Genomic DNA, 112,274 nt, shown 5'->3' on the forward strand with positions numbered 1-112,274 from the left:
GCCTTCTGCTGCGATACCCACTGCGCGTACTTCCCGGGCTCCACCGCCTCCACCACGATCGGCATGAACCCATGCTCCTTCCCGCACAGCTCCGCGCATTGCCCCCGGTACGTCCCGGGCTTGTCGATCGTGAACCATGCATCCCGGATGTAACCCGGAATCGCATCCTGCTTCACCCCCAGCGTCGGAACCCACCACGCGTGGATCACGTCATTGGCCGTCAGCAAAATCCGCACCTTCTTCCCCACCGGCACCACCATCGGGTTGTCAACCTCCAGCAGATAGTGCTCCCCCTTCGACTCCCGGTTCTCCTGCTGTGCCCGCGGCGTCGACAGCTCGCTCAGGAAACTGATCCCCTCGCCTTCCCCCGTCAGGTAGTCGTACCCCCACTTCCACTGGTACCCCGTCACCTTCACCGTGATGTCCGGGTTCGACGTGTCCTTCATCGCAATCACCGTCTGCGTCGCCGGGTACGCCATCCCGATCAGTATGAAGAACGGTATCGTCGTCCAGATGATCTCCACCGTCGTGCTGTGGTGAAAGTTCGCCGCCTTGTACCCCGCATCCTTACGGTGCTTCAGCACCGAGTAGAACATCGTCCCGAACACCCCGATGAAGATCGCCAGGCATATCCACAGCGCCAGCGTGTGCTGGTCGTATATCTGCTGCGCTATCACCGTCTGCGGCGCCGGAAGATTCAACTGGTAGGGATCCGCCGCCGCCATACCAAGCCCGGAATACGTCCCATACGTCAGAGCACACGATAGCGCTGCCAGTCTGTTCATTGCTCCCGCTCTCGTCCATCGCCGCCCCCGTGCCGCGGCGGATATGAAGACAATCGGATTCTCTTATCCTGTTTCCAAGCCCGCCGGCCGATCCGGTATCCGCAAGGCATGGGATTCGCAGAAATTCGTTGCATCGTATGACGTGCCGGCCGTGGAAACATTGACGGTCGTCAACTTTGATGTGATTTCAGCTTCCGCGGGGCGATACGAGGAGGGCGCAGGATGTGCGCCGGAGGGAAATGCCTTGCCGGCTGCATGGGGCGAGCCCGGATGGAGGACTGCGTCCCGCCCGAGCCACGAGGGAGAGCGTGGCTCCTTCGGGCTATCTATGAATGGAAAGGCGGCCGAACCTAGGGGGTTGGAGGATGGGATTTTTCATCCACTGCATCCATTCCGATGAATGCACGCAGGGTGTCGATCCCAAAGGTTTCCGTCATCCGCTGCGCATGCCAGAGACCGGTGGCATCCTCACGGCAGACCCCGTACCCGAGAGAAGGCGGCAGTGCGGGCAGGATGAAGCGCAGATCGAGGAACCAGGCGCACGTGCCGGTAGTGGTGGATTCGACCCGGTCGAGGAAGGGCAGCAGGGCAAAGTCCCGGTAGCGGGAGAATACCGTCTGCCCCCAGGCCTCACGCGCCCATGCCGCCTGCCCAATGTCGGCGCCGAACTTCCGGTAGTGCGCCCATGCTGCTCCCTGGATCGGCCGGTAGTGCGCAGCGGGCCCCGTCCCATGCCCCGCTTCGGGAGCGTCCCGATCCCGTTCCCGCCCCAGGTCGACGGACGCGACGTGATATTCCTCCTCATGCACGACGACGATCCTCCAGTAGAAGGGCGACAGGGGCTGGGGAAACGCGTATGTCCTCGTTTTCGCCCGAGCCGGAAGGCGGCTCGCGGCATAGGCCTCACCGGCCTCGACGGCTCGCGAATGCAGCACGCCCTGAAAACCCACGTAGCATCCAAGTGCCGCCAGCGCGACGATGGCGGGAAATCTCGATGGCGGTCTTGCCGCGGAGGCGAGCAGCCCGGCCGCGATGATGGCGGAAAAGTACAGATCGATGATGAATGTGAAGGGCAGGGAAAACCGATGATGGGAAAAAGGGGCCAGCACCATCGTGCCGTACGCGGTGAAGATGTCCCCCGCGATATGGATGGCGATTCCCAGCGCTGCGGTGCCGTAGAATGCCCGCCATCCGTAGCGGCGCCGCCAGAAGCGGGAGAGAATCCAGGCCAGGAGCCATGCCCAGAAGGGCAGCAGGAGAATGGAGTGGGTTACGCCGCGATGCAGATCGAGGTAGGGCAGTGCGCCGAATATGCGCAGCACGATGTCGCTGTCCGGAAATGCCGCCGCCAGGAATCCCGCCTGCATCCGCGTACGCAGTGCCAGCCCGCCGGGTGCTTCCGCCGGGGCCGTCGCGCGCGCCAGCAGGGCTCCGCTCAGTGCATGGGTCAGGGTGTCCATGACATAGCACTCTCGATTCGATGGAAGGAAGATGCAGGATGAAGAATTTGCCAGGGCGCGGGATCAGGCGCTTTCCGTGCCCTTCTCCGGACCAGGGTCGCCTCGCCCGTACATCAGGCGGTTCAGGTCTCCGGCTCCGGCAAGGCACCTCTCGAGGAATCGGCCAGTACTTGCCGAACCGGCCGATTCGTCCCGCATCCAATGGAGGAACGTCGCCAGGTAAATGGCCGTCAGGCCGGTTTCCTCCAGTGCGCGCCGCAGGTGGACGGCATCCCGCTCTGCGGCCTCCCGCATCCACTGGACGGTACGGCTGACGCGCAGCAGACCGGGGATCTGGACGTGAAGGTGTCCCGGTTCGAGCTTTCCATGGATCATCTCGCGAGTCGTCCTGCGATAGGGGTGCAGCGCACCCAGCCAGGCCATGATCAGGCGATGCAGGCGTCGGGCCGGCGCCAGCTGCGAAAATCCCGGCGTCTGCGCAGCCTTGAGCATGGCGCCGTCGGCGCGCTCGAACCAGGCGTCGACGATGTCTTCCTTCTCCCGGAAGCAGGCACGCACCTCATCCAGCGTGATGTCCAGCGAGGCCGCCACGTCGTGCAATCGCACGGCTTCCCACGATTTCTGCTCGCCGAGGCCGAGCGCGGCATCGACTATCCGATCAGCCGTCGTCATGCTTGCTCTCCTGTATGGCCGCCGGCGTCGCGAGATTGACGCGGCTGTGCCGCACGACCGCTTCCTTGAAAGTCTAAAGAACATTTCTGGAGTTATCAATACACCGCAACCGTGATTCTTCGAAGCTCCGCACCGAGGTCCGCGCAGGCCTGATTGCAGCTGCAGCGGGTCCGGGTCCCCGAGGAGCCGCCGCTCTTGCGGCCCCCTGCGACGGCGCTTGCGGGAATCCGCCGTTGCGGGCAGAATCGAATCCTGGAAAACCGCCCGGATCTGGCCAGACCGCAGGCTTTGCTCATGCGGTATCCGGGAGTCGAACCTTCTACCATCCAGGCGAACCGTAGCCATGAATTCAGGTACCGGCAGCAGGCGCACGGCGAGATACCGCCTCTGTACAGAAGCGGAGCGGGATCGTGGCTGACGCGATCATCTATCGCTCCAGGATCGATGCCTGGATCGCCATCGCGCTGGGCCTGGGTGCGGCGCTGCCGCTGGTAGTGGTTTTCCCGGCGGCGCTCGACGCCTCCGGTCCCGCGGCCCTGATCGCGTTTTCCACAGCCGTCCTGCCGGCAGTCCTGCTGGGCTGGCTCATCCGGGGACTCGGCTACACGCTCACGCGGAAAGAGCTGCGGGTTCGCTGCGGCCCGTTCTTCTGGATCGTGCCGCTGGAGACAATCCATGCGGTCGTGCCGACACGCAGTCCGCTGTCGAGCCCGGCGCTGTCGCTCGACCGGCTCCGCATCGACTACGGGCATGGAAACGCCCTCATGATTTCGCCACGGGATAAGGAGGATTTCCTGCGGGAACTCGGGGCGCGCCGTGGGGCGATTGCCCGGTACGAGGCCGCAGCGTACGACCCTGGCCGCCAGGGCCCTCCTGTGCGCAGGTATGAAACACACAAACGCCGCGATAGCTGGGACGGCACCCGTGCCTGATCCAGCACGCGCCGGCGCGCTCATCTATGCCAGGAACCTGGAATGCCTGTCGGCCTTCTACCAGACCCTCCTGGGCATGAACGTGCTGTACAGGGACGCGGACCACCACCTGCTCGGGTCCCCCGATGCGCAGCTGATCATCCATGCCATCCCGGCCCGCATTGCCGATACCTTCGAGATCACGGTCCCGCCCATGCTCCGCGAGGAGCAGGCGATCAAGCTGTTCTTCACCGTCTCCGACCTGGATGCCGCGCAGGCCACGGCACAGGCGCTCGGAGGCGGGGTGTGTGCCTCCGTACAGGAAGAGCCCGGTTTCAGGGCCTGCAACGCATTCGATCCCGAGGGCAACATCCTGCGCCTGAGAATGCAGGTACCTTGAGTTCAGCCGGCGGCATGGACATTCGCGAGCTCGGACAGCACGAGCAGAAAGCCTATCGGGCGCTGTGGCTGCTCGGCATCACCCGGCATCCCGCCTTTTTCCGTATCTCTCCGGAGGACGATGCGACCACAGGCATCCCGACCCGGTTCGAACCGGACAGCTTCACCCTGGGTGCGTTTTCGGGATCCAGCCTGATGGGCATCGTGAGCCTCGAGCGTGACTCGCATGCCAAGCTTCGCCACAAGGCCCTGGTCTTCCGCATGTTCGTCCATCCCGAAGCGGCGGGCAGGGGCATCGGCCGAGCCTTGCTGGAGCGTCTCATTTCGTCGGCAAATGGCATCGACAGTCTGCGCTATCTCTACCTGACCGTGCTGACCTCGAACACCCGTGCCATCCGCCTGTATTCGTCCCTGGGATTCCATACGTTTGCGCACGAACCGGGCAGCGTCCTGATCGGCGATTGCTATGTCGACGAATTCCAGATGGCGTGCCGGCTGACCAGGGCGTGACTTTGCCAGTGGTATCATCCGGATCAGACATGTGGAACCATCGGGATTTGTCGGGAATTCTGAGATGATCCTCATGGCAACGGACATTTTCCGGTTGTCGTGCACCAGATGATCGAAGAGCCAGAATGTTATTACGCAATCATCCGAGCTTTTCTCCGCGACCTGGACGGACTGCCCTGTTCCAGCTGGTGTCCAGGGCATTGAGGTCATTTGATTTGTGCGGACGGCAGCAGGCCGGTGTCCGCCACCTGGGTTCCCGCAGAAATTTCCTGCACTCGGTCGCCGCACTCGCTGCGGCCTATGCAGCACCGATACCGACCCATGCAAGAGAGATGGAGCCGCGCATCGTCGTGGTCGGGGCCGGCATCGCCGGGCTCAATGCGGCTTGCGTACTGCGGCAGGCCGGATTCCGTGCCACGGTATACGAGGCTTCGCAGCGAACCGGGGGACGGATAAGGACATCCCATGACGATATCGCTCCCGGCCTCGTCACCGAGCTGGGGGGGGAGTTCATCGATTCGACGCACCTTGACATGCTCGCGCTGGCCAGCGCATTCAGGCTGCCGCTGCTCGATGCCGGAAGCGGAAGCGAGCGGGATCTGAAAACCAGATTCTTCTTTGGCGGGCATGGCTATAGCGAGGGGCAGGTGATCGCCGAATTCAAGCCGCTTGCCGTCCGGATTGCCGCGGATGCGGCCCGCCTTTCCCCCGAGGTCACCGCAAGGGCGCATAGCCGCATCGATGCACAATTCGATGCGATTTCCGTCTCGGAATACCTGCATCGGATCGGTGCCACGGGCTGGATCGTGGACTTGATCGATGTTGCCTACACGACGGAATACGGTCTCGACGCGAGCGAACTCTCCAGCATCAACCTGCTGTCCATGATCGGTACCGCCACGGACGATGGGTTCAAGGTCTTCGGTGAGAGCGACCAGCGCTTCAAGATCCAGGGGGGCACCCAACGCATGACCGACGAGCTTCTGGTTCGCGTCGGCCAGGATGTCCGGCTCGACCATCGATTGGTTTCGGTGCGATCAAAGGGAAGAGGATTCCAGCTCGTTTTCACCACGACCGGGGGCACGATTCCCGTCGAGGCGGACTGGGTGATCCTGGCGATACCCTTCACGCTGCTGCGCCAGGTCGAACTCGTGGATGGGGTGCCGCCCGTTACGCGGGATGCGATTCAACATCTCGGTTATGGCACCAACGCAAAGATCATCCTGGGTGTAGGCCGCCGGGTGTGGCGGGAGCATGGATACAGCGGCGAATGCTACTCCGACGAGGAATTCCAGACGGGATGGGATGCCAGCCGGCTGCAGGCGGGGTCTATCGGTGCCTACACCTGCTATCTGGGCGGCAGGGCCGGCATGGAGATCGGCGCCGGCACGGTGGAAGAACGCACCCGTGGCGTGCTGCCTGCCCTCGATCGGGCATTTCCCGGATTGGCGAACGCCCATACCGGCACCAGCATACGCATTCACTGGCCTTCGGAGCCCTTTTCATTGGGTGCATATTCCTGCTTTCGGCCGGGCCAGTGGACGCAATTCAACGGCGAGATCGGACGAAGGGCGGGCAACCTGCTGTTCGCAGGGGAGCACTGCAGCACCGGATTCCAGGGATATATGAACGGTGCCGCCGAAACCGGCCGCCTGGCCGCCCAGACCATCATCGAAGCGCTGCGTTGAACCGGGGCATGAACAGGGCATCCACCGATGCCGTTCAGCCGCTGGATTTCCGTCTTCGCCGGAACAGGTTCAGGCCCCAGAGAGAAACGCTCAGGATTACGATGCTTACGAAGCCTATGGCGGACCAACCGATGGCGTCTATCGACTGCGTTACGTGCGCTGCAGGATCGTCTATGGGCTTCCACGATACCATCGGGGCCGCCTGTGCCGGGGGGATGTCCTTTTCCAATATGGCTCTGGCAGCCTGTGTCGCGGAAATGAACGCCAGCAGAGCCACGACCAGCGCTTCCGCGGTTCCGCGGCGCAACTGCCAGATTTCCTTGATTTCCTCATGCAGTTCCAGCAGCCGGGATTGAACGAGCCGGTATTTCTCGATGGAGCCGCGCTTCTTCCTGCCCACCTCGAATAAAGTGGTTTCGGTGGGGTAGTTGAAGATCATGGGCAGATGCAGGCTGTGCAGGTACTCATAGGCGGTGTCGTGCCTGGCTTCCAGATCTCTCATCTTCAGCAGCAGGCGGAGCTGCCAATACTTGTCGAGCTTCTCTCTCAGAGCTTCTATCTGCGCTTCCGCCATCTGCACCAGTTCTTCGTTGTGGATGAGGACGGCGTGCGGGATGACCAGGTAGGGACTGACGCCCAGGGTTTGCCTACAGGTTTCGAGGGCACGATCACCTTCCGCGATGGACAGGAGGGTACAGCGGTTGAATTTCAGGAATACGCTGCCGTCCTCGAACGATGGCTCGAACGTGTCCACGATTTCCTCGAAGTCCGTTTCGTCAAAATCGAAGATGCCGATGGCGATTCCCGACAGTGCCTGCAGGGTCCTGGTGGAACGGTCATTCCGGGTCATCACTTCTCGGGTCGCCTCGTGAGGGTCTGCCCGATCCCCGCCGGTCTGTCTATTCCCAGGAATCTGTTCGGTTCGTGCCCGGATGGCGTCCCACAGAAGCTTCTTTGTATCGAAACTCTCGGAATCGCTGGTATTTCCCAGCAGGAGCTGGATCGTGCCGCTCCTCAGTTCATACGCAAGGCATGAATTTTTTTCCTCGGTACAGGAATCGACCAGTCTTTTCATCAGGTCGATTATGTGAAGATCCTTGTGCTGTTCACCGTCGGTGGAGTGATATTCGAATGTGATGTTCTGGGCAAGTTTTTTCTTTTCGGAATCAGGGATATGGGTACCCTTTTTCATTTCGCGGTATGGGCCAGTATTTTCGGCGCGTCCATCGTAGAGGCTGATGAGCTTGATGATTTCATACTCGTTGAACGAGCCGTCCGGATCGTCGCTCGACGTGAAGAAGGTCAAATGCCAGATCCGTATTCCGCTGGATGGAAATTCGGTCGAGTTGAGCATGCAGGCAACGGTTCGCCTCTCTTTTTTACATGTCATTGTTATGGACCGGCCTTCGGAGCTGTACTCGTATGACGGTGGGAATATTATTTTTACTTTTGGGCTCCCATCACGCCTGGCATCCGAAGCATTGTTCTCAGCGCCGCCGGACGCGGCCGGGCGGGAAATGGCGAGTCTGTGCCGGCTGACCACGGGGGGCTCTATCTGAAACTGGTAGCTCAACAGATCGTGCTCCATTGATCTGAAAACGGGATCGGCTTCCTGTCCGCTCTTGTTTCCTTTTTCTTTCATTTCGACGAAATGGAGGCAGACGGACGCGGTGCCCAGGGACAGGACCGGGTTCTCTTCTTTTCCGGAGGATGCCGTGACCAGGCCTTCCGAGGGTGAGGAGTTTTTCATTTCGTTCGCATGATCCTGCAATATGGATATGCCGTTGCGCAGTAATTTTCCGGAAAGCAAGATAGCATGAAAAGACTCCGTCTTGAGGCTATTCCAGGGGAGGCGGCGATGATCGAACGATGCCGCGCCGGATGACGAGCTTCTCGATCTCGGCGACGCCGAATACCAGCAGCCCGGCGCCGAGCACCTTCGTCCATTCCGCGGCGCCCAGGCTGGCCGAGCCGAAGATCGAGTGCATGACGGGCGCGTGGGTGAAGGCCAGCTGCAGCGGGACGCAGGCGGCGAGGGCGAGCAGGACGTAGCGGTTGCCGGTCAGGCCCTCGAGATTCACCACGGAAGCGTAGATGTAGCGGCTGTTGACCAGGTAGAACATCTCCGAGACGACAATGGCGTTGACCGCCATGGTGCGCGCCACCTCGACGGACGTGCCCTGCGCCTGCTCCCACAGGAAGAGGCCCAGCGCGCCGGTCATCATCAGCATCGAGACCATGACCACGCGCCAGACGAAGAATCCCGAGAGCAGGGGCTGGCCCGGCGGCCGCGGGCGCCGCGCCATGATGTCGCCCTCGGGCGGCTCGAACGCGAGCGCCAGGCCGAGCGTGCTGGAGGTCACCATGTTGATCCACAGCACCTGCGCCGCGGTGAGCGGCAGGGTGAGCTCGAACAGGATGGCGGCGATCACCACCAGCGCCTCGCCGCCGTTGGTCGGCAGCATGAACAGGATGAATTTCTTCAGGTTGTCGTAAACCGCCCGGCCCTCGCGCACCGCCGTGGCGATGGTGGCGAAGTTGTCGTCGGCGAGCACCACGTCGGCCGCTTCCTTGGCCGCCTCCGTCCCCTTCATCCCCATGGCGACACCGACGTCGGCGCGCTTCAGCGCCGGGGCGTCGTTCACCCCGTCGCCGGTCATCGCCACCACCTGTCCGTCGTCCTGGAGCGCCTGCACCAGGCGCAGCTTGTGCTCGGGGCTGGCGCGTGCGAATACGTCCGCTTCCATGACGGCACGGCGTAGCGCGGCATCGTCCAGCTTCTCGATCTGCACGCCGGTGATCGCCGGGCGGCCGGTGCCGATGGCGAGCTGGGCGCCGATGGTGCGTGCGGTTTCCACATGGTCGCCGGTGATCATCTTGATGCGGATGCCGGCCCGATGGCACTCCGCCACCGCTTGCACCGCTTCCTCTCGCGGCGGGTCGACGATGCCGACCAGGGCGAGCAGCGTATAGCCCGCCTCCACGTCGCCGAAGGTCAGCTGGCTACCGGCAGGCGGGGTGTGCCGGTGCGCGAGCGCCAGCAGGCGCAGCCCTTCGGCGGCCAGCGTGCCGGCCGTGCGCTCCCAGTAGTTTCGTTCGAGGGGACGCTCGCCGCCGTCTTCCAGTTGGCGGTCGCAGATCTGCAGGATGCGTTCGGGCGCGCCCTTGACGAAGATCTGGGGCGTGCCCGCGTCGTTGCCATGGCAGGTGGCCATGAAGCGGTGCTCCGATTCGAACGGGATGGTATCGAGGCGGGACCATGCGTGGCAGGCGGCCGCCTGGCCGAGGCCGGCCTTCTCGCCGAGCACGAGCAGGGCGATCTCGGTGGGGTCGCCCTCCGCGCGCCACGCGCCGTCTTCCCGATACAGGCGGGCGTCGTTGCAGAGCACGCCGGTACGGATCGCGAGGGCGAGGGCGGGGTGCTCCCGGAGCTCGATGGGCCGCCCGCCGGCGCTGAGATCTCCTGCCGGCACGTAGCCCGCGCCCGCGACCTCGACCATTCGGCCGGCGCAGGCGATGCGCTGCACCGTCATCTCGTTGCGCGTGAGCGTGCCGGTCTTGTCGGAGCAGATCACCGTGACCGAACCCAGCGTTTCCACCGCGGGCAGGAGACGGATGATGGCATGGCGCTGCGCCATGCGCTGCACTCCGAGCGCGAGGGTGACGGTCATGATCGCCGGCAGGCCCTCGGGAATGGCCGAGGCGGCGAGGGCGATGGCCATCATGAGCATCTCCTCGGCGCCATGTCCCCGCCACCGCGTGCCGACCAGGAAGGTGGCAGCCGACATGGCCAGGATCACGATGGCAAGGATGCGTCCGAAGTGGTCGATCTGGCGCAGCAGCGGCGTGCTGGTGTTATGCACGTCCGCGAGCAGGGCGGTGATCCGGCCCAGCTCAGTAGCGGCGCCGGTGGCGACGACGATGCCGCGCGCCTGGCCGTGGGTGACCAGGGTGCCGGAGTAGGCCATGCCATGGCGGTCTCCCAGCGGCGCGCTGGCCACGGCCACGTCGGTATTTTTCTTGACCGGCAGCGATTCGCCGGTCAGCGCGGCCTCGTCAATGCGCAGCTCCCTCACCTGGATCAGGCGCAGGTTCGCCGGTATGCGGTCTCCCGATGCCAGCACGACGACGTCGCCGGGCACGAGACCCGCGGCGTCGATCTCGCGCGGCCTGCCGTCCCGTACGACGGTCGCGCGTGGGGAAAGCATGGCGCGGATGGCATCCAGCGCGGTCTCGGCCTTGCCCTCCTGCAGGAACCCGATCACCGCGTTGATCACCACCGCCGCGAGCAACACACTTGTGTCGATCCAATGGTCGAACAGGGCCGTGATCACCGCCGCGCCCATCATGACGTAGAGCAGTATGCTGTGAAACTGCACCAGCAGTCGCATGAGGGCGCTGCGGCGCCGGGGAGGCGCCAGCCGGTTGGGTCCATGGCGAGCCAGCCGCCGGCGGATCTCGCTCTCCGCCAGCCCATGCGGCCCCGTCTTCAGGCGCCGCGCGGTCTCCTCCGGGGAAAGCGTGTGCCAGGGGTGCCGCGCGGTATCGGGGTGTTCGTTCATCGGACGGACGGTGTGGCGGTCGGATGACCTGGATTCCGCGAACGGCTCATGGCGGGAAGGCGGCCAGGCATGTCGGAGCGCGTGGCGGCGGGGCGGATTGCGTGTCCCCGCGATCCCGTGGGGGATGTTTCCGCGTTGCGGCGATCCGCGGGCTATAATGGTCCACATGAGGCATCATCGTCCAAATTCTCTCATGGAACAGGCGGGGATCGGGAACAAGCTCGCCCGGGTTGCCCGTCTGGATGCGGCATTGAAGGATTCGCGCACTCAGCGTGGCCCTGCAAACCCGGTGAAATGACATGAGCATTTTGGATGGCGCCGGGCCGATACTGGTCGCAACCGATCTTTCCGAGCGTTCCCTGCGTGCTGCCACGCGCGCGGCCCTGCTGTGCGCCGAGCTGGGGCGCGGCGAGGTGGAGCTGCTGGCAGTGAAGGAGGCCAAGCTGCCGGATGCGCTCGCCCTGGTGCTGGGCAGCACCCTGGCGGCGGCCGAGTCCATGCTGGTGGGGCGTACCCTGGAGGAGCTCCGCCCCATCTCGCGTTCGCTGCAGGAAAACCATGGCATTCGCTGCACATCGAGCGTCCGGTTCGGGCGGCCTGGAGAGGCGATCGCCGCCCGGGCAGTGGAGTCGTCCGCGGTGCTGACGGTGATCGGCATGCACGGTGGCGGCTTCTTCACCGAACTGTTCGTCGGCAACACGGCGGATGAGCTGTCGCGCGCAAGCCGGACGCCGCTGCTGGTGGTGCGGAATGCTGCCTCGCACGCGTACCGTGAGGTGCTGGTACCGGTGGATTTTTCGGAGGACTCGCGGCATGCCGCCCTGGAGGCGCTCAGGATCGCGCCTTCCGCGCATGTTACCTTCCTGCATGTGTTCGACATCGTGCTGGAGGAACAGATGCGCTGCGTCAATGCTCCGGCCGAAGCGGTCGCCCGCTACGGGATCCGGGCACGGGAGGCGGCCCGCGCGGAACTGCATCGGTTCGTCGGCGGCCTCGGGCTGGGCGACCGCGCCTGCGCGCATGTCGTGGTCTTCGGCAATCCCGGGCACGCCGTATGCGACCACGCCCGGACGTTGCAACCGGACCTGATCGCGCTGGGGAAGCACGGGCGCCGGCCGATCGAGAATCTGCTCCTCGGCAGCGTCACGCGTCACGCTCTCGAGCGGGCGGGCTGCGACGTCCTGATCGTGACGGCGCCGGCCGCCGCGTAGGCGTCAGCCGTCTTCCGGGAGATCGATCTCCAGCGCGATGAACTGGGTAAGCTGGTTCTTCGAGAAATTGTCGTCCGCTACCAGTATCAGCGTACGCCTGCCGTGGTGGCGCGGACCAAGGGTGATGCCTTCTATGTTCCCCACGACAAGTTCCGAGCCATCGGCCTGCTTCAGGTCCGCCAAATCAAGGAGCAAGGTCTTTTCCACCGCCTGTACGTTCTTTTCGGCGATGGAGGCCATGCCCGACACGTTGGTCGCGCGGCGTGCGTCGGCGTGATAGAGCCGTACGGTGAATCCCGAGCGAAGGCCGCCGGACAGGGCCGCGCCACGCACGAAGGCACGCTCGATGGCGATGAACTGGCGGTCCCCGATGGCGACCAGATCGGTCAATCCGTTGGCGGCGAAGCCGAGGAAGGGGTGGGGGGCGGAAGGAACGGGCTCCACGTCGTAGACGTATTCGGCGACGGGCTTGCCATCACCGATTCCGAAGGCGAGTATGCGCGCACGCGAACCGCTGGAGATGCCGGCGCGGTCGGAATCCTGGGCCAGGCCGTTTTCGGTGGCCGTGTACAGGATGCGCCCGTCGATCGAAAGCGCCAGGCTCTCGAACCCGAGATTGTCGTATACGCCCTGGTTGTTCCGGAACAGCCCGATGCCCGGGCCGTTCGGATGATAGTAGCCAGGCACGTCGAAGTCGCGGACATGGCTGCCGTCCAGGTACATCTCTCGCACTGTGGGATTCTGGGTGTCGTGAATCACGCGATAGCCCTCGCTGCTCCAGTAGAGCACGTTGCGTGCGACATCGATGCGCAAGCCTTCCGGATCCACCGAGTACCGCTTGAAGGTACCGCCACCGGGGGGCTGGAGAAAGGTGACCGCGTGCAGCGTCACGCCGGCCATGCCGGGAGCGGCAGTGCGCCGGAACTGGGAAAGGTCGAGGCTCAGCTCATAGAAACGGGCGGGGTCGATCTTGCTGCGATCGTCGCTGATGGCAAGGTAGCGGCCGGTGAGGGGATTGTAATCGAGGGAAGACAGGCCGCCGACGGTGGTACCGAGAAAGCGTGTCCTCGCCGGAACGATCTGCTGGCCGATGTAGGTCAGGTTGAGATCGGCGGCATGGACGACCGCAAAAGGAAGAATGCAGGCTGCCGCCAGCAGGGCCGCAAGCGTCGCCCGGAAGAGGGAGGAAGTGCGCACAGGACTCATCGGACAGGATCTTCGTGCAGGGGACGGCAGGCCATGGATCACCGTGTGTGTACCAAGCGCTGTGATACAATCGGCCGTGATCGGAAGTCACTTGGCGGATTACGGGGGTTCCTCCATGGCGACCGGATGCAGTCTGCACGGCGAAGATGACGGGATTGCGTCCGCCCGCATCATGGAGCGCTCATTCTACCGGATAATGCCGTCCCGTTGTCGGTACCCCGGGGGGTACCGAAAATCGTAGCGTAGTCATTGCGATGGAGTCGGAATGGATACCCACGGTCAGGCGGACAACCCGCTCATCAAGCTCCAGGACATCTCCTGCTTCCTGGAGGAAGGCAGTTTCGACGACAATCTTCTGCGTCTGGCGGAAAAGACAGCACGGATCCTCGACGCCGGCAACTGCTCCATCATGCTGTTGAGCGAGGGAGAATCCCCGAATCCCTCCATGCGGGTGTGCGCCAGCTACGGCCCGTTGCCGCCGGCGGCGTACAAGGAATCGGTGAAACGAGGCGAGGGCATCGCCGGCCATGTCGTCGCCACCGGCGAATCCCTGTATATCGAGGACATCCGCCAGTCGGCGTTCGCCGCGCAGGCGCGGCGCAGCGGGGAAGCCTACAAGGGCCTGCTGTGCTCCCCAATACGGATCAACGCCTGCATTGCGGGCGTGGTCAACGTGACCGGGCGCAACGGCGCAGGCTCCTTCAGGCCCGGCGATCTCGACCTGCTCGACGTCATCGCGCTGTTCATCGGCAAGTCGATCCAGACGATGCAGCTGCAGAACATTCTGAACTCGCGTTTCGCCCAGTTGGCGCTGGTGCAGGAAACCCGGAAGAACGTGGGCGGTTCCCTCGGCAGTGCGCTGCACAACCCGGATCAGATCGCAAAGATCGTGGCGAAGTCGTTCTACAAGGAAATGACCCGGCTGGGCTTCGGATCGAGCCAGGTCATCAATGTCGCTTCCGACATCATCACTCAGCTCAACACCCACCTGCAGCGGCACAGCAAGCGTATCGAGCGGGAACACAAGGGCGCTGCCGACAAGCCCGCGTGATCGGCGCGCACAGCGCATCGACGATTTCCAGGAAAGAAGGGGAACGCCAGGCTGGCCAAGCCCGTTCTCGTGCGCCGGCTCGGCCGGCAGCGGAAATCCGCCGAGGGGCTGGAGGGCGCATGTGTCGCCTGCGGCAGGAAATCCAGGCGGTCGAGGGCGCTGCCCTGCGGGCTCTCCTCCCGATTCGATGCTCCCTCACATCGCAATCCCCATTCCTGTTGAATGCCCTGAAAAACCGGAATTCTTCGAGTATGAAAATTTTGTCGAATATTCATACACGCTGTTTTCGATTTTATCTTATAGTCGAAGGGAGCAGTTGGAAGGGGGCGGTGGAGCCGGAATTCCAGCTGCATGGATCAAGGAGTTTTTCGGGGAAAGGAAATGGCAGTGGAAGGTACCGCATGGCTGGCACGTTTCGCGCCGTGGTGTTTTTCGGCGCTGGCGCTGTGCGGTCCCGTTTGGGCAGCGGGAATGGAGAAGCCCAGGGTCGTCACCACCGTCGCGCCCATCACCGACATCGTCCGCCATGTTGCGGCGGGCCATGCCAGCGTGACCGGCATCGTGCCGCCGGGTACCGACTCCCATACCTTCGAGCCGGTCCCCTCCGATGTCAAGATCCTCGCGGCGGCCGACATCATCATCGTCAACGGCCTTGATCTCGAGCTGCCCACGGTGGGCCTGGCGGAAAAGGTCAAGCGCGCGGGCGTGCCGCTGGTGCAACTCGGCAACCGTACGCTGAGCAGGGAGGAGTGGCGCTATGATTTCAGCTTCCCGCGCGCGCATGGCCATCCCAATCCGCATCTGTGGCCCAACATCGCGCTGGCCATGCGCTACGCCGAGATCGTTCGCGACAGCCTTTCCTCGCTCGATCCGGGAGCGAAGGAAGGCTACGCCGCCAACACCGCAGCGTATCTGGCCCGCTTGCGACAGCTGGACGAGGCCATCTTCGGCTGCGTGAGGAGCATTCCCGAGAAGCACCGCAAGCTGGTGACCTACCACGACTCCTTCGCCTATTTCGCGCCGCGCTACGGCATGCAGGTGGTCGCGGCCATCCAGCCGGCAAATTTCTCCGAACCGGGGCCGCAGGAGGTGATCCGCATCATCCGCCAGATCCGCCAGGAAAAAATCCCCGCCATCTTCGGTTCGGAGGTGTTTCCGAGCCGTACCGCGGAGCAGATCGCGCGCGAGAGCGGGGCACGCTTTATCGACCAGCTTTCCGATGACGAGCTGCCGCCGCCGCCCAACGATTCCTTCATCGGCATGATGGCCGCCAACATGGCGATCATGACCGGGTCGCTGGGCGGCGACCCCCGCTGTGTGGCGCACGTCGACACCCGGGGCCTCGCGCCCTGAACGCCATGGATCCGGCGATCCGGCTGAGCGATGTCACTGCGGGCTACGCGCACGACGTGACGTTCTCGCGCCTGTCCCTGGAGATTCCGCGAGGCCGCTTCGCGGGTATCGTGGGACCCACCGGTTGCGGCAAGACCACCCTGCTCAAGACCATACTGGGGACGCATCGCGTGTTCCACGGCAGTGTGCGCCTGGAGGGGGCGCCCGTGGAGCGCGTGCGACCGGGGGCGATCGGCTACGTGCCGCAGCTGGGCAGCGTGGACTGGAGCTTTCCCGTGACGGTCGAGGAGGTGATCATGATGGGCCTCTACACCGGCCGCTCCTTCCGGCCCTGGCCGAGCCGGAAGGAGCGCGCGCGCGTGCGGGAGCTGGCGCGCCGGCTGGGTATCCACGACTGCCTGCACCACCACATCCTGCACACCTCCGGCGGCCAGCGCCAGCGCGCCTTCCTGGCGCGTGCCCTGGCCAGCAACCCGCGGCTGCTGGTGCTGGACGAGCCCACCACCGGAGTCGACATCATGACCCAGCACGAGATCCTGCATCTGCTGGGCGACATCAACGACGAGGGCATCACCATCCTGCTGACGACGCACGATCTCAACGCGGTCGCCTCGCACCTGCCCTGGGTGATCTGCTTCAACCACGGCGTCGTGGCGCAGGGACGCCCGTGCGACATCTTCACCAGCGAGGTGCTGACCCGGACCTACGGCGGCGACATCGTCATCGTACGGCACGAGGATCACTACCTGATCGCCAGCGGCACGCCACTGCGCTTTTCCAACGGAGTTCACTGAATGGAGGCCCTGCTCGAGCCACTGGAGTACGAATTCTTCAGGCATGGCCTGCTGGCGGCGCTACTGGTGGGCTCGCTGTGCGGAGTGATCGGCGTCTACGTGATCCTGCGCGGCATGAGCTATGTGGGCCACGGACTGTCGCATGCCGCGTTCGGGGGGGCGGTGGTGGGCTTCACGCTCAATCTCAACTTCTACGCCGGGGCCGGCGCAATGGGCCTGCTGGCCGCGCTGCTGATCAATCGGGTGACACGCAGCGGCGAGATCAAGTCCGACGCCGCCATCGGCATCGTCACCACCGCCATCTTCGCCCTGGGGGTGGTCATCATCAGCCGGGTACGGACATTCACCCAGAGCTTCGAGGCAGCCCTGTTCGGCAATATCCTGGGCATCACCGGCGGCGACCTGCTGGTCATCGCGCTGGTCACCGCGGGCACCCTGTGTGCGATCTTCCTCATGTACCGCCCCCTGCTTTTCTCCACCTTTGATTCGGAAGCGGCACGCGTATCCGGAATCCGCACCGACATCGTCCAGCTGGTATTCTCGCTGCTGCTCACGCTCGCCGTGATCGCCTCGATGAACGTCGTCGGCGTCACCATGATCGCCGCCACCCTGATCGCACCGGCAGTGACGGCCCGCATGCTGACCGACAGCTTCAGCCGGATGCTGGTCTACTCGTGGATTCTGGGAGCCGTGACCGGCGTCGGAGGCATGTACCTGAGCTATTTCTTCAATGCCGCATCGGGTGCGACCATCGTCCTGTTCGGTGCGCTCCTGTTCTGCCTCGCGGCCCTGCTCCGGCAAATTCGGGAACGATCCCTGCTGCGCGCCAACCTGCATCGTCACGGAAGTCTGACTCACGCCCACGTGCATCCGTCGGGCCATGGCGAGGGGTATCATGGGTCCGGGGACAGCCCGGATGCGATCGACGCCGGTGCGCATCCCGATCCTGCCCTATTCGAAGCCGTACAGGGGCACGATGGCCGTCGTCACGCCGCGCCGTAGAGCCGTGCAAGCCCGTGGACGGCATACCGGAATGCGGCAGGACGCGGTGTGAGGGGGAGAATGATGAAGGCGTTACGGGAAGGACGGTGCGCGTACGGGACAGGAGAGCGCCTCCGGGCATCGGGCGGGAATGCGGGCGAGCCTGGGGCTCGACGGGACATGAGCGTTCGCCCTCAATTTCTTTCCATGCGAATGACGCCTATGCTAAGCTACCCGCGGGGCAGGGAGTTATGCCATGGTTATTCCAGCCGCTCCGTGACGCCATGGCCGGCATGGAATGACTTTTTAGACTGTTTCTGACCGATCCTACTCTCATGGAACGTTTCACCATTTCTCTCGACAGCCAGCTTTCCAAGCAATTCGATGAGCTGATGCGCGCGCGCGGCTACACCAATCGTTCGGAGGCCATGCGCGACCTGATACGTGAAAAACTGCAGGGCGAACGCCTGAGGGAATGGAGCAAGGGCCACTGCATTGCCACGCTCAGCTACATCTACGGCCATCATGAAAGCGATCTTTCCGGCCGGATCACCTCGGCGCAGCATGACCATCACGACCTCACCCTGTCGAGCATGCACGTGCACATGGATCACGACAACTGCCTCGAAGTGGTGATCCTGCGGGGAGCGACCCAAAGCGTGAAAAGCTTCGCCAATGTCGTCATGGCCACACGGGGCGTGCGGCATGGAAACCTGCACATGGTACCGGTGGAGATCACCGAATCGCAGCATTTCCCCGAGTCCGTCCCTCACATGCACAGCAATCCTCTCACCTGATCGACGCTCCATCCAAGGCCCGCCCGGCAGGGCCGTACGGGCCGTCTCCTTCCCGTCCTCCGTTCCGCCCGCCCGTCATTCCGGCTCGCGGTGCCGCGGATGTACTTCGGTACAATTCCCAATCCGACCAGAACCCGTAAGATGGCCTTCATGGGTCCGCTGAGCCGAGTGTTTGGCCAAGAGAGCAGCACGGGGAAAGCGGGATGGAGATATCCAACAAGAGGGAGGGCGGTCATGGGAACCGGGCCCAAGCGTATTTCTTCGAATGCCGCCAGAGCATCCATCCACACGGCATCGAATCTCAAACCGATCAGCTATTGGAAGAGCGACGCAATGGGTATCATGGCGTACGTATTCGAGGAGCCGGAGGCCACTCTGCGACGCTCCGGGCTGGTGCCGGAATGGGTCGGTTATCCTCCCGATTGCGCCGGCGCAGGCATCGCGGTGCCTGCGCATCACGCCTTTCCCAGTTACCTGAAGCTCCTGAGACTGCGCGATGGACGCGTGCGCCTCACCATCGACATCCGGGCGGTGCTGCGGGCGGACGATGCCTACCAGGATCTGATGCGCAACCTGCTGGCGGATACCCAGTTGTCCTTGATAAAGGGAGAGCCCAGATAGGGGAGGGGAAGCGTTGGCGACAGGTTCCCCGGCTGTCGCGACGAGCCGGCGTCACCTGTATTGGCGACGCCAGCGTACGGCATGCTCAATGATGATGGGAGTGGTCAGAGTGATCGTGTCCTCCTCCCCGGGGCGCCGTTCCTGCCGCGCTCTTGGGCTTGAGAGGAGTAAAGCTGGCCGACTGGACTTCCTGCCCCGGCAGTTCGATGAACACGCTGACGACCGTCTCGGGCGTCACGGAGAAATCTCCTGTTCCTTTCAGGGTGTTTTCGCCGCTCTCCGCCAGCCGCACCGCGACCTTGTGCTTGCTGTGATCGTTCAGGACGTTCACCTTGCCTGAGCCTCCCGCCGTGCTGATGGCGGTTTCCGCATGATCCGTCACGTATACCACGATTTCCTTGTCCTTCACGACCAGCTCGAGGTGATAGGGTCCCGCCATCCGCATCTGGCCCCCATGGGGCGCCTGGATGGAATCGAAGTATTCGTCGTTGTGCGCAGCGCTGAAGGGGGATGCTGCGGTAAGTCCGATACCCATCAGGAACATGGCAAATCGTAGTGCATTCATGTGCTGTCTCCTCGGTTATATGAGATTTTATTGCCGGTCGATGCTTTTAATGATACATGGTATGGGTATCTTATTATACCTATACTGGGTATATAAAGACATATCATGGTTTTGTCGTGGCAGGCAGCATATCACATCTCCGGATCGAGAAGGAATGGCCCGCTGCTAGGCACGATCCGACATGGAATTGGACAGGGAGCGGCGTCATTAATTCCATGCTGCGGCGATATGCCGCATCATCCCTGCTGCCGGTCTTGGCCGTCTGCTCCGGCCGGCAGGGACTGGGCAATTCCTAATGGATGCCCTTCCGGCTGCGGTCGACCTGGGCGGCGGTGACCAGGCTGCCGCGGTTTCCCCATGCATTGCGGATATAGGACAGCACTCGGGCGATCTCCTCGTCGCGCAGATGCTGAGCGAATGGCGGCATGCCGTAGGGACGCGGCTGGCGTTCGGTGACCGGCCCGTAGCCGCCGAAGAGCACGCTGCGGATGGCGTTGGTCGGCGAGGCCAGGGTGACGCCGCGGTTGCCGGCCAATGCGGGATAGGCGTTGAGCATTCCCTGGCCGGCGGCGCCGTGGCACTCCCGGCAGTGCGCCTCATAGATGTCTTCTCCCTGCCGCAATAGCCGGTCCACGTCGCCGGTGAGCCCGGGGGCCGGCCCCCGCGAGTAGGGGGCGGTTTCCGGCAGCGACCGGAGATAGACCGCCATCGCGCGCGCGTCTTCCGGCCGCAGGTGCTGGAGGCTCTGGCTGACGACTGCGGCCATCGGCCCCGTCGCGGCAGCCCGCGGGGCCATCCCCGTGGTGAGCAGGCGGGCGATGTCCTCGATCGCCCAGTCCGACATTCCTCCTTCCTGCAGCGAGGTCAGGGAAGGCGCATACCAGTTCGATTCCATGAGCCGCCCGCCGCCGAGCACATCGCCCTGGCTGATCCCCAGTGGATTGCGCGTGGTGTGGCAGGCGTTGCAATGCCCCAGCCCCTGCACCAGATAGGCGCCGCGATTCCATTCTTCGTCCCTGGAGGCATCGGGAACGTAGGTGCCCGGTTCGAAGTACAGGGCACGCCAGACATGCAGCAGCGGGCGGAAATTGAATGGGAATCGGATCCGGCCGGGAGGATTGCGCTGCGCAACCGGCGCAAGCGACTGCAGATAGGCGAACAGCGCGTCGGCATCGGGGCGCGTGACCCGAGTATAGTCCGGATACGGGAAAGCGGGATAAAGCGGGCGGCCGTCGCGACCCTGGCCATGATGCAGCGCCTGCCAGAAGTCCTCCGCACTCCATTCCCCGATGCCGGTGTCCGGGTCGGGCGTGATATTGGGCGTGATGAAGGTGCCGATCGAGGTTTCCAGAACGTGGCCGCCGGCGTAGGGCTCGCCGCCGTGGGCAGTGTGGCAGCCCATGCAGTTTCCGGCGCGGGCGAGATAGGCACCGTGCCGTCGCTGCGCAGCGGCGTCCGCCACTGGCGCGGCGGCATCGTCCGGGCCCGAGCCGGGCGGCGGGCGCAGCAGACCGATGCCCAGGAGTGCGGCCAGCGCCGCAGCCAGCACGATGGCCTTCATTGCGGCCCCGCCGACTGCAGCACGATGCTGCCACAGCGCCTCGCGAGCTCCGCCGGGAGCGCCGCGGCAGCATCTGCCGGGCGCGCCGTGGTGCCCGGCCGGGCCGCGAGCCATGCCGCCAGCGCGTCCGTCTCGCGGGGGGCCAGCCGCCCGGCGATCTCGGACATGCAGTCGTGCGCCTGTCCTCGCATCAGTCCGCCGTTGCGCCAGTTGCCGAACTGGGCCAGCAGGTACACGCGCGGCAGGCCCAGCAGGCCGGGGATGAAGGGCGCGGTGCCCATCAGATCTGCGCCGTGGCAGGCGGTGCAGGCCGGAATGTCGCGTGCGGGGTCGCCGCGCAGGATGAGCGTACGCGCCAGATCGGCTTCCTCGGGCGGGATGGCGAGCGGTTCAGGCGGCGGGAAGGCCAGTTCGAGCGCGGAGAAGTGGCGTGCCATTTCCCTCAGGTAGGCGTCGGGCAGGTTCTCCAGCAGCAGCTTCATGGGCCGGTAGTGACGCCGGCCGTCCCGGAAGTTGCGCAGCTGGTTGAAGAGATAGCCTTCCGGCTTGCCGGCAATGCGAGGGTAGTAGGCGTCGCGCCCGGCCTTGTCAGCGGTGGTGTGGCAGACGATGCAGGCTTTCACCCGTTCCGCCATCGTGTCGGGCGCGCCGGCCGGCTGGACGTCGGCCGAGGCAGCCGCGACGGCGACGGGAGCCAGCAGCCAGAGGGCGATCGAGCGCAGCCATTGCGTCATGCTCACGCCGTGTCTCCGGATGGACAGGGCAGGGGTGGCCGCGCTAGCGCGCGAACTTCCGCACCACTGCCATCAGTTCATCGATGGCCTCGTCGCCGCGGCCGGACTTGATGGCGCCCTGCATGCACCCGTGGGTGTGGTTCTCGAGCAGCAGCATGGCCACCGCATCCAGTGCAGACTGCAGCGCCGAGACCTGATTCAGGATATCGACGCAGTAGCGGTCCTCCGCGATCATTTTATTGACGCCGCGCACCTGACCCTCGATGCGGTTGAGCCGCCTGATCAAGGCCTCCTTGCCCGGCTGCACCACCGTCTGGGGGGCATGGCACGGCTCCTTCGGCGCAAGGGATCCCCTAGCCGGCGACTTCAAAGCCCGCTCCCTCGATGGCGCTCCGGAACTGCTCCGAGCCGGTGGCCGCCCCGTCGTAGCGGATGGTCACCTGTTTCAGTTCGAGGGAGACTTCCGCGCTGCTCACGCCCGGTATCCTTTCCAGTACGTTCCTGACGCTGTTGACGCAGCCCATGCAGGTCATGCCGTGGATCTTGAGGGTTTCCGTTTGCATGTCATGACTCCTTTCAGTGTGGTTGAACGGGTGTTGCCGTGTGGCTGCCGGGCCACCATCGCTTCAGCAGCAGCGAGTTTCCGACTACCGAAACCGAGCTCATCGCCATCGCTGCGCCGGCGACGACGGGGTTCAGCATTCCCATGGCCGCGAGTGGAATGCCCAGCACGTTGTAGATGAAGGCGAAGAAGAGATTCTGGCGGATTTTTCTCAGGGTTGCGCGCGAGAGCGAGATGGCATCCGCTACGCTCATCAGGTCGTCGCGCATGAGAGTGACGTCCGCTGCCTCGATCGCCACCGCGGAGCCCGCGCCGACGGCAAAGCCGATGTCTGCGGCGGCCAGCGCCGGCGCGTCGTTGACGCCGTCGCCCACCATGCCCGTGAAACGGCCGGCGGCCTTCAACCTTGCGACTTCGGCAGCCTTGTCCCCGGGCAGTACCTCGGCGCGGTATCTGGAAATGCCGGCCAGCTTCGCGATGGCGGCGGCGGTGGCGGCATTGTCGCCGGTGAGCATGAGGACGTCGATGCCCATCGACCGCAAACGGGCCACTGCCCGCGCCGAGGTGTCCCGCAGCCGGTCGGCGATGGCGAGATAGCCCAGTGCACCGGTTCCGGCACCCGCACCGGTATCCGCCACCGCGGCCAGTCCGATGACGGTCTTGCCTTCGGCCTGGAGCGCGCCGACAGTCTTCCCGTCGATCGCCACGCCGTGTTCGCGCAGCAGCCTGGGCGAGCCGAGAAGGTAGGTGACGCCATCGACCCGGGCGGTGACGCCGCCGCCGGGGATGGCGCTGAAGTCCTGTGCCGCTCCGGGCCGGATGCCGAGGGCTGCGGCCCGCTGCATCACCGCCCGGGCGAGGGGATGCTCCGAGCCCTGTTCCAGGCTTGCCGCGATCCGCAGCAGCGTGTGTTCCGCGATGGCCGCGGCGGGGACGATGTCGGTCACCGCGGGCCTGCCTTCGGTCAGGGTGCCGGTCTTGTCCACCACCAGGGTCTGGATCTTTTCCGCTTGCTCCAGCGCGGTGGCGTTCTTCACCAGCACACCTGCCTGCGCGCCGCGGCCCATCCCGACCATGACGGCGGTCGGCGTGGCCAGTCCGAGCGCACAGGGACAGGCGATGACGAGCACCGCCACGGCGTTGACGAGGGCTGGGGCGAGGCTGCCACCCAGCCACCAGGTGAGCAGCAGCGTCACGGCGCTGATGGCCACCACGACCGGCACGAAGACGCCGGAGATGACGTCCGCCAGCCGCTGGATGGGCGCCTTGGAGCCCTGCGCCTCCTCCACCAGGCGCACGATTCCCGCCAGCTGAGTGTGCGCCCCCACCCCGGTGGCGCGGCATCTGAGCAGGCCGTGCTGGTTCAGGGTGGCCGCGTACACGCGGGCACCGGTCTGCTTGGCTACGGGCAGGCTCTCGCCGGTCAGCATCGACTCGTCCACGCTGGAAACGCCTTCGATGACCACGCCGTCCACCGGCAGGCTCTCGCCCGGGCGCACGATGAAGATTTCATCGACTCCGAGCGCGTGCGTGTCGATCTCGACGATGGATCCCTCGCGCTCCACGCGCGCAGTCGCGGGCTGCAGCCGGATGAGCGCTTCGATCGCCGCCGAGGTTCTGCTCTTGGCGCGGGCTTCCATCAGCTTGCCCAGGAGCACCAGCGTGATGATGGCGGCGCTGGCCTCGAAGTAGACGTGCTGCTCCAGTGACAGCAGGGTCACCGCCGCGCTGAAGAAGTAAGCCATGCTGGTGCCCAGGGCGACCAGCACGTCCATGTTGGCGCCACCTCCGCGCAGGGCGTGCCAGGCGGCGACGTAGAAGCGCCTGCCCACCCAGAACTGCACCGGTGTGGCCAGTGCGAGCTGCAGCCAGCGTGGCAGCAATTCGGTGTGATCGCCCCAGAACATGGGGCCCATCTGCAGGAGCAGCGGCAGTGTCAGCACGGCGGAGATCCAGAAAACACGGAATTCCGCATGGTACGCGGCGAGTTTGCGCGCCTTTTCCTCGGCCCGCCCGGCCTCGCCGAGTTCGCGGGCGCCATAGCCCGCATCCGTGATCGCCGCGATCAGGGCATCCATGCCGATGGTGCCGGGCGGCAGGCTGACGTGCGCGGTCTCCGTGGCTAGGTTGACGCGGGCGGTGACGCCGGGCAGCCGGTTGAGCGCTTTTTCGATGCGTCCGCTGCAGGCGGCGCACGTCATGCCATCGATCTGCAGTTGCACCGACCGCGGGGCGACGCGAAACCCGGCCCTTTCCACTGAATGGACCAGTGCTTCCGGTGGAATCGCGGTCTCGTCGAATTCGATGCGTGCCGTCTCGCTGGCGAAGTTGACCACCGCGCGTACGCCTGGCAGCCCGTTCAGGTTTTTTTCGATGCGCGTCGCACAGGCCGTGCAGGTCATGCCTTCGATGGGCAGTTCGAGCCGTTTCAGAGCGCGGGCGTTCATGATCGATGCAGGGCGGGCAGCCCGGCATGCGGGAAAGCGTCCCATCCCACGCGATGGACAGCTTCCCCTTCCGGAAGGGCCTGTGCAGGCGCCGCATGGGGCAAGCGGGACAGCAGCGAAGCGGCGTCGTATCCCGAGCCGGTCAGCCTGAGTCCCCGGTCGGCCATCATCAGGCCCATGGCGATCACCATGACGGCGGAGGCCCGCACCAGAAGATCGATGGTACTGCGGGAAACGGTGCTTGCGACCAGGCCGAAGCCCAGCAGCGGCACGAGCGTGCCCAGACCGAACAGGCACAGCATCGTTGCGCCCTCTTGCGCGCTGCCGGTCCCGGCGGCCATGACGTACATCGCCTGCAGCGGGCCGCAGCCCAGCATGAGGCCGTTCAGCAGCCCGATGGTCAGGGGGCGGCGCGGCTGGCGCAGCCTGTTCGACACGTTTCCAGTGACAAAGCGGGGCAGGCGCAGCGTGAAGCGGCGCAATCCTGCGAATACGTTCAGCATCTTCAGGCCGTAGACGATGACGAACAGGCTGGCTGCGAGCGTCACCGTGCCCCGCATCGCGGGAGTGAACGCCAGGAGGGACCCCAGCATGCCCAGGCTGCCGCCGATGAGCGTATAGGATGCCGTCTTGCCGGCGGCATACATCAGGTGGGCGGTGGCAATGGAGGCGGCAGTGCGGGGTTCGACCGCCGAGGCGTAACCCGCCACGAAACCGCCGCACATGCCGATGCAGTGGAAGCCGGTGAGAAAGCCGATGGAGACCAGCATGGCGTATCCCAGATTGGGGCTCATTTCTCCCACCAGATCCGGTACCATGCTTCTCCCCCAGACGGTGACGCCTCCGATGGCCAGCAGGAACGACAGGAAGATCAACGTGGGGCGTGCGCCATGGGCGGACGGGAGGACGGAAGGGCTGTCGGGTTCGTAGCCCGCACCCTCGATGGCGCGGCGAATGGCCGCGTCCCGGATGGGCGCATCGTCGAATTCGATGTCGACGGTCTGCCTGGCGTGATCGGCGCTGACCTTCCTGACGCCGGGCAGCTGGCCCACGGCATGCTCGATGGTTTCCTCGCATCCCGCACAACGCATGCCCCTGACCCTGAGGTGTGCCGATCGAATGTCCGTGTGTGCCATAATGCTCGCCATTCCAGCAGTCGATCCTGCCTGGCGGCAGGAGTTTTCCGCGCCTCGCAGCCGGGCATTCCGAAGAGATGCCGCCAGCATCGCATGCTCCGGAGTTGCGGCTTTATACTATACCGCTATGGGGTATATGTCAAGATATGAAATAGAGGTGGGGGGTATGCGATTGCTGGCATGCATCGACCGTTCCCACGTACCGGGGGTTGCAGATGGCGGCGCAGCATAGACGAGCATGGCGTCGCGATGACGTCCCGCCGGGGATATCCGGGCTGAAGGCGGTGGCGATCGATGTCGACGGGACGCTGCTGAATCCTGCGCACTGCATTTCACCCGCCGTGGGGAAGGCGATCCGCCATGCCTGGCGGCACGGCATCCGCATCATCCTTGCATCGGGTCGCCATCCTGGCTCTCTGTGCGGACTGCTGGCGCAACTCGGGATCGATGGTCATGTCGTGGCATTTTCCGGGGGTGTCGTGGCGCGTGCCGAATCAGGTGGGCGGATCGAGATCCTGTTCCAGAAACAGCTCGACCTGGGCTATGCGGAATCACTGGCGCAGCAGGCGCTGGGCGACGGTCTGAGCGTCGCCTGGTCCACGCTCGATGGCTGGTACACGCCCGGCGCAGGTGAAATGTACCGTCAGGAGGCGGCGATCCTGCAGCAGAAGCCTGTGATCGTGCCCGGCCTGAAGGGGGTGGGCATCGCGCCGCACAAGCTGCAGATCATGAGCGGGAATGCTGCGGACATGCTACGCCTTCGTGCCCTGCGCGCCGAGATCCTGCCGATGTGTTCCGCCGTGTTCAGTCATGACTACATGCTCGAAGTGATGCCGCGGGGAACGGACAAGGCGGATGGTCTGGCGTGCATCGGACGCCTGCAGGATCTCGAGATCGGGGAAATGATGGCCATCGGGGACGCGGAAAACGACATGGAGATGCTGCGGCGTGCGGGATGGGGTGTGGCGATGGGCCACGCTCCGGAGGCGATCAAGGCGGCGGCCGACTGGGTTACGCTGACCAACGGCGAAGACGGGGTTGCCTTCGCTCTCGAGCAAGGCTGGTTCAGGCGGTATTTTTCCGGCAAGCTGCCGCTGCACCGGGAAGATCATCCTTGAAACACAAGGGGATATCCTTCGCCTGTCCTGGCGTTTTTACGATATCCGATCTGTTCGGGTATTCCCGCAATCGACCGTGGTCCAGCATTTTCTGCCGGAAGGCGGCCGATCTGCGATCCAGCGGGGCGAGTGTGGTGTGGGGGGTCGATTGATGCACGGAGGCCTTCATACCCCGGATTCCTCTATCGACCTGCTCGGACGGCCGGGATGGAAATGGGTCCGAAAGGACGATTTCCCGAGATTCCCGGACGAATGATCATGGGCGGCATGCATGTCGGTACAGTAGATCCATATCATTGCAGGCAGATGAATCTGTCGCCGGATTTTCCTGTTTTTTCGGTGATATTGCGAGGCATCTTGTGATTAATGGCACATCGGGGTATTTTTTTGCGTCACACAGCAAACTTTTTGGCGTAGCATTCGATCATGGCGATCCACTCGGGTTGCATGATTGATTCTGTTGAGTTTTTCGAGCCAGTAGGATTGGAGGACAGTTCCATCGATGCCGGTCGTCCGCTCGGCAATCGAAAGCTCTGAGCCAGAGATGACAAATGCCTACAACTCGGGTATCAGGAGCAGGCCTTGATGGTTGAAGAAATGATCGGACATGCGACCCCTGGTTCTTTCCGCTTCCTGCCGCCGGTGGTGCCGGCCAGTCCGGACGGTTGGCGGAGTGGATGATGGAGCGCCGGGCTGCTCCGCGCATCCTTCCGGGGGAACATCGGTCTTCCGGCATGCCTGCGAGAGGAGAATCCGGATACTACACACGCCGGTTTCGCGTCTTCGGCACCCTGTTTCTGGTCAGTGCCGCCATCGGCCTGGCATACGACTACAGCCGCCCCGCAATCTACCGCAGCAGTGCGACGCTCCTGACGTCCGCGATGACCGCCATCGACCGGGAGAGCGGCGACGCGGACATCCAGCATGTCGCCATCCAACGGCAGGTGCTGCTGGGAAGCGACCTGATGGAGGCAACGCTGTCCCGGCTGAAGGAGGCGGGCCGGCTTCCATCTCATTTCGCCGCGTCCGATCTGCAGGTGCAGCTGCATGCCGATCCCGTCCCCGAAACGAATATCGTGGAACTCCGCGCGGAAGGATCGGATCCGGCCTTCCTGCCGGTATTGGTCAATACGTGGATCGATGCGTATCTGGATACGCGTGAACGAGAAGTCCGGCAGGTAGCAGGCGATACGCGCCGCGTCCTCGAAGACGAACTGCAGGGGCTGGCTGAAAGGATCGATGCCGCGCGGAAGGAGCTGCAGTCCTTCAGGACGGCGCACGACATTTCTTCCACCGGGCGGGAGGAAAATGAGGCGCTGGCCCACTTCAAGGCGTTGACCGATGCGTTGAGCCGGGCAAATGAGGAGGAAATCAAGGCCCGGGCGAACGTCGAGGCGATCCAGTCGGCCATCCTGCGCGGCAAGCCGGTGGTGCCGAACGAGGAAAAGGGCAGCGTGCTCGAGCTCGAGGTACGCCTGCAGGGTTTGCGCCAGAAACTGATGGATCTGGAGGGGAAATACACGCGTGAATACATCGAACTGCATCCCGAGTACAAATTCATTCCCGAGCAGATCCGAAAGCTGGAGGAAGAGGTCACGGGCAGGCACAGGGAAGGCCGGGATGCTGCGCTGGAGGATGCGGAGGTCGCCTATTCCGCTGCACGGCAGACCACGCGGGAATTGCGCGCGCAGTTGGATGCCCATAAACACCGGACTGCCTCGTTCACGACGGAGTTTGCCCGCCACGACGCGCTGAGCGCCGACCTGGAGAGCCTGGAAAAGCTTCATCGCGAAACCCAGGAGCGGCTCACGCTGGTCAGGACGGGGCAGAAGGAAAAATATCCCCAGGTGGCGGTCATCAGCCGGGCGCATGAATCCACGGCTCCTGTCAGGCCGGACTACGGTGGCGACGCCTTGATCGTGCTGGCAGGATCCCTGCTGCTGGGATTGCTGGGTGTCTGGCTCCTCGAATATCTTTCCCGGAAAAATGAAGGGCGGTCACCGCTGATTCCGGTATTCGAAGTGCATCACGCCTTTGCAGGTGGAGACCTGCCCGATCGTTCGCGCATGCAACCCGCCCCGCTGGGCCATGGCGCGGTTCCCGCCCTGGCCGTTGCCGCGGAAGCCAGGGAGCTTTCCAGCCATCACCTGAAAACGCTGCTCAAGGCCGCCAACCCGAGGGCGAGGCAGATGATCGGCCTGCTGCTCAGCGGGCTGGACATGGACGAGATCGTCGCCCTGAAGCCGGAATGGATCGACCTGGAGACAGGAACCCTTTCCATCGCTGGACGCACGCCAAGAATCCTGCCGCTGAGCGGTGGGCTCAGATCACTGCTGGAACAGACGGAAGGCCGCGTCGCGTGGAATCCGGGCGATCCGGATCTGCGGATCGATCTTTCCGCTGCGTTGGTATGCGCTGCGGTGGATTCGGGTCTGCCGGATCCGGAATCCGTCACGGCCTGGACGATTCGCCACAGCTACATCGTCTATCTGGTGCGCCAGGGGATACGCCTGTCGGATCTCGAGCGCATCGTGGGTCACGTGGAACCCGCCGCCATGTCGAGTTACAGTCGTTACTCGCCGCAACAGCCGGGACGCCTCCTCGAGGAAGTCGAGCTTTTCCATCCCGCCATGATCCTGGACATCCAGTAACGACTGCTTTCCCGGTCTCGGGGCAATTCCCTCAGCCCGCCTCTCGGCGTGGCAGCGATGCAGGAGGGATAAGGGCGCAGCGGCCCGGCGTGTTATGCAGGCTTGTCGATGGGGAATACGATAAACACGTCCGCATCAGTCCAGACGACGATGAGCGTGTACACGGACAAAATTACATCAAGGATATCCACGGCTTCCGCAGTATTGCCCGCGCCAGGCCTGCCCAGTCCATGATGAAACGGCGAATCTCCGTATTGTACGGGGATGGGTTTGATAGGGGTGTGCGGGTCTTCGGAGTGAACGATGCGGATACCGAACCGGGCGGGATTCCGATCCGCCACGGTAAAGGTCCATGGATGCATTTCCCCCGCTGGCGCCCCGGCAAGGCAGGGACGCCAGCGAGGAAGTGCGGGCACGGCGGCCCGCCATGCTATCGAGCTTGTCTGCGGCGAGCGAAGCCGAAGCCGAGCAGGCCCAGGCCCACCAGCGCGAGCACACCGGGCTCGGGCACCTGGCTGGGCTGGCATCCGGGCGCGGTCGGATTGGCCGTGCAGAAGTCGATCGTCTCTTGCAGCTTGGCAGTGGCGAAGGCGGTGACGAAATTCTCAACCACGGTCTGGTTGGTGGTGTTCAGGCCCAGGAGATTGAATACCTGGCCATGATTTCCCTCTGCCAGCGCCTTGTAGGAATTGATCGTGCTGCTGCCGTCCAGCACGGCGTTGTACAGCGCGTTGTTGTCCTTGAGCAGGTCGTCCAGAATGGACGCGGTGACGGCGCTGCCGCCGACCGCTCCTCGGCCGATGGTATCGCCGTTGCTGGGCTCGTCGGTGAAGATGATGATGTTGAGCACCGCGTCGGGACGGAAGGAGAACAGCGAGCTTTGCCCATCCAGCGCATTCAGCGCGAAGGCCGAGGCGGTGTAGCCCGGCTCCGCGCTGCCGCTGGAGACGAGCCCGGCTGCGGCGGCAGCGAACCCGGCCGGGTTGGTGAGGTCGGTCACCAACCGCGGTACCGCTGCGCCGTTGCCGTAGCCGACGAGGCCGTAACGGGCGTCGACGCCGCCGGCCGAAAGGATCGAGGCGAACAGACCGATATTGTTGCGCAGGTTGGCCTGGACGTTGCTCATGGATCCCGATTCATCCACGATCATGATGATGTCGGTACGAATCTGGGCGGCCTGGGCGGTGACGCCGAGACCGAGCAGCGAACCCGTGAGCAGGGCTGCCTGACATAGTTGTTTGAATTGTCTGAATTTCATGAACATCTCCAATTATTGTGGTTACAGGATGCATCCCTCTTGCGGCTGCGATGCGATGTGCAGCCATGCATCATCAAGCAATATTCATGCCATGTATGGGTTCGTGGGATTACAACGGCTTGGAGGGGGAGACCCCTGGATGGATGGGCTTTACTGTAAAGCCATTCGACGCGCCCGATGGCAGGGGCGCGTGCCGGGTGGCATGTTAGAGGAGAGCGCCCCACGGTTTTCGAAGACCGGGCCTTGCGGTCCTCGTGTTCGACCGGCCCTAAGTGATGTCGGGGTTGCGGTTCAGTGGGCAAGCCGGGACTTGCCCAGCCGGATTTTTCCCGATTGTCCCGGCAATCCAGAAACCTGCTGGAATCGGTGTCTTGGTCCTTGCGAGGGGTGCCGCTGCTAGGGAAATGGATTTAGGTCACCGGCCGCTACCGGTCTTCCGAGTGCCTCCACGACCGCCGTACGATGGCAGAAGGGGGTGCGATGCCACTATCCTACGCGGCGGGTTTCTTCGGGTTCCATTTGTGGATGGCGCCCCCGACGAGTCCCGCCAGGGCGACCACCATCACCAGGAAACCCCAGCCGGTGCCCTTGCCGCTATGCACGAAGTCGCCCGCCCGTCTGACCTCAAGCGGAATGGTCACCAGCGTCTCGGGGCGACCCGCCTCATCGTCCCCAATGATCAGGAGGTTATACTTCGCCAGGGGCTCGAGGTCCACCGCGAGAGCGATGTTCCCGGAGCCGTACGCCTGCGCGGGAACCACCAACACCTCGCGTTCGTCGCCGCCTTCCACTTTCATGAGCCGCACCGTGAGCGGGACTTCGCGTATTTCCGGAGCGAACAGGTCCATCACGATGTTGAGGGGGCCGGCCGGCACCGGGGAGCAGAACGGCGGATAGGAAGGATGGTCTCCGTCCGGCACCACATAGGCGTTGAATCCCACCGGAAAGGCGCCTGTTTCCACGACGCATGCGCCGCTGGAGAAGGACTCCTTCTGCCGGGTACGGTTCTCCGGGCGAGGGGCGCGCAACGAACTGCTGAAATCCTCCGCCTCTTGCGCGCCGGACGCCGCAGGAAATGCCGCCAGGGCAGCGATTCCCAAGCAGAGCATTGCGACCAGCAGGGAACGAAATATCATTGTTATTCTCTCCTATGTGGTGTAACCCCATAATTGCTCAAGGGATAATTTTTAAAATTTAATAAGAACAGCATGTTATATAATACCATATTAATAATATGGTTATTAAAACGATGGACCGGACGCTGGCCTAAGAAAAAAGCAGATCGCGAGCGTGTACGCGCTGCCCCTACTGATTCTTCGCCGGGACGATGCAGCGATCTGTCGGTTATAAATAAATCGGCGTTATTCGCTGTTCCAGTGCGTGCTTTTTCTTAGATGGTTTCCTGAAAAATTCAAGAGTGGGATCATCCATGGCTTTTTAAAGGGAATAAAGCCCATTTTTGGATAACATTGCTCCATAAATGGATCAATCGGCATGAGGTTTCCGAATGCCCGAGTCCATGGGATCTCCAATAGCGATAATGGATTCCCCACCCATCGGGGCTCGATCATCAAAAGGGCGTGATCAGCCTCAACCAGGCCGCATGACCTTGAAAGCGATTCTTGGCGTACATTTCATGCTGCCACTGCGCAATGAATATCGTTCCGCTCGGGCTGCTGTAGATCGCACTGGGCCCGATCGCGAGTACCTCGCCTCTGCGTCCCGAAGACCACGGGCCGAGCGTCGGCGAGATTGTCTGCCCATCGAGTCTGTCGTCGGTCGTTTGCTTCAGGTAATAGCCCGAAAGTCCAGCGCCCCATAAGCCAAACCGCTTGCCGATGAGAAAGTCGATGTGGAACTCATCCCCGGACGCGTAATCCATTTTCGGCCCACCCGTGGCGCGACGAAACTCCTTATTCCTGCTCTTGATGTTATACATGAGCTTGCTTGAGATCTCCCATCCCTTTTCACTGAGCCAGTCACCGCGAAGACTGGTTCGATGCTCCAGTAGCGGGTGCCGATGCTCTTGTGCGGATTCCCGGGTTCATACGGGCCGGTAGGCATGCGGATATCCAGCGCCGCCACCCAGTGCCAATTTCCCAGATGCCAGGCCAGGCTGCCCGGGCTGACGGTTATATCTCCCAGACCGGTGATTGAGCCTGCGTCTGCGAGTCTCATCCTTTGATGCACGATCGGCACGACCATGTGTACCCCGTAGTTACCCCCCATTACGCGCATCTCGGAGATGTGAACAAGGCGAAATGCGTTGAACCAGGCACTGACCGATGCACCCGGCACCTTGTCGCCATTGCCGTCGTGCAGGGAGGCACTGTAGTGCCCGGAATAGCTGAGGAAATGGGTTCCCGGCGGTGGCGCCGCACCCGCAAGCCAGTTTTCCGCCCCGTTCGGATACTGATCGCCACCTTCCTTGGCAATCGCGTCTCCCATAAGCGGTTCCAGCAGGGCCAGCGCAAGACTGCACAACTTGAGGTTTATGCTTCTTTTCCTGCTGTCATTGACAGGATATTGAAATTTTCCTTCGTGGCCGGGTAAATGACGATGAATTGGATCGGCTAACCGTATCGTGGGACATGGCGTTCTGACTTCTGCCATCTTTATAGCGACAGCGACTGTTCGCTGTTCCAGCCCCTCTCTTTCTTCATGATGATTTCCTTGCAATTTCCAGGGTGGAATCATCCACTGCTTTTTATATAGAATAAAGACTGTTTATTGGATAACATTGATCCATCAATGGAGCAATTGGTATGGAATTTCTGAATGACATGGCCCTGTTCGTGGAAGTCGTCAAGGCCAGGAGCTTTCGCGGCGCCGCCGACATCCTTGGAATGCCGAATTCGACCCTGTCGCGGCGGATCGGTCTGCTCGAAAAGATGATCGGGCTGCGTCTCCTGCATCGCACCACGCGCAAGATCGAGGTGACCGAGGCAGGCCAGATTTATTACGAGCGCTGCAAGCGCATCGTCGATGAAGCAAGGCTTGCACACGAGCAGCTCGGAGAAATGCTCGCACAGCCCAGCGGCGTGCTGCGAGCCTCGCTGCCTGTGGATTTTGCGGTGACCTACATGGCGCCCCTGATCGCGGAATTTGCAAGTCTTTATCCTGGCATCACGTTCGATTTCGATCTGGCGTCACGGCGGGTCGATCTGGTGAGCGAGCCGTTCGATGTGGCGATCCGCATAGGGGAGCCGGAGAATTCACAATTGATCGCGCGCCCTCTGGCCGTGCTTCCCAGATATCTTTACGCTTCGCCGGGGTACCTCGCACGTGCGGGGGAGCCCATCGATCCTGCGGATCTCGAGCGCCATGAACGCCTGGGCATCGTGCAGGCCGGCACCTGGGTACTGCACGACGGGACGCGCACCGCCAGGATTTCCATTGGCGACCGGTTCACGCTCAATAGTATCGGCATGGTTCGCCGCCTGGCGGTACTTGACATGGGGATCATCATGCTGGCGGAAGGCATGGTTGCCGACGACCTCGCCGGCGGGCGGCTGTGTCGCATACTGCCCCGGTGGCGGGGAGATCCGATATCCGTTTACGCCGTCACCGAGACCCGGTTGCTGCCTGCAAAGACACAGCGCTTCATTGAATTCCTGCAGGAGCGTCTGGGTCGCTCGTGACCGGAGCCGAAATTTGGCTGGAGGACGTGCAGGCCTGGTGCCATCGCCACGCCGGAATGAAAAACCCCGCCGGAGCGGGGAGGGAAGGGACATTCAAGCCGCTGCGAGCCGTTATTGCGTCGAGGTCACGCTGATCTTCTTGGGTTGCACGGCTTCGCGCTTGGGGATGGAAATCTCCAGGACACCGTGGTCGACCTTCGCGGATATCCCGCCGGCATCGGCCGTATCGGGCAGGCTGAAGCGCCGGTAGAACGAGCCATAGGTGCGCTCCACGCGCTTGTAGCCCTCCTTCTCCGTTTTTGCCTCGGTCCTTTTCTCGCCCTTGATCGTCAGTATGCCTTCTTCCATGGTGACGTCGATCTCTTCGGGCTTGACGCCGGGCAGGTCCGCCAGCAGGATGAATCTATCGGGTTCTTCCTTGATGTCGACCGCGGGCGCCCATTCCGCAGTGGCGGTCGATCCTTCTCCGCTCACGCTTTCGCGCACGCGATCCAGTTCTCTGTGCAGCTGGTTCAGCAGGCTCCAGGGTTCATAGCGAGTAATGGCCATATTGCCTCCGTCAGGTTGAATGGACGTCATGCCGATCCGTTGCACGGTCCGGCATCTGTCATCCTATATGGGTATGGTCGCCGGATTTTCAACCGCGTTGTCCGTTCCGCCTATGCCAGGGGGAGCTCGTCTCTGCCGGAACCGATGCCGGCTACGCTTTCCACTGCATCGACGTAGGCGGGACGGGCGCGCAGCGTCGCAAACGAGTCGGGATGGTGCCGTCCACGCATGCGGGCAAGGCGTACGACGCTCAGCGCGGGCATGTCCCACTGCAGTTCCGCGAGCAGCGTATCCGCAGCCTCAGGGTTGTTGCATACCAGGATCATGTCGCAACCGGCCTGCAGCGCATGCTGCGCGCGCTGCAGGATGCCGCCCGCCACACCGGCGCCCGCCATGTCCAGGTCGTCGCTGAAGATGCAGCCCTCGAAGCCCAGTTCGCCGCGCAGGATGTCTTTCAGCCAGACCCTGGAGAAGCCTGCGGGCTGGGCATCCACGTGCGGGTAGAGGACGTGCGCCGGCATGATGCCCGTCAATCCCAGGTGAATCATCCGGGAGAACGGAATCAGGTCGTCCTGCCGGATATCCGCATAGCTGCGCTCGTCCACCGGCATCTCGACGTGGGAGTCCGCCCGTATGTAGCCATGCCCGGGGAAGTGCTTGCCGACCGCCGCCATGCCGCCCAGCCTGAGTCCCGCCATCAGGCCCTGGGCCAGTTCGACGATACCCTGGGGGGTGCGGTGAAATGCGCGATCCTCGATGACGCAGCTTTGCCCGTGATCGACATCCAGCACCGGAGTGAAGCTGAAGTCCACGCCGGCGGCGCGCAGTTCCGCCGCCAGTACGTAGCCGGTCTGCTTTGCCAGGCGTTTCGCCCTGCCGTGGTGCGTGTCCCAGGCCATGCCCAGCGCGCGCATGGGCGGCAGTCGCGTGAAGCCGTCGCGGAAGCGCTGCACCCGCCCGCCTTCGTGATCCACGGCGATCAGGAGCGGAGGCGTGCGCAGATCATGGATGTCCGCCGTCAACTGCATCAACTGCTCCGGCGACGCATAGTTGCGGGCGAACAGGATGGTTCCGCCCACCAGCGGGTGCAGCAGCCGTTTCCTGTCGTTTGCGGTCAGCCGCACCCCTTCGATATCCAGCATGACGGGGCCGAGAGACATCAGGTTTTCCTCAGGCTTCCGCTTCCAGGATGACGAAGGCGCACGCCAGGTTCAGTTCGTCGCTGATGGACAGATGGTGGCGGGTGATGCCCTCGCTTTGCACCAGTGAGTCCAGCACGGGGTGAAAGGTGAAGCCAGGTTTGCCCAGGGAATCGTGGACGATGCCAATATGATTCAGGCTGACCGGCGCGCGCATGCCCGTGCCCATGGCCTTGGAGAGGGCCTCCTTGGCGGCGAAGCGCTTGGCCAGGAACATGGCGGGCTGACTGCTGCGGAGGTACTCCGGCCACTCCTCATCCGCCAGCAGCCGTCTGGCGAAGCGCTCGCCGTATCTTTCCAGCAACCGGGCGATGCGCGCGGGCTCGACCAGATCGGTGCCGATTCCATAGATCACGGACGCGCTTCCCGCATCAGCGTCTTCATTTCCGCTACGGCCTGCCGCAGGCCGGTGAACAGCGCGCGCGCGACGATCGCATGGCCGATGTTGAGCTCGGAGATGCCGGGTATCGCCGCGATCGGCTGAACGTTTTCATAGTGGAGGCCATGCCCGGCGTTGACCTTCAGCCCCTGGTCGATCCCTTGCACAGTCGCGGTGCGGATACGCTCCAGTTCATGCCGCTGCGTTTCCGGGGTGGCGGCGTCGGCATAGTGGCCGGTGTGGATCTCGACCACTGGCGCTCCGGCTCGTGCCGCCGCCTCGATCTGCGCCAGGTCGGCGTCGATGAACAGCGAAACCCGGATACCGGCCTCCGCCAGCCTGCTGCAGGCGTCGCTTACCTGCGAGAAGTGGCGCACCACGTCGAGGCCCCCCTCGGTGGTCAGTTCTTCCCGCCGTTCCGGCACCAGACAGATATCCTGGGGCCGGATGCGCAGCGCGAAGGCGAGCATCTCGGCGGTTACCGCGCTTTCCAGGTTCATGCGGGTAGCGAGCATGCCGCGCAGCGTCTCCACGTCGTCTTCCTGGATATGGCGCCGGTCCTCGCGCAGGTGCAGCGTGATGGCATCCGCGCCGGCCGCCTCGGCGACCATGGCTGCTTCCACGGGGCTGGGATAGAAGGTGCCCCGCGCCTGGCGCAGGGTGGCGACGTGGTCGATGTTGACACCCAGCAGGATGGTGGAATGGGTTCGGCTCATGGCGAGTATGGATGGAAGCGCGACGGATTGAAATGGAAACTTGGTATACTACTATACCAACCTGCGTGCGCGCACACATTGGCAGGAGGAGGAATGTCGATCGACTGGACTCAGTTTACGCCATGGACCTCGCTGGCGGGGGGCGCGGCCATCGGCGCTGCGGTGGCGCTGTTGCTGCTCGTCAACGGGCGCATCGCGGGCATCTCCGGCATCATCGGAGGATTGTTTGCGCTGCGCAGATACGACATGGGCTGGCGCGTCGCCTTCCTCACGGGTCTGGCTGCCGCCCCGCTGGCGTGGCAGCTGTTCTCCGAACTGCCGCCGGTGCGCATCGACGGCGGCTACGCCGTCATGGCGGCGGCCGGGCTGGTCGTCGGCCTCGGCACCCGCTATGCGTCCGGCTGCACCAGCGGACACGGGGTGTGCGGGCTGTCCCGCCTGTCGCCGCGCTCCATCGCCGCCACCCTGGTCTTCATGGGAACGGGTTTCCTCACCGTCTATCTCGTGCGGCACGTCCTCCACGGGGGTTAGGATGCGGGGGAGCTTCATCGCGGCGGGTGCATCCGGACTGGTCTTCGGCTTGGGGCTGATTCTCGCCGGCATGGCGGATCCGGGCAAGGTGCTCGCCTTTCTCGACCTCGGCGGTGCATGGGATCCGTCCCTGGCATGGGTGATGGCGGGTGCGATCGCAGTGGGCTCCGCCGCCTTCGCCGTGGCGCGTGGGCGCGGCCGCAGCTGGCTGGGAGCCGAGTTCGACCTGCCCGTTTCACGGGCGATCGACCGGCGCCTGGTGCTGGGCAGCCTCGCGTTCGGCGTGGGCTGGGGCATGGCAGGCATCTGCCCCGGCCCGGCCCTGGTACTGGTGGGAAGTGGGAGCGCCAAGGGGCTGGTGTTCGTGGCGGCGATGTTGGCGGGGATGAAGCTTTTTCAGATGCTGGAGGGGCGCCGATCAAGCAAAGGAACGATTCCCGGCGGGAACGAAGGATAGCAGGAAGCGTCGAGCCGCGTGCGGCTTGGGGCGGGCATCCGTCCTCAGCACAGCTGGTGCAGATCCACCAGCAGCTGGCGCGTGTGCAGTGGCCGGTCTCCGAGGTAATGGTTGAGTATGTAGCGCATGAGCACCCGGCTTTGCTGCCGGGTGGCGGTATCGGTGTAGTTTCCTCGCTCCATGTCCAGCAGGGTCTTGCCGCTCACCTTAGGACCCGCGAGGGGTAGATCATCCCATGCCACCGGTCCGCGCTCGATTTCGTAGCGATATTCGGCATCGGGCCGGGTGGGCCCGCCGGATGCGATGTCGCGGTCGAGCGTCAGGGCATAGCCCAGTTCCCGCAGCATGCGCTGCTCGAAGGAACGGAGGATGGGTGCAGGGTCGCTACCGGCTCCCAGTTCCGCCAGCGCTTCTCCATAGTACATGAACAGCTGCTCGTGCGGATCATGGCGGTGCAGCAGCCGCACCAGGAGCTCGTTGAGATAGAAGCCACAGATCAGCCCGCTGCCCTGCAGGGGCGGCTGGCCACCCTGCCATTCGGCCTTGTACAGCGTGTGCAGCTCGGATTTGCCACCCCAGGTCAGCAGCAGCGGCTGGAAGCCGCGCAGCAGCCCCCTGAGGGCGGAACCGGGGCGCCGGGCACCTTTCGCCAGCAGTGGAATCCTCCCGCAGTCGCGAGTGAAGGCTTCGACCACCAGGCTGGTCTCCCGGTAGGGATAGGCGTGCAGTACGTAGGCGGGCTCGGCTTCCTGTGCCTGCACGCGGGTAGCGGCTTCGCGCGCCTCCTGCCCGGTCCTGGCCGCGTGGCCGGAGAGGCGCGGATCATTCATGGCCCAGGCTTCTCAGGATGGCGGTATCGTCGCTCCAGCCACTTTTCACCTTGACCCATGTCTGAAGGTACACCTTGCCACCGAAGCTGCGTTCCATGTCCTGGCGTGCCTGCATGGCGACCTGCTTGAGCTTTTCGCCGCCCCTGCCGACGATGATGGCCTTCTGCCCGGGCCGGTCGACGATGATGGAGGCGTGGATGTTGCGCAGTTCTCCTTCCACCGTGAACCGGTCGATGAGCACGCCGGTGGAGTAGGGGATTTCCTCGCCCAGCAGGCGAAACAGCTTTTCCCGGATCAGCTCGGCTGCGACGAAGCGCTCGCTGCGATCGGTGATTTCATCTTCCTCGAACAGCGGCGGATTTTCTGGCAGACAGGATCGCACCGCCTCGATCAGGTGCGTCAGCTGCACCCCCTTCTGCGCGCTTACCGGCACGATGGCGGTGAATGCATGCATCGTCGCCATGTTTTCGAGGAAGGGCAGCAGTCGTGTCTTGTCGGCCAGGCGGTCCACCTTGTTGACGGCGAGGATGACCGGCCGGCGCGGCCCTTCCGATGCGGCAAGGTGTTCGAGGACACGCCGGTCGCGTGCATCGCAGTGCAGCGCCTCGACCACCAGCAGGATCACGTCCACGTCGCGTATGCTCTGCAGTGCAGTGCGGTTCATCATACGGTGCAGGCGATTCACATGCTGCGCCTGCAGCCCTGGCGTGTCGACGAAGACGAACTGGGCGTGCGCATCGGTAAGGATGCCATGGATGCGGTGGCGGGTCGTCTGCGGTTTTCTCGAGGTGATGCTGACCTTGCTGCCGACCAGACGGTTGAGCAGCGTCGACTTGCCGACATTGGGGCGTCCAACGATGGCGACATAGCCGCTGCGATATGGGACGGAGCCGGGCATCGTCGGGAGCGTCACGTGGCGGGCCTGGAGTAAGGACGGTGCATCCGCGGCCGGCTAGCCGGACAGGCGCAATTGCTCGTACGCGCGCCGGGCTGCCTCCTGTTCGGCGCTGCGGCGCGATCTCCCTGTCCCCAGGGTCCGGATGGACGGCTTCTGGATGATGCATTCCACCTCGAACTGCTGCTCGTGGGCGCCGCCCGTGGTGGCAATGACCGCATAGTGCGGCAGGGCCAGCCGACGGCCCTGCAGGATTTCCTGCAGCAGTGTCTTCGGATCCTTGTCCAGTGTGTGAAAACCCGGCCCATGCAGCAGTGGGGTGAACAGGCGGGCGACGATCTTCTCGGTCTCGGCGAATCCTCCATCCAGGTAGACGGCGCCCAGCACCGCTTCCAGGGTATCCGCGAGGATGGAGGGACGCTGGTTTCCCCCATTCCTGATTTCTCCCTCGCCCAGCCGGATCAGCCCTCCCAGTTCGAGATCCTGGGCCAGTCCGGCCAGCGCCTGGCGGTTGACGAGATTGGCCCGCAGGCGCGACAGGTTGCCTTCGGTGAGTTCCGGGAATTGTCTGAACAGGAGGATCGCGACTGCGCAGTTGAGCACGCTGTCCCCCAGGAACTCGAGGCGCTCGTTGTGCGGCAGGCCGTGGCTGCGATGGGTCAGCGCCTGATGCAACAGCCCCGGCTGATTGAAGGTGTAGCCGATTTTCCGGGAGAGCGGGAGATTGGCCATGGGTCGGGCAGCGGATATCGCCGTCGGTCCGGTTCCGCTGCTACTTGATGGACAGGCCGATACGGCCCAGATCGTTGAAGTTCCACCAGATCATGAACGCCTTGCCGACGATGTTGGATTCCGGCACGAATCCCCAGTAGCGGCTGTCGCTGCTGCTGTCGCGATTGTCGCCCATCGTGAAGTAATTGCCCTCCGGCACCTTGCAGGTGAATCCGCTATCGCTGTAGCTGCAGTGGTCGCGGTGCGGGAAGGGCCGCACGCCGGCGAGGTGCATGGCGGGCGCGTCGGGGTTGGTCAGGACGTTGTAGCCGTGAGCGTCCAGCGATTCCCGGAAGCGTCTGCTGTAGACGTAGTTCAGGCCCGACTCGATGTATGTGTACTCGCCGTCCGGCTCCATCCTGAGCGGTACGTCATTGATGCTCAGTTGCTTGTCATGGTAGGTGACGATGTCCCCGGGGACGCCGATGATGCGCTTGATGTAGTCCATCGAGGGATTCTCGGGATAGCGGAACACCATCACCTCGCCGCGCCGGGGTTCGTTCATCGGTATGATCTTGACATTGGCGACCGGAAGCCGGATGCCGTAAGTATATTTGTTGACGAGGATGAAGTCCCCCACCAGCAACGTCGGGATCATGGAGCCGGAGGGGATCTTGAAGGGCTCCACCAGGAACGAGCGCAGCAGAAAGACGATCAGGATGACCGGGAAGAAGCTCTTGGGATATTCCACCCACCAGGGCTCCGGGCTCTCCGGCATGCGGCGCCGCTTCAGCACGAGGCGATCGAGCAGCGCGATACCGCCGGTGATGATCAACAGCACCAGCATGATGAGTGGAAAATTCATTCCTGTTCCTTGTCGCGGTGTGAATCATTCAGGCGGCAGGCAGCCGCTATTTGTCGCCGACCTGAAGGATGGCGAGAAAGGCCTCCTGCGGGATTTCGACGTTTCCGACCTGCTTCATGCGCTTCTTTCCCGCTTTCTGCTTCTCCAGCAGCTTGCGCTTGCGGGTAATGTCGCCGCCATAGCACTTGGCGAGCACATTCTTGCGCAGCGCCTTGATGCTCTCCCGGGCGATGATATGGGCGCCGATGGCTGCCTGCACCGCAATGTCGAACATCTGGCGCGGGATCAGCTCGCGCATCCGCTGCGCCAGTTCGCGTCCCCGGTACTGGCTGCTGGCGCGGTGCACGATCAGCGAGAGGGCATCCACCTTCTCGCCGTTGATGAGGATGTCCAGCTTCACCAGGTCGGAGGCACGGAACTCCCTGAACTCGTAGTCCAGCGAGGCATAGCCGCGGCTGGTGGACTTGAGCCTGTCGAAAAAATCCATGACCACCTCGTTGAGCGGCATCTCGTAGGTCAGCATCACCTGCCGGCCCAGATACTGCATGTTCTTCTGGATGCCGCGCTTGCTGATGCACAGCGTGATGACCGCCCCCACATACTCCTGCGGCACGAGGATGGTGGCGGTGATGACCGGCTCCCGGATTTCCTCGATGCGGGAAGGATCCGGCATCCTCGACGGGTTGTCGATTTCCGTCACGGTGCCATCGCGCAACACGATCTGGTAGACCACCGTGGGGGCGGTGGTGATGAGATCCATGTCGTACTCCCGCTCCAGCCGCTCCTGCACGATGTCGAGGTGCAGCAGGCCGAGGAAGCCGCAGCGGAAGCCGAATCCCAGCGCCTGCGACGTCTCCGGCTCGTAGTGCAGGGAGGAGTCATTGAGCCGGAGCTTTTCCAGCGCGTCCCGCAGGGCGTCGTATTGGTTGGATTCCACGGGGTAGAGCCCGGCGAACACCTGTGGCTTGATCTCCTTGAAGCCCTGTAGCGGTTCGGCGGCGGGACTGCGCGCCAGCGTCACGGTGTCGCCCACCCGGGCGGACTTCAGTTCCTTGATGCCGGCGATGACGTAGCCGACCTCGCCCGCACCCAGGCATGGGCGCGACTTCGACTTCGGCGTGAAGATGCCGACTTCCTCGCACAGGTGCATCGTGCCGCTGGCCATGAGCAGGATCTTGTCGCGCGGGGTGAGCAGGCCGTCGAACACTCGCACCAGCATCACGACGCCGACGTAGTTGTCGAACCAGGAATCGATGATCAGCGCCTTCAACGGTGCATCCGGGTCCCCGCGGGGCGGAGGGATGCGCGCGATGACGGCGTCCAGGACATCCTCCACGCCGATGCCGGTCTTGGCGCTGGCATGCAGCGCCGCCCCGGCCTCGATGCCGATGATGTCCTCTATCTCCTTGATGACGCGCTCCGGCTCCGCGGCGGGGAGGTCGATCTTGTTCAGCACCGGCACCACCTCCACGCCCTGCTCGATCGCGGTGTAGCAGTTGGCCACGGTCTGCGCCTCCACCCCCTGGGAGGCGTCCACCACCAGCAGGGCGCCCTCGCATGCGGCGAGGGAGCGCGAGACCTCGTAGGAGAAGTCCACGTGCCCCGGCGTGTCGATCAGGTTGAGCAGGTAGATCTCGCCATCGCGGGCGGTGTATTCCAGGGCGGCAGTCTGCGCCTTGATGGTGATGCCGCGCTCGCGTTCCAGATCCATGGAGTCCAGCACCTGTGCCTCCATTTCGCGTTCCGACAGGCCGCCGCACAGATGGATGATGCGGTCCGCGAGCGTGGACTTGCCATGGTCGATATGGGCGATAATGGAGAAGTTGCGAATGTGGCGCATCATGCCGGATCAGGAGACCGGGTTTCGATCCATGGGGCCAGGGAAACGGATGCGAGGTGGGTGGAGCAGGGAACTAAAAAGGGCACTGCCGTGCCCTTTGCAACCCGTGGCTCAGTTTTTTCTACCTTGCACCGATTACCGGAGGCTTTTTTCAGAAAGCGCCCATTTTAGCGAATTTCGGCAAAATAGGCATCCACTGCTGCTGGATCGAGGCGATAGTGGCAGATTTCCTGCTCCATCGCCGCCAGCACCGGTACGCGTTCGCCATAGCGGGCGGCCAGGATGGGGTCGGCGTCGATGTCCACCACTCTGGTTTCCAGGAGCAAGGCCCGTTCCGCCTGCCATGCCTCCAGCGCAGCCAGCATGTCCTCGCACAGATGGCAATGCTCCCGGACGTATAGGGTCAGTATCAACGGCTGCCGCGCCATGCCTAGCGATTTTCACCGTTGAGCTTCATGGTGACGAAGGTCGCCGTATCCCCGCGCCGGATCAGGAGTGCGATGTTGCGTCCCTTCTCGACCTTGTTGAGCAACTGGTTGAATTGCTCCACCGTCTTGACGTCCTGGTTGTTGATGCTGAGGATCACATCCCCCGGGCGTACGCCCGCCCGGCTGGCGACGCCGGGCACCATGTCCTCGACCAGCAGCCCGTTTTCAGTCTCCAACTGCTGCCTCTGCTCGACGGTGAGCTCGCTCAGGCTTAGCCCGATGCGGTTGGCGCTGGCGGGCTTGCCCTGCCTGCCGTTGCGACCGGCGATGCGTTCCTCGGGCGGCACCTCATCCACCGTTACCGTCAGATCCTTGAGCGTCCCGTTTCGCCATACCTGCATCTGCACCCTGGAGCCTGGCTTGGTCGAACCGACCATCCGCGGCAGGTCGCCCGAGGCCTCGACGGGCTTGCCATCGAACTTGAGGATGACATCCTTGGCCCGCAATCCCCCCTTGTCGGCCGGACCGTCCTTCTGCACCGAGGCCACCAGCGCGCCCGTGGGCTTGGGAAGCTTGAAGGATTCCGCCAGTTCCTTCGTGACCTCCTGGATCAGCACGCCGATCCTGCCGCGGCTCACCTTGCCGTTGGTGATCAGCTGACTGGAGATGTCCGTGGCGACGTCGATGGGAATGGCGAACGAGAGCCCCATGAAGCCGCCCGTGCGACTGTATATCTGGGAGTTGATTCCGACCACTTCGCCTTTCATGTTGAACAGCGGCCCGCCGGAGTTGCCGGGGTTGATGGCCACGTCGGTCTGGATGAAGGGAACGAAGTTCTCCTGCGCCAGGGAGCGCCCCTTGGCGCTGACGATACCCGCCGTGACGCTGTTTTCGAAACCGAAGGGAGAGCCGATGGCCACCACCCATTCTCCGACCTTGAGTTTGCCCGGATCGCCCTGGGTGACCTTGGGCAGGCCGGTGGCGTCGATCTTGAGAAGCGCAATGTCCGTCTTGCGGTCGGCGCCGATCAGCTTGGCGCGAAATTCGCGCTTGTCGGTAAGCTTGACGGTGATTTCCTCGGCGGCGTCGACGAGATGCGTGTTGGTCAGGATGTAGCCATCCGAGGTGATGATGAATCCCGAGCCGAGCGACTTGGACTCGAAATCCCGCGGCGAGCCATGTGGCGGCATGTAGCGGCGGAAGAATTCGAAGAAGGGGTCGTCCTCGGGAATGTTCGGCATGCCCGGGAAGGCCTGGTTGCCGGTCATGCTGGGGGCCTGCACGGTGCTGATGTTCACCACCGACGCGCCCTCCCTTTCGACCAGGCCGGTGAAATCGGGAAGCTCGCGCGTCTGCGCCGCCGCGACGGTGGAAAAGCCGAGCAGTACCATCAGGAGATATTTGATCGCCATGTTCTTCCTGTATCCAAGCATCATGAATGATAAACCGCCGCGGTGCCGGTGCGGGGGCTCCGCCCACCCCACGGGCCTATTTTACTCTATGGCTGACGACCGAGTCGCCGATTTGCATGACGGTGGCTGACGGTACCTCGCCCACCGCCGTGATGATGTTGTCGGCAACGATCCGGCTATAGATGTTGATGGCGCCCCGGCTGCGGTACAGCCCCGGAGTCGGGGGAGATGCCTGCCCGGCCACGGGTTCGATGAACACCGATACCGCGGCCAGTCCGTCGGAGAGCGCGATGTGGTTCACGGGCATGGGTTTGCCGGAAAGATTGCGCTTCATCTCGATGACCTTCCTGAATCCCTGGGGCAGATCCCTGACGCGCCACCCCAGTTTCTCGTTGCCCATGGTGGATGACACCAGGTTGACGGCGCGCCACTCCGCGGTCTTGGCGGCGTAGCGCGACTTCAGCAGCGCCTTGTCGATTTCGATTCCGGTTTCCAGGTGGGTGAACACGAATTGCTCCACCACCCGTCCCTGATCCAGTACTGCGGCCTTCAGCAGCAGGCCGGTACGGGTATCCACCCACCACTTGTGACCGTAGCGCCTGTTGTCCCGGGGTTCCAGTTCGATCACCTGGCAGGTGTGGTCGCTGATGCGTTCCTGTCCGCCCAGTCTGACGATGTAGCTGTCGTCGATATTGCCCGTAGACTGCGGCAATAGTGCCGGAAAGACTTTCTGCAGCCAGCGCTTCTCGGTGACGATGGTCTTGTTCTCCGGCATGTAGCAGCGCATCTCGTCGTTGTTGCGGATGATTTCCTGCGGCATGCCGTCGAGCACCTCTCTTTTTTCGTGCTCGCCTTCGGCATCCACACGGTGGAGAATGCGGGACGTTTCGATATGATCGCCCGAAGAATAGACGAAGGTGCCGATATAGCTATGCTGCCGCGGTGCGGCGGTGATCCTTTGCATCCATTCGAGTGCTTCGGGAGAGGAGTGGAGAACAGACTCTGCGGCTGCGGACGATATGCTGCCCAGCAGCATGATCAGGGTAGCGAGCGCTACCCGTGTCATCTCGCGGAAATCGCGTAGGAGTCGGTGGACGTGCGCAGATAGGGTGTCATGCCATGCATCGCGGTATTGGGGGAAAACTGCCCATGTGCCAGCAGGTAGTCATTGATCTGGGCAGGTGTCGACGCTGCCATGACGGGGACGGCTTCGGCCGCGGGCGGGGAGCCCGGCCCAGCCTGGGCCAGGCTGGTGGTGGCCGATGCGCCGGCCATCTGGCTTTCCTGCGATTGCTCCACCATCTGCAGACTCATCCACCCGACGACGGCGATGGCTGCCACCGAGGCGGCAACGGCATAGAGCCGGGCGGGGTGCCTGGCGGGAGCATGGGGCGCGAGCACCACCGGTTCCATGTCCATACGAGTGTTCACGCGCCGGGCGATATGTCCGAACCCCGTATCCGGGCGCTCCATGACATCGCTGATCAGGTGATACAAGGCCCAATCGTCGCGCAGTGCGTCGGTTGCCCTGAGGTCGGCGATGATGCGCGCCGCGTCGTCGCCCTTCAACTCACCATCCATCAATGCCGAAATCTGACTTTTCATGCTACCACCTTTTGTCCTTCCCGGTCCCCAGCAGGGGACGCAATTTTTCAGCTATCGCCTCGCGGGCACGGAATATACGCGACCGCACCGTGCCGATGGGGCAGTTCATGATGACCGAGATCTCTTCATAGCTGAGGCCATCGATTTCCCTCAATGTAATCGCCGTACGCAATTCCTCCGGCAGTTCTTCCAGGGTCTGGTTGACGGTTTGAGCGATCTGCTTGCTGGTAAGTTCGCTTTCCGGGGTATTTATTTCCCGGAGCTGGCTGGCCTCCTCGAAGCCTTCCACATCTTCCGCATCGAATCCGTTGCCGATGGTCGGCGCCCGCCGCCCCTGGGCGACCAGGAAATTCTTCGCGGTATTGATGCCGATTCGGTACAGCCACGTATAGAACGCACTGTCTCCGCGAAACGAGGGCAGTGCCCGATAAGCCTTGATGAAGGCTTCCTGGGTCACGTCTTCCACCTCGGTCGCATCACGGATGAACTGCGACAGCAGTCGTGCCAGTTTGCGCTGATACTTGACCACCAACAGGTCGAACGCCTGCTTGTCACCACGCTGCACGCGTTCCACCAGCTGTTGGTCGATTTCCCGGTCACCCATGCAGCGTGATCCCTGAGTATTGTGGTTGATATTGGATTGCCATGTGCCGATGACATAGCCTTCCAAATCAAGTATACCCGTTCACGGGTTGCCGGGGAAATGACACGGAAAACGGTGCGTACGCCGTGCGCCTGACCTGTAGCAAGAGACAACGGACGGCATCGATTAGTTCATTCGAGGGAAGGATGGCAGCATCCGGCCCCGGCGGGCGGGCAGTGGCTGAAAACACCCTGTTTGCGGCGAGTCTGCTATCATTCCCCGTTCATTCAGACACGGCCATGCACGCCCGCGCGCTTCACGCCCACTTCGACACCCTGATCATCGGCAGCGGCCTCGCCGGCCTCACCCTGGCGCTCAATCTGGCACAGGACCGCAAGGTCGGGCTCGTCACCAAGAAAGCCCTGCTCGACAGCGCCAGCGGCTGGGCCCAGGGCGGGATCGCGGCGGTGCTGTCGCAGGAGGATTCGCACGAGGCCCACATCCGCGACACCCTGGAGGCGGGGGCGGGGTTGTGCGATGAGGCGATGACACGCCACGTGGTGGAGAACAGCGCCCACGCGATCCGGTGGCTGATCGACCTCGGGGTGCCGTTCACCCGGGACGAGGCCAGCGAACTGGGATATCACCTGACGCGCGAAGGGGGGCACAGCGTGCGGCGGGTCATCCACGCGGCCGATGCCACAGGGCAGGCGGTGCAGCTCGCGCTGGCGGAGAACGTGCGCGCGCACACCAACATCACGATACTCGAGCACCACGTGGCGGTCGACCTCATCACCAGCGCCAAGCTGGGACGGAGGGAAGGCCGCAACCGCTGCCACGGCGCCTACGTGCTGGACAGTGTGGGCGGGCAGGTATACACCCTGGGCGCCGACAGCACCGTGCTGGCCACGGGCGGCGCCGGCAAGGTCTACCTCTATACCACCAATCCCGATACCTCCACCGGCGACGGCATCGCGATGGGCTGGCGCGCGGGCTGCCGCATCGCCAACATGGAGTTCATCCAGTTCCATCCCACGTGCCTGTACCATCCGCACGCCAAATCGTTCCTCATCAGTGAGGCGGTGCGGGGTGAGGGCGGCCTGCTGCGGCTTCCCGATGGCTCGCGCTTCATGCCGGCGCACGACTCGCGCGGGGAGCTGGCGCCGCGCGATATCGTGGCGCGTGCGATCGACTTCGAGATGAAGAAGCGTGGGCTCGACTGTATCTACCTCGACATCTCTCACAAGCCTGCGGATTTCCTGAGGGCGCACTTTCCAACCATCCACAGTCGCTGCCTGGAATTGGGCATCGACATCACCCGGCAACCGATCCCGGTCGTGCCTGCCGCACATTACACTTGCGGCGGCATCGTCACGGACCGCCAGGGCAGGACCGATCTCGACGGTCTTTACGCCATCGGCGAGACCGCACACACCGGCCTGCACGGCGCGAACCGGCTGGCGAGCAATTCCCTGCTGGAATGCGTGGTGCTGGGGCGGGCGGCCGCCGGGGACATCGCCCGGCAGCCGCGGCTGCCGGCGCGGGCCCTGCCTCAATGGGACGAGAGCCGCGTCACCAATGCCGACGAGGAGGTGGTCATCTCGCACAACTGGGACGAACTGCGCCGCTTCATGTGGAACTACGTCGGCATCGTGCGCACCACCAAGCGTCTGCAGCGCGCGCAGCATCGCATCACCTTGCTGCGTGAGGAGATCGACGAGTACTACGCCAACTTCCGCGTCACTGCCGACCTTCTGGAATTGCGCAATCTGGTGGATACCGCCGACCTGATCGTGCGCAGCGCCCGGCTGCGTCATGAGAGCCGGGGGCTGCACTACAGCCGGGACTACCCGGATCGCCTGCTGCAGGCGCGCGACACGGTACTGAGCCGCGCCCCGCGTCCCGGCAGTTCAGACACTGTATGAGCGCCCCAGTGCCGTTGGCAGTGCGACGGCGGCCGTCGCTCGCTTTCGCGTAGAATAGCACCCCTTCACCACCACAACCCAGTCATCGAGATGATCCGTACCCGCTTCGCTCCCAGCCCTACCGGCTACCTGCACGTCGGCGGTGCGCGCACCGCGCTGTTCTCATGGGCATACGCGCGCCGGCACGGCGGCAGATTCATCCTCCGGATCGAGGACACCGACCTGGAACGCTCCACCGCGCAGTCTACCCAGGGGATCCTCGACGGCATGGACTGGCTCGGGCTGGACCATGACGAGGGGCCGTTCCACCAGATGCAACGGCTTTCGCGCTACCACGAAGTGGCGGAGCAACTGCTGCGGGAGGGGCACGCGTACCGCTGCTACGCCAGCCGGGAAGAGCTGGAGGCCTTGCGTGAGCGGCAGCGCGCGGCGGGACTGAAGCCGCGCTATGACGGCCGCTGGCGGGATTCGAAGGCGATACCGCCCGCCGGGGTGGAGCCGGTGGTGCGCCTGAAGAATCCCCTGGAAGGAGAAGTCACGTTCCGCGACCTGGTGAAGGGCGACGTCACCGTCGCCAACGCCGAGCTGGATGACCTCGTGCTGCTGCGCGCCGACGGCGTGCCCACCTACAACTTCGGCGTGGTGATCGACGATCTGGACATGAACATCACCCACGTGATCCGGGGGGACGACCACGTCAACAACACGCCGCGCCAGATCAACATCCTCAAGGCGCTGGGCGCGTCGCTGCCGCAGTACGCGCACGTGCCCATGATCCTCGGGCCGGATGGGGAGCGTCTCTCCAAGCGCCACGGCGCGGTGTCGGTGATCCAGTACCGGGATGACGGCTATCTGCCCGAGGCCCTGGTGAACTACCTCGCGCGGCTCGGATGGTCGCACGGGGACGAGGAGGTGTTCAGCCGCGAGCAGCTGGTCGAGTGGTTCGATCTGGCTGCAATCAATCGTGCGCCGGCGCGCTTCGATCCCGAGAAGCTGCGCTGGCTCAACCAGCAGTATCTGAAATTTGCCGACGATGCGCGCCTCGCCGGCCTGGCGAGGCCCTTGCTGGAGGCACGAGGCTGCGATGTGGGCGCAGGCGGAGGGCCGGATCCCGCCCGGGTGGCGGGGTTGCTCAAGGAACGTGTGGCCACTGTGACCGAACTGGCGGATGCCGCGGTGTATTTCTACCGCTTCATGGTGCCTTCCGACGAATCCCGGGCGCGTTACCTCACGCCGGCGGTGCGGGCGCCCCTGGCCGACCTGCGTGGCCGCCTCGCCACGGCAACGTGGGACGATCACGGCATCCAGGATGCGATCAAGGCGACTGCCGCAGCGCATGGCCTGAAGATGCCGGGCGTGGCCATGCCGCTGCGGGTGATGGTGACAGGCGAGGCGCAGACGCCCTCGATCGACCGGGTGCTGGAGCTGCTCGGGCGGAAAGAGACGCTCAGGCGCCTGGACGAGCGCCTGGCGGCCTACCCCGCCTGACGCGCGTATCCGCCTTGCATTGACGGGGCAGGGGGTGCTCAGTATAATTCGCCTTCCTTTTGTCGGGGTATCGCCGGGGGTATAGCTCAGCTGGGAGAGCGCTTGCATGGCATGCAAGAGGTCAGCGGTTCGATCCCGCTTACCTCCACCAGGTATCGGCGCCGCCCGGCATCGGGCTGCGAACCGGCAGTAGCGGAAAGTCCTCTGGTCCCCATCGTCTAGAGGCCTAGGACATCACCCTTTCACGGTGAGTACGGGGGTTCGAATCCCCCTGGGGACGCCAAAAAATATCCGCTCATCGGTTCCGGATCTGCCGGAATCGGTTGCGCATTCATTTGCCGAAGCGGCTCAGGGCGACTTCGGGTATGCCCAACAAACATGAATAACGCAGATAACGAAAGGAAAAGCCTGATTCATGGATAACACGGCCTCTGGAGAATGTCGCTGGCTGTCTTTTCCCGATCGGGCGGCACTGGAAGAGGCAGCGCTGGGCATCATCCTCGACAGTGCGGCTGCGTCGATACGTGAGCGCGGATGTTTTCGCATCGTGCTCTCCGGTGGCGAGGTCTTCCACAGCCTGTATGCGCGGATACCCGGGATCTCCACGGACTGGTCTGCCTGGCATATCTATTTTGCGTACGAGTACTGCATGCCGCCCACCAAGCCGGAGTTGAATTTTCGTCTGGCGCAGGAAGCGTGGTTCGATCGCGTGTCCATCCCGGCGGAGCAGATATACGCCATTCCGGACGATGTCCGCGCAGACAAGGCGGCCGCCGCGTATGCGCCGCTTCTGGCGGAGGTCGACCTGTTCGATCTGACATTGCTGGATCTCGGCGAGGATGGCCATGTGGCCAGCCTGTTTCCGGGCAATTCCTGGGGAGCGGAGCCTCACTCGCCGGATGTCCTGTCGATATTCAATTCTCCGAGGCGGCCGCCGCAGCGTGTATCCCTGAGTGCGTCACGGCTCAGCCGCTCGCGACACGTAGCGTTCCTCGTCAGCGGCGAATCGAAGCGCAGGGCCGTCGCGGCCTGGCGTTCCGGGGAGGATGTTCCCGCGCGTGCGATCATGCCGGAGGCAGGCGTCGACGTGCTGGTGGAGGCCGCGCTGCTGGAGTAGCCTGGGCGGCGAGCGGAAGTGAAGCGGGAGCGATCCTTTCGGGCACGGCCCTGGGGCGAGGTCGTGCGCTTGCCGCCTGCGTAGGCGGGGCATCCATCCAGCTGTTCCCATGCTGCCGACTGATCCTCCATACTTCGCATGATTCCCTCGAGAAGGCGTCTTGCAGCCCCGTTGTCATCCCGTCCCTTTTGTCAATCGGAAGTGGCCCTTTCTGCTGTCGGATGGAAAAATCCGGATCATTCTCTCGACCGTGCACTTCCGTGGTAGCTCTTGCGGTGCCGCCCCATCCCTTGTGCACCCTTGCGCGCTATGACGTGGCTGCTACGCGCCATATCCTCGCCTGCGGCTGCGGTATTTCGTACCACTGAAACCCCGTCTGGCATGCCCAGGTGCCGCACATATCAATCCATAGCACGACCGGGAATCAAAGTGGAGCGGCACCGAAGGGCATAACTCACCACGAAAAGGAGGTTCACCATTTCGAATACCAACCGATCCACCACACAACGCCCGTAGCCCACCAAAGTTCCTCATCGACCTGACATGGGGCGAATGAGGAAATGTATACTGGCGCTTGGCAGAGAGCGGTGAGGTCAAGGCCATCCAGAGGCTTGCGCGGGCGCTGGCAGCGCCACAGGCGCTATATCGATAGCCAAGACCTTGAACGATGCGCAGGCCGCCACCGTGCGCGAGACGATCGGGGCTGAACTGACCAGGCAGGGATTCCAATGCCGACAATATGCGCTTTCTATGGGATCATCATCCAGATGTACTGGAAGGATCATTCCCCGCCACATTTTCATGCTGAATGAATATGTGGGGTATAGAATATCCATCGATATTCAAACCTTGCAGATACTGAAAGGGCGATCGCCTCGCCGGTCGCTGATGCTATTATTGGAATGGGCGCAGGAACACCGCGCCGAACTCATTGAGAACTGGAGACTATGTCAACTCGGTCAATTGCCAAACCGGATATTGCCGCTACCTTGATTCCTCCCATTGGAGTGGGAGAGGATCTATCGGGTGTGGTGGCGGTAAAGGTGCTGGAAGGCTACCGCCTGTGGGTGCGCTTCGACGATGGTGTAGAAGGCGAAGTCGACATGGGCCAGCTTGTACACTCGCCCGCTGCCGGTGTATTCGCGGCGCTGGTCGACCAGGATATTTTTGCCAAGGCATATGTCGAACATGGGGCGGTCACCTGGCCGGGCGAACTCGATCTTGCGCCAGATGCCATGCACGACGAAATCAAGCAAAACGGGATCTGGGTGTTGCGGTGATGAAAACTGTAGAAGAACCGTTGACTGAGACCTTCAGCTTGCCGCTGTCGGCCAACCGCAGCGCGTAAACAATCTGCCTTTCCGTAAATCTCGACTGCTTCATCGCTTCTCCTTGCCCCTGCGGGGCCTCGGGAAGCAATCCTGCCTCCAGTTCCAACCTGTATCAATTTCCCGGGGGAACGTCAGTATCCCTTGCTGCTCATGACTCCTCCTTTCATGCCTTTTAAGGCTTGGGAGTGTCTACAGATTCCGGAGCGATTCAGAATCCGTCGTGCCGGCGTACACCTACAAGGAGGCAGGGGTTGAAAAGCATGCCCCACACGGATCAACCTGCCGTGCTATATTGATCGGGATTCCTGGCGGGTGAGTCCAGGAGATGGAGAAACCGAATCCTGATGCCTGTTGAGACGAGCACACCGGAAAGTGCAGCCCGGCTCCTGACGGAAGAGCCTCAAGGCTTGGGGCTGCGCGGAGGGGTGCACGAGCGCCTGAAGGAGATCACCTGCCTGTACGAGATTCGGTGCGGGATGGGGCTGGAGCTGTCGGTGGAGAGCGCCTGCCAGCATATATTCGAATACCTGATTCCGGCGATGCAGTTTCCGGAGATTGCCACCGCCGTGATCGAGCTCGACGGCAGGCGCTTCACTTCCGAGAGCCACGGGCAGGGGCTCACGCACGAGCTGCAGTCGAAGATCAATGCCGGTGGCAAGCCCTGCGGCCAGTTGCGGGTATTCTACCCGGAGGACAAGCCGTTCCTGGTTCCGGAAGAGCAGCGGCTCATCGACGCGGTGGCGCGGGATCTGGAAATATGGCTGGAGCGCAAGCAGATCGACGAGGCGCTGCACGAGCGCCTGAAGGAGATCACCTGTCTGTACGAGATCCGGCGCGGGATGGGGCTGGAGCTGTCGGTGGAGAGCGCCTGCCAGCATATCTTCGAATACCTGATTCCGGCGATGCAGTTTCCGGAGATTGCCACCGCCGTGATCGAGCTCGACGGCAGGCGCTTCACTTCCGAGAGCCACGGGCAGGGGCTCACGCACGAGCTGCAGTCGAAGATCAATGCCGGTGGCAAGCCCTGCGGCCAGTTGCGGGTATTCTATCCGGAGGACAAGCCGTTCCTGGTGCCGGAAGAGCAGCGGCTCATCGACGCGGTGGCGACCGATCTGGAGAAATGGCTCGAGCGCAAGCGTCTCGAGCAGGCATTGGTCTTCATAGCGGAAGAGCAGCAACGGCTCATCGGGCAGGAGCTGCACGATAATCTCGGGCAGCAGATTGCTGCGATAGGCTACCAGGCGAAGGCCCTGGAAAAGAAGGTGGCCGCATCGGGCAGCGCTGAGGCTGTCGCGGTTGCCGCTTCCATCGCGACCCAGGCACAGGTGGCCGTGATGCAGTGCAAGCAGATTGCGCAGGGGCTGCTTCCGTTCGAACTGGAGACCAGCGGCCTGACGGCCGCGCTCCAGGTATTCGCGTCCAAGATCGAGGCTACCTACAGGATCGTCTGCAAATTCGTGTGCAGGAATGAGGTGACCGTCAGGAACAGCGATTCCGCTCTCAATCTCTACCGGATCGCCCAGGAAGCGGTCAACAATGCGATACGCCATGGTGGCGCGAATCACCTGGTCATTTCGCTGCTCGCGGACTTGGGAATGCTGCGCCTGTCCATATGCGACAACGGCAAGGGGTTTGCGGGAATCGAGACGAAAGACGGCATGACGCCGGGAATGGGAATCAAGATCATGCAGCACCGCGCCCGACAACTGGGAGCCACCCTGGCCTTCCTCAAGCGTCCCGGTGGCGGCGTGGAAGTCCGACTGGAGATGCGCACGGATGACAGGCCGGTTCCTGCCCATGCGCGGCCGGTGGAGCCGCCGCTGCCGGGTTAGGGCAGCCGGCGAAAGATCGCATGCACTTGCGAACTGCATTCCCATCCTTCCACCGCCGCGCCGGCTCGTCGCTCCGGAATATTCCTGACAAGAATCCCGTTTCATCGAGCCGACCGCGGCAGGTGCTTTCGATGGACTGCTGCGGCCTGTATGGATCGGAGGCGGCCGCTGCGACCACGTCGGCGCGGGGTCAATGCGCTGGCGAAAAGATGGGCTTGTCGCTATCCTTCAGCAGGAAAACCAGAAACCTCGCAGGTTCGGTGGCGCTGGCGTTGCGCCCGACCGTGTGCACATCGCCCGGATTTTCGTAGAAGGTCTGGCCCGGGGCGAGGGTGACGGGCTCGCCACCGCGCACGCCCATCACGATGGAACCCTCGATCACGTAGATGAATCCATGGGCATCGTGGCGGTGAACCGGATCTCCTGCCCCCGGCGGATATTCGACCGTGATGACGGATACCTCCTTCCCGGGATAATTTGCAAGCGCCTGCGTCATCAGGGGAGTCACAACGGCTGGTGGTGGCGTCTGCTGTGCGGAAGCGGTGCTGGCCGCCGCCAGCAGCAATACGGTGAAGATTCTGAAGTCAGTCATGATGGGTCCTCAATGACGGGCGGAGCCCGATGCAGTTGATTGAGTGTCGTCCAGCTGTCCCATGATCGGCCGACCGGCGCCCTGCGGAGCGCAGATAGGCGCAGGCCGTCAATCGTCCACGGCTTTGCAGGCTCAGCGTGGTGCCGCCGCTTGGCTGAGCCAGTCCTGGAAATGGATAGAGCCCAGCCAGGGATTGTCGGCGGGCGTCAACGATTCATCGTTCAGCTCGACGCCGAAGTAGCGCGCATGAACATCCGCGATGACCGGGCGATTATCGCCATTTGCGGCCAGGTATCTGCGCGCAAGCTGGTCGAGGGGAAACCGCTCCGGACCGGCAATCTCGACGATGCCGGTCACCGGTGGCGCGATCGCGAGATCGGCCAGTGCAGCCGCGGTGTCGTCCGATGCGACGGGTTGCATAAGGGCGGGCGACAGGCGCACCGTCTCGCCGTCGGTGCTTCGTTTGATGATGCTGTCGATGAATTCGAAAAACTGTGTCGAGCGCAAGATGGTGTAGGGAATTCCCGAGGCCCGGATCAGGTCTTCCTGGGCCATCTTCGCGCGCAGATAGCCGCTATGCGGAAGGCGGTCGCTGCCCACGACGGAGAGCGCGACGTGGTGCTTCACGCCGGCGTCCGCCTCCGCAGCAAGGAGATGGCGGCTGGATGTCTCGAAGAATTCCAGGACGGCCCGGTCCTCGAACGAGGGTGAATTTGCAACATCGACGACAACCTCGGCACCGGCCAGTGCTTCGGCCAGCCCTTCCTGCGTGATGGTGTCGACGCCCGTGTTTGGCGAGGCCGCCACGACCTCATGGCCGTCCTGGCGCAGCCTGTTAACCAGATTGGATCCGATGAGCCCGGTGCCACCGATAACGACGATTTTCATGTTTCGTTCCTCCGTTCAGTGTCGACCACAACGATCGATGGAAGGAGAATATCCAGGATCGGCGCGGGATACTTTGCGTAGAGTTTGAATTACCATTGGGTTTTTATTGAATAGTTGTCCAGACAGCCGTGATGCGATCGTTTCCGGCCCGGAATGGCCGTCTTCCGGTCAGTTGCACCACGTAATCCGGCGTCAGGGGGTGCCGCATGTCGTTAGTGTTCGAGGATTGCGTGCTCGACCCCGCACGGCGGGAATTCTCCCGGGCGGGCGAGGTGGTTGCGACGACCCCCAAGGTCTTCGACCTTCTGCTGTACCTGGTACGCAACCGCGGGCGTGTCGTCAGCCGGGAGGATTTGCTCGCCGCGGTGTGGGAGGGGCGGATCGTCTCGGAATCAACCCTGGCGAGTCACATCAATGCAGCGCGCAAAGTCGTGGGTGACAGCGGCAAGGAACAGCGGCTGATCCGAACCGTAGCCCGCAAGGGATTTCGCTTCATGGGCGAGATCAGAGAAACCGGTTCGTCGGGCGGTATCGAACCTGCGGGTATTGAAGCCGCCACGCCGAACGAAGCCTCCGCGTTCGCGGTGGCCTTCTCCATCAAGCCATCGATTGCGGTCCTGCCATTCGTGAACTTGAGCGGTGACCCGCAGCAGGATTATTTCGCCGATGGCCTGGTAGAAGACCTGATTGCGGCGCTGTCGCGGCATCGCTGGCTGTTCGTGGTCGCGCGCGCCTCGAGCTTCATCTACAAATCCCGGGTGGTGGACGTGAAACGGGTCGGCCGCGAGCTGGGCGTCCGCTACGTGCTGGAAGGCAGCGTGCGCAAAGCCGGGAATCGCGTGCGCATCACCGGGCAGCTCATCGATGCGACGATCGGGACCCACCTCTGGGCAGACCGCTTCGAAGGTGTCCTGGAAGACATCTTCCAGTTGCAGGACCGGATGACCGAGAGCGTGATCGGCGCCATCGCACCGCAGCTCGAGCGCGCGGAGATCGAGCGTGCGAGGCGCAAGCCGACCGAAAGCCTCGATGCCTACGACTACTACCTGCGCGGAATGGCGCAATTGCACCAGGGAACCAGGGATGCCATCGACCTAGCGCTGCCACTCTTCCACAAGGCGATGGATCTCGATCCGGATTTTGCGTCGGCCTGCGCGATGGCGGCCTGGTGCCATTGCTGGCGCAAGGTCAATGGCTGGATGGTGGATCGCCCGCAGGAGATCGCCGAGGGTATCCGGCTCGCCCGCAGGGCCGTGGAACTGGGGAGGGATGATGCGGTCGCGCTCACCCGAAGCGGCCACGCGCTTGGCCATCTTGCCGGCGATCTCGATGGCGCCATCGCATTGCTCGACAGGGCGCTCGTGCTCAATCCGAATCTCGTGTCCGCCTGGTTCCTCGGTGCCTTCCTGCGTGTCTGGCACGGTGAATCCGAGGGGGCCATCAAGCATTTCACGCACGCCATGCACCTGAGTCCCCTCGACCCGGAGTTGTATCGGATGCAGGCAGGAATGGCGGTCGCGCACCTCTTCGCAGGACGCTTCGACGCGGCGTCTTCATGGGCGGAGAAGGCATTCCGGGGTTTTCCGAATTTTCTGATGGTGGCCGCCATCATCGCGGCATGCCATGCGCTTGCCGGGCGCGCGGACGCAGCGCGGCTCGCGATGGGGCATCTGCGCCGGCTTGATCCCAAGCTGCGTCTTTCCAATCTCACGAACTGGCTGCCGATCCGCCGACCGGAGAACCTTGCCACCTTCATGGACGGCCTGCGACGGGCAGGGTTGCCGGAATGAGGAGTTGATGCGCGAACAGCTCCGTGCAGGATGCTGCCGAGCTGGAGGCGGGAATGGGTCAGCGGTGTTCCGTGGGGGACAGCCGGAAAAACACGTGAAGACTCAAGGATGACCAAGCCCGAGCCTAGACCGCACGTCCTCCGCTGGCGGCTGTTCGTCGTTCATGTTCACGCTGGCAATCGATGCAGCGTTTCGCGGTCGGATAGGCAAGCAGGCGCTCATGTCCGATATCGCTGCCGCAGTCAATGCATTCTCCGTACGTTCCTGCCTTGATCCGTTCGCGAGCCGCGGCAATGTCGCGCACGTCCTGCAGATTCTGCCGAATGAGGGCCTCGTCGATGGCGGACAGGGTATCGAGCAGGGCTTCGTCCGATGTGTCGGCGGCCCGTTCACCCAGCGCGACCCGTTGCCGTTCCTCGCCCAGACCGGAGAGCAGGGTGCGGATTTCACTGAACTCACGCGTCCAGCGCTGGTCCATGAGTTCGTCGAGGTGATCGATCTGTTGCTGGGTCAATGCGGGCATGTCTTCAATGGGACAGAAAATGATCACAAGTCTCCGCTGGATGCCGCGGCCTTTGTTTTTTAACCCCTCGGCACACGTTTCCATTGCGGGAGACGACATCAGAGATTGCCGTTTCATCGTGAATGATACTTCAGTCATCGCGAAGCCGCCACTGATCCGCTATTAGACCACGCGACGCTGCTCTGGAAAGCGTTTTAATTTGGCAAACCGTGCGCTTCTCGATCCTTCATGCATGGGAGGTGTCGGGCGCGGTGTGCATGATCCGACCATCATCAATCTCATCAAGACCGCTGACCGGCTTGGGGTGGCGCCCAGCGAGATTCTTCGAGAAGCGGGTCTGGGGGCCGATATTCAGCACCCGCGACCCTCCGGCGTTCACCCGCCCAGCGGCCCCCTGAAGACGAAGAACGCGCCGGCGCAGATGAGGGCGAAGCCGATCACGTGGTCGAGGGTTATCTTCTCCCCGAGGTAGCGTATCGAGAAAATGGCAAAGACGGTGAGCGTGATCACCTCCTGCATCGTCTTCAGCTCGGCCACGGTATAGACGTGCGCGCCGTAGCGGTTCGCGGGCACGGCCAGGCAGTATTCGAAGAACGCGATTCCCCAGCGTGCGGCGACCTGGCCGGTGGCGGCCGGGTCGCCGCACGCAGAGGCTGAATGATAAACGGGGACCGAAATCCCCGTCGGGCTAGCGGAAGGAGATTTTTCTGCGCCGCGCCATGAAACCCATCAGCCCCAGGCCACCCAGAAGCATGGCATAGGCTTCGGGTTCCGGCACGGCGGTGACGGCTCTTACTGCTGTTGCATAAAGACCAGCGCTCTCACTGGCAGTAATACTATAGCCGCCATTAAAATTAAATATCAATTGTTTGCCGGCATCATTCGCCGGTGTATCTGTCCAGTATAAGTCATTTTGAATATTTTTGAAAAGCGCGAAGTTGGTATTGTTGTGGATGGCATAAATACTCCAAGACCCCACTCCATCCAGTTCGTCGTAGAACAGGTGCGAGAACTCGTCGGTGGTCGGAAGGCGCCAGTCATTGTAGCCGCCTACGTTCAGCTGATCCACCCATTTATTTGCGGCGTTCCAGGTCATGACGCCGGTGGTATTGTATCCGGAGGTCCTCGAGTAATTGGCATCGGCAAGCCACTCGATTCCCAGATCGGTATCCAGGATGATCCCATTGCCGAGATCCTGCAAAGCGGCCTGGACGGTAGGCGCACAAATCATGCTGGCTGCCACGAACAGACCGGCACAAAAATTTCTGAAGCTATACTGTTTGTTCATTGTCGTCTCCTCAAAAGATTGCATTCTGTTTGGAATCTGAACGAGAGTGGGCGTGAATCACTGGAAAACTGACCGCCGTATATTTCTATTTCCCGAAAAATAGTGAAATGGTGCCTTAATTTTTCATTGGAGCTGCATTTATACCCTGAGGTTATCCGTTCTGGGTATCTTATCCCGTGGTTTTAAATCCGTCAAGCCTGCAGTATTGATGGATGGCGAAACCCTCAGCAAAACATGCCGGCAATCCAGTGCTAGTGAAACTCGGGATTGCTATACGCGCGATTCGGGCCCGTCAGGATATTTCTCAGGAAGGTTTGGCAAACCGTGCGCTTCTCGATCGTTCATACATGGGAGGTATCGAGCGCGGTGAACATAATCTGACCATCATCAATCTCATCAAAATCGCTGATCAGCTTGGGGTCGCGCCCAGCGAGATTCTTCGAAAAGCGGGTCTGTGAGGGGACACGAGAACCAGCGCCCGTGGCTTTCTCGCATTCACCCGCCCAGCGGCGCCCTGAAGACGAAGAAGGCGCCGGCGCAGATGAGGGCGAAGCCGATCACGTGGTCGAGGGTCACCTTCTCCCCCAGATAGAGGATCGAGAAGGCGGCGAACACGGTGAGCGTGATCACTTCCTGCATCGTCTTCAGCTCGGCCACGGTATAGACATGCGCGCCGTAGCGGTTCGCAGGCACGGCCAGGCAGTATTCGAAGAACGCGATTCCCCAGCTTGCGGCGATCACCAGCCACAGGGGCTTGTGCTCGAACTTGAGGTGACCGTACCAGGCGAAGGTCATGAACACGTTCGAGACGCAGAGCAGGAGTATCGGCAGCAGCCAGGCGGGGATGAATTGCGGCATGGGACACCTTTGCGTGATGGATCCGTGAGGGGATCCATTGTAGGAGCCATGCATCTGTCGTACAAGAGCGGTGGAAGAACTGACGGGGCATCAGAAGCGGCTGGATTCCACTTTGAATCCCGGCAGAGTCGGGGACGTCACAGATCAGGAGTATTCAAAGTCCTGAGAGGTCCTGAGAGGATATAAAAGGAAGCTAAAAATATTCTCAGCTCCCTTTTATATGATCAGGAAAGGCGATTTCGCATTCGCCGTCGGCATTGACAAGTAATTCGATAGTCCCGTATTTACAAACAAATGCCCATTATGCTTTTGGAGGCGTTCCTTCTTCGTTTGCAACAACTGCATCGATCTGGATCAAAGCATCATCAGGCAAAGCCGATACGCCAACTATCCTTCGTGCAGGAACACCACCTGGGAAGAATATTGTGTAAGCCTCGTCTACAGCATCAATATCGGCGATGTTTTTAAGGGCAATATTTATTTTAACTACATCGGCCATCCGGTGGTCGATACTTTCCAGAATTGCCTTGATATTTTTCAAGCACTGTCCAGCTTGCTCCTTTACACCACCCGCTACTATTTCACCGGATCTTGGATCGATCCCTAATTGAGCTGAAATATGATTGTAGTGAGAAAAAGCTACGGTTTGTGTAGATAGGGAACTTTTTGGTGCGTTTTCCGTATTGTTTGCTTCTATGATGAGTCCATGCCTGTCTTCAACAGTTTGTGGGGGTGTGCCGTCTCCGTGCGATACAACTGCCTCAATTTGCACCAAGGCATGCATGGGTAAGGCCGCAACTGCGACTATTGTCCGCGCAGGAAAATAGCCTGCGGTCCTGGCGATGCCCGAGTCTGGGAAGAATGTCGTATAAACCTCGTTTACGGCGTCAATATCCGAGAGATTCTTAAGGAATATGGTGATTCTGACAATATCGTCAAAAGGAACGTCGATGCTTTCCAGAATTGCCTTGATGTTTCTCAAGCACTGTCCAGCCTGTTCCTTTACACCGCCCGCTACAATAATTCCGGATTTTGGATCGATAGGTAATTGAGCCGAAAGATTATTGTAGTGAGAAAAAGCCACCGCTTGGGTAGATAGAGAATCTCTTGGTGCATTTTCCGTGTTATTTGTAAGCTTTATGAGGTCGCCTGCCTGCGGTGCGTTTGGAATTGAACCTACACCGTTTGAAACAAGTGCTTCAACTTGCACCAAAGCATCCAGAGGTAAACCTGCAACTGCGACGGTCGTCCTTGTAGGAACATAGGTCGGGAAGAATGTTTTATAGACTTCGTCTACAGCGTCAACATCCGAGATATTCTTGACGAATACCGTGATTCTAATGACATCGCTCATGGCATGATCGATGCTTTCTACAATTGCCTTGATATTTCTGAAGCACTGTCCAGCCTGCTCTTTTACACCACCCGCTACTATTTCACCGGATTCCGGATCGATAGGTAATTGAGCCGAAAGATTATTGTAATGAGAGAAAGCTACAGTTTGTGAACATGGACCTATACCCTTTGGAGCGCGACCCGTATTTCTCGCTAGTACAGCGTTATAGCCACTCATGGCAGTATTCCCCTTTTTTGGTTATAATTTAGATATATATAACAACAAAAAACTATCGTTTTCATCAAATTGCAAAATATCAGATACTCAAAAACCTGTCAAACAATCCGGAAGTCAATAACAAATCTGCATATTTTAGGTAACGGCGCTGTTGGATCAGGTCAGGCGCAACTCCGACAGGGATATGCTCATCGTTTGATGACATTTGCACTTTTGGTGCATCCAGGCCTGCTCTATGCAGTGTGTAATTTCCGGTCGAAGAAAAAAGCGACAATCAATCGTTCGAAGCTGGGTCGATTGCTGAAAAAATGCGAGCCGGATCGTCACCGGTTTTGTATTCCAGCAAGGACCCATCCATAAATTCTGGGTGAGGCATATCATGAGGGATGGACCATCACATGGATATGCCGATGAAGAAGGGACGTACCGCAGCCTTGCAGGTGGATGCCGGGGGGGCGCTGCCGGAACTGCCGGCAGAGCCGATTGCCGAATTGAGCAAGGGGCCGACGCCAGGCAAGATGCAGGATTTGATACTGGCGTTCAACAAGGCGGGCCGTGAGTGTCGAACTGAACCTGGGCTATCGGCAGGCGGGGGGAAGCCGCCCGAACAGGGCAAAGAGCGCAACGGCGCCATTTCCAAGGGTGGGCAGCTTTGCACCCTCCTGATCCCCAGGCACGAGCGGCGCTTTGCGGGCTTTGACGAGTGCATCCTCGCCCCGTATGTGCACTTCTTTGGATTGACTGATCTCTGGGTTGACTGATGGTGGGCGGTACTGGGATCGAACCAGTGGCTTCCACCGTGTGAAGGTGGCACTCTACCGCTGAGTTAACCGCCCCATGGAGGCCGGGCACCGAACATCGGCGCCCGCACTGCGGGAGGCGCAATTAGAGCATGGATCCCGGCCACCGGTCAACGCACGGCGCTGGTGGGGCAGCGCGGTGCACATCCGGGCTCGTACAGGCCGTGTCTGGCTCCGCGTGCAGGCGGATTTCACCGCGACCTGATACAATTCGCCCTCTTTCTGGCACCCTGGCTCCTCCAACCGGAAACCTCCATGTCGCGACCCATCCGCAACATCGCCATCATTGCGCACGTCGACCACGGCAAGACCACGCTGGTGGACAAGCTGCTGCATCAGGCGGGTTCCTTCGCCGCGCACCAGCACGTCGCGGAGCGGGTGATGGATTCCAGCGACATCGAGCGCGAACGCGGGATCACCATTCTGGCGAAGAACTGCGCCGTCGACTACGCAGGGGTGCACATCAATATCGTGGACACTCCCGGCCACGCCGACTTCGGCGGCGAGGTGGAGCGGGTGTTGTCGATGGTGGACGGCGTGTTGCTGCTGGTGGACGCGGTCGAGGGTCCCATGCCGCAGACGCGCTTCGTCACCAGGAAGGCGCTGGCGCTGGGACTGCGCCCCATTGTCGTCGTCAACAAGGTGGATCGGCCGGGGGCGCGTCCCGACTGGGTGGTGAACCACACTTTCGATCTGTTCGACAAGCTGGGGGCAAACGAGGCGCAGCTGGACTTTCCCGTGGTCTACGCCTCTGCGCTCAACGGCTATGCCACGCTGGACCTGAAGCAGTCGCAGGGCGACATGCGTCCGCTGTTCGACGCCATCCTGGCGCACGTGCCGGCGCCCGAGGGCGACCCCGAGGGGCCGCTGCAGCTGCAGATCAGCGCGCTGGACTACTCCAGTTTCGTCGGCCGCATCGGCATCGGCCGCGTCGCGCGCGGCCGCATCCGGTTGGGGCAGGACGTGCTGGTGCTGACGGGGGATGCCGCGCCGAAGAAGGCCAGGGTCAACCAGGTGCTGGGGTTCCGCGGCATCGAGCGGGTGCAGATGGAGGAGGCCCTGGCGGGAGACATCGTCTCCATCAACGGCATCGAGGCGCTGGGCATCGGCACCACGCTGGCCGACGTCGAGCATCCCGAAGCGCTGCCGATGCCGAGGGTGGACGAGCCGACGCTGGCCATGACCTTCCAGGTCAATACCTCGCCCTTCGCGGGGCAGGAAGGCAAGTTCGTTACCAGCCGGCAACTGCGCGAGCGCCTCGAGAAGGAGCTGCTCACCAACGTCGCGATGCGGTTGGAGGAGACCGGCGACACCGATTCCTTCCTCGTTTCCGGGCGCGGCGAGCTGCACCTGACCATCCTGCTGGAGAACATGCGGCGCGAGGGCTACGAGCTGGCGGTGTCGCGCCCGCGGGTGGTGGTGCGCGAGGTGGACGGCGTGCGCTGCGAACCGTTCGAGGCGCTCACCGTGGACGTCGAGGAGGCGCACCAGGGCGCGGTGATGGAGGCGCTGGGGGTCCGCCGCGGCGACCTGCAGGACATGATTTCCGACGGACGGGGACGGGTGCGCCTGGACTACCGCATCCCCGCGCGCGGACTGATCGGCTTCCAGTCGGACTTCCTGACCCTGACGCGCGGCACGGGGCTCATGAGCCACGTGTTCGACGAATTCGCGCCCATGCGGCAGGACATTGCGGCGCGCCGCAACGGCGTGCTGGTGTCGGCCGAGCAGGGCGAGGCCGTGGCGTATGCGCTGTGGAAGCTGCAGGAGCGCGGGCGCATGTTCGTTTCACCGGGCGACCGCCTGTACGAGGGCATGGTGATCGGCATCCACAGCCGCGACAACGACCTGGTGGTCAATCCCATCAAGGGGAAGCAGCTCACCAACATCCGTGCCTCGGGCTCGGACGAGGCCGTGACCCTCACGCCCCCGATCCAGCTTACCCTGGAGTCCGCGATCGAGTTCATCGCCGACGACGAACTGGTGGAGATCACCCCCAGGACGCTGCGCATCCGCAAGCGCCTGCTGCTGGAGCACGAGCGCAGGAAGGCCTCGCGTACGATGGCTTGACCGCCTGGCGACGCGGCCAGCCCGGAACCGGCATTTTCTCACGGCATGGATGACGCGACGCCCGACCTGTTCGGCGACGTGCCGACCAATAGCTCCGGGCCGGCACGGATGGCACTGAGCCCCGGCGCCACCGTGCTGCGCGGCTTCGCCCTGCCGAGCCAGGCCGCGGTATGGGAGGCGCTGCGGGATGTGGCCGCCGCTGCGCCGTTCCGCCACATGGCCACACCCGGCGGGCTGCGCATGTCGGTGGCGTCGACCAGTTGTGGCACCTGCGGCTGGGTGTCGGATCACCGGGGATACCGCTATGACGCTGCCAACCCCGAAAGCGGCGGGCCCTGGCCCGGCATGCCCGCGGTATTCCTGGAACTGGCGCGGGAGGCCGCTGCTGTCGCCGGCTTCGACGGCTACCAGCCGGATACCTGCCTCATCAACCGCTACGAGGTCGGCGCGCGCCTGACGCTGCATCAGGACAAGAACGAGCGCGACTTCCAGTCGCCCATCGTGTCGGTGTCCCTAGGCCTACCGGCCGTCTTCCTCTGGGGCGGCGCGCAACGGAGCGACCGGCCGCTGCGCGTTTCTCTGGTGCACGGCGACGTCACCGTGTGGGGCGGCCCGGCGAGGCTGCGCTTCCACGGGGTGTTGCCGATCCGGGAAGGACGCCATCCCTGGGCCGGTGCCTGCCGCATCAGCCTCACCTTTCGCAAGGCAGGGTGAGGCGTCAGCAGCAGCGGCCAACCTTGCCGTTGTAGCGTGCCTCCTGGCGCTCCCGGAAGAATTCCGGGTATGACATGACGGGCCGGTCGGGGTGGGTGGTCCGCATGTGTTCGACGTAGGCGTCGTAGCGGGGCACACCCACCATCAGCCGCATGCCCTGCCGCAGGCGCCGTACCGCCGTCGCCACGAGGTCGATGTTCTTGCGCATGATCATTTCTCCTTCAGTGCCCGGCAGCCGCATCGGCGGGCAGCGGCTGGAACGGTGCCTCCCGGGTGGTGACCCGGTCGGTCCTGCGGGCCCGCAGCGCGGTGCGCAGGCCGAACAGCAGCATGCTCGCCAGCACCAGCATGAACAGGCCCGCAAGCGAGGCATTGACATAGTCGTTGAAGACGACCTGTCGCATCTGCTCGGCGGATTGGGCCGGTGCCAGGAGCAGGCCCTCTGCCAGCGCCTCGCGATACTTGTCGGCGTGCGCGAGGAAGCCGATGCGTGGATTGGCGTCGAAGATCTTCTGCCACGCGGCGGTCTGGGTACAGACCATCACCCACGTGGCGGGAACGAGCGTGACCCAGGCATAGCGGTCGCGCTTCATCTTGAACAGCACGCAGGTGCAGAGGATCAGCGCGATGCCTGCCAGCATCTGATTGGAGATGCCGAACAGCGGCCACAGGGTATTGATGCCGCCCAGGGGATCGACCACCCCCTGGTACAGGAAGTAGCCCCACCCCGCGACGCATACGGCGGTGGCGAGCAGGCTGGCGAGAGTGGAGTCGGTGCGCCCCATCCAGGGCACGAAGCTGCCGAGCAGATCCTGCAGCATGAAGCGGCCCGCGCGCGTGCCGGCGTCGACCGCCGTCAGGATGAAGAGCGCTTCGAACAGGATGGCGAAGTGGTACCAGAACGCCATGAGGGTGCGCCCACCGATCGCGTCCGACAGGATCTGCGCCATGCCCACCGCCAGTGTCGGCGCGCCGCCGGTGCGCGAGATGACGGTGCGCTCGCCGACGTCCTGTGCGGTCTGGACGATCATCTCGGGCGTGACGTGGAACCCCCACTGCGCGATCGCCTGCGCGGCGGACTCGGCCGTGGTGCCGAGGAGCGCGGCCGGGCTGTTCATGGCGAAGTAGACGCCGGGCTCGATGGTGGAGGCGGCCACCAGCGCCATGATGGCGACGAAGGATTCCATCAGCATGGCGCCGTAGCCGATGAAGCGGGCGTCACCCTCGTTGCGGATCATCTTGGGCGTGGTGCCGGATGCGATGAGCGAATGGAAGCCGGATACCGCCCCGCAGGCGATGGTGATGAAGAGGAAGGGGAACAGGCTGCCCGACCACACCGGGCCCGAGCCGTCCGTGAACTGGGTGAACGCCGGCATCTTGAGGGTGGGCGAGACGAGGATGACGCCGAGCGCGAGGCCAACGATGGTGCCGATCTTGAGGAAGGTGGAGAGATAGTCGCGCGGCGCCAGCAACAGCCACACCGGCAGCACCGAGGCGACGAAGCCGTAGCCGATCAGCATCCAGGTCAGTTGCTCGCCTGTCAGGGTGAACAGCGCGGCCATCGAGGGAATCTCCTGGACGTACTGTCCTGCGACGATGGAGAGCATCAGCAGGGCGAACCCCATCAGCGAGACCTCGCCGATGGCGCCCGGCCGGATGAAGCGCGCGTAGACGCCCATGAGCAAGGCGATGGGGATGGTGGCGGCCACGGTGAAGGTGCCCCAGGGAGATTCCGCCAGCGCCTTGACCACGATCAGCGCCAGCACCGCCAGCAGGATCAGCATGATGAAGAAGGTGCCGAAGAGGGCGATCATGCCGGGCACCTGTCCCAGTTCCGACTTGATCAGGTCTCCCAGCGAACGGCCGTCGCGCCGCGTGGAGATGAACAGCACGATGAAATCCTGCACTGCCCCAGCGAAGACGACGCCCGCCAGCAGCCACAGCATGCCGGGCATGTAGCCCATCTGCGCGGCCAGGATCGGCCCCACCAGCGGGCCTGCCCCCGCGATCGCGGCGAAGTGGTGCCCGAACAGCACGTAGCGGTTGGTGGGCACGTAGTCCAGGCCGTCGTTGAACTTGTGGGCAGGCGTCATGCGGGTGGCGTCCAGCCCTAGCACGCGGCGGGCGATGAAGCGGCTGTAGAAGCGGTAGGCGATGGTGTAGACGCATACGGTGGCGATGACGATCCAGATGGCGCCGATGGGTTCGCCGTGCTGCAGCGCGACGACGGCGAGCGCGCAGGCACCGAGGATCGAGAAGGCGAGCCAGCCCAGTTTGGCGGATAGGTGACGCATGGTCGGCATGTCTCCAGGCAAGGGGTCGATCAGGCGAGGCAGGACGGTCATGCCGTCCGCTCAGGCGTATTCTACCGGTGAATGCCGGCGGCGGCGGCCGGATCTCGGCGAAACGGGCGGCTCAGGTAGGGAGAGCCCGCGAGTCCGAAGCGCCATGGCGCCTCCATCGCCCGCGAGATGCCGATGCGCGGCCCCGATACCACGAGAGGGCGTTCCTGCCTCGTGGGAAGGATGAGGCGGAAGGGTGCAGCGGCCACGTCCATGCCGCTGTGCTCCATGGTGATCCCGAGCGCCTGGCAAAGGCGGCCGGGCCCGGCGCACAGCAGGCGCGCGGCTTCGAGCCCGCGCCGCGTGCGCATGGCGTCCAGTCCGTCCAGCGGCTCGATGGCGCGGATCAGGACACCCGCACCACGTCCCGCAGGGCCACAGACGATGTTGAAACACCAGTGGATGCCGTACGAGCGGTAGACGTAGGCGCGGCAGGGCGGGCCGAACATCACCCGGTTGCGGGACGTCGGGCCGCCGAAGCTGTGTGAGGCGGGGTCGTCCTGGTCGTAGGCCTCGGTCTCCACGATCCGCCCGCCCACGCCGTCCAGCAGCAGGATGGCGCCGATCAGTCCGCGCGCCACGTCGATGGAGGACACGGAAAAATCGATGGATGGACGGGTCGGATCGAGGGAGATCATGGCAGCGTGACGGCCTCAGAATGCAATCTGATACTGTAGCAGGAACTGGTTCCTGCTGGACGTCTGGACGATGTTGCCGGACGCGTCGAGATTGAAGACCGGCCGATTCTGGTAGTCGAAGGTGATCTTGCTGTTGTGGCCCTTGATGAGCCAGTTGATTCCGGCGTTGAACACGTTCATGCGGTCGTGCAGGCGATCGTAGTCCGCGCTCATGATGGACACGTAGGGCATCAGCTGCCCGTTGTTCGACCCGAGCAGGTCCTTGCTCATGAGGTAGCCGAGCTGGCCGTACCAGACACTGCCGGTGCCGAACATGGGGTAGGCGTTGCCGGGTCCGTTGATGCTCGCGCGTGCGGGATCGACGGCGTTGGCGGTATTCATCACGCCGTTGTTGCGCAGGTATCCCGGGCCGTAGTCCAGGTCGAAGTAGCCGACGTACGCGGAGACCGCCGTCTCCCTGATCTTGTCCAGCGGAGCGTCCAGGTAGGCGGCGACCGACCACAGGTTCAGGTCGTGGTAGCGCGGCTGCGCCAGGGTGCCGGTCCAGGTCGCGTTCTTCTGGGTGATGAAGCCCGCCTCGAGATTCAGCACGCTACGCTTTCCCAGGTAGGTCCCCTGCATGAAGGTGTTGGTCATGGGCTCCGTGTCCCAGAAATTCCAGATGAACAATCCCTGGTACTGCTTGGTGTGGGTGTTGACGGCGAAGGTCGCGTGGTCGGGGGAGATGGGAGCCAAAGGCTGCCCGCTGGTCGACATGGGAAAGGGGTCGCTCGCGATGATGCGGTAGTTGAGCCTGCCGATCTGCCCCCTCATGTAGACGCTGAGCTTCCTGCTGAACAGGTCCGTCTGGTCCACTGTGGCCTGCGCGAAGATGGGCAGGTCCAGCGTCATGATGGTCGCCCCGCTGGGATTGCTGAAGCGGGAAAGTCCGTTGGCGATGGTCAGCCCCCCGCCCACGATGGCCTGGTGGCCGCGGGTCAGGCGCAGTTCGCCGAAGGCGTCGTGGAAGTAGGATGCGATGCGGCGGTTGCCGTTCGTCTGCGACAGGAAGTTGAAGTTGTTCATGCCGTACTGGGTATAGAAGTAGATGCGGTCGGTCAGCTGGCCTTGCAGCACGAAGCGGGTCCGGCGCAGGCCGATGTCGGTGGTGTCGTCCACGGCGCGGTCGGCTGCGATGGAACCGGGATTGTTCTGCTCGTACCGCAGCCAGAGTTGGTTCAGATGCCCGAACTTGATGTACTGGCTGCCGTCGGCGTTGAGGTTGAACTTGAACGGATCCTTCTTTTCCCAGCTGGAGTATGCCAGGCCGGTATCCGCTTCCCCGGAGGGCTGCTCCGGCGATGGCGTTGCGGCCGTGCCGGCATCCCCGGAGGCGGGTACGGGCGGGCCGTCCGCGGCGACGACCGGGGCAGGCGTGGTGGTGGGCACAGGTGCAGGCGCATCGTCGACCTTCTGGAAGGATCCCAGGCCCACCCGCCCGGCGCCGGGTTCGGCGTAGATCTGCTTGGTGTCCGTATCCACGTACAGATCGATGACGGGACGCTGCGGAACGGCATCGATTTTTCCATCATTTTTTGTATCCCTGGCATGAGCCGCCAGGGACAGGATGCACGATATGAATAATGCTGAAATAATATGTTTCCTCATGATATCCTCCATTATATGACAAAGATATATTGTGTCTCGTGGAGGACATTATTGGATCCATATTGTAAATAGTAAAAAGAAAATATTTCATTTGCTTATCCATATATGAAGTATTGAAAGAACATAATATTATGATAATAAAAGATATTTTCAGATAATTTTGGCGAGTTCAAACGTGGATGAGCCATTCATGCCCATCCATTTATATGATAAATAAATTATTTTTCCGCGACCTTCGCGAGCTGGACTACATGCTCATATTAAATATTTGTCATGTATGTGGATCGATGCGGGAATGCTGTAACGCTGCTTCGGAACGACCCGTGGAAGGGTTGTAGGGCTGGATGAAAATATTCTTTCGTCGCTTGCGGACGCGTGTTCACGGGTCTGCTTCCGGCAGGGATGCAAGTTCCCGCAGGTAGGCCCATGGATAGACGCCCCGATCATGGCCGTCGCTGAAGGATATCTGGATGCCATATGCTCCCACGGGCTGGATGTCGATGATGCGCAGTCCTTCGGGTGGTGCAGCAACGGACTCTCCCCGCAGTTCGACCGCCAGGCACCGGGTGCAGCGGCATCGGCTCCGCAGGAATGCATGGGTGATCCGTTGCCGTTCGCCGTCCTGCCACGTGATTTCCATGATGCCGCTGAGCCGCTGCAGGGAGAGCGTCCGTGCGTGCATGCAGAAGGCGCTAACCTTGCGCGTCCGCTGCCTGCGCCGGATCGCGTCCGCGGATCTGCGCCATGGCCAGCCGTGCCGCCTTGCGCACGTCCGGATCGGGATCGTCCAGGATGTGCTCCAGCGCGGGCAGGGACATATGCGTGGCGATTTCCCCCAGCGCCAGCGCGGCTTCCTTGCGCAGGCTGCTGATCGGATGGGCCAGGACGGCGGTCAGCGCAGGGGCCGCGGCCGGAGTTCGCAGCAACCCCAGTGCCCGCACGGCGGCGAGCCGGACCTGCCAGTAGGCATCCTGCAGTGCACTGCTCGTCAGGTGCTCCAGCGCGCTTCCCTGTCGCAGCTTGCCCAGGGTCGCTGCCGCCTCTTCCCGTACCTGCCAGGCCGGATCGGACAATCCCCCCAGCAGCGCCGGAAGCACCGCGGAGCCGGTTGCGAAGCCGAGCGCGCCGATGGCGGCACGCCGCACCTCCATGTGGGGATCCCCGCCCGCCAGGGCCGCGAGAGGCGCCAGGGCGTCCGCCCGCCTGAGGTAGCCGAGCACGGCGACCGCCTCGCGCCTCACCGCTGCGTCATCGTCGGCCAGAGCGGCAATTGCCGGCGCGGCGCTCTCCGGGAGCCGCAGCCCGCGCAGCGCCCGCAAGAGCGCGGCGCGCACGGGGGCCAGGGGATGGGACAGGTGCGGCAGGATGAACTGCGCCGACGCCTGCTCCTTAAGATCGTGCAGGCTGGCCGCGGCCGCTTCCCTGACCTCGGGTTCGGCGTCCTCAAGCAGGGCGATCAGCGCCGGCACGCCGATTTCGTCCTCGAATGCGCCCAGCGCCCGCGCCGCCTCGGCGCGGATGGAGGCCACCGGATCCCGGAGACTGGCGACGAGGAGGGTGACGTGCTCGTCGCCTTCGAAGTCGGCCAGTTCCAGCAGCGCGACGCGGCGCACCTCGCTGTCCGCCGCCTGCAGTCGCAGCTGGATGTCCCTGAGTTCGGCGCTGTCGCCGGGATTCCCGCCCGCGCTGCGCGCCATGGGGGATGAGGGTGCGCTCATGGCACGGTGCCCAGCGGGCTGAGCCGCGGCAAAGGATGGTTCGATTTCGGATGCAGCAACTCGAGGCAGCGGTGCTTGAGCCGCGTGAATCCGTCCGTGGTGATCAATTCCGCCCGCCGGGGGCGCGCGAACTCGACGGCGATCTGTTCGATGATGCGGCCCGGCCGGGGACTCATCACGATGATGCGGTCGGCCAGGAAGAGCGCCTCGTCGATATCGTGCGTGATGAACACGATGGTGGTGCGGATGCTCTCCCATATGTCCAGCAGCAGCTGCTGCATCATCATGCGGGTCTGCGCATCGAGCGCGCCGAAAGGCTCGTCCATCAGCATGACCTTGGGCTGATTGATGAGCACGCGCGCGATTTCCACCCGCTGCTGCATGCCTCCCGACAGCTGGGAGGGGTAGTGATGCCGGAATTCGGACAGCCCCACCCGGTCCAGCAGGCGCTGCGCCTCGCGAGAGCGTTCCTGCCGGCCGATACCCCGCATCTTCATCCCGAACGCGACATTGTCCACGACCTTGAGCCAGGGAAACAGCGTATGGTGCTGAAACACCAGCCCGCGTTCCGGGTGCGGCCCCTCGACCGGCAGGGCATCCACCCGGATATCGCCGCTGCCGGGCTGCAGATGGCCGGCAAGCGTTCCCAGCAGCGTCGACTTGCCGCAGCCGGACGGCCCCAGCAGGCAGACGAATTCGCCCGGCTCGATGCCGAGCGACACGTTCTGTACGGCTTCGAACGCCTGTCTGCCTTGGCCCAGCCGTATCGAGAGATTGCGGATGTCGATCCGGCCCGCCACCGCGGGAGGGGAGTGCGGGGCCGGCCTCATGTCTTTTTCGCCTCCAGCGCCTGCCAGGGCATCAGCGCGCTTCCCAGCTTCCGGATGGCGGCGCTGCTTCCCATGCCCAGCAGGCCGATCAGCAGCATGCCCACCACGATGTCGGGATAGTTCTGGATGGTGTAGGAGGCCCACGTGTAGTAGCCGATGCCGAACTGTCCCGCGATCATCTCGGCCGTCACCAGGCAGAACCACGCCGTCCCCATGCCGATCGACAGGCCGGTGAAGATGCCGGGGGCCGCCGCGGGGAGCACCACTTCAATGAACACGGCGTGGCGGCGGGCCCCGAGGCTGCGCGCGGAGGCGATCAGCCGCGAGTCCACGCTTTCCACGCCGTGGATGGTGGCGAGCAGGATCGGAAACAGCGCGCCGGTGAATGTGATGAACACCATCGACAGCTCGGACGACGGAAACATGAGGATCGCCAGCGGGATCCAGGCGACCGCCGGGATGGGCCGCAGCAGTTCCAGGGGCGGCAGCAGGGCATCCTCGACCCCGCGCGAGCGGCCGATCAGCAGGCCCAGTGCGACGCCGACCGCCGCGGCACCCGTGTAGCCGCCCAGCACCCGGGACAGGCTGGCGGTGAGATGGGACAGCAGGGTGCCGGATTCGATCAGCTCCCGTGCCGCCGCCACGACCTCGAGCGGCGGCGGCACGTTCTGGAAGGTTACGATGCCGAGATCGATGCGGAAGGTGGAAGCCAGGTGCCAGGCCAGGATGCACAGGGCGATAGACGATGCCCGCCGGAGAGCGCGATGCCGGTCGTGCCGGGAAGCCGCCGCCGGCTCGGAGACGGTGGATGCGGTATCGGTGAGGCTGCTCATGATGAATTCCCTCATTCCTGGCGGGCCGAAGCCGACCGTTCCACCGGATCCCTGCCGCCGGAGGCATAGGAAGCGGTCTTCAGCGCATCGAAGCCGAGTACCCTGCCGCCGTGCGTGCGCGCCCAGGATTCCGCATCCTGCTTGAGCAGAAATCCATGGACGGCATCCCCATCGTGGACGAACCAGGCATCTCCCGCCAGCAGCTTGATGCCGCTACGGCTGTCCTGTACGTACACCACGCGCACCTGCCGGCCGGCCCGCTCGAGGTCGTTCAGGTCGGCCAGCGCCGATCGGGCGGACGCGTAGTGCCGCACCCTGGGCTCGTCCTTGACCCATACCTGGGCCACCCGCCGGCTGTCGCCGATGGGCTCGCCACTGCGGCTGTCGATACCGGCGAGAGGGGATTGGGCGTAGTTCCCGAGTTGCTTGTCGTAGTCGAGGCCTTCCAGCCTGAAGGCGGCGCGGATGTAGCGGTCGTCGATGAACCGCTCCGCGTCCAGTTCGGCTTCCGTCCGCTTCAGCTGCCGCAGGGTCGAGATGGAAGTCTTCACCGCTTCCCGATACTCGGGCTTCCAGGTGAAATCGCGCGTCTGCAGGCCCAGCGGGCCATGGAACAGGTAGATTACCTCCGCCTCGATGCCGGTGACCCTGGCGACCAGTTCGCTGTACTTTTCGGGCTCCGCCGCAAGCAGGCGGTCGGCCTCGATCGCCGCGCGCAGGAAGGCGACGACGATCTCGGGGTACTTGCGGGCGTACTCGGCGTCCACCAGGCTGCCGTGCATGGTGGGGGCATTGGCCTGCGAGCCGTCGTAGATCTTGCGGGCGAAGCCGCGGTAGGGAAACAGTTCGGCGAACGGCACGAAGTCCGCGTGCGCATCGATCTTGTTGGCCTGGAGCGCGGAACCCGCCACTTCGGGCGACTGTGTGACGATGTGGACGTCGCGCGCCGGATCCCATCCTTGCCGGGCGATGGCGCGGATCAGCATGCCGTGGGCGGTCGAGGCGAAAGGAACGGAGATGGTCCTGCCCTTCAGCTCGGACAGGGACTGCACCGGGGAAGCCTTGGGCACCACGATGCCATTGCCGCTGCCGGCGGTGCTGCCCGACAGCACGCTGATGAAGAGGCTGCGCTTGCCGGCCTTGAGGAAGGCCGCGCCGTTGAACGAGCCGGGAAAGTCCGCCATGGAGCCGATGTCGAGCTTGCCCGCCACCATCTCGTTGGTGAGCGGGGCACCGGAGGTGAAGTTTTTCCACTGGATGTCGTACCGGACGTCCTTGTAGCGTCCGTCCCGGGGCAGGTACTTCTCCAGCAGCTTCAATTCCCGGATCAGGGCGCCGCCGGTCACGCAATTGATGGTGGTGTCCTGGGTGCCGATGGCCACGCGCAGCGTTTCCGCCTGCGCGGCGTGGGCGACGAGTAAGCCCAGTGCCAGGCCGATGGATGTTTTCCGTAGGTTCATGGTTCGCTCCAAATGTCGGGATTCCCCCGGGGAACCGTGGGCACACCGCGGGGGGTGGAATCGGATCAGCGCAGCAGGTAGGGGATGTCCACCGTCACCGCGCCCGTCGGACAGTCCTTTTCGCAGGGCATGCAGTACCAGCACTCGTCGAACTTCATGTACGCGGCGCCCTTGGCGAGATCGATGGCCAGCACGTCCAGCGGGCAGACATCGACGCACACGGTGCAGCCCTTGTCGGCGATGCACAGTTCCTCGTCGATGCGTACGGGCAGGCTGGTGGGAACGAACGCGGTCGGCATGATTCTTTCCTAGGTCGAGGTGGAGTGGGTTTCCCGGGCGGACTGCCTCCGGCTGTCGCGGGGAATGCGGGTGTTCTGGTAGGCGGACTGCTCATGCTCGTCCACGCTGACGAGGTAGGGCTCGATCGGCCGCTTGAAGCACGTCATGCCGTCGCCGGTCTTTCTGACCTGAACGTGGACGAACCAGTTCAGGTCGTCCCGGGCCGGATGGTCCACGCGCGCGTGGTACAGGCCCCAGCGGCTTTCGGCGCGGTACAGGGAGGCGCGCGCCGCCATCTCGGCGCAATCCCGGATGGCGTGCACTTCCAGTGCACGCATCAGTTCGTGCGGATCACGCGCCCACAACCGGTCGAGATCCTGCCGGATCTCCTCGAAGCGGCGCAGGCCGATCTCCATCTTGCGCGTCACCTTGGGCGGCTGCAGGTAGTCGTTGACCATGCGGCGCAACTTGTATTCCACCTGGGAGGGGGGCAGGCCCTCGCCGCGCAGCAGAGGCGCCCGTACCCGCGCCGACTCCGCTTCCACCTGTGCCTGGTCGATTTCGGCGAGGGAGACGGCCCCGCAATGGCGGGCGGCACTTTCGCCCGCAATCTTGCCGTAGACGAAGGCGCCCAACATGTAGTTGTGCGGGACGCACGCCAGATCTCCCGCCGCATACAGGCCCGGGACCGTAGTGGCGGCATGCTCGTCGACCCATACTCCCGAGGCCGAGTGGCCGCTGCACAGGCCGATTTCAGAGATGTGCATCTCGACCATGTGCGTGCGGTAGTCGGTGCCGCGCCCCTTGTGGAAGCGGCCGCGGCTGGGGCGCTCGTTGGTGTGCAGGATGGTCTCGATGGTGCTGATGGTTTCTTCCGCAAGGTGGTCCAGCTTCAGGAAAACCGGCCCGTCGCCTCCCTCCAGTTCCCGGTAGAATTCCAGCATCATCTGGCCGCTCCAGTAGTCGCATTCGATGAAGCGCTCGCCCTTGCCGTTGGTGGTATATCCGCCCAGCGGGCCGGTGACGTAGGCGCAGGCGGGGCCGTTGTAGTCCTTGATCAGGGGATTGATCTGGAAGCATTCGATGCCGCTCAGCTCGGCTCCGGCGTGGTAGGCCATGCTGTAGCCGTCGCCCGCGTTGGTGGGGTTCTCGTAGGTGCCGAACAGATAGCCCGACGCCGGCAGACCCAGCCTGCCTGCCGCCCCGGTGGAGAGGACGATCGCCTTCGCACGGACGATGTGGAAGTCTCCGGTACGGCAGTCGAACGCCATCGCCCCTGCCACCCGGCCATCGGTGCCTGTCAGCAGGCGCGTCGCGATCCACCGGTTGGTGATGGCGACGCGGGTGCGCTTCAGGCGCCGGTAGAGCACGCGCTTGATGTCGTGCCCTTCCGGCATGGGCAGCACGTAGGTGCCCATGTGGTGGACCTTGCGCATGGCATAGTCCCCGGTCTCGTCCTTCTCGAATTTCACGCCCCAGCGATCCAGTTCCTCGATCATGGCGAAGCTGTTGCGGGCGTAAGCCATGATGGTCCTCTGGTTCACGATGCCGTCGTTGGCCAGCGTGATCTCCTTGACGTACTGCTCCGGAGTGGCATGGCCCGGTACCACCGCGTTGTTGAGGCCGTCCATGCCCATGGAGATCGCGCCGCTGCGCTTCACGTTGGCTTTTTCCAGCAGCAGCACGTTCAGCGCGGGATTGGCTTCCTTCGCCTTGACGGCCGCCATGGGCCCGGCGGTGCCCCCTCCGACGACGAGCACGTCCACGGCATGGGTATGCAATCGCATCAGAGGCATCTCCCCGAACCCCGTAGGTAACGAATTTCCGGGCGGCGCATCAGCCCGCCCTCCCGGGCGCGTCTGCGCCCTGTCGCGATATCTGCAGGCGATACTGGAACGCGTCCCCGCGGAAGTAGAGGTACTCGAAGTCCAGCGGCTTGCCGGATGCGGTATGGGTGAGCCGCTCCATGCGCAGGATCGCCGAACCCGCCTCCACGCTCAGCTGCCGGGCCAGTTCTTCGTCGGCGAGCATGGCGTCGATCTGCAGGTCGGCGCGGCCCAGCGCGATGCCGAAGTCGTTCTCCAGCACGAGGAAGATATCGCGCGTCGGCAGGTCGATGTTGCGCAGGCGTTCGCCCACGTCTTCCGGCAGATAGGTGATTTCCAGCGACAGGGGTTCGCGATTGAGATGGCGCACGCGCTTGATTTCCGTGACCGGCGTGTCCACCTCCAGCTTCAGCCCGTGCGCCACGGCAGGGGAGGCGGGCATCGACTTGTGGCTGACGACCTTGTTGTAGATTTCGTAGCCCATGCGCAGCATGGCCTCGGCGAAGCCTTCCAGCTGGGCCAGGTGCTGGAACACCTTGGGTTTGGCGACGAACGTGCCCTTTCCGGGAATCCTGAAGATCAGCCCCTCGTTCTGCAGGTCGCTCAGGGCCTGCCGCACCGTGATCCGGCTCACCTTGAAAATGGCGCTCATCTCGCTTTCGGACGGCAGCTGCTGGTGGGGCCGGTAGCTTCCCTCGAGGATGCGCTGCCGCAGGAAATCCTTGATCTGGGTGTAGAGGGGAACGGGAGAGAGCGGAATGATCAACGGATCTGTCATGAGGGAGATGCCCATCAATATATCCTGTCATTACAGGTCATGCCAAAAGTCCGGACAGGATACCGGCGCGAAACATTGCGTCAAAAGGAAAAAAAGTGGGGTGATTATGAGCGGAAGGGATATGGATGCGCGAACGGGGATCAGGACGCATGAGCCCTCCCTCCGGGCGGCGGATGTCTGCCCGGCAACCCGTATCGATGCGCGTCTGCCTGTGGGCGCGCGAAAGCGGGGTCGTCGGAGATCGCCGAGGACGGTGCCGCACGCGCCTGCAGAGGTGTTTCGCTTGCGCGTGGCGCGTCGGGTTGGAGTAGAATGACATGGACTGACGCGCGCCGCTGTCATCCCGGCGGCGGCGACGATGGCCGGGTGCGCGGGATCCCCGTGCCCGTCCAGCTTGTCGTTTTTCCGGGCGGCCGATTCATCGTCACTGGACACGCGAGCGGCGGGCATGAACAGCCGTAACAGCTTGCTGCAAGGTTATCCCCCGCATGTCCCGAACCATTCCGATCCATGACGAAGTCCTGATGCGCCGCGCCGCGGGCGGCGATCGTGCGGCATGAGCGGTAGCACATCCGCACCGTGGCTGATGGCCGGGGCCAGCCTGCTGTTCGCGACCATGAGCCTGTGCGTCAAGCTTGCCTCCACCGGCTACGGGGTGGGCGAGATCGTGTTCTACCGCGGCCTCATCGGTACCGTCATGGTGGCTGCACTGGCGCATGCGACCGGCATCAGCCTGCGCACCGGGCTGCTGGCGATGCACGTCTGGCGCAGCGTGGCGGGCGTCGCCGCGCTCGGTCTCTGGTTCCATGCCATCGGCGAGCTGCCGCTGGCGACCGCGGTGACGCTGAACTACATGTCACCGGTCTGGATGGCGCTGCTGCTCGTCGGCGGGTCGGCATTCGCCGGTCGCCGCCACGTGGATGCCCGCCTGCTGGGCACCGTCCTGGTGGGGTTCGCGGGCGCGGTCTGCATCCTGCAGCCGACCATCGGGCAGCACCAGCTGTGGGGCGGACTGATGGGCCTGCTGTCGGGGCTGCTGGCAGCCGTGGCCTACCTGCAGGTGACTGCACTGGGAAGGGCGGGCGAGCCGGAGACGCGCACTGTCTTCTATTTCTCGATGGGAAGCATCGTGGCGGGTGCAGGAGAGGCATCGTTCCTCGGCGGCTGGCATGCCCACACCCTGGAGGGACTGGCTGCACTGCTCGCTGTCGGCGTATCGGCGGGACTGGCACAGTTGATGATCACCCGTGCCTACCGTATCGGTGGCACGCTGGTCAACGCCAGCCTCCAGTACCTGGGGATCGGCTGGTCGCTGATGTATGGCGTGCTGCTGTTCGACGATCCGGTCAGCGGAATGGCGCTGCTGGGAATGTGCCTGATCGTGCTGGCGGGCATCGTCGCCACCCGGCTGCGCCCGCCTGTCGCACGGGTGGAGCGTGCCAATGTGCCCGACAGGGGCGCGGATGGCCCGGGTGGGGTAGTGTGATATGATCAGTCATCGACTGCGGATTCAGGATCATGCATCATGAAGTGCCTTCCCTCCCGGGGAACCACCCAATCGCCAGGTTCGATGCCCTCCGTGGCAGGCTGCCTCCGCCAGTCGTGCTGATTCGATCTTGCGCCGAGTCCGGCAGGCTGGCGGAACGGCAGGAACGAGTCTGATGCTTTGGCAGGCGCTGGTCGCCGCGCGCGACATGGGGCGATTGCAGGAGATCGCGTCGATCCTGATTCGTCATGGCTTCGGCGACATGGTGCATCGCATGGGGCTTTCCGGCGCACTGGAGCGGGCCGGCAAGGTGCTGCACTGGCAGGAGGCGGGCGAATTGGCGCATCTTGCGCCGCATGCGCGCGTGCGGCGGGCGCTGGAGGAGATGGGGCCGACCTTCGTCAAGCTGGGCCAGATCCTCGCCACCCGCGTGGATCTGTTCGAACCCGAGTGGATCGCCGAATTCAGCAAGCTGCAGGACAGCACGCCCGCTTCGCCCTATGCCGAGGTCCATCAGCAGTTGACCGAGGATCTCGGCGCGCCGCCGGAGGAAGTGTTCGCATTCTTCGATTCCCAGCCCCTGGCCACCGGTTCCATCGCCCAGGTACATCGTGCGCGGCTGGGCGACGGCGGCGAGGTGGTGATCAAGGTGCGGCGGCCCGGTATCCGCACGGTCATCGAGGCGGACCTGCGCTGGCTCGGCAGGCTGGCGGAGGCGATCGAGACCAGCAGCCTGGAGCTGCGCCAGTTCCATTGGCCGAGCGTCATCCGGCAGTTCACTCAGTCGCTGCGGCGCGAACTGGATTTCGGGGCCGAGTGCCACAACGCGGAGCGCATCGCGGCAAACTTCGAGGGCTATATCGGCCCGGCGATTCCCGGCGACCCCGCCGCCAGCGGCAATGCACTGGCCGCGGAGGCCCGGGACGCGTTGCCGTTCATCGTGATCCCACGCGTCTACTGGGAGTGGACCGGGGAGCGGGTGTGCGTGCAGGAGTATATTTCAGGTATTCCCGGCCGCGATCTGGCCGCCGCCACCCGGACCGGCCTCGACCGCAAGGTGCTGGCGCGGCGCGGGGTACACGCCATGATGAAGATGATCGTCGAGGACGGTTTCTTCCATGCCGATCCCCATCCGGGGAACATATTCTACCTGCCCGGCAACCGCCTGGCGCTGATCGACTTCGGCATGGTCGGGCGATTGACCGAGGAACGCCGCGATCAACTGGTGCGGCTGCTCCTGGGACTGGTGCGGCGCGAGCCGGTCAAGGTTGCCGACGTGCTGCTGGACTGGGCCGGCAATGGCGGCGTCGAGGCCGAGATCAATGAGGAGGCATTGACCGGCGAGATCGAACTGTTCGTCGACCAGTACCTCGGCGTTCCGCTCAAGCAGCTGCAGCTGGGAGACATTCTCTCCGATCTGGTGGCGATCCTGCGTGAGCACCGGTTGTCGCTGCCCCCCGATCTGGCGCTGCTGATCAAGGCATTCATCACCCTGGAAGGAATGGGGCGCGAGCTCGATCCCGACCTGGATCTGGCCGGCGAGGCGCTGCCGATCCTGCAGGCCACGCTCGCTACCCGCTATGCGCCGGCTGCCATGATCAAGCGCAGCTGGCGCACGATGTCGGACATGACCCTGCTTGCCGCCAGCCTGCCGCGCGACCTGGGGCGGCTGCTGCGCGCCGCACGGCGCGGCAGGCTGGACATCCACGTGGATGTGGTGCACCTCAAGCACCTGGGCGATCAGATAGACGGCGCGGCCAACCGCATGGTGGCCGGCATCGTGGTCGCGGCCATCATCGTCGGATCGTCCATTGTCATGATGATCTCCGAAGGGCCCACCCTGCTGGGAATGCCGCTCATCGGGCTGTTCGGCTTCCTGTGCGCCACGGTCGGGGGCGTATGGCTGCTGTTTTCCATTTCGCGCGCCAGCAGGGCCGACCGGGACCGCAAGCCGTGATCCGGTGGATTGGACGGGGGGTTCCACGGGCGTGACGCGGATTCGATGAACGCCGGGTGGAGTGACGAGGAACTGAAAGCCTGCGTGGCGGCCTACCTCGAGATGCAGCGCGACGAACGTCTCGGGCAGCCGTACCTCAAGCGGTATTACTACGCGCGTCTGGCTCAGGCGTACGGTCGCGGTGAGGAAGCGTACGAGCGCGGCATGCGCGACGTCTCGTACGTCCTTGCCCTGATGGGGCGCAGCTGGCAGGCGGATCTCAGGCCTCTGCCCGATACCGGTATCGATGCCGCCGTCGCTGCCAGGATCGAGCGCATCGCTGGTGAAATCCTGAAGCAGAAGGCGCCGCCGCTCGCCGCCCTCAAGATCGCGGTGCGCGATGCCTTGCGGCGCCAGGGGGAGAATGCGCCGCGCGGACACCACAGCCCCAGGCCGAGGCGCGTGACGATCACGCGTTTTCGCTGCGACGCGGCGGTTCATGCGTGGGTCCTGAGGCAGGCGGGGGGCGTGTGCGAAGGCTGCGAGCGGGATGCACCATTTCGGGATATCGACGGACAGCCCTACCTTCGTCTGCACCATATGCGGCCACTGGCCGATGGCGGCTCGGATACGCCTTCCAACGCGGTGGCGCTGTGCCCCAACTGCCATCACGAGATACGCTATGGCGCCAGCGCCCACGCGCTGGCCGCCTGGCTGTACGACAACGTCGACAGGCTGATTCCTGAATAGGCGTGTGAGCTTTTGCCGGGGCCGATGTCGCGCCCCGGCATCCGGCGGCGCAGTCGTCGCGGAATCAGACGGTGGTGTCGTTGATCGATGCGTCCGGCGCGTTCTTCTTGACCGATTCGATGCCGTTGTCCCGTGCGGCTTCGGATTCGTAGGATTCGCTCGTGCCGATGACCTGATGATTGGCGGATTTGAGATTGAATCTGAATTTTCCGCCATCGGTCGTCTTGCGCTCGTAGCGCGCATCGTCGGGCGCATGGGTCCTGACGGAGGCGATGCCGTTGGTACAACCGGATTTCGCTTTGTATCCCTCGCTGACGAGGATGGATTGGCCGTTGCCGGCCTTCAGCCTGAACCTGAATTCGCCTGCCCGGTCCTTGTAAATCTCGAATTTACCAGCCATTTTTGGTCTCCTTCTTATTGTAAGGTGCTCTATTGGAACCCGATCGTCAGCCGGCACGCGAGCGCTCCGGAGCCGGCCATCTATTATGTGCCAAAGGTGATGATTTGAAAAGTAAAATTGTTTATCATGGATAACCTTCAACCTGACGCCCGTGAGAGAGGAACCGTGATTGTTGCGCGCCATGCCCGCTTCCCCCTGCCGGGGCGTTCAGTCCCCGGGGAGCGGCCATGAGGGGGAGGGCGATGCGGGGAGCTCTGGGCGTCCTCGTCGTCGCGGTACTCGGCGGATGCGGCAGCATGCCCGAACGGGAGGTGGCGCGAGCCGTTCCCGCCCCGGTGGTGCGAGGGGAGACGGCACAGCCCGATCGTGGCGACGGCCTGTCGTCAGATGCGGTGATCAGGCGTAGCCTGTACGCGCAATACGCTCAATGGAAGGATACGCCCTACCGCATCGGCGGCCTCGGACGGGATGGAGTCGACTGCTCCGGTTTCATGCACGTCACCTTCAGCGCCCGATTCGGAATGACGCTGCCGCGATCGACGGATCTGCAGGTCCATCTGGGCGAGGATGTCGACAGAAGCCAGCTGCGAACCGGCGACCTGGTGTTCTTCAAGACGGGCACGACACTGCGCCATGTCGGCGTCTATCTCGAGGACGACCGGTTCCTGCACGCATCGACCAGCCGCGGGGTCACGATTTCCCGGCTGAGCGAGGCGTACTGGCGGGCCGCGTACTGGAAGGCGAAGCGCCTGGATATCAGTCCGTAGTATCCCACTGTGCGTCCCCTATGCGATCCGGAGGCGACGCTGCTGCATCGTCATCCGCCCCTTGCGGGGCAGCGGGTGCAAAGCGGAAGTGGAGACTTCCTACGTCCCTGCGACCTCGCCTCCGACCCGGCGGCGGCCAAGCGAGGCGACCAGGCCCAGCCCTGCCAGCAGCATCGCCCATTCGGCGGGTTCCGGCACCACCGCCACCTGCCAGCCGATGTCGCGGAATCCTGCATAGTCGAGCACGGTGGGCAGCTCGCGCAGGCCCCTGGCGGTGCTGGGATCCATCAGCGTTTCCTGAGAAAGTCCTTCGTACGTGCTGTAGACGCCTTCCCCCCAGTGCAGGCCGTACAGGTCCAGCGGCACCGGGCCGCCATAGGCCGCCACGGAGTGGGCGCCGAGGAAGGCGTTGCTGGCATGGTCGATCTGCGCGTGCCACGAATCCGCCTCGCCGAAGCCGAGGATATGGCCCAGTTCGTGCGTTGCGGTGGTCAGGAAGTCCGGATGCCCCGGCGAGAGTCCGGCCGGATCGGTACCGAAGTACCAGTCGTTATTGGCGTTGAACCAGATGGTGCCGCCCCAGATGCCGTAGTCGGTGGCTTGCGCGCCGGTGGCGTTGGCCTGCCCGCGCGTATGGACGGCATCGACGAATTCGGCGGAGCCGGTGGCGGTCACGCTGTTACCCGTTCCCGCGAAGCCGAGTACCCCCGGCCCCGAGGGCGAGCCTCCCACGTAGACGCGCAGGGTATTCTCCGGGATGGACAGGTTGGTGAGCGTCACGGCGGGACCGGCAAGGCTCGGGTGGCTGAAATTCACGGACCAGCTGTCGCCCGCCTGCGGCGAGATGGCCGCCAGCGTGTCCGTGAACCCGCTGTAGAAGGACGCTGCGGTATCGAGCAGGGCGCGCCGCTCCGCGATGGGCGCGCCGGTGACAAGGTCGGTGAAGAACCCGCGGGTGTCATAGGTGTAGTCGAACTCGACCTGGATGGCGTGAGCCGGGGACAGCGCGAGCGCGCCTCCCAGGATGGCGGCCCCGCGCAGGGCCTTCGCCATTGCTCGGCGAAGCGGCTGGATGTGGCGATGGTGCATGGCAGTACTCCCTCCGGGATTTTCTTCAGCTTGTTATATGGATGCGTATTCGTCCGGCATCAGGCGGGACCGGCGCGGCGCCTGCCGCGGACGATGCCGCCCAGCAGCCCCAGTCCGGCGAGCAGCATGGCGTAGCTTTCCGGTTCCGGCACGGGCGCGAGGGTGAAGTCCAGGCGGTAGGCGACCACGGCGTCGGTTTCCGACAGGAACAGGGTGTAGTCGCCCGCGCCCAGCGGGGCGGTCAGTTCGGTGTCACCACCGGCGTACGGCGGGCCGGAGAACACGGCCAGCAACTCGGCGTCCGCGCCGATCAGCGCGTTGCTCAGGTTGGAACTGACGGTGTTGATCCCGGTCCCGATCGCCAGTCCTTCCTGGATGCCGAAGTAGGAACCCCCGATCGAATCTCCTTCCACGACGCTGTAGTCGAGGTGGATCGCGGTGAGCAGATACCCGGCGGGGACCTGGAAGCTGAACACGTCGGTATCCGCGGGACTGCCGCTGCCGCGGATGCCGCCGAACGTGCCGGAGAGGGTGTTGCCGCCGGCGCCCAGTATGCCGGCGAAGGTGCCGGGGCTGAGCCACGGCCCAACTGTCACCGCATTCGCGAAGTCCCCGCCCGTTGCGTCCCTTGCTTCGTCATAGGACAGCCCCGCGTGCGCCAGGCCGGGAAGCAGGGCGATCCCGCATGCGGCGCTGCGCAGCCATTTCTTGCCTTTCAGGTCGATCATGATGCGCCTCCGTCAGGATTGAAGATGTGTCGATTGAAACCTTGTTGTTCACCGGCAGCTGAACCCCCCGGCGCGATCCTATGCAGCTGCTTCCTGGCGCCGCCGCAGGCGGAATCCGAGCAGCAGGAGCCCGGCGCTCCACAGCGCCAGGGCCTCCGGTTCCGGTATCGGCGACAGGGGCGTCACCGTGCCGGTGCCTGCACCGTACACGCTCTGCAGGGCGCTGATGTGCTCGGGGGCCAGCGGGAAGATCGGCCCGCCATAGCCGAGGCCGGCCAGCGGGCTCGGGCTTTCCGGCAGGCCGGTCACCGCCGGGCCGTAGCTCACGGGGGGATCGCCAGGGGCCGAGTGGCCCATGCCCAGCGAATGCCCCAGTTCATGCTGCGCGACGCCGTAGAAGAAGGCCGGCGTCCACGGCGCCGAGGCGTTGAACACGACGTCCCCGGCCAGGCCGCCGCTGCTGGGGAAGTAGGCGTAGGCGTTGGCACCGGCGACGTAGGGCACCACGCCGATCCGGATGTTCGCGAGTCCGGCGGGATCGTATTGCCCCGACTCCGGCAGCGGGCCCGCGTCCTCCACCTCGACGAAGGAGATCGGCAGGATGCGGGTGTAGTCCAGCAGCGCCGTCTCGAATGCGCCCTTCAGCAGCTCGGTGCTGAAGACTTCCCCCGAAAAGCGGTCCGCGAGGGTGCCGTTGAAGAGGTTGCTGTAGCTGTAGGTCAGGGTGATGGGAGATCCCGGTCCGCCCGGCTGGGGCCAGGTGGAGAAGATCGGGAAATAGTCCGCCATGGCCGGGCTCGCGGCCACGGCCAGCCAGGCCGCCGCCAGGAGGCGGCGGCCCGTGCGTCGGGCCGCGGCGGTCATGCGAGCTGCGGAGCCGCTGGTTCAGTATCCGCCGTGCGGCGCAGGCGCCAGGCCAGCATGCCCAGTCCGGCGAGCAGCATGGCCCACTCGCCGGGCTCGGGCACCGGGCTGATGGTGAGGAAGGTGGCGCCGGGCACTTCCGTGCTGTTGCTGAAGCCGTGCAGGAAGTCGTTGCCGGAAAGGTCGTTCTTGCCGGTCAGGGCCAGCACATGCACGTCGTTGGCGCCGGAGATCCAGCTGTTGACCACCGCCGAGACGTCGAAGGTGTAGGTGCCGAAGTCGCCGACCACCGTGGAGGCCGCGCCGTCCGCCGCCAGGATGTTGTTGTTGTAGAAGTTCAACCAGTTGATCGTGCCGCCGGGGTTGGTATTGTCAGTGATACTGGTGAACGGGTTCGCATTCACGCCATGGGCGGAGACGGTGAACGGGTTCTCGGCCGAGGCGTCGCCGTTGAATCCACCGTTCACGCTGGTCACGGTGAGGATGGCATTGACCGGTCCCGTGAACGTGGAGAGATCCTGGTCGAATGCCAAGTAGATGGTTTCAGCGCCGACCGTTCCAAACGGATTTTCCGTCGAAACCCGGAAGACTGGACGATTGTCGCCGGCGTAGCCGCGGACCGTGTCCGCTCCCTGGAAGAACGACGACGTCATGACGCTCAGATTGGGATCGAAAACGGTATCGGCAATGGCGGGCGTGGCGGATGCGCAGCCCAGCGCAGCGGCGCACAGCGCCATTCTGAAATTCAAGGTTTTCATAGTGGTTCCCTCATGATATTGGAATATAATCGCGATGGACCGGAGCGTGCCGGACATCGGGTATTCTTGGCTTGCCTGCCTATCGATGGGGGACCTGGCGGTCCCCCATGGGGTCGGTCTGGACGACACAACCGGGTGGGTATGAAAATGATAACACTTATCATTCCATGTTGCGATGAAAAAGAGCCATTTTTCGGAAGAATGGGCCATTGGGATCAATGTGCCGCGGCTCCGCACACCCGATCGGCAGGCCGGAGGTTGTCTGCCGACCCGGGCAGGCGGTTCCCCGGCCCGCCGTATCAGGCGATTTGCGGCGTCGCCGGTTCAGTGCTCGCCGTGCGGCGCAGGCGCCAGGCCAGCACACCCAGTCCGGCGAGCAGCATGGCCCATTCGCCGGGCTCGGGCACCGGGCTGATGGTGAGGAAGGTGGCGCCGGGTACTTCCGTGTTGTTGCTGAAGCCGTGCAGGAAGTCGTTGCCGGAAAGGTCGTTCTTGCCGGTCAGGGCCAGCACCTGCACGTCGTTGGCGCCGGAGATCCAGCTGTTGACCACCGCGGAGACGTCGAAGGTGTAGGTGCCGAAGCCGTCGATGACCGTGTGCGCCGCGCTGTCCGCCGCCAGGATGTTGTTGCTGTAGAAATCCCGCCAGTGGATCGTGCCGCCCGGGTTGGTGTCGTCGGTGATGCTGGTGAGCGGGTTCGCGTCCACGCCATGGGCGGAGACGGTGAATGGATTTGCGGCCGATGCGTCGTAGCCCTGTCCTCCGGCAACGCTGGTCACGGTGAGGATGGCGCTGACCGGCCCGGTGAACGTGGAGAAATCCTGGTCGAATGCGAGATAGATGGTTTCCGCGCCGGTGAATCCGAAGGGATTGGGGGGATTGTCGGTCGAGACGCGGAGGACGGGGCGGTTGTCGCCGGCATAGCCGCGCACCGTGTTCGCCGCCGGTGCGAAGAAGTAGGGCGAGGTCGTGACGCTCACGCCGGGCTGGAAGACGGTGTCGGCGTCCTCGACGGCGGCGATGGCGGGCGCCGCCGATGCGAGGCCCAGTGCGGCGGCGCACAGCGCCATCCTGGCATGCAATGTTTTCATCATGGTTTCCCTCCTGTACATGGAATGTAATGGCGATGTCGGAACATCCGTTCCGGACACCCCTGGATTTGCCTGCCTGTCGATGGCGGGCAGAGGTCCGCCATGGGGTCGGTCTGGAAGACGCGACCGGGTGGGTATGGAAATGATAACACTTATCATTTCCATATGATGGGAAATGGCCGCATGCGGTAGGCGCGATAGTCCATTCGTATCATTCCGAATAAGATCCTCGGCTGTGGCATGAATTCGATGAAATCATTACACATCTCGGCGGGGGCATTCTGCAATGGCTCCATAACTCTTTGATCAGGAGGAGGATGAACCATTCTTCCCGTGATGGCATGTTAATTGCTTATTCTTCTGCTGGCTGCCGGTGCACGAGCGGCACGAGCTTTCGTGCCAGGTGAACGGAGTCTGCAGAATGGAGAAGCGGAATGGAGAAGCAGGCGATGCGGATGCGCGTTTTCGTTTTCATGGTGGTCGTCATGCTGTCCGGTCTGGCCGGATGCCGGGGTCTGCCTCCCTCGGTCCCCGTATCCGGCTCCCGGGTGCCGATCGAGGGGGCCATGGGGAGCGAGGTGGCCGTGGTGACGGAAGTGGGCGACGCCGCCCGGAAGGCGGCGAAGGGGTATTCGATGTGCGTCTGGTCCGCTGCCGAGAAGATGAGACTGGGATCGTCCGACGTGCGCCTCGTGGTGGAAACCGCCGAGGGTACCTGCAAGAAGAACGCGCAGCGCCTGCATGCAGCGCTGGAGGCGGACAGGGTCGATTACGCGTTCGCGCGATCCTACGTCGATACCATCGTGGAGAATGCCCGCACCGAAGCGCTGGCGCAGGTGTTGCGCGCCAACGCGCGCGAGACCCGGGCACGGGAGGCGCGGCGCTAGGGTGCGCGGGCGCGCATGCCTTTCAGAACCATAGCCGCGCTCCCGCCACGAGGCGGATCTGGCTGGGGCTGCCGCCGTCCGCGCGCACCATGTCGGCCGTGCCGAAGAAGCTGTGGTCGAACGAAAAGCCGACGTATGGAGCGATGTGTCGGTTGATCTCGTAGCGCAGGCGCAGGCCGAACTCGATGTTGTTCAGGCCGCTGCCGGTCGTGAACCGCTCCACCTTCTGGATCGCGGCGTGCGCCTCGATGCGCGGCTGCAGGATGAGCCGTTGCGTCAGCAGAAAATCCCGCGACGCCCCTACGCGTACCGATACATCGCCCTCGTGGCTGATGAACAGGGCCGACTCGATCTCGTAACGGTAGGGGACCAATCCCTGGAATCCGATCACGGCGTGGGCACGGGCGACGTTGCGGCCCCTGAAGGTCTGGGTCTCGCCGCGCACCCCGATCTGGAAGTCGTAGTACTTGCCGATGAAGCGGCCATAGAGCAGCTGCAGGTCGATGTCGTAGTCGGCCTTGAAGGCGGTGTTGCGCTCGCCTTCGCTCTTGATCCAGACGCGGTTGAAGTCGCCGCCGTACCAGCCCTGCATGTCCCAGCGGAAGTCGCTCTCGCCGTGCTTGGGCCGGTATTCGAGCACCTCGGCGCGCAGCAGGCCGTAGCGGTGCTCGTCCTCCACGGGGCTGTGCCAGCCTGGCGGCAGCGGCCGATACGCCGGCGCAGCGGCAGGACCTGCATCCCGTGCATTCGCCGCGACGCAGGTGCCCGTCAGGGCGGCCAGCAGGACCGCGGCGCAGCATGTCCGGAAGCGGGCGGCGGGTGGGTCGGGGCTCAAGGATGGCCGTCCGCGGGTGGATCCGAGACGTGCACGATACGGAACATTCCGGTTTCCATGTGCAGCAGCAGATGGCAATGGAAGGCCCAATGTCCGGGGGCGTCGGCAGTGATGGCAACGGAGATGCGCTCGGCGGGCTTGACGAGGACGGTGTGCTTGCGCGGCAGGTATGCGCCCGCGCCATTCTCGAGGTGCATCCACATGCCGTGCAGGTGCATGGTGTGTTCCATCATGGTGTCGTTCACGAAGGTCCAGCGCAGGCGCTCGCCGTGGCGGAAGCGGATCGGCTCCCGGGCCTGGGAGAATTTCCTGCCGTCGAACGACCAGATGAAGCGCTCCATGTGCCCGGTCAGGTGGATCTCCAGCTCACGTTCCGGTTCGCGCTGATCCGGGTAGGGAGCGAGGCTCCTCAGGTCGCGGTAGGTCAGCACCCTGCGCCCGTCTTCTCCCAGCCCGATGCCGGGCTCGTCCAGCCGGGTGCGCGTGAAATCCGGTATGGTCTGGTTGCCCGGGCCGTGATCGTCGGGTCCGTGCGGGACGAGGCCATCCTCCCGCGTCGCGGCAGGGGCGGGGGCCGACCCATGCCCGGTCGGCGCGCCGGGAAGGGGATGGCCGGCATGTCCGGCATGGTCGGCATGCATGATTTCCGCGTCATGCGCGTCGTGCGCACCGTGGCTGCGCATCCCCATGTCCGCCATGGTGCGCACCGGGCGCGGCCGCCGCGCCGGGATCTCCCCGCGCATGCCCGGCCGCGGGGCGAGCGTGCCGCAGGCGTAGCCGCTGCGGTCCAGCGTTTCCGCGAAGAGGGTGTAGGCGCGGTCCTCGGCGGGCTCGACGACCACGTCGTAGGTTTCGGCGGGGCCGATGCGGAACTCGTCCACCTCGACCGGCTGCACGTTCTGGCCGTCTGCCTGCACCACCGTCATGCGCAGGCCGGGGATGCGCACGTCGTGGAAACTCATCACGCCCACCTGGATGAAGCGCAGGCGCACGCGTTCGCCGGGGCGGAACAGCCCGGTCCAGCTGGACTGCGGCGGCAGTCCGTTCATCAGGAAGGTATAGGCGGCGGCGGTCACGTCGGCGAGGTCGGTCGGGTCCATGCGCATGTCGGCCCACATCAGGTAGTCGCCGAAGGCGGCATGCCACCCTTTTCTGCCTATGTCGCGGGCGAGATCGGCCAGGGTGCGTTTCTGGTAGTTGTAATACCCCGACTGCTTCTTCAGCCGTCCGATCATGCCCGCCACCGGGGTGTGGCTCCAGTCGGACAGCATGACCACGTACTCGCGGTCGCAGCGGACGGGATCGGGCGCGATCGGCTCCACGATCAGGGGTGCGTAGGCGCCGGCCTGCTCCTGGCCCATGGAGTGGCTGTGGTACCAGTAGGTGCCGCTCTGTCGCAGCGGGAAGCGGTAGACGAAGGTCTCGCCAGGGGCGATGCCCGGAAAGCTCACGCCCGGGACGCCGTCCATTTCCGCCGGCAGCAGGATGCCGTGCCAGTGGATCGAGGAGGATTCCCGCAGCAGGTTGGTGACGCGCAGCGTGACATCCTGCCCCTCGCGCAGGCGCAGCAGGGGTCCGGGCACCGTGCCGTTGACCGTGATCGCGGTCGTCTTCCGGCCGCCGATCCGGAACGGAGTCTCGGCGATGACGAGGTCGATGGTGCGTCCACTCAGTTCCGGCGGCTGCGTCGGGTCGGCCCGATCGGGATAGGCATAGGCAGGCAGGATGTTTTCGAAGGCCGTCAGCGCGCCCAGGGTACCGGCGCGCCTGAGCCAGGCGCGCCGCGAGGGAGAGGAGAGCATCCTTTCATGGGTGACGCCGGCACGTGGCTCCCGGGACATGGCGTGCCTATTCCGTCCGCCCTGCGCTGCGGGCGCGCAGTTCGCTTATGGTTCTGCCCGTCTTGCGGCGCAGCAGCGCGCGCAGCGTCGCACCCTCGGCGTAGCCTACCTGCCCGGCGATGCGGTCGATGCTGTCGTGGCTCGTCCTCAACAGGTGCATGGCACGTTCGATGCGCAAATCCTGGAAATAGGCGAGCGGGGATTTTCCGAGAACCGCCCGGAGCCGGCGGGACAGCGTCCTTTCGCTGGTGCCGGCTGCCGCCGCGGCTTTCGTCAGGGAGAAGCGCGTGCCCAGCCCGTCGCGCGCCCACTGCTCGAATCGCTCGACCAGCGGATCGGCGTGCGCGAGATGATCCGGGATCGCGAACAGGCTCTGGGATGCACGCGGCTCGATCAGAAGATAGCGCGCCACCATGGTCGCGAGCGCCGGGCTGGCGCGCCGGATCAGCCAGAGCGCGAGGTCGACGTGCGCGAGCGCGGCCCCGGCGGTGACGCAGCCGGGAGCGCTGACCACCATGCGCGACTCATCCAGCCGGACTCGGGGATACCGTTCGCGGAAAAACGGTGCGAGCCACCACGAGGTCGTCGCGCCGTGTCCATCGAGCAGCGAGGTGCCCGCGAGCACGAACGTTCCGGTACAGGCGCTGCCGAGCAGCGCGCCGGCGGCGGCCCAGCGCCGCAGGAGCGGAACGGCGGCCGAGACGTCCCGATGCCGAAGCGCCGCCTGCAGCGTCTGCGGCGTCTTCGCGCCCAGGGCCGGGACCAGCGCCACGTCCGGCTGCGGACAGTGCGCCGCCGCCAGTGCCGGCACGAAAAGCCCCTGGGCGGTACGCGGGCGCCTGCGAACCCCGGCCACCGTCACGTCGAAGCGCACGCCGGGCGTGCCGGCGGCAGCGGACAGGCCGTTGGCGACGCTCAAGGTGTCCAGGAGCGTGGAAAGCCCGGTATCGAAAACCCCGTCGAGTGCGAGAATGTGGACGCGCATGGCGGGAATCATACCAAAATTGTCGATTCCGCCACTTTCAAAGTGTATCCGGCTTCCCTACAGTGATGCCTCGTTCATTCAACTTCAGGGGAGGCACGGAAATGGTGACAGTGGCGCTTTGGGTGCGATTGGAAGCGAAGCCCGGCAAGGAGGCCGAGGTCGAGGGTTTTTTGCGGCAGGCGGTCGAGCTTGCAGATCAGGAGACGACGACGCCCGTCTGGTTCTCGCTGCGACTGGGCGCTTCCACGTTCGGAATCTTCGACGCCTTTGACGACGAGGCAGGGCGTACCGCGCACCTGTCCGGACCGATCGCGGCGGCACTCATGGCCCGAGCCGCGGATCTGCTCGCGGAGGCGCCGCGGATCGAGCGTGTCGACGTACTCGGGGCCAAGCTGCCGGGCTAGGTGTGTACGGCATCCTGCCGCTCGGGCTTGACCGCGAGCACCGGGCAGGCGGCGTGCCGCACCACATACTCGGCGATGCTTCCCAGGGTCAGGCGATTCCAGCCGGTGTAGCCGTGCGTGCCGAGCACCAGCAGATCGGCATGGTGCTCGGCGGCGGCGCGCACGATTTCCCTCCCGGTGGGCCCTTCGGCAAAAAGGGTCTCGGTTTCCATCTCCAGGGATGCCGCCAGATCCGCGAGGGCATCCTTGCCGGCCTGCCGGGTCTTGCCCAGGCTTGCGTCCACCCACTGCTCGAAACCCGGGGTGAAGTAGTAGGGGGAGGGCACCATCCATCCGCTGGGCTCGAAGACGTGCAGGAGGGTGAGGCGCGCGCCCAGGGCCCGCGACAGCGACACGGCGTGGCGTACCGCTCCTTCCGAGGCGTCCGAGAAATCGGTGGCGAGGATGATGTGGCGGATGAGCGGATCCATGGCGCACCTCCTGTCCGGGTGGGGAAACACTGCCATGGTACCGGGGATGGAGTGCGGACTCAATCCCCTTCGATCCACCGTTGCAGGACCCGCCGATCATACTTCGGGCCCGCGTGCGGTCATTTCGGGTCGGGAACGAATTTCAGGACATTGCCGTTGATGCAGTAGCGCTTGTAGGTCGGTGGCGGGCCGTCGTCGAAGACGTGTCCGAGATGGATGCCGGAGCTAGCGCTGCGCACCTCGATGCGGCGCATGCCGTGCGATCTGTCGGGATGCTCGGTGACCGCGCCCTCGATCGGATCGAAGAAACTGGGCCAGCCGGTCCCGCTCTCGAATTTGGCCCGACTCAGGAACAGGGGTGCGCCCGTGATCGGATCGACGAACGTGCCCGGGCGCTTCTCGTCCAGGTTGGTGGCGGTGAAGGGGGGCTCGGTGCCCTGCTCGAAGGCGATCCTCTGCTGCTCCGGCGAGAGCAGCTGGAACCCGAGCCACTTCCAGAAATTGGCCTTTTCGCCGTTGTAGCCGGTGTAGCGGGCCACCTCCCGTCCCTCCCTGAAGAGCACGATGGTGGGTGCGGCGAACAGGGGTTGCTCCAGCGTCCAGCCGGCGGGAGGATGGGCGCCCAGGGTGGCCACCACCGGCACGTCGGCCTGCCAGCGGCTCAGGACGTCGGCATCGAACTGCTTGCAGAACTCGCAATCCTCGGCCTCGAACACGATCAGCTGCCGTGCCGGATCCAGCCGCGCGCCGTCCAGCCCGGCCGGGGCGCGCACGGGGGTGGCGGCGGCCTGCGCCGCGGCGGGGTACTTCACCCCGGTGCCGCCCAGGCCGCAGTATCCGTCCGGGTTCTTCCGCAGGTAGTCCTGGTGGTACGCCTCCGCGGCGGTGTAGTGCCGCAGCGGCAGGATCTCGGTGGTGATGCGGCCGTATCCGGCCGCGCCGAGCGCACGCTGATAGGCGTCGCGCGTGGCGAGCGCGGCGGCCTGCTGGATTTCGTCACGGTAGTAGACGGCGCTGCGGTAGTTGCTGCCGACGTCGTTGCCCTGCCGATCCCCCTGGGTAGGATCGTGGTTCTCCCAGAATCGCGCCAGCACGGCTTCCAGCGTCACCGCGGCAGGATCGAAGCTGACCTTGACCACTTCCGCATGGTTGCGCGCCGTGGCCTTGCCGGCGCGCAGCGCTCGTTCATGCTCCAGTATCTGCTGGTAGCCCGCGCCGGGAAGATCGCCGCCGGCATAGCCGCTTTCCACGTCGACCACCCCTGCCAGTTCGCCCATGCGCTTTTCCGCGCCCCAGAAGCAGCCCATGCCCAGGACGATGGAATCGGTCTCTTGTCCGGTTGCCTGATTCGGTGCCACAGTCCTCTCCCTGGCGGAATACGCGGTGACGATCACGCCCAGTCCCAGCAGCATGGCCGCGATGGCTGCCTTCGTCCTCGTGTGTTTCATCTGTCGTGCCTCCGACCCGTGCGGTCCGTGCAAATTGGACAGGCGGAAGAATCTTTGGTTCGCACGCGCATCCGGCGTGCTATGCATTCATCCTGCCTTCCCGCACGCGGCCTGCAGCCTCTATCCTACGGAATCGGCGCGCGAAATGGAATCCGCTTTCCGGGGAAGCGCAAATGGATGCGCAGATATCGGATGCAGGATGATATGATTGGAGGCAGCCGGGGTGCGGCGAAGCATGGTTGTGCCGTTCCGTTCCGGCCGGGGGATCGGCGGCGCCCTCGGGTCTCGAATTCAATGTGACGGGGGATACGCGTCGCGACCACGGGGCGCTGCGCGCGGTATCCCGCCCGGCTTTCCCTGCAGGACGGCCGGCATGCCCGGCCTTATCTTTTTCTGGAGTCGCAGCGCCCTATCATGTCGCTCGTCTGGATCGTCATCCTGCCGTTCGCGGGCAGCCTGTGCGCCGCCTTCGTCTCCTCGCGTGCGCGCAACACGGAAGCCTGGCTGGCGGGGATGGTGACGCTGGCCTGCGTTGTCATGGCGCTGCGGTGCTATCCCCTCGTCGCCACGGGGGAAGTGGTGCGGGAGACGTTCCAGTGGGCGCCCGGCCTGGGGCTGGCGGTGACCTTCCGCATGGACGGCTTCGCCTGGCTGTTCACGATGCTGGTCACGGTGATGGGCGCCCTGGTGGTGCTGTACGCGCGCTACTACCTCTCCGCCCAGGATCCGGTGGCGCGCTTCTTTTCCTTCTTCCTCGCCTTCATGGGCGCCATGCTGGGCGTGGTGCTGTCGGGGAACCTGATCCAGCTGGTGGTGTTCTGGGAGCTTACCAGCCTCACCTCCTTCATGCTGATCGCGTATTGGTACCACCGCTCGGATGCGCGCCGCGGCGCCCGCATGGCCCTGACCGTCACGGCGGGCGGCGGCCTCTGCCTGCTCGGCGGCGTGCTCGTGCTCGGGCGCATCGCGGGGGGCTATGATCTCGATACCGTGCTTGCGGCCGGCGAGCAGGTGCGTGCGCATGCCTGGTACCTGCCGGCGCTGGTGCTGATCGCACTCGGGGCGCTGACCAAGAGCGCCCAGTTTCCATTCCATTTCTGGCTGCCGCACGCGATGGCGGCACCCACCCCGGTGTCCGTGTACCTGCACTCCGCCACCATGGTGAAGGCAGGGGTATTCCTGCTGGTGCGGCTGTGGCCGGTGCTCGCGGGCACGGATGCCTGGTTCTGGATGGTCGGCAGCGCGGGACTCTGTTCGCTGGTGCTGGGGGCCTACATGGCCATGTTCCAGCGGGACATGAAGGGCGTGCTGGCCTACTCTACCATCAGCCATCTGGGACTGATCACGCTGCTGCTCGGGCTCAACAGCCCGCTGGCCCTGATCGCGGCCATCTTCCACATCATGAGCCACGCGACGTTCAAGGCATCGCTGTTCATGGCGGCGGGCATGGTCGACCACGAAACCGGCACGCGCGATCTGTCGCGGCTGAGCGGCCTGTATCGCGCCATGCCGCTCACCACCGCCCTCGCCACGGTGGGGGCGGCGGCAATGGCGGGCGTACCCCTGCTCAATGGGTTCATCTCCAAGGAGATGTTCTTCACCGAGACGATGTTCGTCAGCGGCAATGCGCTCACCCGCATAGGATTGCCGGCGATGGCGGTGGTCTGGGGCATATTCAGCGTGGCCTATTCGCTGCGCTTCATCCTGCAGGTGTTCTTCGGCCCGCCGGCCGGGGATCTGCCTCGCGATCCGCACGAACCGCCGCTCTGGATGCTGTTTCCCAGCGCGCTGCTGGTGCTGGCCTGCCTGGTGGTGGGCATGATCCCCGCGATCGCCATCGGCCCCTATCTGGATGTGGCGGCGCGATCCGTGCTGGGGCAGGGAACGCCCGTTCACAGCCTGGCGGTATGGCACGGCTGGAACCTGCCGCTCATCATGAGCCTGGTGGCGATGGTCGCCGGTACCGGGCTCTATCGGATGCTCGGCGAGTACCAGCGCGGCACCACCGTGGTGCCGTTGATCGACTGGCTGCGCCTGGATGGCAAGCGTCTGTTCGAATCGCTGCTGGAGACACTCGATGCCTGGGCCGACTGGCTGCTGCGATGGCTGTCGACGGAGCGCCTGCAGGTGCAACTGCTGCTCCTGATCTGTGCCGCCTTCGCCGCCGCGCTGGTGCCGCTTGCGGCGGGAGGGTTGCCGGCGGGCAGCCTGCCGCTGACGCCGCTGGAGCCGGCCTTCGCCGGCATGTGGCTGGTCGGTGGGGTATGCGCGGTGGCCGCCGCGGTGCAGGCGAAGTACCACCGCCTCGCAGCGCTGAGCCTGGCGGGCGCGGCGGGCCTGGCGACCTGCATGACCTTCGTGTGGTTCTCTGCGCCCGATCTGGCGCTGACCCAGCTCGTGGTGGAAGTGGTGACGATCGTGCTGCTGCTGCTGGGCCTGCGCTGGCTGCCGCGGCGCCATCAGTCGGTGGATGACGCGCGGGTGCCGCTGCGCGTGCGCCTGCGGGCGCGCACCCGCCGCCTGCGGGATCTGGTGCTGGCACTCATCGCCGGCACCGGCGTGGCGGCCTTGAGCTACGCCGTCATGACGCGCCCCGCGGTGGACGGCATTTCGCCTTTCTTCATCGAGAGCGCGCTGCCGCTGGGAGGAGGGCGTAACGTCATCAACGTGATCCTGGTCGATTTCCGGGGATTCGACACGCTGGGAGAGATCACGGTGCTCGGCATCGTCGCGCTGACGGTATTCGCGCTGCTGCGGCGCTTCCGCCCCGCGCCCGAGAGCATGGAGCGGCCGGTGCAGCAGCGGGAGCAGGATGGGGACGGCAGCGCCCTGCTGCGCGACCCGCATGCCCTGCTGCCGGTCGGGCCGATGATGCTGCCGGGGGTGGTGGTGCAGCTGCTGCTGCCGATCGCCGGCATGGTCGCCATTTTCTTCCTGCTGCGCGGGCACGACGAGCCGGGCGGCGGGTTCGTGGCGGGACTGATCGTGGCGACGGCGGTCATCCTGCAGTACATGGTGGGCGGCACCGCCTGGGCCGAGTCGCGTACCCGTATCTTCCCGCAGTACTGGATCGCACTGGGCCTGCTGTGCGCGGCGGGGGCGGGCATGGCGGCATGGCCGGCGGCACGGCCATTTCTCTCGGCTCTGGCCTGGCATGGCACCCTGCCGCTGGTCGGCGAGATGCACCTGTCCACGGTGCTGCTGTTCGACGTCGGCGTGTTCCTGCTGGTGATCGGCGCCACGGTGCTGATCCTGGTGGCCTTGGCGCACCAGTCGCGCCGCGGCCATCGGCGGCAGGAAGAAGCCGTGCCGGCGTCGGCTCCAGCGCCGGATCCGGCCGTGTCCGGCACGGAACGCGGCTGATGGAATTCGTCTATGCACTCGCGATCGGCGTGCTGACGGGATCAGGCGTGTGGCTGCTGCTGCGCCCGCGCACCTTCCAGGTGATCATGGGGCTGACGCTGCTGTCCTACGCGGTCAACCTGTTCATCTTCGGCATGGGGCGCCTGGCCGTGGGGCGGGTACCCATCATTGACGCGCTGCGCCAGGCGGATCCCGCGCGCTACGACGACCCCGTCCCGCAGGCCCTGGTGCTGACGGCGATCGTGATCGGCTTTGCCACCACCGCACTGTTCCTGGTGGTGCTGCTGGCATCCCGCGGGCTGACCGGGACCGACCACGTGGAAGGCGAAGAGCTGGAGCCATGACGGACTGGCTGCCGCACCTGCCCGTCCTGCCCGTCGTCATTCCGCTGGTGGCCGGTGCGGCCATGCTGCTGCTCGCCGAGGCCAGGCGGGCGGAACGCACCGTGATGGCGCTGGCTGCCACGCTGGCCAATCTCGTGGTGGCCGTCATGCTGGTGCGCATGGCCGGCGGTGCCCTGCCTGGGCTCTGGCCGGACGGCGTCGCCGCCTACCGGCTCGGCGGCTGGCAGCCACCCTTTGGGATCGTGATGGTGGCGGATGCGCTGTCGGCGGCGCTGCTGCTGCTCAACGCGGTGCTGGCGCTGGCGGCCCTGGCATACGCGCTGGCACGCTGGAAGCGGATGGGGCCGCACTTCCAGTCGCTGTTCCAGTTCATCGTCATGGGAATCAACGGCGCCTTCCTGGCGGGGGATCTGTTCAACCTGTTCGTGTTCGTGGAAGTGCTGCTGGCGTCGTCGTACGGCCTGGCGCTGCATGGCTCCGGCGTGCTCCGGATCAAGGCGGGCCTGCACTACATTGTCGTCAACCTGGCGGGCTCCTTCGTCTTCCTGATCGGCGTCTCGCTGATCTACGGCACCAGCGGGACGCTGAACATGGCGGACCTCGCGCTGCGGGTGCCGCGGCTGCAGGATGGAGACCGCGTGCTGTTCGAGGCCGGGGCGGCGATCCTGGGCGTGGCGTTCCTGCTCAAGGCCGGCGCGTGGCCGCTGAATTTCTGGCTGCCGTCCACCTATGGCGCCGCAGCGCCTCCCGTGGCGGCGCTGTTTTCGATCATGACCAAGGTGGGCGTCTATGCGCTGCTACGTGTGGGTTCGCTGCTGGGTGCGGCGCCACTCCCGGACGGGGGGGCTCCGGCTCCGTTCAGCGAGCCATGGCTGTTCGGCATCGGCCTCGCCACGCTCCTGCTGGGGACGGCCGGCATGCTGGCCACGCGGCAGCCGCAGCGCCTGGTGGCCTACTGCGTGATCACCTCGGCGGGCACACTGCTGGCGGCGTTCGGTCTGGGCGGCGCGCCGATGAAGAGTGCGGCGCTGTTCTATCTGGCCAGTTCGGTGCTGGCCACGGGGGCATTCTTCATGCTGAGCGAGATGGTCGGGCGCACCCGACCCGCCGGTGCGGAGGTCGAGGAGGAGGAGCCGCTGGATGCGGAGGCGCCACTCGATCCCAGCATGCCGGACGAGGATGTGGGCATTGTCATCCCGGCGGCGATGGCCTTCCTGGGCATGGGATTCGTCGCATGCGCGCTGCTCGTGACAGGGCTGCCGCCGCTGTCCGGCTTCGTCGCCAAGTTCCTGCTGCTCTCCGCCACGCTCGATATCGTGCCGTCGGCCGCGCCGATCGAGACATGGCCCCCCGCAATAGGCGTGCTATGGGCGGCGGTACTGGGATCGAGCCTGGTGAGCGTGATCGCGCTGTGCAAGATGGGCGTGCGGCTGTTCTGGAATTCGGGCGAGATCGTCACCCCGCGGCTGTACGCGCTCGAGGCGATGCCGGTGGCGGGGTTGCTGCTGCTGAGCGTGGCGCTGGCGGCGGGGGTGGGCCCGGCGATGGACTACCTGGATCGCGCGGGACGGGATCTCTCCGCGCCGCAGATCTACATCGAAGCGGTGCTGGGAAAGGATGTTCCGACGGATCTCACGGATATCGCCGGAGGAGGGCGATGAAGCGCCTGTCGCTGCTTACGCTGTTCACCGCCATGCTGCTGGCGCTGTGGCTTCTACTCAACGATACGCTCGAGCCGGGCCACTGGCTGCTGGGGGCGGCGCTGACCATCGCCATTACGCTGGGCACGGCCGCCATGCGGCCCCTGCGGGCGCGGCCGCATCACCTGCTGGTCGCGGTCAGGCTGCTGGGTGTCGTGCTGGTCGACATCACGCGCTCGAACATCGCCGTGGCGGGGGTCATCCTGGGTCCGGCAAGACGGCGCGCCCATTCAGGATTCATGAAGATTCCCATCGACTTGCGCGATCCGTACGGGCTGGCGGCGCTGGCCTGCATCATCACCGCGACGCCCGGCACCGTATGGGCGGGCCTGTCGCCGGACGGCGGCAACCTGACCATCCACGTGCTGGATCTGCAGGACGAGGAGGCCTGGATCCGCACCATCAAGCATCGCTATGAACGTCCACTCATGGAGATATTCGAATGACGCTCACACTGCTCCCTTCTGCGCTGTCCTTTGCCTCGATCGCCCTGGTGCTGGCGATGGCCTGCGCGGCGATACGCCTGCTGCGCGGGCCGTCGGCGGAGGATCGGGTACTGGCATTGGATACCCTCTATATCAACAGCATGATCCTGGTGCTGGTGCTGGGCATCCGCTTCGATTCCCGCATCTACTTCGATATCGCGCTGCTGATCGCGCTGTTCGGATTCGTGGGTTCGGCGGCGATGGCGAAGTTCCTGCTGCGGGGAGAGGTGATCGAGCCATGAGCGGCGTCCAGTTTCCCCTCTGGGCCGACCTGCTGGCTTCGCTGCTGCTGATCGTCGGCGCCACCCTGGCACTGATCGGCTCGTTCGGCCTGCTGCGGCTGTCCGGCCTGTTCGCACGCATCCATGCACCTACCCTCGGGGCCACGCTGGGCCTGGGCTGCGTGCTGCTGGCATCGATCCTGCTGGCCTCGGTGGGCGCGCACAGGCTGGTACTGCAGGAGGTGCTGATCACGCTGTTCATGGTGGGCACGGCGCCGGTGACCGCGATGCTGCTGATGCGCGCCGGCATGTACCGCAGGCGCGAGGATGGCAGTCGCAAGCCGTCGCGCCACCAGGATACGGCCCGGCCGTCCACCGGTGGCGCGAGCCCGGAATAGAGTCGGTATGCACCGTGGATTGGTCCCGGGGCGGGGCGGGATGATTCCGCCCTGGTTGCGCTGCACGGCGGATCCGCTTCCCGTGGCGGCTCCGGAAGAAATACAGGGCGATCGTTTGCAGATTTTCGCTTGACTGCCCGGCATCGGCCGGTTTATGCTGAATTGGTATCGGCCGCATGCTGCCGGTGTGCTCCCGGCGCCTGCTGCGCCTCGCATTCCGCGGCTTCGTGACGCCATCATCCGATCGTAAGGCTCTACGGAATATCCATCATGCATCCGTCACACGAATCGCGCGCGGGAAGCGCGGCAGGGGAGCCCGATGCGGGCAAGCGCAGGCTCCTGAAGCTGGCCACGGCCTCCTTGCTGGCATGGAGCGGCACAGGAATGGCGGGCAGCGCTTCCGCCGCAGCCACTCGGCAGCCAGGCGGCCCTCCGCTGCCGGAAAACGTCATGACGCCCGACGATGCGCTGACCAGGCTGATGGCCGGCAACGAGCGCTACGCCACCGGAAAATCCACCCCGCTGGAGTTCAGCGAAGAAAGGGAAGCGCTCGTATCGGGACAGAATCCCTATGCGTGCATCCTGGGCTGTTCGGATTCGAGGGTCAGTCCCGAATTCTGTTTCGACGAACAGCACGGCGATCTGTTCGTCGTCCGTATCGCCGGAAACTACCTGACCATCGATATCGTGGCAACGCTCGAGTATGCGGCTGCCGTTCTGCATACTCCTCTGATCATGGTGCTCGGGCATGGAAGCTGCGGCGCCATCGGGGCGGCCATCAAGGCGTCGGACGGCAACGAGCAGTTTCCCGGCCACATCCAGGCGATGGCGAGCGCATTGCTTCCTTCCGTCCGGATGATCAAGGACATGCCCGGCGATCGCTATGAAAATGCGATCAGGATGAACGTTGCGCGCACCGTCGACAAGCTGCGCAGGCAGCCGCCCCTTCTGAGCAGGCTCGTTTCCGATGAAAAGGTGCGAATAGTGGGGGGCGTCTACAGCCTCAAAACCGGGAGGGTGGATCTGGTGGCATGATCATCCGTCCGCGCGCTCCGGCGGGGAGGGCGGCAGGCGATCACAGGCCGGTTCCGGCGGCCCACCCGAAACGCGCCAGGAATTCCTGGACCATCTCGCTCGCCATGATGACCGCGATCGCATAGGAGGTCAGGCTGAGCAGTGCGATCGTCACGATGGGCCTCAGCGGGCTGGCCGTGGAATATTGCTGCCATTGGGAGATGAATCCCCGGTCTGCCGGCACCCCCGGCTGCATGTAGGGTTCAAGGGTTGCGAGCACGCTCGCGCGCGCCCTGCGCAGTGCCTGGGCGGCACCGAGGCGGTAGGTGGCGTCCAGCAACTCCTGGCGTTTGGGATCGGTATCGAAGACCGCTTCACGAACCCTCGCCCGCTCTGCCGCCTCCCGGAAGAAATCCTGCATGCGCCCCAGATACCGCTCCTCCGCGAGCATGGTGCGCACCTCTTCTTCGAAGAGGGCGGCGGCACGGACGTCCAGCGGGCCAGATCGCGATTCCAGCACCGCAGTCAGCACTCGGGAGAATGCCTGTTCCTTGTTGGCGATCAGCCTGAGGAGAATGGCCTCGACAGCCTGCGGCGACGGCGAGCGAAACGGTACGCCCTCCCGGGGCGCGTCGTCGTAGAGCCCGTCGAGCTCAATTTTCGCTGCGGTTTCGCACTCTGCATCGGCCACCTCCAGTCTGTTCTTGCTCGTATCCGTCATGATTGTTTCCAGATATCCGCCGATGGAGGGAATGGGCCGGGTCAGCCTGCCTGAATCGGCTACAGTGTAGCGCATTCATGACAAGGTGCGCACCATGGATTTGCGGCACGGCGGGGGACGGCCGGCTTCTGTGTCTCGACACTTGCCGGACCGCATAGTAGGCTGTAGGTTCCGGAACCCGGGATGCCCCATCGAAGGCGGCGAAGCCCAGTGTCCGGGCTGCACCTGCTTCACCTTCCAAAAACAGTGAGAGGACACATACCATGGGACGACTCATTTTTCTTGCATCACCTGCGATGCTGCTGGTCGCGCTGGCAGCGCATGCGGGCACCATCGACGACGGCCACTGGTCGCCTAGCGGCTGCGGCCCGCTGCCCGAAGCCCCCGCCGTGGAGTCGGGCACCGTCGATTCCGTCAACCAGGGCATCACGGCAGTGAACGAATGGCAGAAGAAACTGCAGGTCTACGATGAATGTATGATCAATGAGGCCAACGCCGACGCCGGCATCATCTCCGAGTCGGCCAATTCCTACCAGGCGAAGTATCGCGAGGCATCGAAAAGGGTGAATGAGGAAATCACCGCGGCGCGCAAGAAGTTCAGCAGCCAGTCGGCCCCGCCGGGCGTCATGCCCGGCATGATGCCTGGTTCGGGCATGGGTTCGGGGATGGGCTACTGATCGTCGTCCTGTCGGGAAAACCTCGGGGGCAGGCTACCGGCGCACGGTTTCCGCAGCGATCATGCGGGGAGGGTGGAAAAGGCGTCGAGATCGGCCACCGCAGCGGCTGTGCGGCGGATCAGTTCGCGATTGCTCTCGGGTGCTATCATGCTGCCCACTGCGAGAGAAAGAATCATCGCCTCGAACGGGTAGGTGAGGTGGGCGCGGTATCGGTTCATGAGGCGTTTCGTATCGATAGCTGCTCCATGGTGGCGTAGCGCATCCGCGTACGCCGCCACGAGATCCGTCTCACGGCACCGCCTGTCCTCTGGACGCAGGGCAGTGGCGAGAAAGTAGGCCACATCGCCGATGCCATCCCCGATGCGCACCAGTTGCCAGTCGAGCAGGCCCGGCTGGGCGCGGTACCAGAACAGATTGCCGGGATGGCAGTCGTGGTGTACCAGGGTTTGCGGCGCCTGCGCTAGAAAACGCATCACCCGGCGCCGGCGCCGGGCATAGCGGAGTGCCGGCGCATGCAGAAAGGCGGGCACGAGGGATCCTGCCCGGTGCAGCCCCCGCTGCATCAGTGGAAGCGCCAGTGCCGTACCGAGATAGTCCTCCAGCTGGCGCACCGAGTCGGTCAGCCAGCGGTAGGTCTTCAGCAGGTTTGCATCCTTCTGGAAATGGGCATGCAGGCGGGCCAGCTGCCGGATGACCTGCTCCGCCTGCGCCACCGTCAGCGTGTCGCCGGGGGTACCCGGCACCCCTCCGGATTCGGTGATGTCGGCAAGCACGATCACCGCGCCCCTGCCAAGCCTGCTCTGTGCGGCCAGGACGGAGGGCATCGCCACCGGTATGGCGTGGGCTGCCTCGTTGTAGAAGCGTGCTTCGGTGTGCAGCAATCGCGGCAGGGCGGTGATCAGCCGCGCGCGCCAGTTCAGCGATGGCAGCTTGACGAACCAGCGTCGGGGCAGATTCGGCGGTCCATCGTGTTCGATCGCGAGGCGGACGCGGGTCGTGGTGCCGACATCGACGGAAAGAATCGATGCGCTCGAGACCGTCACGCCGGGTTGGTGGAGATCGACCACCCGCTGGGCCCAGCCGGTGGTCAGGTCATCGGGCCGGCGGACAAGAATGTCGGTTTTCATGGCAGGCGTGTCAGATGCCCCGCGGATGGATAGGGTATTCATTCGGGGTCTCATTCCCCCTAACGATTGCTGAGTATACATTTTAATATTGTCGCGTTGGAAGATGCGGGAGACGGATAAAGAGAAGCGGATAAAAAAAGGGAGCCGCAGCTCCCTTTTTCATGAAACCGGGCAATGAACCCGATATCGTGCTACTGCAGTTTCCAGTCCGGGTGGTAGTGCGTTTCCTTGTTGAATTCCTTCCAGATGTAATCCGGGTAGATGATCGGCTTGGTGGGAATGACGAAGGTCACCAGATCCACTGCTCCCGTGAGCGTGCGTCCGATACTGTGCAGGATGCCCGTCAACAGGCCGACCGGCACCCCATACGCGGCACCTTTCTGGTTCGTGGTGTTGATGATGTTCTTGGGAATTTCCACGAATCCCGTCACGGTATTCGCCAATCCGTGCGCGAGCTTGTCGCCCACTTTTTCGGGATAGCTTGCAGCCATTGCAGCTTGGGATGAAAACAGAAACAGCGTGGTTGCCAGCAGGAATGCTTTCAGTATGCTCGTCATGAAGTCCCCCTAGGAGTGGATAAAGAGTCGATCAGGTTGTACCCGTTTCTATACTAGCACATCGTCACGAACCGTGAATATCCCTTCCGCCGCGAAAAGCAGTACGGAAGGGCTTTTGCGCCACCCGGCGGCAGTGCATTTCAAGGATATTCCGATTATGAAATGTGCTACGCTTCGCTTTTTGCCCGATCGCATCGAAATCTGGCAGCCGAAGACGGCACGATGTGCGCGGCAACGTGGTTTCATGAGCCGTTCGGATATGCCAGATCCGGATTGTCCCCGAGGTCCGCCAGTCGGAACGGGCGGCCCAGAAGAATAATATCCATCCGTTTCCAGCCCGATATCAAATTGTCGAACATCCTTCATCTCCCACCTTCCCATCTTCCCTCATCAGTATCATCCGGCCGGTTTTCCACACGCATAGGCGACACGCTGCAGTGTTCCATCGTGGTCTCCGCGCCCGGCGGAACGGAGGGCATCGAGTCGCTGCTGGATCGCCTCCATGCGCTGGATCGAATGCAGAGGGGCGTGGAAGTCATCGTCGTGGGAAAGGGACCGGAAAGCGGGGTGGTCGAGCGGATATGTGCCCGGAGACAGTATGCGGGCGTCCGCCTGGTCGAGGGAGGCGAAGGAGCGGATCCTGCCGGGGTGCTGCTCGAGGGAGCCGCCGTGGCGCACGGCGAGATTGTCGTCGTCATGAATGCGGCTCCAGGTTGTTCGTTCGGGCAGTTGCCCGCGCTGGTGGATCCCGTTCTGGAAGGATCCCAGGACGTGGTGATCGGCGGCAATCGGAAGCCTGCAATGGCTGCTGATCAGAAAAACCCATGGCATCGCCGCTGGCGTTCATCCGTGGATGACTGGATCGCCGGCCTGATCCACGATGCGGGGAATGCTCCCTGGGAAGCCTTTGCCTTCCGGCGGGAGCTGGCGCCGACGATTGCCGATCGCATTCGCGGGAGCGGTGTCTGGGCAGGATTGCGCAGGATGCGTCGCGACGGATTGCGGGTGATGGAGGTCGCCGTACAGCCGCCCGATGCACTCGGCGGCGCGGCAGCCATGGGCGCCAAGAATCGCACGCTCCAGGCCGGGCTGGTGAGCGCCGTCGTCGACATCCTGATGTTCCAGCTGCTCTTCAGCCTGGAAAACGATCTGGCGCTGGCCCATATCGTCAGCTTCGCCATCGCGATCGCGGCGGGCCATGCATTCATCCTGAGATCTGGCGGTCCGGAGGCGGCGGGCTGGCGTCCTGCTCCCAGCCTGCTCGCGGCGAGAGGGGGCATCCTGCTGCTGCGGGGCGGCATCCTGGCGCTCCTGGTGCAGGGGATGCATCTTCCTCCGGCACTGGCCATTTTTCCGGTGGCCGGGTTCTCGCTTGCGCTCGACCGCTTCAGTGTCATGCTGCACACGCTCGTCATCCGGGGGGGAGCGTTGCCGGTCGATGCGCGCTGGCGCATCGCTTCCCTGGGGATCGTGGGCTTCGCCATACTGCTGCGGCTCATTTACCTGGGAGTGACGCAGCTGATCCCGGACGAGGCGTACTACTGGAACTATGCCCAGCACATGGAGCTCAGCTTCCTCGATCATCCTCCCATGGTGGCATGGCTCATCTGGCTGGGTACGGCTTTCATCGGCGACAACGAGTTCGGCGTCAGGATCGGGGCCTTCATCTGCGGCCTCGTCGCCATGGGCTACCTGTATGCGCTGGCGCGCAATCTCTACGACAGGACGACGGGCCTGCGCACCCTGCTGCTGCTGGCCGTCTTGCCGCTGAGCTTCGTTCCCGGCATGCTGATGACGGCCGATGCGCCGCTGGTCGCCGCGTGGGCCGCGACGCTCTACTACATGGAACGTGCGCTGCTGGGCGACGGCGGCGGGCGTGCCTGGCTGGGCCTGGGGATTGCCTTCGGCCTGGGGATTCTGTCCAAGTATACGCTGGGCCTGCTGGGGCCGGCTGCGCTGGTGTTCGTGATGCTCGATCCGGCTTCGCGCCGCTGGCTGCTGCGGCCGCAGCCTTACCTGGCAGCCGCGCTCGCCCTGCTGATATTCTCGCCAGTCATCGTCTGGAACATGCAGCACGAATGGTCCTCGATCCTGTTCCAGTCGGGTCGGGCAACCGGGATCGGCAACCGGTTCTCCCTGCATCTGCTGGGCCTGCATATGCTGCTAGTCCTGACGCCCGTCGGGTTGGCTGCCGCGTTACTGGCGCTGCGCGCGCCGGAGCAGGCTTTCGCCGATTCGATGGCGGCACGGCGGCGGCTGTTCGTGAGAGTGTTCACCTGCGTGCCGCTGGCGGTGTTCTTTTCCCAGAGCCTGTTCGGTGCGCCGAAATTCCACTGGACGGGTCCCGTGTGGCTGGCCCTCCTGCCGACGATGGCGTGGATGATGGGGCAGACGCCGCAACTGCATACGCTCGGGAGGCGGATCCAGGCAGCCTGGAGGCCCACCGTCGCCGTTCTCGCGCTGCTCTACGCGCTGGTGCTGCACTATGTAGTGCTGGGCATTCCCGGCATTCCCTACGTCGGTTTCGGCGAGCACTACTTCTGGCGGGAAGCCACGCAGGAGATCGAACGCATCGTACAGGACGTCCATCGCGAAACCGGAGAAAAGCCGATGGTGGTCGGCATGAGCCGGTGGTCGGTGGCCGCCTCCCTGGATTTCTACAACCAGAGGGGTCGAGGCGAGCCGATGGATATCCGCTCCCGCAACCTGTTCGGCGACAACGCCGCGATGTACGACTTCTGGCAGCCGCCAGGCCCGCCGATGCACCGCCCCGTCATCCTGGTGGGGATGGCGCCGGGCGATCTGGAGCGCACCCGGGAGGGCCACGAGATCGGCCTGATGCTAGAGCAGCCAAATCCGGTGCTCGAACGTACGATCCTTCACGGGGATAAGCGGCTGCGCAAGCTATACTATCGAATCGCGCAGGGATACCGCGGCCGCCCGAGTCAACCATGTCCGGAGGAGAAATGCTGAAAACGCTGAGATCCAGTCTGGCGATAGCCATGCTTGCCTTGTTCTCCTGCCCGGGTATCGCGGCGCCGGCGGACCCCGGAGGAGAGGTCACCGCCACCGCCGCGCAGCAGAAGGCGGTGGCGGTGACCATCTACAACGACGATCTGGCGCTGGTCAAGGATACGCGCGCGATCGTGCTCGACAGGGAATTCAACCGTCTCGCATGGCGCGAGGTTTCCGCGCGGATGCGGCCGGAGACGGCACAGCTGCGCAATCTCACCCATCCCGAGGGATTCCGCCTGCAGGAGCAGAATTTCGATTTCGACCTGCTGACACCCGAGAAACTGCTGGAAAAATATCTGGGCAAGGAGGTGACGGTAATCCGGACCAACCCGGCCACGGGTGGAGAAACCCGCGAAACGGCCACGGTGCTCGCAACGCAGGGAGGCACCATACTCAGATTTCCCGATCGCATCGAAACCGGGGTGCCGGGCCGCCTGGCATTTCCCGGCGTGCCGGAGAATCTGCGCGACAGGCCGACCCTGATCGTCTCCCTCGTCAATGCCAGCAGCGGCAGGCAGGACCTCGAGCTTTCATACCTGACCGGCGGATTGTCCTGGCATGCCGACTACGTAGCGGAGTTGAACGGGCAGGACGATCGTCTCGACTTCAACGGCTGGGTGACCCTCACCAACCTGAGCGGGGCCGCCTATCCCGACGCCAGGCTGCAGCTGGTGGCCGGCGACCTGAACCGCGTGCGCCCGCCCCAGCCTCTGCCGCGCGAGGTCATGGCCATGGCGGCCAAGGCGGCCGATGCCGACGAGATGAGGCAGGAGTCCCTGTTCGAGTATCACCTGTATACGCTGCAGCGCCCCACGACTCTGGCGGAGAACCAGACCAAGCAAGTGGCGCTGCTGTCCGCGGCGCACGTGCCGGTCAGAAAAGAGCTGTTGCTGGCGGGCGCGAATTACTACTATTCCGGGCAATATGGCGACATGGGGCGCAAGCAGAAGATCGGGGTGTACGTCGAATTCCTCAACCGGGGCGAGGGCCTAGGCGTGCCCCTGCCCAAGGGGATCGTGCGCGTGTACAAGAAGGATGCGCAGGGAAATGCCCAGTTCGTGGGCGAGGATCGGATCGACCATACGCCCAGGAACGAAACCGTGCGCCTGAAACTGGGCGATGCATTCGACGTCACGGCCGACAGGAAGCAGACCGATTTTCGCAGGCTCGGCGGTGAAGGACGTCACGACGCCATATTCGAAACCGCCTACCGGCTCGTGATCAGGAACGCCAAGAAAGAAGCCGTCACGGTCACGGTGCAGGAGCCCGTGCCCGGTGACTGGACGATGCTGACGGAATCGCACCCGCATGCCAAGGCGGCTTCGGGCATCGCGGAGTGGAAGCTGGCCGTTCCCGCCGACGGCAGCAGCACGCTCGATTATCGCGTGCGCGTCAAGCACAGGGCAAGATAGAGAAACATGCATTAGATCCTGCCGCTCGCATCCTGCTCCGCGCCAGGATGCGAGCGGCGGCCGAGGAGCGTTCGCCCGGGAAGGTGCGGGCAAGCACTGGCTGACAGCTGGTCGGGACTCCGTATTCCACGCCTCGGCGCTTCCCCGCTTGCCTCGGGCCTCGCGGAAGTGCCGGAAAAAAACGTCAGGCCATGGCCTTCACGAAATGCCATGCCGTTTCGAACGGCATGGGGCAGACCACGAATTACACCTGTCTTGCGGAAAACGCACCATCGGCGGGCGCGGTACCGACGGCGCGACGGGTATCCGCGTCGTAAACTTCCCAGGGACTCCTCTGCGCGCAGAAACCAAGCAATCCCAGCACGCACAGCAATCCCAGCACGCCGAGTATCCTTTCTATCTTTGCTCTCATGATGACCATCCCGATATTCAGACCATACGTCTTCGGGCATATCGAATGCCGCGTTTCCCGATATCCCGCCATCCGACACGCCATGGAACCGGTGCGGCCAACGCCGGAGGAGCATGCAGTCATCCTGCTGCCGGCCGGATCCATGTCCATGACGAGGAGCAGGCTATCATCGATCCCGGGAATTGAATGCCGGGAAAGCCTGACAGAACATTCGCATCATGTCCCCACGCGGCCCCGGTTTCCCTACAGGGATGTTCCGGGAATGCGGACAAGGCCACGGGCGCGGGAAGGACGCGAAATGGGCAGGCGGCGTGACGGACGAGCCTCGTGACACCCGGGGGAATCACGAGCGCTAGACGGCTGCGTTGGCGGATCGCCTGCAATGGAGCCGTTTGCGATATGCTGTCGACCTCGGGTCCGGCGTCAGGGACCGGAGAGTCCGGTCGAGAAGCGGGAGATCGCCCGGCACGGCCATGGCCAGGGTTGCGGAAGGGCCGGCAGGCGAGCATGGGAAGGACGTCGTGGCGATTGCGAGCACGGCGCCCCGGCGTGCCTGCGATGCGACCCAACCATGGTGTCATTTGAATGTGCGAGGCTGGTACGATGAACCATTACACCGTTATGGAAAGTCCCATCGATTCGCTGCTGCTGACGAGCGATGGCGAATATCTCACAGGACTGTACATGGAAACGGAAGCGGCAGCCTGCCTCCCCCAGATACGGAAAGAAGGGCGGCGCGATCCATCGCTTTTCAGGGATGCCATTGCCCAGCTGAATGCCTATTTTGCGAAGGAATTGCATCGATTCGATCTTCCGCTGAAGGCATCCGGAACACCCTTTCAGAAAACCGTGTGGGACCTGCTGACCACCATCCCCTACGGCGAGACCGTCAGCTACAAGAGCATCGCCGAGCGCATGCACGCGCCCAACGCCACGCGCGCGGTCGGATTGGCGAACGGGCGCAATCCCATTTCCATCATCATTCCCTGCCATCGCGTCATCGGCGCCAACGGCAAGCTCACCGGCTATGGCGGCGGCCTTCCCCGCAAGCAATGGCTGCTGGCGCACGAAGGCAGGCAGGGCACGCTGGTGGCCCCGATCAGGGCCGTACGACAGTCAGCGTGAGGCCATCGCGTCACCGCCCCGGACAATCGAGCAGGGGATGGGGATGCCGGGCCTCGCAGCCGCCGCTGCCGTAGGGGCGTGTGAGAACCTCGAGCACGTGGCCGTCGGGATCATCGAAATACACGCCGCGCCCGTCATCCCAGCGGTTGA

At 64.0% G+C, this 112,274-nt stretch carries 110 protein-coding genes, 3 tRNA genes and 1 pseudogene (1 of these 114 running past the window's edge); 47 read left to right on the forward strand and 67 right to left on the reverse strand.

Features of this window, described 5'->3' with window-relative positions; all coding sequences use genetic code 11:
• The 3 genes from coxB to BT108_RS01715 form a co-directional block, all read right to left on the reverse strand.
• A partial coding sequence (gene coxB, locus BT108_RS01705) for a cytochrome c oxidase subunit II (RefSeq protein WP_072292987.1) occupies positions 1-785 on the reverse strand: 785 nt, incomplete at its 3' end.
• Between the two features lie 350 nt (positions 786-1,135).
• The gene (locus BT108_RS01710; protein WP_072292834.1) at positions 1,136-2,245 is read right to left on the reverse strand and encodes a metal-dependent hydrolase; all 1,110 of its coding nucleotides are present in this window, start codon (positions 2,243-2,245) and stop codon (positions 1,136-1,138) included.
• A gap of 63 nt (positions 2,246-2,308) precedes the next feature.
• Positions 2,309-2,917 (reverse strand): ubiquinone biosynthesis protein COQ9, encoded by a 609-nt coding sequence (locus BT108_RS01715; protein ID WP_072292835.1) that lies wholly within the window; start codon positions 2,915-2,917, stop codon positions 2,309-2,311.
• Positions 2,918-3,327: 410 nt separating this feature from the next.
• On the opposite strand from BT108_RS01715, the gene BT108_RS01720 reads away from it, so the two are divergent.
• The 4 genes from BT108_RS01720 (at position 3,328) to BT108_RS01735 (ending at position 6,425) form a co-directional block, all read left to right on the forward strand.
• A complete protein-coding gene (locus BT108_RS01720) occupies positions 3,328-3,849 on the forward strand; it encodes a PH domain-containing protein (protein WP_072292836.1) in 522 nt (173 codons plus the stop codon).
• Positions 3,842-4,228 (forward strand): VOC family protein, encoded by a 387-nt coding sequence (locus BT108_RS01725; RefSeq protein ID WP_072292837.1) that lies wholly within the window; start codon positions 3,842-3,844, stop codon positions 4,226-4,228. Before BT108_RS01720 ends, BT108_RS01725 begins: the two co-directional genes overlap by 8 nt.
• Entirely contained in the window at positions 4,225-4,737 is a 513-nt protein-coding gene (locus BT108_RS01730) for a GNAT family N-acetyltransferase (RefSeq protein ID WP_218184795.1), read from the forward strand. The genes BT108_RS01725 and BT108_RS01730 overlap by 4 nt, the downstream gene beginning before the upstream one ends.
• A gap of 332 nt (positions 4,738-5,069) precedes the next feature.
• Positions 5,070-6,425 (forward strand): flavin monoamine oxidase family protein, encoded by a 1,356-nt coding sequence (locus tag BT108_RS01735; RefSeq protein ID WP_072292839.1) that lies wholly within the window; start codon positions 5,070-5,072, stop codon positions 6,423-6,425.
• 34 nt (positions 6,426-6,459) lie between these two features.
• Here BT108_RS01735 and BT108_RS01740 read toward each other — a convergent pair whose 3' ends face one another.
• Entirely contained in the window at positions 6,460-7,731 is a 1,272-nt protein-coding gene (locus BT108_RS01740) for a hypothetical protein (RefSeq protein ID WP_143142345.1), read from the reverse strand.
• Between BT108_RS01740 and BT108_RS13420 the strand changes: the two genes are divergently transcribed.
• Complete coding sequence (locus BT108_RS13420) at positions 7,718-7,984, forward strand: hypothetical protein (RefSeq protein WP_143142346.1); 267 nt, start codon at positions 7,718-7,720, stop codon at positions 7,982-7,984. The two genes, BT108_RS01740 and BT108_RS13420, sit on opposite strands and share 14 nt — an antisense overlap.
• A 279-nt stretch (positions 7,985-8,263) precedes the next feature.
• On the opposite strand, the gene BT108_RS01745 is transcribed toward BT108_RS13420, so the two are convergent.
• Entirely contained in the window at positions 8,264-10,987 is a 2,724-nt protein-coding gene (locus BT108_RS01745; protein ID WP_072292841.1) for a cation-transporting P-type ATPase, read from the reverse strand.
• A gap of 299 nt (positions 10,988-11,286) precedes the next feature.
• On the opposite strand from BT108_RS01745, the gene BT108_RS01750 reads away from it, so the two are divergent.
• Positions 11,287-12,198, forward strand: coding sequence for a universal stress protein (locus BT108_RS01750; protein ID WP_072292842.1), 912 nt, complete (start codon positions 11,287-11,289; stop codon positions 12,196-12,198).
• Positions 12,199-12,201: 3 nt separating this feature from the next.
• Here BT108_RS01750 and BT108_RS01755 read toward each other — a convergent pair whose 3' ends face one another.
• Positions 12,202-13,404 (reverse strand): esterase-like activity of phytase family protein, encoded by a 1,203-nt coding sequence (locus BT108_RS01755; RefSeq protein WP_072292843.1) that lies wholly within the window; start codon positions 13,402-13,404, stop codon positions 12,202-12,204.
• A gap of 265 nt (positions 13,405-13,669) precedes the next feature.
• Here BT108_RS01755 and BT108_RS01760 point away from each other — a divergent pair, with 265 nt between their 5' ends.
• From BT108_RS01760 to BT108_RS01785, 6 genes are all read left to right on the forward strand, one after another.
• The gene (locus tag BT108_RS01760; RefSeq protein WP_072292844.1) at positions 13,670-14,455 is read left to right on the forward strand and encodes a GAF domain-containing protein; all 786 of its coding nucleotides are present in this window, start codon (positions 13,670-13,672) and stop codon (positions 14,453-14,455) included.
• A gap of 387 nt (positions 14,456-14,842) precedes the next feature.
• A complete protein-coding gene (locus BT108_RS01765) occupies positions 14,843-15,808 on the forward strand; it encodes a metal ABC transporter substrate-binding protein (RefSeq protein ID WP_255369569.1) in 966 nt (321 codons plus the stop codon).
• Positions 15,809-15,813: 5 nt separating this feature from the next.
• Positions 15,814-16,602 (forward strand): metal ABC transporter ATP-binding protein, encoded by a 789-nt coding sequence (locus BT108_RS01770; protein WP_072292845.1) that lies wholly within the window; start codon positions 15,814-15,816, stop codon positions 16,600-16,602.
• Positions 16,603-17,604 carry a metal ABC transporter permease gene (locus BT108_RS01775; RefSeq protein WP_083566096.1) on the forward strand — a complete coding sequence of 334 codons (1,002 nt, stop codon included), beginning with the start codon at positions 16,603-16,605 and terminating at the stop codon, positions 17,602-17,604. It begins immediately after the preceding gene.
• A 314-nt stretch (positions 17,605-17,918) separates the two neighbouring features.
• Entirely contained in the window at positions 17,919-18,380 is a 462-nt protein-coding gene (nikR, locus tag BT108_RS01780) for a nickel-responsive transcriptional regulator NikR (RefSeq protein ID WP_072292846.1), read from the forward strand.
• Between the two features lie 234 nt (positions 18,381-18,614).
• Positions 18,615-19,001 carry a hypothetical protein gene (locus BT108_RS01785; protein WP_072292847.1) on the forward strand — a complete coding sequence of 129 codons (387 nt, stop codon included), beginning with the start codon at positions 18,615-18,617 and terminating at the stop codon, positions 18,999-19,001.
• Positions 19,002-19,086: 85 nt separating this feature from the next.
• On the opposite strand, the gene BT108_RS01790 is transcribed toward BT108_RS01785, so the two are convergent.
• From BT108_RS01790 to BT108_RS01820, 7 genes are all read right to left on the reverse strand, one after another.
• Complete coding sequence (locus tag BT108_RS01790) at positions 19,087-19,566, reverse strand: hypothetical protein (protein WP_072292848.1); 480 nt, start codon at positions 19,564-19,566, stop codon at positions 19,087-19,089.
• Positions 19,567-19,858: 292 nt separating this feature from the next.
• Positions 19,859-21,127, reverse strand: coding sequence for a c-type cytochrome (locus BT108_RS01795; protein WP_072292849.1), 1,269 nt, complete (start codon positions 21,125-21,127; stop codon positions 19,859-19,861).
• A complete protein-coding gene (locus tag BT108_RS01800) occupies positions 21,124-21,861 on the reverse strand; it encodes a c-type cytochrome (protein WP_072292850.1) in 738 nt (245 codons plus the stop codon). The genes BT108_RS01795 and BT108_RS01800 overlap by 4 nt, the downstream gene beginning before the upstream one ends.
• Positions 21,862-21,904: 43 nt before the next feature.
• The gene (locus tag BT108_RS01805) at positions 21,905-22,231 is read right to left on the reverse strand and encodes a metal-sensitive transcriptional regulator (protein WP_369816909.1); all 327 of its coding nucleotides are present in this window, start codon (positions 22,229-22,231) and stop codon (positions 21,905-21,907) included.
• Positions 22,215-22,424 carry a heavy-metal-associated domain-containing protein gene (locus tag BT108_RS01810; protein ID WP_072292852.1) on the reverse strand — a complete coding sequence of 70 codons (210 nt, stop codon included), beginning with the start codon at positions 22,422-22,424 and terminating at the stop codon, positions 22,215-22,217. The genes BT108_RS01805 and BT108_RS01810 overlap by 17 nt, the downstream gene beginning before the upstream one ends.
• Positions 22,425-22,437: 13 nt before the next feature.
• Positions 22,438-24,870 carry a heavy metal translocating P-type ATPase gene (locus BT108_RS01815; protein WP_072292989.1) on the reverse strand — a complete coding sequence of 811 codons (2,433 nt, stop codon included), beginning with the start codon at positions 24,868-24,870 and terminating at the stop codon, positions 22,438-22,440.
• A complete protein-coding gene (locus BT108_RS01820; protein WP_218184796.1) occupies positions 24,867-26,006 on the reverse strand; it encodes an urease accessory protein UreH domain-containing protein in 1,140 nt (379 codons plus the stop codon). The genes BT108_RS01815 and BT108_RS01820 overlap by 4 nt, the downstream gene beginning before the upstream one ends.
• A 215-nt stretch (positions 26,007-26,221) precedes the next feature.
• On the opposite strand from BT108_RS01820, the gene BT108_RS01825 reads away from it, so the two are divergent.
• Both BT108_RS01825 and BT108_RS01830 read left to right on the forward strand, forming a co-directional pair.
• Positions 26,222-27,124, forward strand: coding sequence for a Cof-type HAD-IIB family hydrolase (locus BT108_RS01825; RefSeq protein WP_072292853.1), 903 nt, complete (start codon positions 26,222-26,224; stop codon positions 27,122-27,124).
• Between the two features lie 734 nt (positions 27,125-27,858).
• Positions 27,859-29,775 (forward strand): integrase, encoded by a 1,917-nt coding sequence (locus tag BT108_RS01830; RefSeq protein WP_143142347.1) that lies wholly within the window; start codon positions 27,859-27,861, stop codon positions 29,773-29,775.
• Between the two features lie 430 nt (positions 29,776-30,205).
• Here BT108_RS01830 and BT108_RS13425 read toward each other — a convergent pair whose 3' ends face one another.
• From BT108_RS13425 to BT108_RS01850, 3 genes and pseudogenes are all read right to left on the reverse strand, one after another.
• Positions 30,206-31,033: a vWA domain-containing protein gene (locus BT108_RS13425; RefSeq protein WP_177257227.1), complete on the reverse strand. Its 828-nt coding sequence runs from the start codon at positions 31,031-31,033 to the stop codon at positions 30,206-30,208.
• 491 nt (positions 31,034-31,524) lie between these two features.
• Positions 31,525-32,169 (reverse strand): hypothetical protein, encoded by a 645-nt coding sequence (locus BT108_RS01845; RefSeq protein ID WP_072292857.1) that lies wholly within the window; start codon positions 32,167-32,169, stop codon positions 31,525-31,527.
• 434 nt (positions 32,170-32,603) lie between these two features.
• Positions 32,604-33,730 (reverse strand): annotated as a pseudogene (locus tag BT108_RS01850) (transporter).
• A 68-nt stretch (positions 33,731-33,798) separates the two neighbouring features.
• On the opposite strand from BT108_RS01850, the gene BT108_RS01855 reads away from it, so the two are divergent.
• Positions 33,799-34,674 carry a LysR family transcriptional regulator gene (locus BT108_RS01855; RefSeq protein WP_072292858.1) on the forward strand — a complete coding sequence of 292 codons (876 nt, stop codon included), beginning with the start codon at positions 33,799-33,801 and terminating at the stop codon, positions 34,672-34,674.
• Between the two features lie 111 nt (positions 34,675-34,785).
• Here the strand turns inward: BT108_RS01855 and BT108_RS01860 are convergent, their stop codons facing one another.
• From BT108_RS01860 to pdxJ, 4 genes are all read right to left on the reverse strand, one after another.
• A complete protein-coding gene (locus tag BT108_RS01860) occupies positions 34,786-35,223 on the reverse strand; it encodes an Hsp20/alpha crystallin family protein (RefSeq protein ID WP_072292859.1) in 438 nt (145 codons plus the stop codon).
• Between the two features lie 110 nt (positions 35,224-35,333).
• Positions 35,334-36,383, reverse strand: coding sequence for a beta-N-acetylhexosaminidase (nagZ, locus tag BT108_RS01865; protein ID WP_072292860.1), 1,050 nt, complete (start codon positions 36,381-36,383; stop codon positions 35,334-35,336).
• 10 nt (positions 36,384-36,393) lie between these two features.
• On the reverse strand, positions 36,394-36,777 hold the full coding sequence (gene acpS, locus BT108_RS01870) for a holo-ACP synthase (protein ID WP_072292861.1): 384 nt from the start codon (positions 36,775-36,777) through the stop codon (positions 36,394-36,396).
• On the reverse strand, positions 36,774-37,517 hold the full coding sequence (pdxJ, locus tag BT108_RS01875) for a pyridoxine 5'-phosphate synthase (RefSeq protein WP_072292862.1): 744 nt from the start codon (positions 37,515-37,517) through the stop codon (positions 36,774-36,776). Before pdxJ ends, acpS begins: the two co-directional genes overlap by 4 nt.
• A 93-nt stretch (positions 37,518-37,610) precedes the next feature.
• Here pdxJ and BT108_RS01880 point away from each other — a divergent pair, with 93 nt between their 5' ends.
• Positions 37,611-38,048 carry a YeeE/YedE family protein gene (locus BT108_RS01880; RefSeq protein WP_072292863.1) on the forward strand — a complete coding sequence of 146 codons (438 nt, stop codon included), beginning with the start codon at positions 37,611-37,613 and terminating at the stop codon, positions 38,046-38,048.
• Between the two features lies 1 nt (position 38,049).
• A complete protein-coding gene (locus tag BT108_RS01885) occupies positions 38,050-38,505 on the forward strand; it encodes a DUF6691 family protein (RefSeq protein WP_072292864.1) in 456 nt (151 codons plus the stop codon).
• A gap of 44 nt (positions 38,506-38,549) precedes the next feature.
• On the opposite strand, the gene recO is transcribed toward BT108_RS01885, so the two are convergent.
• The 10 genes from recO to rpoE form a co-directional block, all read right to left on the reverse strand.
• Positions 38,550-39,335 (reverse strand): DNA repair protein RecO, encoded by a 786-nt coding sequence (gene recO, locus BT108_RS01890; RefSeq protein WP_072292865.1) that lies wholly within the window; start codon positions 39,333-39,335, stop codon positions 38,550-38,552.
• Positions 39,328-40,233 (reverse strand): GTPase Era, encoded by a 906-nt coding sequence (gene era, locus BT108_RS01895; RefSeq protein WP_072292866.1) that lies wholly within the window; start codon positions 40,231-40,233, stop codon positions 39,328-39,330. The genes recO and era overlap by 8 nt, the downstream gene beginning before the upstream one ends.
• Positions 40,234-40,287: 54 nt before the next feature.
• Positions 40,288-40,962 (reverse strand): ribonuclease III, encoded by a 675-nt coding sequence (gene rnc / locus BT108_RS01900; protein ID WP_072292867.1) that lies wholly within the window; start codon positions 40,960-40,962, stop codon positions 40,288-40,290.
• 40 nt (positions 40,963-41,002) lie between these two features.
• A complete protein-coding gene (gene lepB, locus BT108_RS01905) occupies positions 41,003-41,806 on the reverse strand; it encodes a signal peptidase I (RefSeq protein ID WP_072292868.1) in 804 nt (267 codons plus the stop codon).
• Positions 41,807-41,852: 46 nt separating this feature from the next.
• Entirely contained in the window at positions 41,853-43,649 is a 1,797-nt protein-coding gene (gene lepA / locus BT108_RS01910) for a translation elongation factor 4 (protein ID WP_177257228.1), read from the reverse strand.
• A gap of 164 nt (positions 43,650-43,813) precedes the next feature.
• A complete protein-coding gene (locus BT108_RS01915) occupies positions 43,814-44,059 on the reverse strand; it encodes a glutaredoxin family protein (RefSeq protein ID WP_072292991.1) in 246 nt (81 codons plus the stop codon).
• Positions 44,060-44,076: 17 nt separating this feature from the next.
• Positions 44,077-45,486 (reverse strand): DegQ family serine endoprotease, encoded by a 1,410-nt coding sequence (locus BT108_RS01920; protein WP_072292869.1) that lies wholly within the window; start codon positions 45,484-45,486, stop codon positions 44,077-44,079.
• 76 nt (positions 45,487-45,562) lie between these two features.
• Positions 45,563-46,552 (reverse strand): MucB/RseB C-terminal domain-containing protein, encoded by a 990-nt coding sequence (locus BT108_RS01925; RefSeq protein WP_083566098.1) that lies wholly within the window; start codon positions 46,550-46,552, stop codon positions 45,563-45,565.
• Positions 46,549-47,091 carry a sigma-E factor negative regulatory protein gene (locus tag BT108_RS01930; protein WP_072292871.1) on the reverse strand — a complete coding sequence of 181 codons (543 nt, stop codon included), beginning with the start codon at positions 47,089-47,091 and terminating at the stop codon, positions 46,549-46,551. The genes BT108_RS01925 and BT108_RS01930 overlap by 4 nt, the downstream gene beginning before the upstream one ends.
• Position 47,092: 1 nt before the next feature.
• On the reverse strand, positions 47,093-47,695 hold the full coding sequence (gene rpoE / locus BT108_RS01935) for an RNA polymerase sigma factor RpoE (protein WP_072292992.1): 603 nt from the start codon (positions 47,693-47,695) through the stop codon (positions 47,093-47,095).
• A 278-nt stretch (positions 47,696-47,973) separates the two neighbouring features.
• Between rpoE and nadB the strand changes: the two genes are divergently transcribed.
• From nadB to BT108_RS01980, 8 genes are all read left to right on the forward strand, one after another.
• Complete coding sequence (gene nadB / locus BT108_RS01940) at positions 47,974-49,599, forward strand: L-aspartate oxidase (RefSeq protein WP_072292993.1); 1,626 nt, start codon at positions 47,974-47,976, stop codon at positions 49,597-49,599.
• Between the two features lie 90 nt (positions 49,600-49,689).
• The gene (gltX, locus tag BT108_RS01945) at positions 49,690-51,087 is read left to right on the forward strand and encodes a glutamate--tRNA ligase (RefSeq protein ID WP_072292872.1); all 1,398 of its coding nucleotides are present in this window, start codon (positions 49,690-49,692) and stop codon (positions 51,085-51,087) included.
• A gap of 75 nt (positions 51,088-51,162) precedes the next feature.
• Positions 51,163-51,238, forward strand: a tRNA-Ala gene (locus BT108_RS01950).
• 56 nt (positions 51,239-51,294) lie between these two features.
• A tRNA-Glu gene (locus BT108_RS01955) sits at positions 51,295-51,370 on the forward strand.
• 132 nt (positions 51,371-51,502) lie between these two features.
• Positions 51,503-52,204, forward strand: a complete 702-nt coding sequence (pgl, locus tag BT108_RS01960) for a 6-phosphogluconolactonase (RefSeq protein WP_072292873.1) — start codon at positions 51,503-51,505, stop codon at positions 52,202-52,204.
• 801 nt (positions 52,205-53,005) lie between these two features.
• On the forward strand, positions 53,006-53,197 hold the full coding sequence (locus BT108_RS14220; protein ID WP_072292875.1) for a DUF4160 domain-containing protein: 192 nt from the start codon (positions 53,006-53,008) through the stop codon (positions 53,195-53,197).
• Positions 53,152-53,484, forward strand: a complete 333-nt coding sequence (locus BT108_RS01975) for a DUF2442 domain-containing protein (protein ID WP_072292876.1) — start codon at positions 53,152-53,154, stop codon at positions 53,482-53,484. Before BT108_RS14220 ends, BT108_RS01975 begins: the two co-directional genes overlap by 46 nt.
• 395 nt (positions 53,485-53,879) lie before the next feature.
• On the forward strand, positions 53,880-55,367 hold the full coding sequence (locus BT108_RS01980; RefSeq protein WP_083566100.1) for a sensor histidine kinase: 1,488 nt from the start codon (positions 53,880-53,882) through the stop codon (positions 55,365-55,367).
• Positions 55,368-55,557: 190 nt separating this feature from the next.
• Here BT108_RS01980 and BT108_RS01985 read toward each other — a convergent pair whose 3' ends face one another.
• Both BT108_RS01985 and BT108_RS01990 read right to left on the reverse strand, forming a co-directional pair.
• The gene (locus BT108_RS01985) at positions 55,558-55,959 is read right to left on the reverse strand and encodes a cupin domain-containing protein (protein WP_072292877.1); all 402 of its coding nucleotides are present in this window, start codon (positions 55,957-55,959) and stop codon (positions 55,558-55,560) included.
• Between the two features lie 132 nt (positions 55,960-56,091).
• On the reverse strand, positions 56,092-56,847 hold the full coding sequence (locus BT108_RS01990; protein WP_072292878.1) for an SDR family oxidoreductase: 756 nt from the start codon (positions 56,845-56,847) through the stop codon (positions 56,092-56,094).
• 206 nt (positions 56,848-57,053) lie between these two features.
• On the opposite strand from BT108_RS01990, the gene BT108_RS01995 reads away from it, so the two are divergent.
• A complete protein-coding gene (locus BT108_RS01995) occupies positions 57,054-58,637 on the forward strand; it encodes a winged helix-turn-helix domain-containing tetratricopeptide repeat protein (RefSeq protein ID WP_072292879.1) in 1,584 nt (527 codons plus the stop codon).
• 124 nt (positions 58,638-58,761) lie between these two features.
• Here BT108_RS01995 and BT108_RS02000 read toward each other — a convergent pair whose 3' ends face one another.
• The 4 genes from BT108_RS02000 to BT108_RS02015 form a co-directional block, all read right to left on the reverse strand.
• On the reverse strand, positions 58,762-59,160 hold the full coding sequence (locus BT108_RS02000) for a TraR/DksA family transcriptional regulator (RefSeq protein ID WP_072292880.1): 399 nt from the start codon (positions 59,158-59,160) through the stop codon (positions 58,762-58,764).
• Positions 59,161-59,386: 226 nt separating this feature from the next.
• On the reverse strand, positions 59,387-59,518 hold the full coding sequence (locus BT108_RS14055; RefSeq protein ID WP_255369570.1) for a hypothetical protein: 132 nt from the start codon (positions 59,516-59,518) through the stop codon (positions 59,387-59,389).
• Between the two features lie 17 nt (positions 59,519-59,535).
• A complete protein-coding gene (locus tag BT108_RS02005; protein ID WP_072292881.1) occupies positions 59,536-59,838 on the reverse strand; it encodes a DMT family protein in 303 nt (100 codons plus the stop codon).
• Positions 59,839-59,848: 10 nt separating this feature from the next.
• On the reverse strand, positions 59,849-60,448 hold the full coding sequence (locus tag BT108_RS02015; RefSeq protein WP_255369571.1) for an Lcl C-terminal domain-containing protein: 600 nt from the start codon (positions 60,446-60,448) through the stop codon (positions 59,849-59,851).
• A gap of 212 nt (positions 60,449-60,660) precedes the next feature.
• Between BT108_RS02015 and BT108_RS02020 the strand changes: the two genes are divergently transcribed.
• Positions 60,661-60,906, forward strand: a complete 246-nt coding sequence (locus BT108_RS02020; protein ID WP_072292882.1) for a helix-turn-helix domain-containing protein — start codon at positions 60,661-60,663, stop codon at positions 60,904-60,906.
• Between the two features lie 37 nt (positions 60,907-60,943).
• Here the strand turns inward: BT108_RS02020 and BT108_RS02025 are convergent, their stop codons facing one another.
• Positions 60,944-61,306 carry a DMT family protein gene (locus tag BT108_RS02025; protein ID WP_072292883.1) on the reverse strand — a complete coding sequence of 121 codons (363 nt, stop codon included), beginning with the start codon at positions 61,304-61,306 and terminating at the stop codon, positions 60,944-60,946.
• Between the two features lie 301 nt (positions 61,307-61,607).
• Positions 61,608-62,879 carry a RidA family protein gene (locus BT108_RS02030; protein WP_072292884.1) on the reverse strand — a complete coding sequence of 424 codons (1,272 nt, stop codon included), beginning with the start codon at positions 62,877-62,879 and terminating at the stop codon, positions 61,608-61,610.
• A 398-nt stretch (positions 62,880-63,277) separates the two neighbouring features.
• On the opposite strand from BT108_RS02030, the gene BT108_RS02035 reads away from it, so the two are divergent.
• Complete coding sequence (locus tag BT108_RS02035) at positions 63,278-63,640, forward strand: hypothetical protein (RefSeq protein ID WP_143142349.1); 363 nt, start codon at positions 63,278-63,280, stop codon at positions 63,638-63,640.
• On the opposite strand, the gene BT108_RS02040 is transcribed toward BT108_RS02035, so the two are convergent.
• A tRNA-Val gene (locus BT108_RS02040) sits at positions 63,641-63,715 on the reverse strand.
• A 219-nt stretch (positions 63,716-63,934) separates the two neighbouring features.
• On the opposite strand from BT108_RS02040, the gene typA reads away from it, so the two are divergent.
• The gene (gene typA / locus BT108_RS02045) at positions 63,935-65,749 is read left to right on the forward strand and encodes a translational GTPase TypA (RefSeq protein WP_072292886.1); all 1,815 of its coding nucleotides are present in this window, start codon (positions 63,935-63,937) and stop codon (positions 65,747-65,749) included.
• A 45-nt stretch (positions 65,750-65,794) separates the two neighbouring features.
• Positions 65,795-66,463 carry a DNA oxidative demethylase AlkB gene (alkB, locus tag BT108_RS02050; protein ID WP_072292887.1) on the forward strand — a complete coding sequence of 223 codons (669 nt, stop codon included), beginning with the start codon at positions 65,795-65,797 and terminating at the stop codon, positions 66,461-66,463.
• A gap of 4 nt (positions 66,464-66,467) precedes the next feature.
• On the opposite strand, the gene BT108_RS02055 is transcribed toward alkB, so the two are convergent.
• The 12 genes from BT108_RS02055 to BT108_RS02110 form a co-directional block, all read right to left on the reverse strand.
• Positions 66,468-66,671, reverse strand: coding sequence for a YbdD/YjiX family protein (locus BT108_RS02055; RefSeq protein WP_072292995.1), 204 nt, complete (start codon positions 66,669-66,671; stop codon positions 66,468-66,470).
• A 13-nt stretch (positions 66,672-66,684) separates the two neighbouring features.
• Positions 66,685-68,757 carry a carbon starvation CstA family protein gene (locus tag BT108_RS02060; protein WP_072292996.1) on the reverse strand — a complete coding sequence of 691 codons (2,073 nt, stop codon included), beginning with the start codon at positions 68,755-68,757 and terminating at the stop codon, positions 66,685-66,687.
• 71 nt (positions 68,758-68,828) lie between these two features.
• Positions 68,829-69,443: a DNA-3-methyladenine glycosylase gene (locus tag BT108_RS02065; protein ID WP_072292888.1), complete on the reverse strand. Its 615-nt coding sequence runs from the start codon at positions 69,441-69,443 to the stop codon at positions 68,829-68,831.
• A gap of 15 nt (positions 69,444-69,458) precedes the next feature.
• On the reverse strand, positions 69,459-71,090 hold the full coding sequence (locus tag BT108_RS02070; protein ID WP_072292997.1) for a porin family protein: 1,632 nt from the start codon (positions 71,088-71,090) through the stop codon (positions 69,459-69,461).
• Between the two features lie 379 nt (positions 71,091-71,469).
• Complete coding sequence (locus BT108_RS02075; protein ID WP_072292889.1) at positions 71,470-71,772, reverse strand: DUF971 domain-containing protein; 303 nt, start codon at positions 71,770-71,772, stop codon at positions 71,470-71,472.
• Between the two features lie 10 nt (positions 71,773-71,782).
• On the reverse strand, positions 71,783-72,808 hold the full coding sequence (locus BT108_RS02080) for a HEAT repeat domain-containing protein (RefSeq protein ID WP_083566102.1): 1,026 nt from the start codon (positions 72,806-72,808) through the stop codon (positions 71,783-71,785).
• On the reverse strand, positions 72,805-73,638 hold the full coding sequence (locus tag BT108_RS02085; protein ID WP_072292891.1) for an ABC transporter ATP-binding protein: 834 nt from the start codon (positions 73,636-73,638) through the stop codon (positions 72,805-72,807). The genes BT108_RS02080 and BT108_RS02085 overlap by 4 nt, the downstream gene beginning before the upstream one ends.
• Positions 73,635-74,471 (reverse strand): ABC transporter permease, encoded by an 837-nt coding sequence (locus tag BT108_RS02090; protein ID WP_072292998.1) that lies wholly within the window; start codon positions 74,469-74,471, stop codon positions 73,635-73,637. Before BT108_RS02090 ends, BT108_RS02085 begins: the two co-directional genes overlap by 4 nt.
• Before the next feature lie 11 nt (positions 74,472-74,482).
• Entirely contained in the window at positions 74,483-75,931 is a 1,449-nt protein-coding gene (locus BT108_RS02095; RefSeq protein ID WP_072292892.1) for an ABC transporter substrate-binding protein, read from the reverse strand.
• A gap of 65 nt (positions 75,932-75,996) precedes the next feature.
• Positions 75,997-76,230, reverse strand: a complete 234-nt coding sequence (locus tag BT108_RS02100) for a 4Fe-4S dicluster domain-containing protein (protein WP_072292893.1) — start codon at positions 76,228-76,230, stop codon at positions 75,997-75,999.
• A gap of 9 nt (positions 76,231-76,239) precedes the next feature.
• Entirely contained in the window at positions 76,240-77,997 is a 1,758-nt protein-coding gene (locus BT108_RS02105; protein ID WP_072292999.1) for a fumarate reductase/succinate dehydrogenase flavoprotein subunit, read from the reverse strand.
• A 49-nt stretch (positions 77,998-78,046) separates the two neighbouring features.
• Entirely contained in the window at positions 78,047-78,829 is a 783-nt protein-coding gene (locus tag BT108_RS02110; RefSeq protein ID WP_255369572.1) for a GntR family transcriptional regulator, read from the reverse strand.
• Between the two features lie 541 nt (positions 78,830-79,370).
• Between BT108_RS02110 and BT108_RS02115 the strand changes: the two genes are divergently transcribed.
• From BT108_RS02115 to BT108_RS02125, 3 genes are all read left to right on the forward strand, one after another.
• Positions 79,371-80,300, forward strand: a complete 930-nt coding sequence (locus BT108_RS02115) for a DMT family transporter (protein ID WP_255369573.1) — start codon at positions 79,371-79,373, stop codon at positions 80,298-80,300.
• 175 nt (positions 80,301-80,475) lie between these two features.
• Positions 80,476-82,257 (forward strand): ABC1 kinase family protein, encoded by a 1,782-nt coding sequence (locus tag BT108_RS02120; protein ID WP_072292895.1) that lies wholly within the window; start codon positions 80,476-80,478, stop codon positions 82,255-82,257.
• Between the two features lie 45 nt (positions 82,258-82,302).
• Positions 82,303-82,986 (forward strand): HNH endonuclease, encoded by a 684-nt coding sequence (locus BT108_RS02125; protein ID WP_072292896.1) that lies wholly within the window; start codon positions 82,303-82,305, stop codon positions 82,984-82,986.
• A gap of 64 nt (positions 82,987-83,050) precedes the next feature.
• On the opposite strand, the gene BT108_RS02130 is transcribed toward BT108_RS02125, so the two are convergent.
• On the reverse strand, positions 83,051-83,386 hold the full coding sequence (locus BT108_RS02130; protein ID WP_072292897.1) for a YegP family protein: 336 nt from the start codon (positions 83,384-83,386) through the stop codon (positions 83,051-83,053).
• 242 nt (positions 83,387-83,628) lie between these two features.
• Here BT108_RS02130 and BT108_RS02135 point away from each other — a divergent pair, with 242 nt between their 5' ends.
• Positions 83,629-84,153: an NlpC/P60 family protein gene (locus BT108_RS02135; RefSeq protein WP_083566104.1), complete on the forward strand. Its 525-nt coding sequence runs from the start codon at positions 83,629-83,631 to the stop codon at positions 84,151-84,153.
• A gap of 99 nt (positions 84,154-84,252) precedes the next feature.
• Here BT108_RS02135 and BT108_RS02140 read toward each other — a convergent pair whose 3' ends face one another.
• From BT108_RS02140 to BT108_RS02160, 5 genes are all read right to left on the reverse strand, one after another.
• Positions 84,253-85,242, reverse strand: a complete 990-nt coding sequence (locus tag BT108_RS02140; protein ID WP_255369574.1) for a PEP-CTERM sorting domain-containing protein — start codon at positions 85,240-85,242, stop codon at positions 84,253-84,255.
• A gap of 59 nt (positions 85,243-85,301) precedes the next feature.
• Positions 85,302-85,970, reverse strand: coding sequence for a PEP-CTERM sorting domain-containing protein (locus tag BT108_RS13735; protein ID WP_072292899.1), 669 nt, complete (start codon positions 85,968-85,970; stop codon positions 85,302-85,304).
• 78 nt (positions 85,971-86,048) lie between these two features.
• Positions 86,049-86,834, reverse strand: coding sequence for a matrixin family metalloprotease (locus tag BT108_RS02150; RefSeq protein WP_255369575.1), 786 nt, complete (start codon positions 86,832-86,834; stop codon positions 86,049-86,051).
• Entirely contained in the window at positions 86,831-87,592 is a 762-nt protein-coding gene (locus BT108_RS02155; RefSeq protein ID WP_072292900.1) for a PEP-CTERM sorting domain-containing protein, read from the reverse strand. The genes BT108_RS02150 and BT108_RS02155 overlap by 4 nt, the downstream gene beginning before the upstream one ends.
• 299 nt (positions 87,593-87,891) lie before the next feature.
• Positions 87,892-88,686 carry a PEP-CTERM sorting domain-containing protein gene (locus tag BT108_RS02160; protein ID WP_072292901.1) on the reverse strand — a complete coding sequence of 265 codons (795 nt, stop codon included), beginning with the start codon at positions 88,684-88,686 and terminating at the stop codon, positions 87,892-87,894.
• Positions 88,687-89,138: 452 nt separating this feature from the next.
• Here BT108_RS02160 and BT108_RS02165 point away from each other — a divergent pair, with 452 nt between their 5' ends.
• Positions 89,139-89,570, forward strand: a complete 432-nt coding sequence (locus BT108_RS02165; protein ID WP_143142351.1) for a hypothetical protein — start codon at positions 89,139-89,141, stop codon at positions 89,568-89,570.
• A 22-nt stretch (positions 89,571-89,592) separates the two neighbouring features.
• Here the strand turns inward: BT108_RS02165 and BT108_RS02170 are convergent, their stop codons facing one another.
• From BT108_RS02170 to BT108_RS02180, 3 genes are read right to left on the reverse strand one after another with little or no spacing between them, the layout of a single operon-like run.
• On the reverse strand, positions 89,593-90,405 hold the full coding sequence (locus BT108_RS02170; protein WP_255369576.1) for a copper resistance protein B: 813 nt from the start codon (positions 90,403-90,405) through the stop codon (positions 89,593-89,595).
• Positions 90,402-92,246, reverse strand: a complete 1,845-nt coding sequence (locus tag BT108_RS02175) for a copper resistance system multicopper oxidase (protein WP_255369577.1) — start codon at positions 92,244-92,246, stop codon at positions 90,402-90,404. Before BT108_RS02175 ends, BT108_RS02170 begins: the two co-directional genes overlap by 4 nt.
• 7 nt (positions 92,247-92,253) lie before the next feature.
• Positions 92,254-93,231 carry a GlxA family transcriptional regulator gene (locus BT108_RS02180; RefSeq protein ID WP_072293004.1) on the reverse strand — a complete coding sequence of 326 codons (978 nt, stop codon included), beginning with the start codon at positions 93,229-93,231 and terminating at the stop codon, positions 92,254-92,256.
• A gap of 101 nt (positions 93,232-93,332) precedes the next feature.
• Between BT108_RS02180 and BT108_RS02185 the strand changes: the two genes are divergently transcribed.
• Positions 93,333-93,635, forward strand: coding sequence for a putative quinol monooxygenase (locus BT108_RS02185; protein WP_072292904.1), 303 nt, complete (start codon positions 93,333-93,335; stop codon positions 93,633-93,635).
• On the opposite strand, the gene BT108_RS02190 is transcribed toward BT108_RS02185, so the two are convergent.
• On the reverse strand, positions 93,632-94,105 hold the full coding sequence (locus tag BT108_RS02190) for a universal stress protein (RefSeq protein WP_072292905.1): 474 nt from the start codon (positions 94,103-94,105) through the stop codon (positions 93,632-93,634). The genes BT108_RS02185 and BT108_RS02190 overlap by 4 nt on opposite strands.
• Positions 94,106-94,224: 119 nt before the next feature.
• On the reverse strand, positions 94,225-95,553 hold the full coding sequence (gene msrA / locus BT108_RS02195) for a peptide-methionine (S)-S-oxide reductase MsrA (RefSeq protein ID WP_083566121.1): 1,329 nt from the start codon (positions 95,551-95,553) through the stop codon (positions 94,225-94,227).
• A gap of 414 nt (positions 95,554-95,967) precedes the next feature.
• On the opposite strand from msrA, the gene BT108_RS02200 reads away from it, so the two are divergent.
• The 7 genes from BT108_RS02200 (at position 95,968) to BT108_RS02230 (ending at position 103,099) form a co-directional block, all read left to right on the forward strand.
• Complete coding sequence (locus BT108_RS02200; protein ID WP_072292906.1) at positions 95,968-98,916, forward strand: monovalent cation/H+ antiporter subunit A; 2,949 nt, start codon at positions 95,968-95,970, stop codon at positions 98,914-98,916.
• Positions 98,916-99,260, forward strand: a complete 345-nt coding sequence (locus tag BT108_RS02205; protein ID WP_072292907.1) for a Na+/H+ antiporter subunit C — start codon at positions 98,916-98,918, stop codon at positions 99,258-99,260. Before BT108_RS02200 ends, BT108_RS02205 begins: the two co-directional genes overlap by 1 nt.
• Entirely contained in the window at positions 99,257-100,921 is a 1,665-nt protein-coding gene (locus BT108_RS02210) for a monovalent cation/H+ antiporter subunit D (RefSeq protein WP_072292908.1), read from the forward strand. The genes BT108_RS02205 and BT108_RS02210 overlap by 4 nt, the downstream gene beginning before the upstream one ends.
• Positions 100,918-101,406, forward strand: a complete 489-nt coding sequence (locus BT108_RS02215) for a Na+/H+ antiporter subunit E (RefSeq protein ID WP_072292909.1) — start codon at positions 100,918-100,920, stop codon at positions 101,404-101,406. Before BT108_RS02210 ends, BT108_RS02215 begins: the two co-directional genes overlap by 4 nt.
• Positions 101,403-101,687: a K+/H+ antiporter subunit F gene (locus BT108_RS02220; RefSeq protein ID WP_072292910.1), complete on the forward strand. Its 285-nt coding sequence runs from the start codon at positions 101,403-101,405 to the stop codon at positions 101,685-101,687. The genes BT108_RS02215 and BT108_RS02220 overlap by 4 nt, the downstream gene beginning before the upstream one ends.
• Positions 101,684-102,064, forward strand: a complete 381-nt coding sequence (gene mnhG / locus BT108_RS02225; protein WP_072292911.1) for a monovalent cation/H(+) antiporter subunit G — start codon at positions 101,684-101,686, stop codon at positions 102,062-102,064. Before BT108_RS02220 ends, mnhG begins: the two co-directional genes overlap by 4 nt.
• Positions 102,065-102,334: 270 nt before the next feature.
• On the forward strand, positions 102,335-103,099 hold the full coding sequence (locus BT108_RS02230) for a carbonic anhydrase (protein WP_072292912.1): 765 nt from the start codon (positions 102,335-102,337) through the stop codon (positions 103,097-103,099).
• 40 nt (positions 103,100-103,139) lie between these two features.
• On the opposite strand, the gene BT108_RS02235 is transcribed toward BT108_RS02230, so the two are convergent.
• The gene (locus tag BT108_RS02235; protein ID WP_072292913.1) at positions 103,140-103,799 is read right to left on the reverse strand and encodes a hypothetical protein; all 660 of its coding nucleotides are present in this window, start codon (positions 103,797-103,799) and stop codon (positions 103,140-103,142) included.
• Positions 103,800-104,062: 263 nt separating this feature from the next.
• Here BT108_RS02235 and BT108_RS02240 point away from each other — a divergent pair, with 263 nt between their 5' ends.
• Positions 104,063-104,476, forward strand: coding sequence for a hypothetical protein (locus BT108_RS02240; protein ID WP_072292914.1), 414 nt, complete (start codon positions 104,063-104,065; stop codon positions 104,474-104,476).
• A 59-nt stretch (positions 104,477-104,535) separates the two neighbouring features.
• Here the strand turns inward: BT108_RS02240 and BT108_RS02245 are convergent, their stop codons facing one another.
• Entirely contained in the window at positions 104,536-105,645 is a 1,110-nt protein-coding gene (locus tag BT108_RS02245) for an aminoglycoside phosphotransferase family protein (protein WP_218184799.1), read from the reverse strand.
• Between the two features lie 149 nt (positions 105,646-105,794).
• Entirely contained in the window at positions 105,795-106,160 is a 366-nt protein-coding gene (locus tag BT108_RS02250) for an exosortase system-associated protein, TIGR04073 family (RefSeq protein WP_072292915.1), read from the reverse strand.
• A gap of 447 nt (positions 106,161-106,607) precedes the next feature.
• Here BT108_RS02250 and BT108_RS02255 point away from each other — a divergent pair, with 447 nt between their 5' ends.
• Together BT108_RS02255 and BT108_RS02260 are read left to right on the forward strand one after the other, a co-directional pair.
• Positions 106,608-109,133: a glycosyltransferase family 39 protein gene (locus BT108_RS02255; protein ID WP_255369578.1), complete on the forward strand. Its 2,526-nt coding sequence runs from the start codon at positions 106,608-106,610 to the stop codon at positions 109,131-109,133.
• Positions 109,127-110,587 carry a DUF4139 domain-containing protein gene (locus tag BT108_RS02260; RefSeq protein ID WP_072292916.1) on the forward strand — a complete coding sequence of 487 codons (1,461 nt, stop codon included), beginning with the start codon at positions 109,127-109,129 and terminating at the stop codon, positions 110,585-110,587. Before BT108_RS02255 ends, BT108_RS02260 begins: the two co-directional genes overlap by 7 nt.
• 244 nt (positions 110,588-110,831) lie before the next feature.
• Here the strand turns inward: BT108_RS02260 and BT108_RS13740 are convergent, their stop codons facing one another.
• A complete protein-coding gene (locus tag BT108_RS13740) occupies positions 110,832-110,999 on the reverse strand; it encodes a hypothetical protein (RefSeq protein ID WP_177257230.1) in 168 nt (55 codons plus the stop codon).
• A 603-nt stretch (positions 111,000-111,602) separates the two neighbouring features.
• Between BT108_RS13740 and BT108_RS02270 the strand changes: the two genes are divergently transcribed.
• Positions 111,603-112,124, forward strand: a complete 522-nt coding sequence (locus tag BT108_RS02270; RefSeq protein WP_072292918.1) for a methylated-DNA--[protein]-cysteine S-methyltransferase — start codon at positions 111,603-111,605, stop codon at positions 112,122-112,124.
• Between the two features lie 10 nt (positions 112,125-112,134).
• Here the strand turns inward: BT108_RS02270 and BT108_RS02275 are convergent, their stop codons facing one another.
• Positions 112,135-112,274, reverse strand: partial view of a VOC family protein gene (locus tag BT108_RS02275; RefSeq protein WP_072292919.1) — the 3' end only. It continues 286 nt past the right edge of the window; 140 of the gene's 426 nt are visible here — the last part of the coding sequence; the start codon falls outside the window, past its right edge; the stop codon is at positions 112,135-112,137.

The organism is Nitrosovibrio sp. Nv17 (assembly GCF_900119085.1).
In the GTDB taxonomy this organism is placed as follows: Bacteria; Pseudomonadota; Gammaproteobacteria; order Burkholderiales; family Nitrosomonadaceae; genus Nitrosospira.

What these genes read in the sequence shown, in the direction of transcription:
- BT108_RS02185 (WP_072292904.1), top strand. Translation starts at nt 93,333, where the DNA reads ATGGTGACAGTGGCGCTTTGGGTGCGATTGGAAGCGAAGCCCGGCAAG.
- BT108_RS02065 (WP_072292888.1), bottom strand. Translation starts at nt 69,443, where the DNA reads ATGATCTCCCTCGATCCGACCCGTCCATCCATCGATTTTTCCGTGTCC.
- alkB (WP_072292887.1), top strand. Translation starts at nt 65,795, where the DNA reads ATGGATGACGCGACGCCCGACCTGTTCGGCGACGTGCCGACCAATAGC.
- BT108_RS02115 (WP_255369573.1), top strand. Translation starts at nt 79,371, where the DNA reads ATGAGCGGTAGCACATCCGCACCGTGGCTGATGGCCGGGGCCAGCCTG.
- BT108_RS01760 (WP_072292844.1), top strand. Translation starts at nt 13,670, where the DNA reads ATGGATACCCACGGTCAGGCGGACAACCCGCTCATCAAGCTCCAGGAC.
- lepA (WP_177257228.1), bottom strand. Translation starts at nt 43,649, where the DNA reads ATGATGCGCCACATTCGCAACTTCTCCATTATCGCCCATATCGACCAT.
- BT108_RS02030 (WP_072292884.1), bottom strand. Translation starts at nt 62,879, where the DNA reads ATGAGTGGCTATAACGCTGTACTAGCGAGAAATACGGGTCGCGCTCCA.
- nagZ (WP_072292860.1), bottom strand. Translation starts at nt 36,383, where the DNA reads ATGTCTCTCGGCCCCGTCATGCTGGATATCGAAGGGGTGCGGCTGACC.
- BT108_RS02190 (WP_072292905.1), bottom strand. Translation starts at nt 94,105, where the DNA reads ATGGATCCGCTCATCCGCCACATCATCCTCGCCACCGATTTCTCGGAC.
- BT108_RS02235 (WP_072292913.1), bottom strand. Translation starts at nt 103,799, where the DNA reads ATGACGGATACGAGCAAGAACAGACTGGAGGTGGCCGATGCAGAGTGC.
- rnc (WP_072292867.1), bottom strand. Translation starts at nt 40,962, where the DNA reads ATGGCCAATCTCCCGCTCTCCCGGAAAATCGGCTACACCTTCAATCAG.
- pdxJ (WP_072292862.1), bottom strand. Translation starts at nt 37,517, where the DNA reads ATGAGCCGAACCCATTCCACCATCCTGCTGGGTGTCAACATCGACCAC.
- BT108_RS02020 (WP_072292882.1), top strand. Translation starts at nt 60,661, where the DNA reads ATGGCGAAACCCTCAGCAAAACATGCCGGCAATCCAGTGCTAGTGAAA.
- BT108_RS01815 (WP_072292989.1), bottom strand. Translation starts at nt 24,870, where the DNA reads ATGAACGCCCGCGCTCTGAAACGGCTCGAACTGCCCATCGAAGGCATG.
- BT108_RS02175 (WP_255369577.1), bottom strand. Translation starts at nt 92,246, where the DNA reads ATGTCCCGGGAGCCACGTGCCGGCGTCACCCATGAAAGGATGCTCTCC.
- BT108_RS02095 (WP_072292892.1), bottom strand. Translation starts at nt 75,931, where the DNA reads ATGAACCTACGGAAAACATCCATCGGCCTGGCACTGGGCTTACTCGTC.
- BT108_RS02270 (WP_072292918.1), top strand. Translation starts at nt 111,603, where the DNA reads ATGAACCATTACACCGTTATGGAAAGTCCCATCGATTCGCTGCTGCTG.
- rpoE (WP_072292992.1), bottom strand. Translation starts at nt 47,695, where the DNA reads ATGGGTGACCGGGAAATCGACCAACAGCTGGTGGAACGCGTGCAGCGT.
- BT108_RS01880 (WP_072292863.1), top strand. Translation starts at nt 37,611, where the DNA reads ATGTCGATCGACTGGACTCAGTTTACGCCATGGACCTCGCTGGCGGGG.
- BT108_RS01980 (WP_083566100.1), top strand. Translation starts at nt 53,880, where the DNA reads ATGCCTGTTGAGACGAGCACACCGGAAAGTGCAGCCCGGCTCCTGACG.
- BT108_RS02070 (WP_072292997.1), bottom strand. Translation starts at nt 71,090, where the DNA reads ATGAGGAAACATATTATTTCAGCATTATTCATATCGTGCATCCTGTCC.
- BT108_RS02055 (WP_072292995.1), bottom strand. Translation starts at nt 66,671, where the DNA reads ATGCGCAAGAACATCGACCTCGTGGCGACGGCGGTACGGCGCCTGCGG.
- BT108_RS02035 (WP_143142349.1), top strand. Translation starts at nt 63,278, where the DNA reads ATGGATATGCCGATGAAGAAGGGACGTACCGCAGCCTTGCAGGTGGAT.
- BT108_RS02025 (WP_072292883.1), bottom strand. Translation starts at nt 61,306, where the DNA reads ATGCCGCAATTCATCCCCGCCTGGCTGCTGCCGATACTCCTGCTCTGC.
- BT108_RS01830 (WP_143142347.1), top strand. Translation starts at nt 27,859, where the DNA reads ATGCCTGCGAGAGGAGAATCCGGATACTACACACGCCGGTTTCGCGTC.
- pgl (WP_072292873.1), top strand. Translation starts at nt 51,503, where the DNA reads ATGGATAACACGGCCTCTGGAGAATGTCGCTGGCTGTCTTTTCCCGAT.
- BT108_RS01795 (WP_072292849.1), bottom strand. Translation starts at nt 21,127, where the DNA reads ATGAAGGCCATCGTGCTGGCTGCGGCGCTGGCCGCACTCCTGGGCATC.
- BT108_RS01775 (WP_083566096.1), top strand. Translation starts at nt 16,603, where the DNA reads ATGGAGGCCCTGCTCGAGCCACTGGAGTACGAATTCTTCAGGCATGGC.
- BT108_RS01785 (WP_072292847.1), top strand. Translation starts at nt 18,615, where the DNA reads ATGGGAACCGGGCCCAAGCGTATTTCTTCGAATGCCGCCAGAGCATCC.
- BT108_RS01975 (WP_072292876.1), top strand. Translation starts at nt 53,152, where the DNA reads ATGTCAACTCGGTCAATTGCCAAACCGGATATTGCCGCTACCTTGATT.
- BT108_RS13740 (WP_177257230.1), bottom strand. Translation starts at nt 110,999, where the DNA reads ATGAGAGCAAAGATAGAAAGGATACTCGGCGTGCTGGGATTGCTGTGC.
- BT108_RS01920 (WP_072292869.1), bottom strand. Translation starts at nt 45,486, where the DNA reads ATGGCGATCAAATATCTCCTGATGGTACTGCTCGGCTTTTCCACCGTC.
- BT108_RS01985 (WP_072292877.1), bottom strand. Translation starts at nt 55,959, where the DNA reads ATGACTGACTTCAGAATCTTCACCGTATTGCTGCTGGCGGCGGCCAGC.
- BT108_RS01735 (WP_072292839.1), top strand. Translation starts at nt 5,070, where the DNA reads ATGGAGCCGCGCATCGTCGTGGTCGGGGCCGGCATCGCCGGGCTCAAT.
- BT108_RS02130 (WP_072292897.1), bottom strand. Translation starts at nt 83,386, where the DNA reads ATGGCTGGTAAATTCGAGATTTACAAGGACCGGGCAGGCGAATTCAGG.
- BT108_RS02205 (WP_072292907.1), top strand. Translation starts at nt 98,916, where the DNA reads ATGGAATTCGTCTATGCACTCGCGATCGGCGTGCTGACGGGATCAGGC.
- BT108_RS02080 (WP_083566102.1), bottom strand. Translation starts at nt 72,808, where the DNA reads ATGAGCGCACCCTCATCCCCCATGGCGCGCAGCGCGGGCGGGAATCCC.
- BT108_RS01810 (WP_072292852.1), bottom strand. Translation starts at nt 22,424, where the DNA reads ATGCAAACGGAAACCCTCAAGATCCACGGCATGACCTGCATGGGCTGC.
- BT108_RS01710 (WP_072292834.1), bottom strand. Translation starts at nt 2,245, where the DNA reads ATGGACACCCTGACCCATGCACTGAGCGGAGCCCTGCTGGCGCGCGCG.
- BT108_RS01990 (WP_072292878.1), bottom strand. Translation starts at nt 56,847, where the DNA reads ATGAAAATCGTCGTTATCGGTGGCACCGGGCTCATCGGATCCAATCTG.
- BT108_RS02120 (WP_072292895.1), top strand. Translation starts at nt 80,476, where the DNA reads ATGCTTTGGCAGGCGCTGGTCGCCGCGCGCGACATGGGGCGATTGCAG.
- BT108_RS02100 (WP_072292893.1), bottom strand. Translation starts at nt 76,230, where the DNA reads ATGCCGACCGCGTTCGTTCCCACCAGCCTGCCCGTACGCATCGACGAG.
- mnhG (WP_072292911.1), top strand. Translation starts at nt 101,684, where the DNA reads ATGAGCGGCGTCCAGTTTCCCCTCTGGGCCGACCTGCTGGCTTCGCTG.
- BT108_RS01995 (WP_072292879.1), top strand. Translation starts at nt 57,054, where the DNA reads ATGTCGTTAGTGTTCGAGGATTGCGTGCTCGACCCCGCACGGCGGGAA.
- BT108_RS01800 (WP_072292850.1), bottom strand. Translation starts at nt 21,861, where the DNA reads ATGACGCAATGGCTGCGCTCGATCGCCCTCTGGCTGCTGGCTCCCGTC.
- BT108_RS01750 (WP_072292842.1), top strand. Translation starts at nt 11,287, where the DNA reads ATGAGCATTTTGGATGGCGCCGGGCCGATACTGGTCGCAACCGATCTT.
- BT108_RS02060 (WP_072292996.1), bottom strand. Translation starts at nt 68,757, where the DNA reads ATGCGTCACCTATCCGCCAAACTGGGCTGGCTCGCCTTCTCGATCCTC.
- BT108_RS02000 (WP_072292880.1), bottom strand. Translation starts at nt 59,160, where the DNA reads ATGCCCGCATTGACCCAGCAACAGATCGATCACCTCGACGAACTCATG.
- BT108_RS02165 (WP_143142351.1), top strand. Translation starts at nt 89,139, where the DNA reads ATGCGCGTTTTCGTTTTCATGGTGGTCGTCATGCTGTCCGGTCTGGCC.
- BT108_RS02015 (WP_255369571.1), bottom strand. Translation starts at nt 60,448, where the DNA reads ATGAACAAACAGTATAGCTTCAGAAATTTTTGTGCCGGTCTGTTCGTG.
- nikR (WP_072292846.1), top strand. Translation starts at nt 17,919, where the DNA reads ATGGAACGTTTCACCATTTCTCTCGACAGCCAGCTTTCCAAGCAATTC.
- msrA (WP_083566121.1), bottom strand. Translation starts at nt 95,553, where the DNA reads ATGAAACACACGAGGACGAAGGCAGCCATCGCGGCCATGCTGCTGGGA.
- BT108_RS02260 (WP_072292916.1), top strand. Translation starts at nt 109,127, where the DNA reads ATGCTGAAAACGCTGAGATCCAGTCTGGCGATAGCCATGCTTGCCTTG.
- BT108_RS02250 (WP_072292915.1), bottom strand. Translation starts at nt 106,160, where the DNA reads ATGACGAGCATACTGAAAGCATTCCTGCTGGCAACCACGCTGTTTCTG.
- recO (WP_072292865.1), bottom strand. Translation starts at nt 39,335, where the DNA reads ATGAATGATCCGCGCCTCTCCGGCCACGCGGCCAGGACCGGGCAGGAG.
- BT108_RS02075 (WP_072292889.1), bottom strand. Translation starts at nt 71,772, where the DNA reads ATGCACGCACGGACGCTCTCCCTGCAGCGGCTCAGCGGCATCATGGAA.
- BT108_RS01715 (WP_072292835.1), bottom strand. Translation starts at nt 2,917, where the DNA reads ATGACGACGGCTGATCGGATAGTCGATGCCGCGCTCGGCCTCGGCGAG.
- BT108_RS02180 (WP_072293004.1), bottom strand. Translation starts at nt 93,231, where the DNA reads ATGCGCGTCCACATTCTCGCACTCGACGGGGTTTTCGATACCGGGCTT.
- BT108_RS02220 (WP_072292910.1), top strand. Translation starts at nt 101,403, where the DNA reads ATGACGCTCACACTGCTCCCTTCTGCGCTGTCCTTTGCCTCGATCGCC.
- BT108_RS01825 (WP_072292853.1), top strand. Translation starts at nt 26,222, where the DNA reads ATGGCGGCGCAGCATAGACGAGCATGGCGTCGCGATGACGTCCCGCCG.
- BT108_RS02085 (WP_072292891.1), bottom strand. Translation starts at nt 73,638, where the DNA reads ATGAGGCCGGCCCCGCACTCCCCTCCCGCGGTGGCGGGCCGGATCGAC.
- era (WP_072292866.1), bottom strand. Translation starts at nt 40,233, where the DNA reads ATGCCCGGCTCCGTCCCATATCGCAGCGGCTATGTCGCCATCGTTGGA.
- nadB (WP_072292993.1), top strand. Translation starts at nt 47,974, where the DNA reads ATGCACGCCCGCGCGCTTCACGCCCACTTCGACACCCTGATCATCGGC.
- BT108_RS02140 (WP_255369574.1), bottom strand. Translation starts at nt 85,242, where the DNA reads ATGCACCATCGCCACATCCAGCCGCTTCGCCGAGCAATGGCGAAGGCC.
- BT108_RS01930 (WP_072292871.1), bottom strand. Translation starts at nt 47,091, where the DNA reads ATGAAAAGTCAGATTTCGGCATTGATGGATGGTGAGTTGAAGGGCGAC.
- BT108_RS02215 (WP_072292909.1), top strand. Translation starts at nt 100,918, where the DNA reads ATGAAGCGCCTGTCGCTGCTTACGCTGTTCACCGCCATGCTGCTGGCG.
- BT108_RS02105 (WP_072292999.1), bottom strand. Translation starts at nt 77,997, where the DNA reads ATGCGATTGCATACCCATGCCGTGGACGTGCTCGTCGTCGGAGGGGGC.
- BT108_RS01745 (WP_072292841.1), bottom strand. Translation starts at nt 10,987, where the DNA reads ATGAACGAACACCCCGATACCGCGCGGCACCCCTGGCACACGCTTTCC.
- BT108_RS01885 (WP_072292864.1), top strand. Translation starts at nt 38,050, where the DNA reads ATGCGGGGGAGCTTCATCGCGGCGGGTGCATCCGGACTGGTCTTCGGC.
- BT108_RS13735 (WP_072292899.1), bottom strand. Translation starts at nt 85,970, where the DNA reads ATGATCGACCTGAAAGGCAAGAAATGGCTGCGCAGCGCCGCATGCGGG.
- BT108_RS02245 (WP_218184799.1), bottom strand. Translation starts at nt 105,645, where the DNA reads ATGAATACCCTATCCATCCGCGGGGCATCTGACACGCCTGCCATGAAA.
- lepB (WP_072292868.1), bottom strand. Translation starts at nt 41,806, where the DNA reads ATGAATTTTCCACTCATCATGCTGGTGCTGTTGATCATCACCGGCGGT.
- BT108_RS02150 (WP_255369575.1), bottom strand. Translation starts at nt 86,834, where the DNA reads ATGACCGCCGCGGCCCGACGCACGGGCCGCCGCCTCCTGGCGGCGGCC.
- BT108_RS01855 (WP_072292858.1), top strand. Translation starts at nt 33,799, where the DNA reads ATGGAATTTCTGAATGACATGGCCCTGTTCGTGGAAGTCGTCAAGGCC.
- BT108_RS01770 (WP_072292845.1), top strand. Translation starts at nt 15,814, where the DNA reads ATGGATCCGGCGATCCGGCTGAGCGATGTCACTGCGGGCTACGCGCAC.
- BT108_RS01790 (WP_072292848.1), bottom strand. Translation starts at nt 19,566, where the DNA reads ATGAATGCACTACGATTTGCCATGTTCCTGATGGGTATCGGACTTACC.
- typA (WP_072292886.1), top strand. Translation starts at nt 63,935, where the DNA reads ATGTCGCGACCCATCCGCAACATCGCCATCATTGCGCACGTCGACCAC.
- BT108_RS01755 (WP_072292843.1), bottom strand. Translation starts at nt 13,404, where the DNA reads ATGAGTCCTGTGCGCACTTCCTCCCTCTTCCGGGCGACGCTTGCGGCC.
- BT108_RS01925 (WP_083566098.1), bottom strand. Translation starts at nt 46,552, where the DNA reads ATGACACGGGTAGCGCTCGCTACCCTGATCATGCTGCTGGGCAGCATA.
- BT108_RS02240 (WP_072292914.1), top strand. Translation starts at nt 104,063, where the DNA reads ATGGGACGACTCATTTTTCTTGCATCACCTGCGATGCTGCTGGTCGCG.
- BT108_RS02160 (WP_072292901.1), bottom strand. Translation starts at nt 88,686, where the DNA reads ATGATGAAAACATTGCATGCCAGGATGGCGCTGTGCGCCGCCGCACTG.
- BT108_RS01860 (WP_072292859.1), bottom strand. Translation starts at nt 35,223, where the DNA reads ATGGCCATTACTCGCTATGAACCCTGGAGCCTGCTGAACCAGCTGCAC.
- BT108_RS02230 (WP_072292912.1), top strand. Translation starts at nt 102,335, where the DNA reads ATGCATCCGTCACACGAATCGCGCGCGGGAAGCGCGGCAGGGGAGCCC.
- BT108_RS13425 (WP_177257227.1), bottom strand. Translation starts at nt 31,033, where the DNA reads ATGAAATTCAGACAATTCAAACAACTATGTCAGGCAGCCCTGCTCACG.
- gltX (WP_072292872.1), top strand. Translation starts at nt 49,690, where the DNA reads ATGATCCGTACCCGCTTCGCTCCCAGCCCTACCGGCTACCTGCACGTC.
- BT108_RS02125 (WP_072292896.1), top strand. Translation starts at nt 82,303, where the DNA reads ATGAACGCCGGGTGGAGTGACGAGGAACTGAAAGCCTGCGTGGCGGCC.
- BT108_RS02210 (WP_072292908.1), top strand. Translation starts at nt 99,257, where the DNA reads ATGACGGACTGGCTGCCGCACCTGCCCGTCCTGCCCGTCGTCATTCCG.
- BT108_RS02200 (WP_072292906.1), top strand. Translation starts at nt 95,968, where the DNA reads ATGTCGCTCGTCTGGATCGTCATCCTGCCGTTCGCGGGCAGCCTGTGC.
- BT108_RS02110 (WP_255369572.1), bottom strand. Translation starts at nt 78,829, where the DNA reads ATGGGCATCTCCCTCATGACAGATCCGTTGATCATTCCGCTCTCTCCC.
- BT108_RS02090 (WP_072292998.1), bottom strand. Translation starts at nt 74,471, where the DNA reads ATGAGCAGCCTCACCGATACCGCATCCACCGTCTCCGAGCCGGCGGCG.
- BT108_RS14220 (WP_072292875.1), top strand. Translation starts at nt 53,006, where the DNA reads ATGCTGAATGAATATGTGGGGTATAGAATATCCATCGATATTCAAACC.
- BT108_RS02135 (WP_083566104.1), top strand. Translation starts at nt 83,629, where the DNA reads ATGCGGGGAGCTCTGGGCGTCCTCGTCGTCGCGGTACTCGGCGGATGC.
- BT108_RS01845 (WP_072292857.1), bottom strand. Translation starts at nt 32,169, where the DNA reads ATGATATTTCGTTCCCTGCTGGTCGCAATGCTCTGCTTGGGAATCGCT.
- BT108_RS02155 (WP_072292900.1), bottom strand. Translation starts at nt 87,592, where the DNA reads ATGAAAACCTTGAATTTCAGAATGGCGCTGTGCGCCGCTGCGCTGGGC.
- BT108_RS01820 (WP_218184796.1), bottom strand. Translation starts at nt 26,006, where the DNA reads ATGGCACACACGGACATTCGATCGGCACACCTCAGGGTCAGGGGCATG.